The sequence below is a fragment of the Psychrobacillus faecigallinarum genome (genome assembly GCF_014836595.1).
GTDB lineage: Bacteria > Bacillota > Bacilli > Bacillales_A > Planococcaceae > Psychrobacillus > Psychrobacillus faecigallinarum.
Genome location: NZ_JACSQO010000004.1, coordinates 230,687 through 329,518, shown reverse-complemented (window position 1 = coordinate 329,518; position 98,832 = coordinate 230,687). Strand labels below are relative to the sequence as shown.

General features: G+C 36.0%; 106 protein-coding genes, 4 pseudogenes and 1 other annotated feature (1 of these 111 running past the window's edge). Of the genes and pseudogenes, 87 read left to right on the top strand and 23 right to left on the bottom strand.

Going from position 1 to position 98,832, the window contains the following annotated elements; translation table 11 throughout:
• The first annotated feature begins 104 nt into the window (after positions 1-104).
• From H9650_RS10965 to H9650_RS10945, 5 genes are all read left to right on the top strand, one after another.
• Positions 105-449 (top strand): hypothetical protein, encoded by a 345-nt coding sequence (locus H9650_RS10965; protein ID WP_151109590.1) that lies wholly within the window; start codon positions 105-107, stop codon positions 447-449.
• 129 nt (positions 450-578) lie between these two features.
• On the top strand, positions 579-971 hold the full coding sequence (locus tag H9650_RS10960) for a hypothetical protein (RefSeq protein ID WP_191697199.1): 393 nt from the start codon (positions 579-581) through the stop codon (positions 969-971).
• Between the two features lie 181 nt (positions 972-1,152).
• Positions 1,153-1,536 carry a hypothetical protein gene (locus H9650_RS10955; protein WP_154310708.1) on the top strand — a complete coding sequence of 128 codons (384 nt, stop codon included), beginning with the start codon at positions 1,153-1,155 and terminating at the stop codon, positions 1,534-1,536.
• A gap of 182 nt (positions 1,537-1,718) precedes the next feature.
• A complete protein-coding gene (locus tag H9650_RS10950; protein ID WP_151109596.1) occupies positions 1,719-2,096 on the top strand; it encodes a cupin in 378 nt (125 codons plus the stop codon).
• Positions 2,083-2,907 carry an aminoglycoside adenylyltransferase domain-containing protein gene (locus tag H9650_RS10945; RefSeq protein WP_151109598.1) on the top strand — a complete coding sequence of 275 codons (825 nt, stop codon included), beginning with the start codon at positions 2,083-2,085 and terminating at the stop codon, positions 2,905-2,907. Before H9650_RS10950 ends, H9650_RS10945 begins: the two co-directional genes overlap by 14 nt.
• A 59-nt stretch (positions 2,908-2,966) precedes the next feature.
• Here the strand turns inward: H9650_RS10945 and H9650_RS10940 are convergent.
• Positions 2,967-3,824: pseudogene (locus tag H9650_RS10940) on the bottom strand (manganese catalase family protein).
• Positions 3,825-4,089: 265 nt separating this feature from the next.
• Between H9650_RS10940 and H9650_RS10935 the strand changes: the two are divergent.
• Positions 4,090-6,087 (top strand): ABC1 kinase family protein, encoded by a 1,998-nt coding sequence (locus tag H9650_RS10935; protein ID WP_191697198.1) that lies wholly within the window; start codon positions 4,090-4,092, stop codon positions 6,085-6,087.
• Positions 6,088-6,323: 236 nt separating this feature from the next.
• Here the strand turns inward: H9650_RS10935 and H9650_RS10930 are convergent, their stop codons facing one another.
• Entirely contained in the window at positions 6,324-7,961 is a 1,638-nt protein-coding gene (locus tag H9650_RS10930; RefSeq protein ID WP_191697197.1) for an ABC transporter substrate-binding protein, read from the bottom strand.
• Positions 7,962-8,058: 97 nt separating this feature from the next.
• Here H9650_RS10930 and H9650_RS10925 point away from each other — a divergent pair, with 97 nt between their 5' ends.
• From H9650_RS10925 to H9650_RS10890, 8 genes are all read left to right on the top strand, one after another.
• Entirely contained in the window at positions 8,059-9,288 is a 1,230-nt protein-coding gene (locus H9650_RS10925) for an MDR family MFS transporter (protein WP_191697196.1), read from the top strand.
• A gap of 283 nt (positions 9,289-9,571) precedes the next feature.
• Positions 9,572-10,621, top strand: coding sequence for a serine hydrolase domain-containing protein (locus H9650_RS10920; protein WP_191697195.1), 1,050 nt, complete (start codon positions 9,572-9,574; stop codon positions 10,619-10,621).
• Entirely contained in the window at positions 10,605-11,918 is a 1,314-nt protein-coding gene (locus tag H9650_RS10915) for an ABC transporter substrate-binding protein (protein ID WP_225216019.1), read from the top strand. The genes H9650_RS10920 and H9650_RS10915 overlap by 17 nt, the downstream gene beginning before the upstream one ends.
• A 20-nt stretch (positions 11,919-11,938) precedes the next feature.
• Positions 11,939-12,880 (top strand): carbohydrate ABC transporter permease, encoded by a 942-nt coding sequence (locus H9650_RS10910; protein WP_144536126.1) that lies wholly within the window; start codon positions 11,939-11,941, stop codon positions 12,878-12,880.
• 14 nt (positions 12,881-12,894) lie between these two features.
• Positions 12,895-13,722 carry a carbohydrate ABC transporter permease gene (locus tag H9650_RS10905; protein ID WP_191697194.1) on the top strand — a complete coding sequence of 276 codons (828 nt, stop codon included), beginning with the start codon at positions 12,895-12,897 and terminating at the stop codon, positions 13,720-13,722.
• 89 nt (positions 13,723-13,811) lie between these two features.
• Positions 13,812-14,723, top strand: a complete 912-nt coding sequence (murQ, locus tag H9650_RS10900; protein ID WP_191697193.1) for an N-acetylmuramic acid 6-phosphate etherase — start codon at positions 13,812-13,814, stop codon at positions 14,721-14,723.
• Between the two features lie 245 nt (positions 14,724-14,968).
• Entirely contained in the window at positions 14,969-15,379 is a 411-nt protein-coding gene (locus H9650_RS10895) for a hypothetical protein (RefSeq protein ID WP_191697192.1), read from the top strand.
• A gap of 22 nt (positions 15,380-15,401) precedes the next feature.
• Positions 15,402-15,821, top strand: a complete 420-nt coding sequence (locus H9650_RS10890; protein WP_144536132.1) for a hypothetical protein — start codon at positions 15,402-15,404, stop codon at positions 15,819-15,821.
• A gap of 111 nt (positions 15,822-15,932) precedes the next feature.
• On the opposite strand, the gene H9650_RS10885 is transcribed toward H9650_RS10890, so the two are convergent.
• Together H9650_RS10885 and H9650_RS10880 are read right to left on the bottom strand one after the other, a co-directional pair.
• Complete coding sequence (locus tag H9650_RS10885; protein ID WP_191697191.1) at positions 15,933-16,436, bottom strand: SRPBCC family protein; 504 nt, start codon at positions 16,434-16,436, stop codon at positions 15,933-15,935.
• Between the two features lie 63 nt (positions 16,437-16,499).
• Positions 16,500-17,120: a ZIP family metal transporter gene (locus H9650_RS10880; protein ID WP_144536136.1), complete on the bottom strand. Its 621-nt coding sequence runs from the start codon at positions 17,118-17,120 to the stop codon at positions 16,500-16,502.
• A 237-nt stretch (positions 17,121-17,357) separates the two neighbouring features.
• On the opposite strand from H9650_RS10880, the gene H9650_RS10875 reads away from it, so the two are divergent.
• The 4 genes from H9650_RS10875 to H9650_RS10860 are packed head-to-tail and all read left to right on the top strand — an operon-like array spanning position 17,358 to position 22,725.
• Complete coding sequence (locus H9650_RS10875; protein ID WP_191697190.1) at positions 17,358-19,004, top strand: methylmalonyl-CoA mutase family protein; 1,647 nt, start codon at positions 17,358-17,360, stop codon at positions 19,002-19,004.
• A complete protein-coding gene (gene scpA / locus H9650_RS10870; protein WP_144536140.1) occupies positions 18,991-21,153 on the top strand; it encodes a methylmalonyl-CoA mutase in 2,163 nt (720 codons plus the stop codon). The genes H9650_RS10875 and scpA overlap by 14 nt, the downstream gene beginning before the upstream one ends.
• On the top strand, positions 21,153-22,244 hold the full coding sequence (gene meaB, locus H9650_RS10865; protein WP_191697189.1) for a methylmalonyl Co-A mutase-associated GTPase MeaB: 1,092 nt from the start codon (positions 21,153-21,155) through the stop codon (positions 22,242-22,244). Before scpA ends, meaB begins: the two co-directional genes overlap by 1 nt.
• Positions 22,245-22,284: 40 nt before the next feature.
• Positions 22,285-22,725: a BrxA/BrxB family bacilliredoxin gene (locus H9650_RS10860; RefSeq protein WP_144536144.1), complete on the top strand. Its 441-nt coding sequence runs from the start codon at positions 22,285-22,287 to the stop codon at positions 22,723-22,725.
• A gap of 49 nt (positions 22,726-22,774) precedes the next feature.
• On the opposite strand, the gene prli42 is transcribed toward H9650_RS10860, so the two are convergent.
• On the bottom strand, positions 22,775-22,870 hold the full coding sequence (gene prli42 / locus H9650_RS10855) for a stressosome-associated protein Prli42 (RefSeq protein WP_151109618.1): 96 nt from the start codon (positions 22,868-22,870) through the stop codon (positions 22,775-22,777).
• A 130-nt stretch (positions 22,871-23,000) separates the two neighbouring features.
• Here prli42 and mce point away from each other — a divergent pair, with 130 nt between their 5' ends.
• The 7 genes from mce to rnz all read left to right on the top strand — a co-directional run bounded on the left by mce (position 23,001) and on the right by rnz (position 30,054).
• Positions 23,001-23,411, top strand: coding sequence for a methylmalonyl-CoA epimerase (gene mce, locus H9650_RS10850; RefSeq protein ID WP_151109620.1), 411 nt, complete (start codon positions 23,001-23,003; stop codon positions 23,409-23,411).
• Positions 23,412-23,414: 3 nt separating this feature from the next.
• Positions 23,415-24,962 (top strand): acyl-CoA carboxylase subunit beta, encoded by a 1,548-nt coding sequence (locus H9650_RS10845; RefSeq protein ID WP_151109622.1) that lies wholly within the window; start codon positions 23,415-23,417, stop codon positions 24,960-24,962.
• 16 nt (positions 24,963-24,978) lie between these two features.
• Entirely contained in the window at positions 24,979-26,091 is a 1,113-nt protein-coding gene (locus H9650_RS10840) for a M20/M25/M40 family metallo-hydrolase (RefSeq protein ID WP_191697188.1), read from the top strand.
• Between the two features lie 20 nt (positions 26,092-26,111).
• A complete protein-coding gene (locus H9650_RS10835) occupies positions 26,112-26,606 on the top strand; it encodes a chemotaxis protein CheW (protein WP_144536152.1) in 495 nt (164 codons plus the stop codon).
• A gap of 116 nt (positions 26,607-26,722) precedes the next feature.
• Positions 26,723-27,976 (top strand): DNA polymerase IV, encoded by a 1,254-nt coding sequence (locus tag H9650_RS10830; protein ID WP_191697187.1) that lies wholly within the window; start codon positions 26,723-26,725, stop codon positions 27,974-27,976.
• Positions 27,977-28,034: 58 nt separating this feature from the next.
• Positions 28,035-28,895 (top strand): YitT family protein, encoded by an 861-nt coding sequence (locus H9650_RS10825; protein WP_144536156.1) that lies wholly within the window; start codon positions 28,035-28,037, stop codon positions 28,893-28,895.
• Positions 28,896-29,115: 220 nt separating this feature from the next.
• Complete coding sequence (rnz, locus tag H9650_RS10820; RefSeq protein ID WP_191697186.1) at positions 29,116-30,054, top strand: ribonuclease Z; 939 nt, start codon at positions 29,116-29,118, stop codon at positions 30,052-30,054.
• 144 nt (positions 30,055-30,198) lie between these two features.
• Here rnz and proC read toward each other — a convergent pair whose 3' ends face one another.
• Together proC and H9650_RS10810 are read right to left on the bottom strand one after the other, a co-directional pair.
• Complete coding sequence (gene proC, locus H9650_RS10815; protein WP_151109631.1) at positions 30,199-31,011, bottom strand: pyrroline-5-carboxylate reductase; 813 nt, start codon at positions 31,009-31,011, stop codon at positions 30,199-30,201.
• A gap of 23 nt (positions 31,012-31,034) precedes the next feature.
• Entirely contained in the window at positions 31,035-31,943 is a 909-nt protein-coding gene (locus H9650_RS10810) for a Nif3-like dinuclear metal center hexameric protein (RefSeq protein ID WP_144536162.1), read from the bottom strand.
• A gap of 54 nt (positions 31,944-31,997) precedes the next feature.
• Positions 31,998-32,208 (bottom strand) — a binding site (T-box leader).
• 119 nt (positions 32,209-32,327) lie between these two features.
• On the opposite strand from H9650_RS10810, the gene H9650_RS10805 reads away from it, so the two are divergent.
• Positions 32,328-33,272, top strand: coding sequence for an MBL fold metallo-hydrolase (locus H9650_RS10805; RefSeq protein WP_191697185.1), 945 nt, complete (start codon positions 32,328-32,330; stop codon positions 33,270-33,272).
• Positions 33,259-34,011, top strand: coding sequence for an SDR family NAD(P)-dependent oxidoreductase (locus tag H9650_RS10800; RefSeq protein ID WP_151109635.1), 753 nt, complete (start codon positions 33,259-33,261; stop codon positions 34,009-34,011). Before H9650_RS10805 ends, H9650_RS10800 begins: the two co-directional genes overlap by 14 nt.
• 88 nt (positions 34,012-34,099) lie before the next feature.
• Here H9650_RS10800 and H9650_RS10795 read toward each other — a convergent pair whose 3' ends face one another.
• Positions 34,100-34,264 carry an aspartyl-phosphate phosphatase Spo0E family protein gene (locus H9650_RS10795; protein ID WP_144536167.1) on the bottom strand — a complete coding sequence of 55 codons (165 nt, stop codon included), beginning with the start codon at positions 34,262-34,264 and terminating at the stop codon, positions 34,100-34,102.
• A gap of 188 nt (positions 34,265-34,452) precedes the next feature.
• A complete protein-coding gene (locus H9650_RS10790; RefSeq protein WP_144536169.1) occupies positions 34,453-35,148 on the bottom strand; it encodes a Type 1 glutamine amidotransferase-like domain-containing protein in 696 nt (231 codons plus the stop codon).
• 241 nt (positions 35,149-35,389) lie between these two features.
• On the opposite strand from H9650_RS10790, the gene H9650_RS10785 reads away from it, so the two are divergent.
• The 8 genes from H9650_RS10785 to H9650_RS10750 all read left to right on the top strand — a co-directional run bounded on the left by H9650_RS10785 (position 35,390) and on the right by H9650_RS10750 (position 42,968).
• A complete protein-coding gene (locus H9650_RS10785; protein WP_154310722.1) occupies positions 35,390-35,794 on the top strand; it encodes a VOC family protein in 405 nt (134 codons plus the stop codon).
• A 182-nt stretch (positions 35,795-35,976) separates the two neighbouring features.
• A complete protein-coding gene (locus H9650_RS10780; RefSeq protein WP_144536173.1) occupies positions 35,977-36,786 on the top strand; it encodes a YitT family protein in 810 nt (269 codons plus the stop codon).
• A 262-nt stretch (positions 36,787-37,048) separates the two neighbouring features.
• Complete coding sequence (locus H9650_RS10775; RefSeq protein WP_191697184.1) at positions 37,049-38,272, top strand: glycosyltransferase; 1,224 nt, start codon at positions 37,049-37,051, stop codon at positions 38,270-38,272.
• Positions 38,235-38,957: an HAD-IIB family hydrolase gene (locus H9650_RS10770; RefSeq protein ID WP_225216018.1), complete on the top strand. Its 723-nt coding sequence runs from the start codon at positions 38,235-38,237 to the stop codon at positions 38,955-38,957. The genes H9650_RS10775 and H9650_RS10770 overlap by 38 nt, the downstream gene beginning before the upstream one ends.
• A 497-nt stretch (positions 38,958-39,454) precedes the next feature.
• Positions 39,455-40,180, top strand: coding sequence for a GTP cyclohydrolase II (locus tag H9650_RS10765; RefSeq protein WP_404814884.1), 726 nt, complete (start codon positions 39,455-39,457; stop codon positions 40,178-40,180).
• 12 nt (positions 40,181-40,192) lie between these two features.
• On the top strand, positions 40,193-41,302 hold the full coding sequence (gene ribD / locus H9650_RS10760) for a bifunctional diaminohydroxyphosphoribosylaminopyrimidine deaminase/5-amino-6-(5-phosphoribosylamino)uracil reductase RibD (protein WP_144536178.1): 1,110 nt from the start codon (positions 40,193-40,195) through the stop codon (positions 41,300-41,302).
• Entirely contained in the window at positions 41,299-42,381 is a 1,083-nt protein-coding gene (locus H9650_RS10755) for an FAD-dependent monooxygenase (protein ID WP_144536180.1), read from the top strand. Before ribD ends, H9650_RS10755 begins: the two co-directional genes overlap by 4 nt.
• A gap of 17 nt (positions 42,382-42,398) precedes the next feature.
• Positions 42,399-42,968: a 5' nucleotidase, NT5C type gene (locus H9650_RS10750; protein ID WP_144536182.1), complete on the top strand. Its 570-nt coding sequence runs from the start codon at positions 42,399-42,401 to the stop codon at positions 42,966-42,968.
• 222 nt (positions 42,969-43,190) lie between these two features.
• Here H9650_RS10750 and H9650_RS10745 read toward each other — a convergent pair whose 3' ends face one another.
• Both H9650_RS10745 and H9650_RS10740 read right to left on the bottom strand, forming a co-directional pair.
• Positions 43,191-44,171 (bottom strand): hypothetical protein, encoded by a 981-nt coding sequence (locus H9650_RS10745; protein ID WP_191697183.1) that lies wholly within the window; start codon positions 44,169-44,171, stop codon positions 43,191-43,193.
• An 81-nt stretch (positions 44,172-44,252) separates the two neighbouring features.
• On the bottom strand, positions 44,253-45,035 hold the full coding sequence (locus H9650_RS10740) for a hypothetical protein (protein WP_191697182.1): 783 nt from the start codon (positions 45,033-45,035) through the stop codon (positions 44,253-44,255).
• A gap of 181 nt (positions 45,036-45,216) precedes the next feature.
• Between H9650_RS10740 and H9650_RS10735 the strand changes: the two genes are divergently transcribed.
• The 5 genes from H9650_RS10735 (at position 45,217) to H9650_RS10715 (ending at position 48,918) form a co-directional block, all read left to right on the top strand.
• The gene (locus H9650_RS10735) at positions 45,217-45,471 is read left to right on the top strand and encodes a hypothetical protein (RefSeq protein WP_191697181.1); all 255 of its coding nucleotides are present in this window, start codon (positions 45,217-45,219) and stop codon (positions 45,469-45,471) included.
• A gap of 28 nt (positions 45,472-45,499) precedes the next feature.
• On the top strand, positions 45,500-45,844 hold the full coding sequence (locus H9650_RS20660; RefSeq protein ID WP_191697180.1) for a zinc-ribbon domain-containing protein: 345 nt from the start codon (positions 45,500-45,502) through the stop codon (positions 45,842-45,844).
• A gap of 450 nt (positions 45,845-46,294) precedes the next feature.
• Positions 46,295-46,858 (top strand): NUDIX hydrolase, encoded by a 564-nt coding sequence (locus H9650_RS10725; RefSeq protein ID WP_318245405.1) that lies wholly within the window; start codon positions 46,295-46,297, stop codon positions 46,856-46,858.
• On the top strand, positions 46,855-47,865 hold the full coding sequence (locus tag H9650_RS10720) for an aldo/keto reductase (protein WP_191697178.1): 1,011 nt from the start codon (positions 46,855-46,857) through the stop codon (positions 47,863-47,865). The genes H9650_RS10725 and H9650_RS10720 overlap by 4 nt, the downstream gene beginning before the upstream one ends.
• Positions 47,866-47,889: 24 nt before the next feature.
• Entirely contained in the window at positions 47,890-48,918 is a 1,029-nt protein-coding gene (locus tag H9650_RS10715; protein WP_191697177.1) for a collagenase, read from the top strand.
• A 42-nt stretch (positions 48,919-48,960) separates the two neighbouring features.
• Here H9650_RS10715 and H9650_RS10710 read toward each other — a convergent pair whose 3' ends face one another.
• The 3 genes from H9650_RS10710 to H9650_RS10700 are packed head-to-tail and all read right to left on the bottom strand — an operon-like array spanning position 48,961 to position 50,935.
• A complete protein-coding gene (locus H9650_RS10710; RefSeq protein ID WP_191697176.1) occupies positions 48,961-49,467 on the bottom strand; it encodes a methylated-DNA--[protein]-cysteine S-methyltransferase in 507 nt (168 codons plus the stop codon).
• Positions 49,467-50,369, bottom strand: coding sequence for a DNA-3-methyladenine glycosylase family protein (locus H9650_RS10705; protein WP_191697175.1), 903 nt, complete (start codon positions 50,367-50,369; stop codon positions 49,467-49,469). The genes H9650_RS10710 and H9650_RS10705 overlap by 1 nt, the downstream gene beginning before the upstream one ends.
• Positions 50,366-50,935: a bifunctional transcriptional activator/DNA repair enzyme AdaA gene (locus H9650_RS10700; protein WP_191697174.1), complete on the bottom strand. Its 570-nt coding sequence runs from the start codon at positions 50,933-50,935 to the stop codon at positions 50,366-50,368. Before H9650_RS10700 ends, H9650_RS10705 begins: the two co-directional genes overlap by 4 nt.
• Before the next feature lie 710 nt (positions 50,936-51,645).
• Here H9650_RS10700 and paaA point away from each other — a divergent pair.
• The 13 genes from paaA (at position 51,646) to H9650_RS10635 (ending at position 62,024) form a co-directional block, all read left to right on the top strand.
• Positions 51,646-52,563: a 1,2-phenylacetyl-CoA epoxidase subunit PaaA gene (gene paaA, locus H9650_RS10695; RefSeq protein ID WP_318245410.1), complete on the top strand. Its 918-nt coding sequence runs from the start codon at positions 51,646-51,648 to the stop codon at positions 52,561-52,563.
• 17 nt (positions 52,564-52,580) lie between these two features.
• On the top strand, positions 52,581-52,928 hold the full coding sequence (paaB, locus tag H9650_RS10690) for a 1,2-phenylacetyl-CoA epoxidase subunit PaaB (protein WP_191697172.1): 348 nt from the start codon (positions 52,581-52,583) through the stop codon (positions 52,926-52,928).
• Entirely contained in the window at positions 52,925-53,728 is an 804-nt protein-coding gene (gene paaC, locus H9650_RS10685; RefSeq protein WP_191697171.1) for a 1,2-phenylacetyl-CoA epoxidase subunit PaaC, read from the top strand. The genes paaB and paaC overlap by 4 nt, the downstream gene beginning before the upstream one ends.
• A gap of 26 nt (positions 53,729-53,754) precedes the next feature.
• On the top strand, positions 53,755-54,255 hold the full coding sequence (paaD, locus tag H9650_RS10680; protein ID WP_191697170.1) for a 1,2-phenylacetyl-CoA epoxidase subunit PaaD: 501 nt from the start codon (positions 53,755-53,757) through the stop codon (positions 54,253-54,255).
• A 13-nt stretch (positions 54,256-54,268) separates the two neighbouring features.
• Entirely contained in the window at positions 54,269-54,571 is a 303-nt protein-coding gene (locus H9650_RS10675) for an EthD family reductase (protein ID WP_144536207.1), read from the top strand.
• Positions 54,571-55,344 carry an enoyl-CoA hydratase/isomerase family protein gene (locus H9650_RS10670; protein WP_191697169.1) on the top strand — a complete coding sequence of 258 codons (774 nt, stop codon included), beginning with the start codon at positions 54,571-54,573 and terminating at the stop codon, positions 55,342-55,344. The genes H9650_RS10675 and H9650_RS10670 overlap by 1 nt, the downstream gene beginning before the upstream one ends.
• Before the next feature lie 12 nt (positions 55,345-55,356).
• The gene (locus H9650_RS10665) at positions 55,357-56,130 is read left to right on the top strand and encodes an enoyl-CoA hydratase-related protein (protein ID WP_191697168.1); all 774 of its coding nucleotides are present in this window, start codon (positions 55,357-55,359) and stop codon (positions 56,128-56,130) included.
• 14 nt (positions 56,131-56,144) lie between these two features.
• The gene (locus H9650_RS10660) at positions 56,145-57,662 is read left to right on the top strand and encodes an aldehyde dehydrogenase family protein (protein ID WP_191697167.1); all 1,518 of its coding nucleotides are present in this window, start codon (positions 56,145-56,147) and stop codon (positions 57,660-57,662) included.
• A gap of 79 nt (positions 57,663-57,741) precedes the next feature.
• Positions 57,742-58,602 (top strand): 3-hydroxyacyl-CoA dehydrogenase, encoded by an 861-nt coding sequence (locus H9650_RS10655; protein WP_191697166.1) that lies wholly within the window; start codon positions 57,742-57,744, stop codon positions 58,600-58,602.
• Positions 58,603-58,610: 8 nt separating this feature from the next.
• On the top strand, positions 58,611-59,813 hold the full coding sequence (locus H9650_RS10650; RefSeq protein WP_191697165.1) for an acetyl-CoA C-acyltransferase: 1,203 nt from the start codon (positions 58,611-58,613) through the stop codon (positions 59,811-59,813).
• Positions 59,814-60,132: 319 nt separating this feature from the next.
• Positions 60,133-61,011, top strand: coding sequence for a phenylacetic acid degradation operon negative regulatory protein PaaX (paaX, locus tag H9650_RS10645; RefSeq protein WP_191697164.1), 879 nt, complete (start codon positions 60,133-60,135; stop codon positions 61,009-61,011).
• Between the two features lie 64 nt (positions 61,012-61,075).
• Complete coding sequence (locus H9650_RS10640; protein ID WP_191697163.1) at positions 61,076-61,720, top strand: NIF family HAD-type phosphatase; 645 nt, start codon at positions 61,076-61,078, stop codon at positions 61,718-61,720.
• Positions 61,721-61,829: 109 nt separating this feature from the next.
• The gene (locus tag H9650_RS10635; RefSeq protein ID WP_191697162.1) at positions 61,830-62,024 is read left to right on the top strand and encodes a hypothetical protein; all 195 of its coding nucleotides are present in this window, start codon (positions 61,830-61,832) and stop codon (positions 62,022-62,024) included.
• 103 nt (positions 62,025-62,127) lie between these two features.
• Here the strand turns inward: H9650_RS10635 and H9650_RS10630 are convergent, their stop codons facing one another.
• Entirely contained in the window at positions 62,128-62,604 is a 477-nt protein-coding gene (locus H9650_RS10630) for a gamma carbonic anhydrase family protein (RefSeq protein ID WP_225216031.1), read from the bottom strand.
• Between the two features lie 129 nt (positions 62,605-62,733).
• Between H9650_RS10630 and H9650_RS10625 the strand changes: the two genes are divergently transcribed.
• On the top strand, positions 62,734-63,702 hold the full coding sequence (locus tag H9650_RS10625; RefSeq protein ID WP_144536227.1) for an NAD(P)H-dependent flavin oxidoreductase: 969 nt from the start codon (positions 62,734-62,736) through the stop codon (positions 63,700-63,702).
• A 29-nt stretch (positions 63,703-63,731) separates the two neighbouring features.
• On the opposite strand, the gene H9650_RS10620 is transcribed toward H9650_RS10625, so the two are convergent.
• Positions 63,732-64,364, bottom strand: a complete 633-nt coding sequence (locus tag H9650_RS10620) for a GntR family transcriptional regulator (RefSeq protein WP_225216017.1) — start codon at positions 64,362-64,364, stop codon at positions 63,732-63,734.
• Between the two features lie 273 nt (positions 64,365-64,637).
• Between H9650_RS10620 and H9650_RS10615 the strand changes: the two genes are divergently transcribed.
• The 20 genes from H9650_RS10615 to H9650_RS10520 all read left to right on the top strand — a co-directional run bounded on the left by H9650_RS10615 (position 64,638) and on the right by H9650_RS10520 (position 84,625).
• Positions 64,638-65,033, top strand: coding sequence for a thioesterase family protein (locus tag H9650_RS10615; RefSeq protein ID WP_144536231.1), 396 nt, complete (start codon positions 64,638-64,640; stop codon positions 65,031-65,033).
• 38 nt (positions 65,034-65,071) lie between these two features.
• On the top strand, positions 65,072-66,211 hold the full coding sequence (locus tag H9650_RS10610) for a Leu/Phe/Val dehydrogenase (protein WP_318245404.1): 1,140 nt from the start codon (positions 65,072-65,074) through the stop codon (positions 66,209-66,211).
• Positions 66,212-66,230: 19 nt separating this feature from the next.
• A complete protein-coding gene (pdhA, locus tag H9650_RS10605) occupies positions 66,231-67,286 on the top strand; it encodes a pyruvate dehydrogenase (acetyl-transferring) E1 component subunit alpha (protein ID WP_191697161.1) in 1,056 nt (351 codons plus the stop codon).
• 3 nt (positions 67,287-67,289) lie between these two features.
• Entirely contained in the window at positions 67,290-68,306 is a 1,017-nt protein-coding gene (locus H9650_RS10600; RefSeq protein WP_191697160.1) for an alpha-ketoacid dehydrogenase subunit beta, read from the top strand.
• Positions 68,307-68,318: 12 nt separating this feature from the next.
• Positions 68,319-69,536 carry a dihydrolipoamide acetyltransferase family protein gene (locus H9650_RS10595; protein ID WP_191697159.1) on the top strand — a complete coding sequence of 406 codons (1,218 nt, stop codon included), beginning with the start codon at positions 68,319-68,321 and terminating at the stop codon, positions 69,534-69,536.
• Complete coding sequence (locus H9650_RS10590) at positions 69,537-70,973, top strand: dihydrolipoyl dehydrogenase family protein (RefSeq protein WP_191697158.1); 1,437 nt, start codon at positions 69,537-69,539, stop codon at positions 70,971-70,973.
• Positions 70,974-71,051: 78 nt separating this feature from the next.
• Positions 71,052-72,026: an ABC transporter substrate-binding protein gene (locus H9650_RS10585; protein ID WP_191697157.1), complete on the top strand. Its 975-nt coding sequence runs from the start codon at positions 71,052-71,054 to the stop codon at positions 72,024-72,026.
• Positions 72,027-72,043: 17 nt separating this feature from the next.
• The gene (locus H9650_RS10580; protein ID WP_191697156.1) at positions 72,044-73,093 is read left to right on the top strand and encodes an ABC transporter permease; all 1,050 of its coding nucleotides are present in this window, start codon (positions 72,044-72,046) and stop codon (positions 73,091-73,093) included.
• The gene (locus tag H9650_RS10575; protein ID WP_191697155.1) at positions 73,071-73,868 is read left to right on the top strand and encodes an ABC transporter ATP-binding protein; all 798 of its coding nucleotides are present in this window, start codon (positions 73,071-73,073) and stop codon (positions 73,866-73,868) included. Before H9650_RS10580 ends, H9650_RS10575 begins: the two co-directional genes overlap by 23 nt.
• A 13-nt stretch (positions 73,869-73,881) precedes the next feature.
• Positions 73,882-74,664: a fumarylacetoacetate hydrolase family protein gene (locus H9650_RS10570; RefSeq protein ID WP_191697154.1), complete on the top strand. Its 783-nt coding sequence runs from the start codon at positions 73,882-73,884 to the stop codon at positions 74,662-74,664.
• Positions 74,661-75,419 (top strand): fumarylacetoacetate hydrolase family protein, encoded by a 759-nt coding sequence (locus H9650_RS10565; RefSeq protein ID WP_191697211.1) that lies wholly within the window; start codon positions 74,661-74,663, stop codon positions 75,417-75,419. Before H9650_RS10570 ends, H9650_RS10565 begins: the two co-directional genes overlap by 4 nt.
• Positions 75,420-75,437: 18 nt before the next feature.
• Entirely contained in the window at positions 75,438-75,818 is a 381-nt protein-coding gene (locus tag H9650_RS10560) for a 5-carboxymethyl-2-hydroxymuconate Delta-isomerase (RefSeq protein WP_191697153.1), read from the top strand.
• An 83-nt stretch (positions 75,819-75,901) separates the two neighbouring features.
• Complete coding sequence (gene hpaB / locus H9650_RS10555) at positions 75,902-77,386, top strand: 4-hydroxyphenylacetate 3-monooxygenase, oxygenase component (protein ID WP_191697152.1); 1,485 nt, start codon at positions 75,902-75,904, stop codon at positions 77,384-77,386.
• Between the two features lie 51 nt (positions 77,387-77,437).
• Entirely contained in the window at positions 77,438-77,899 is a 462-nt protein-coding gene (locus H9650_RS10550) for a flavin reductase family protein (RefSeq protein ID WP_151113656.1), read from the top strand.
• A gap of 38 nt (positions 77,900-77,937) precedes the next feature.
• Positions 77,938-78,864 (top strand): 2,4-dihydroxyhept-2-ene-1,7-dioic acid aldolase, encoded by a 927-nt coding sequence (hpaI, locus tag H9650_RS10545; RefSeq protein WP_191697151.1) that lies wholly within the window; start codon positions 77,938-77,940, stop codon positions 78,862-78,864.
• Between the two features lie 20 nt (positions 78,865-78,884).
• Entirely contained in the window at positions 78,885-80,396 is a 1,512-nt protein-coding gene (gene hpaE / locus H9650_RS10540) for a 5-carboxymethyl-2-hydroxymuconate semialdehyde dehydrogenase (protein ID WP_191697150.1), read from the top strand.
• 17 nt (positions 80,397-80,413) lie between these two features.
• Positions 80,414-81,397, top strand: a complete 984-nt coding sequence (hpaD, locus tag H9650_RS10535) for a 3,4-dihydroxyphenylacetate 2,3-dioxygenase (protein ID WP_191697149.1) — start codon at positions 80,414-80,416, stop codon at positions 81,395-81,397.
• A gap of 349 nt (positions 81,398-81,746) precedes the next feature.
• Positions 81,747-82,163, top strand: coding sequence for a VOC family protein (locus H9650_RS10530; protein ID WP_191697148.1), 417 nt, complete (start codon positions 81,747-81,749; stop codon positions 82,161-82,163).
• A 131-nt stretch (positions 82,164-82,294) separates the two neighbouring features.
• On the top strand, positions 82,295-83,914 hold the full coding sequence (locus tag H9650_RS10525) for a catalase (RefSeq protein ID WP_144536259.1): 1,620 nt from the start codon (positions 82,295-82,297) through the stop codon (positions 83,912-83,914).
• A 66-nt stretch (positions 83,915-83,980) separates the two neighbouring features.
• Entirely contained in the window at positions 83,981-84,625 is a 645-nt protein-coding gene (locus H9650_RS10520) for an SDR family oxidoreductase (protein WP_191697147.1), read from the top strand.
• Positions 84,626-84,790: 165 nt separating this feature from the next.
• On the opposite strand, the gene H9650_RS20655 is transcribed toward H9650_RS10520, so the two are convergent.
• Entirely contained in the window at positions 84,791-84,919 is a 129-nt protein-coding gene (locus H9650_RS20655; RefSeq protein WP_263619333.1) for a hypothetical protein, read from the bottom strand.
• A 229-nt stretch (positions 84,920-85,148) separates the two neighbouring features.
• Here H9650_RS20655 and H9650_RS10515 point away from each other — a divergent pair, with 229 nt between their 5' ends.
• The 7 genes from H9650_RS10515 to H9650_RS10485 all read left to right on the top strand — a co-directional run bounded on the left by H9650_RS10515 (position 85,149) and on the right by H9650_RS10485 (position 89,803).
• Positions 85,149-85,502: a PadR family transcriptional regulator gene (locus H9650_RS10515; RefSeq protein ID WP_191697146.1), complete on the top strand. Its 354-nt coding sequence runs from the start codon at positions 85,149-85,151 to the stop codon at positions 85,500-85,502.
• Positions 85,495-86,178: a permease prefix domain 1-containing protein gene (locus H9650_RS10510; RefSeq protein ID WP_191697145.1), complete on the top strand. Its 684-nt coding sequence runs from the start codon at positions 85,495-85,497 to the stop codon at positions 86,176-86,178. The genes H9650_RS10515 and H9650_RS10510 overlap by 8 nt, the downstream gene beginning before the upstream one ends.
• Positions 86,168-86,710, top strand: coding sequence for a DUF4825 domain-containing protein (locus H9650_RS10505; protein WP_191697144.1), 543 nt, complete (start codon positions 86,168-86,170; stop codon positions 86,708-86,710). The genes H9650_RS10510 and H9650_RS10505 overlap by 11 nt, the downstream gene beginning before the upstream one ends.
• 15 nt (positions 86,711-86,725) lie before the next feature.
• Positions 86,726-87,436 (top strand): class I SAM-dependent methyltransferase, encoded by a 711-nt coding sequence (locus H9650_RS10500; RefSeq protein WP_191697143.1) that lies wholly within the window; start codon positions 86,726-86,728, stop codon positions 87,434-87,436.
• A gap of 188 nt (positions 87,437-87,624) precedes the next feature.
• On the top strand, positions 87,625-88,038 hold the full coding sequence (locus H9650_RS10495; RefSeq protein WP_191697142.1) for a GNAT family N-acetyltransferase: 414 nt from the start codon (positions 87,625-87,627) through the stop codon (positions 88,036-88,038).
• Positions 88,035-88,922, top strand: coding sequence for an alpha/beta fold hydrolase (locus tag H9650_RS10490; RefSeq protein WP_191697141.1), 888 nt, complete (start codon positions 88,035-88,037; stop codon positions 88,920-88,922). Before H9650_RS10495 ends, H9650_RS10490 begins: the two co-directional genes overlap by 4 nt.
• A 29-nt stretch (positions 88,923-88,951) precedes the next feature.
• Complete coding sequence (locus H9650_RS10485; RefSeq protein ID WP_151109724.1) at positions 88,952-89,803, top strand: phosphotransferase; 852 nt, start codon at positions 88,952-88,954, stop codon at positions 89,801-89,803.
• 9 nt (positions 89,804-89,812) lie between these two features.
• Here the strand turns inward: H9650_RS10485 and H9650_RS10480 are convergent, their stop codons facing one another.
• Complete coding sequence (locus tag H9650_RS10480; protein WP_154310755.1) at positions 89,813-89,953, bottom strand: hypothetical protein; 141 nt, start codon at positions 89,951-89,953, stop codon at positions 89,813-89,815.
• A gap of 334 nt (positions 89,954-90,287) precedes the next feature.
• Entirely contained in the window at positions 90,288-91,097 is an 810-nt protein-coding gene (locus H9650_RS10475) for an STAS domain-containing protein (protein WP_191697140.1), read from the bottom strand.
• A 188-nt stretch (positions 91,098-91,285) separates the two neighbouring features.
• Here H9650_RS10475 and H9650_RS10470 point away from each other — a divergent pair, with 188 nt between their 5' ends.
• The 3 genes and pseudogenes from H9650_RS10470 (at position 91,286) to H9650_RS10460 (ending at position 93,362) form a co-directional block, all read left to right on the top strand.
• Entirely contained in the window at positions 91,286-91,855 is a 570-nt protein-coding gene (locus tag H9650_RS10470; protein WP_144536277.1) for a YdeI/OmpD-associated family protein, read from the top strand.
• A gap of 16 nt (positions 91,856-91,871) precedes the next feature.
• Positions 91,872-92,783 (top strand): annotated as a pseudogene (locus H9650_RS10465) (helix-turn-helix transcriptional regulator).
• A gap of 79 nt (positions 92,784-92,862) precedes the next feature.
• Positions 92,863-93,362 (top strand): annotated as a pseudogene (locus tag H9650_RS10460) (DinB family protein).
• A gap of 123 nt (positions 93,363-93,485) precedes the next feature.
• On the opposite strand, the gene H9650_RS10455 reads toward H9650_RS10460, so the two are convergent.
• The 3 genes and pseudogenes from H9650_RS10455 to H9650_RS20890 all read right to left on the bottom strand — a co-directional run.
• Entirely contained in the window at positions 93,486-94,787 is a 1,302-nt protein-coding gene (locus H9650_RS10455) for a hemolysin family protein (RefSeq protein ID WP_151109732.1), read from the bottom strand.
• Positions 94,788-94,821: 34 nt separating this feature from the next.
• Positions 94,822-95,040: a hypothetical protein gene (locus H9650_RS20895; RefSeq protein ID WP_370455717.1), complete on the bottom strand. Its 219-nt coding sequence runs from the start codon at positions 95,038-95,040 to the stop codon at positions 94,822-94,824.
• A gap of 27 nt (positions 95,041-95,067) precedes the next feature.
• Positions 95,068-95,160, bottom strand: a pseudogene (locus tag H9650_RS20890) (MerR family transcriptional regulator); the annotation flags it as partial.
• 585 nt (positions 95,161-95,745) lie between these two features.
• Between H9650_RS20890 and H9650_RS10445 the strand changes: the two are divergent.
• Positions 95,746-96,210, top strand: coding sequence for an SRPBCC family protein (locus H9650_RS10445; RefSeq protein ID WP_191697139.1), 465 nt, complete (start codon positions 95,746-95,748; stop codon positions 96,208-96,210).
• An 88-nt stretch (positions 96,211-96,298) separates the two neighbouring features.
• Positions 96,299-96,751 carry an OsmC family protein gene (locus tag H9650_RS10440; RefSeq protein WP_191697138.1) on the top strand — a complete coding sequence of 151 codons (453 nt, stop codon included), beginning with the start codon at positions 96,299-96,301 and terminating at the stop codon, positions 96,749-96,751.
• 146 nt (positions 96,752-96,897) lie between these two features.
• Here H9650_RS10440 and H9650_RS10435 read toward each other — a convergent pair whose 3' ends face one another.
• Positions 96,898-97,923 carry an NADH:flavin oxidoreductase/NADH oxidase gene (locus tag H9650_RS10435; RefSeq protein WP_154310761.1) on the bottom strand — a complete coding sequence of 342 codons (1,026 nt, stop codon included), beginning with the start codon at positions 97,921-97,923 and terminating at the stop codon, positions 96,898-96,900.
• Positions 97,924-98,127: 204 nt separating this feature from the next.
• Between H9650_RS10435 and H9650_RS10430 the strand changes: the two genes are divergently transcribed.
• Positions 98,128-98,832: the 5' portion of an argininosuccinate synthase gene (locus H9650_RS10430; RefSeq protein WP_144536290.1), read on the top strand. The gene runs 504 nt beyond the window's last position; 705 of the gene's 1,209 nt are visible here — the first part of the coding sequence; it begins with the start codon at positions 98,128-98,130; its stop codon lies off the right edge, out of view.

Below are 98,832 nucleotides of genomic sequence, written 5' to 3'. Positions count from 1 at the left end.
TAAATAGCGCAAGCACGGTTCTGTGAGGGGGGAAGAACACAATCTACCGCAAGGTAGAGAGGTTCTCTTCTACTCGAATACTTTAATAAAGGGAGAAGACCAGTATGATAGATTTATGTAAATGTAATGAAACTTATGATTTAAAAGTTGAAGCAGATATAGGTGCCGACGCTATTTGGTGTAAAAAATGTTATTGTAACTTTGACATAGAATATGTTCCAATTTCAATCAAGTTGAAGGCTGAATTAATGGAGTGGATCTTGAAATATGGTAAATGGATTGATTGGAAAAATGATGGCATTTTTCCTAGTGGCGTAGAACTTGAAGAAACACATAATAAAGAAGGCTTGATATTAACTGAAAAAGTACAAAAAGAACTTGTAGGAAAATATAAAATTACGTTTTCACCTTCTACATTTGCAAGAGAACATGCAAATAAAAAGCAGTAACTCTTATTGCATTAACGCGTGCTTTACTTCAAGAAGGAGTTAAGCCTTTTTTCATATTGAACTAATGTCGCAGGTTAGCACAAGAAGGTTAGTTGAAGGATGTTGATTAACTCTAGGAGGGAATTGAAAGTGTTTACTAATAAGAAAGTTTTGATTGGAATTATTGCTATTATGATAATTGTAATGTCGTACTTCTTCTTTTTTTCTAGTTCCAATTCCGAAAAGAACAAAAGTATTGGTAAGGTTCTTTTTAAAGTTGAAAGTAAACACAATTACACAAAACCAGGAGAATATACGGAAATGTGGATTATTGGGTACAACAATTCTGATGAAAAAGATAATCGACGTTATAAAATTTTTATTGAGGATGCAATGGTTTACAACCTTATTAAAGTGGATGAAGAGTATATGATAAGTGCGAGATCTTTTAGAAAAGATAAAGATTATGATTATGCTTATGAGTTAATTCAAATTAGCAATCAAAAAGAATATCAGGTTAGAGGGAAAGGGAGGATTAAATGAAATTAATCGTTCAGCAATTGGGTGAGATTGTGGAATTAGAGTAGCTGTTCTTAAAAAATATACGGGTGCTTTAATTCAAGAAGGAGTAAACCTTTTTTCTTATTAATCTAAAGGAGCAGGTAAGCAAATCTAAGGGTACGTAGGATTCTATAGTCGACTTCATTAATTGGGAGGTAATTAATTGGTAAAAGTTAGAATTATTTTAGGTTTATTTATAGCCGTTATTGCAGTGTTCGTATTTATAAATAAATTATATTATCCTTCTCTTCCGATAGATGATTTATCTGCAAAACAAGCGATTGAACTACTAAAAGAATCGGATAGTAAGATAGCTGAAATTGCCGTAGAAGCCAATTCTATTTGGTATATCACAAGTAGTGAGAATCAAGGTATTTCGATTGCGGATGAAAATATAATACAAATGATAGGTTCAACCGGATGGGAATTTAAGGGGAAAGATGGTGCTGGCCTGTTCTTTGAAAAAGACGAAAAAAGATTAATTGCCACCACTCAAATGTGGACTAAAAATTATGTTCTCGTTAAAATTCCAAGTAATTTTAAATAATCTTAAGAGACTTGTATTAATTTGATGGGTGCAAAATGTAATGAGCATGGAGGTACATTTCCAGCTCATTATTTATAGCATTTTTAAATCCACCTTTACCTTTATCATAGCTTCTATATTAAAAAATAGAAGGAATATCTGCTTTTATAGTCGAATTTAAATAGGCTATGGAGGGTTGTCTAATGAAAATTTTTCGTTTTGATCAACAGGTTGGACATAAGATTCACCACTTTAATTCGAATTTTATCATGTCACGGATCGCTAAAATAGAAAGTGAAACGGTAATAGGCTGTATGCATTTGGAGGAAAAAGGAGTCATTGGATATCATGAAGCAGTTGTTCCTCAGCTACTACTGATTGTTAATGGAGAGGGTAGGGTATCTGGTACGAATCAAACGAAGGTTGAAATACGAGCTGGCGATGCAGTGTTCTGGGAAAAGGGGGAGGGGCATGAAACCACAACTGATACTTATTTAACAGCAATGGTCATAGAGGCAGAAGGACTCCAACCAGAAATATATATGCCAATGAAAGGGGGAAGTAAAAATGATTTGGGCTAATGCTTCAGAAAATATTAAAGCATTTATAATACAGGTGATTGGCCAAATACAGAAAATAGTTGACGAAAATAATGTTGGTTATTACTTACATGGCTCTCTGGCAATAGGTGGTTTTAATCCATCAAGGAGTGACATAGATATTTTGGTGGTAACCAAAAAAGCATTGTCATTCCAAGAGAAATTATCGTTGACTGAGTTATTTTTAAAGATTTCAAATAATCCTTATCCAATTGAAATTAGTTTTATGAATAGAAGCCAGCTAGAAAACTGGGACTATCCTCCATCCTATGATTATCATTTTAGTGAATATTGGAGGGAAAGATACGAAGAATGTAGTGAAAAATGGTTATTAGGAGAAAAAGTAGATGCTGATTTAGCTGCACATATAACCATTGTTACTTATAAAGGAATATGCCTTAGAGGTGAACCCATAAAAGCAGTGTTTCCAACTGTACCCACTATTCACTATACATCAGCAATTTTACAAGACTATAAGGATTGTTTAAATGATTTAGAGATAGATCCTGTTTATTCCATATTAAATATGTTAAGAGTTTATCGTTATTTAAAGGAGAGTACAATATGCTCTAAATTGGAGGCTGGTCAATGGGGAGCCAACAGTTTACCAGAAGAGCACAAAACGTTAGTATTCCAAGCTATTAACATATATACAGGAAAAATATCCGAATCAAACTTTCAAAGTCAACAGCTAGTCGAATTTAAAGAGTTAATAGCTAGAGAAGTAAATGATTTACTAACTCAAAATTTTCAATTCGGAATTGAAGAGGCACATCAATTAAAAAATAGCTAATTAAAAATTACTGTAAACAAACTATACCGGGCTTGCGTTTGTTTGCAGTATAATTTAGTTTACTTCATATCTTCCGCAGGCAAAGTATTGTGCAATGAGGGAGGGGCAGGACTAAGAACTGGTTTTTCACCGAATGCTTTACCTTGGTCTTAGGAGAAAGGGTGTCCATCAGGAGCATTGCCCTTTAACCACGGCAATTCGGCACTGTCTTCTCCTTCCGAATGATTATATAGAGTATGAGAAAATTCGGTTGCTTCCCACTCAGGTGGAATTGTTGTGGGACAAATAACTCCACCTTCTGTTGCTTCTAAGTCTTTTATAGCTGCTAGCCCTTGATTTTGGTGCATTGTATCTAGAGCTAAAAGGAAGGACAGCATATCTCTAACTCCTTTATCATCTGTCATGCTATAAAGACGAGCTACTTGTAAACGCCCTTCTGAATCAGCCATCACGTTATGTCGCATATCTGCTAATAAGTTACCACTTGCTACAATATATCCAGCATTCCATGGCACTCCAACTGAATTCACAGGCATAGCACCTAAGCCCGAGACGATTGCGTGCTGAGGATTCATACCCTCTACTAGTACATCCTTTGGACTCATACCTCCCATAATTGCACCTATTACTGGGTTAGCTGCGCCTTTTTCCTGTTCTGTGACTGGTGCGCCTTCTAAAAGTCTTGCCACCATTGTGGCTATCATTTCAATGTGACCAAGTTCTTCTGTTCCTGTATCCATCAGTAAGTCTTTATATTTTTCGTTTCCTCTTGTATTCCAGCCTTGGAAAAGATACTGCATCGCAACACTCATCTCTCCAAACTGACCACCAATAATTTCTTGTAGGTGTTTTGCTAATACTGGATCTGGCTTGTCCGGTACCGCATGAAAGCTCAATTCTTTTTTGTTAAAAAACATATATAGAATCCTCCTTTAGAAATTTATAGACAATTTTTAAATTACCCATGAATTTATCTATAAAACTTTCAATAAAATAAATAATCTAAAAGTCTTAATGAATTTAAAGGGAAATATGATTTAGTTAACAAATATTATATTGTCTTCAAAAAATTGAAATACTTAATCGTACTAAAAAGTGCTTGTGAAAGAGATTAATAATAAGTAGAAGAGGGGAATGTATATATATATTGAACTGAGATAAAAAAGATAGGGGGATACTTTTTTGATATATGCAAAGTTAATTGTACAAATAATTTTAATATCTTTATTTATTTACTATGTAAGTGGAAAGCTGATGGGTTCCCAAATCAATTTTATGAAAAGAATCCTTTCTGTTTTTATTAGCATTGTGTTTACCTTTTTTGTTTACTGGTATGCCTATTTAAGGAATATTGACTTTCTTTCCGAGGATTTCGTTTATTCATTTATGGACGTCAGCACTATAATATGGATAGGTAGTATGCTTTTGATTTCTATGCTATTGTACTTATTCTTTGAATTATTTGGACCGATGGATAATGGGGAACGAAAATCAAGTACTATGCGACAAAGACCTTTTCTTTTAAGGCTAAGAAGTCAATGGAGAGGTCAAAAAAGAATGCGACAAGTAATTCAAATAGCTGCTAAGAATGGGATTTCTCGAGCTTTGAAATATACCAAGCATAGAGATAACGATTATGAAATGGCAATCGCCTTTCGCGATACACTAGAGCAAGCCGGAGGTATTTTTATAAAGTTTGGTCAGGTACTTTCAACTCGTAAAGACTTGTTTTCTCCTGTATTTATTAGAGAACTGGAGAAGCTTCAGCAAAATGTGGAGCCATTACAAGAATCAGATGTAAAAAAGATTTTAGATAAATCGTTGCCTTGTAGTATGGAAGATATATTTTCATATTTAGATATGATTCCTTTGGCTTCCGCTTCAATTGGTCAAGTACATAAAGCAGTACTGAAAGAAAACAATCAACAGGTTGTTGTCAAATTATTACGTCCCGATGTCAAGTCAATGATAAGGGATGATTTAAATATTTTATTAGAGTTTGTTCGTTGGTTAACAGACAAATCCTCTTGGGCAGAAAGATTGGGCCTATGTGAGTTAGCACTAGGATTTGCAGATAACCTAAAAGAAGAAGTGAATTTTGAAATAGAAAAACGGAATGCAGTTCAAGTCAAAAATGCCCTGAAAAACAGTAAGTATGAGGTGAAAATACCTTATGTTTACACCGATTTGAGCAATAAAAACATCATTATTTTTGAGCATGCTTACGGGCAAAGTGTAGCAAATGGCGATACGTTGTTTAAAACACTAAATATAGATCGGGAGGAGTTTGCTCAAACGGTACTCTACTCATTTTTCGATCAAATGCTTTATTCTGGAATTTTTCACGCTGATCCACATCCGGGAAATATCTTCATTGATAAAACAGATGGACTCCCGATTTTGTTAGATTTTGGCGCAGTAGGAAGACTGGCAGAGCCTCAGCAAGAAGGAATGAAGATTTTTTTAATGGGCATTCAGCATAATGACGCTAATATGCTTTATGATGCAGTAACATTGCTTGTAGAAGACCATGATCACATTGATAGAGTAAAAATGGAACAGGCTTTGTCTCAAATCCTTCTTCGAATTTCATACGTAGAACGAATACCAACGGATGAGCTAATTCAAGCTTTCTTTAAGTTAGTTAGAGAATTTGGCTTATCGTTTTATCCTTCCGTAGGAATTGCTATGCGTTCAATTATAACTTTAGAGGGCACGCTTAAGCTAATCCAACCTAAATTTGATATTTTTGCAGAAGCAAAAGAATATTCGTCGGATTATTTGACTTCTTTGTTAAAAAAGCCATTTAAGGAACCAAAAGTTACAAAGGAAAGAATAGAAGAAGAGTTCGCTTTATTGCTACCAGCATTGAGAAAAATACCAAGACGAGTTGATAAGCTCGTCCAAAAAGTGGAAAGTGGAAAAATTATTTTACATCATGATATTTTTTCAGATAAGAATAATGCTCAATTTGTAACTCACCTCTTTTCTCGATTTATTCTATTGTTTGTCGGGATTACTTTTGGAATAATATCTGTTTCATTACTAGCAATTGCTCAATTTATAGAAACTGCATATGCTGTATATTTAAATACTGCTGCTTTTGTTGGATTATTTCTATGCGCAGTATTGCTTGTACGTCTCTCCATACAAGCAATTAGATTGATGAAACGACATTAATTTGAATGGACTATACTATGAACATCTACAAAGTACCTTGAGAATTCCACGTCTCAGGGTACTTTGTCATTTTAGAAGGTGATGAAACAAATTATCCTTGACTTTCATGCGTGTTAATCATTATTGGAAGTTTCTGTATCATATTAGGTAGCCTGCCATCTCCAACTGGGGAGCTTTTTCAAATTCATCAATTAATAGCAAACATCTTCAACATGGACAATTATATGAAGCACATATCATGATTTAAATTGTATGTCTGGCTTGACCCAAAGCTTTGAAAAATCAACATACCCGAAATGCTTTATATTTATGTTCATTAAATCAGTAGAAAAAGGAATTTGTCTTTTTGAATAATATAAAGGACATGCTAAAGAATCCTCTATTAACATCCGATCAATTTTTTTGTGCAAGGAAGTCCATTCTTCAAAAGGGGTATTAGCGTACTTTTTTAATACACATTGATATTTATCTTGTTTTCGTAAGACATTGGCTATAGGAGAATATCCGTTAAGAAGAAAATGAAAAAAAGAATAACTTTGATTCATTTCAAATATTTCCCCATGTATGTATAAATCTACTTCATTATTTGAATCCCTATTCATAAGATTGTCCTCAAAGGAAACTGTTTTAATCTCTACTGGAACACCATTCTTTGTAAGAATGCCTTTTAACCAAAGAGTAGGTTTGTTTGTATAATCTATTAATTTCAGTATTATAGGTCTCTTAAACTCAGGGCGAGGTATATGGTTTAAACGATATTTTTTACTTATTCCAATTAAGCAACCTTCTTCATTGGGTAATAGCCTCTCATCGACAGTATTTATTTCATTTCGGTATTTGGAAATTATGTAATGAAGATATTGCCGTATTTCAATATCTAAATGTGGATTCATCAATATAATTCCAAAGCCCGAGTCACTTTTAATGGGAAAATAAGTTTGTTGAGCAGTTGATGTGCGATAAACGTTCTCAAAATCTACTGGCACTTGAACGAATTCAATCTTATCTAAAAGAGGCCTTTCCCCATAGTAATCTTTAAAGACTACTAATGTAGTGATTGTTGGATTATTTTCTTCTACATAGTAACATCCCGTACCATAAATAAAATCCAAATGCTCCTTATAAATACTTGCATTCATACTTCCTAAAAGCTGTAGGCAGTAACTACAACCTGTTGGATAAGAGATATCTACTATTAATGGAGCAACAGCTTCTATTTTTTCAATTGGCTTACATAATACCGAAAATTGTATATTGTTTTTTAGTTTGCGTAGACATAATACGACATCTTCTGCGGTGAGAATAGAGCCGTCGTGAAAGGAGATATCTTTCTTTAGGTAAAGTCGAAGTTTGGTGTCTGTAATATCCCAACTGTGACAAAGTTCTGGTGAAACTATGCCGCTTTCATCCACAGAAACTAGGCGATTATAAATCGTAGCGACCATATTGGCACTATGTGCGTCAGCAGATTTTAACGGATGAAATGTAAGAAATGGGTTTTTTCTTGGAACAATGAGCTTATCGTCCATTTGCTGTACAAAGCCAAGCTTGTTTTGAAACTTTTTCATCAATCTTTGTCGACAATCTGTTGTCCAATCATACATTAAGTATTTACTACTTATTTCTGCGCTTTCTATTTCTAAAATAAGTATGACTTGCTCCTCAAAGCAAGCTTCGACATCCTTTAACCACATTAATTGTGAAGAATTTCCTCTACCTTTTCCAGCGATGAACTTCATCCAGCCCTCAGAGCACCACTTCTGTATATACCTCTTTGTTTGCTTAGTGCTGAAACCTATTATATTTGCAATCTCTTCTTGCTTAATCTTACCTGAAGGGACAGTGTTCCAAAGAGTTAGCAATGAACGATCCATGTAAAACACCTCATTAAGTGGACAACTTATAAAAAAATGTCCATTTTTAAATTCAAAAGTCTAGTTTAATATACTAAATACAAAGGAGGTGTACAATATGAAATGGAAAAACTACCCACAAAATATTAAAGTTCGATTAATTACATCTTTTTTTAACAGAGCTGTTTCATCTGCTGTCATGCCTTTTATGGCATTGTTCTTTGCACAAGAGATGAGCAAAGTATGGGCGGGTTTATTTTTAATAGGCACAGTAGGAGTTAGTTTTCTTATCAGTCTTATTGGAGGATACATTTCAGACCGTTTACCAAGGAAGGGTTTATTAGTAATCACTTCATTTTTAAGTGGGTGTATGTTTGTTTGTATGACAGTTAGCTTGTTGCCAAAATCGAATATCATTTGGCTGTTTGCAGTTGCATATACTATATATATTATTACAAGCAGCTTAGGAAGGCCTGCTATGCATGCATTAGTCATTGATTCTACTACTCCTGACAATCGCAAAGAGGTATATGCGTTAGATTATTGGTTAACTAATTTATCTATGGCTATAGGGGCAGCATTAGGGGGATTACTATATTTAAACCATCAGATTGAATTGTTTATGTTATTATCCTTCACTTCTTTATGCCTTCCGATAGCATATAAGATTTGGTTAATTAACGGGCATAATAAGCTTTTGGAAAAGCAGCATCAGAATGTTTTTGTTGATTTAATACATAATTATAAAATTGCTTTTAAGGATAAACCATTTGTTCAGGTAGTTGTAGGTTCCATGTTTATTTTTGCTGCTGAATTTTCTTTAAACAGTTATATAGGAGTTCGGTTAGCGGAAACTTTTAAGGTGGTTAATATAGGAGAGTTCGAGCTTGCAGGAGTCCGAATGTTAAGTCTGCTAAATATTGAAAACATGCTTTTAGTTGTTTGTTTAACATTTTTTATAAATAAAATTACTGATCGTTTCAGCAACAGGCATGTACTGCTTATAGGTTTAGCTTTCTATAGCTTAGGATACATCACCATTACATCTGCTAACACATGGTATATACTTCTACTCTTTAATTTTATAGCTACGGTCGGTGAATTAATCTATTCTCCTGTTAGAAATGCAGAGCAAGCAAATATGATTCCAGCGGATAAAAGAGGATCGTACTCGGCATTTTCCAATTTCTCTTTTAGCGGAGCAGAACTAATTGCTCGTTCAACAATCATAATAGGGGCTTATTTAGTACCAACTATGATGTCTGTATACATAGGAATAATATTAATGATAGGAATCGGTTTGTTATATGCAGGTTTGTTTTGGAGAAAATTAGCTATAGTTGTTTAAATTACATTTAAAATGTATTTGTTCTATATCCTTCTAAGAAAACCTCACACCTTTGAAAGTGTGAGGTTTTTCGGTATATGTGTTACAGAAAAGAAGACTCTCCAACTGGATGATTGAATCAGAAAATCATTAGATCTCATCACTATCTCTTTATTGTTTTAAAAAATAAGTATATTTAAATTGATTAAAATAATATTTTAAAATTTTCATTGTTTCTTATAATTTTATTTTATATACTATAATTGTTAATTATCTGAAAATTATGTGATAAAGGGGAGGTTTTATGCTAAGGGATCTTATACAGAAGTATATTGAGGAAGAAAAAATCCCAGGTGGAGTTATTCATGTTCAGCGTCATAAGGAAATTCTCTATAGGGATAGCTTTGGTTCTTTTATCACAAGAAATAACGAAAGAAAACCTGTTACTTTTAGTACTCTCTTTGACATCGCCTCATTGACTAAGGTGGTCGCAACGCTTCCTGCTTTCCTAGTGTTGTTAGATAGAAAACAATTATCTTTAAAGGATCCTGTTCAAAAATATATTTCCCAATTTTGTTATTCAGATATTAATATTGAACACCTTCTATATCATAATAGTGGACTACCAGCAGATTTATTTCCACCTGTTCAAAGGGATGAAAAAAGAAATATTTTGGAAGAGATACTAACAGTTGTTCCACTATTTAAGCCAGAAAAAGAAGTTGTTTATAGTGATTTAGGGATGATTTTATTAGGGAAAATTATTGAGGAGGTTTCTGGAGAAGTTTTCGATACATTCGTAGCAAAGGAAGTTCTAACACCAATGGGAATGCATCAAACGATATTTAATCCTAAGGGAGAGATAAGAAATCTAATAGCAACTACTGAAAAGATAAATGATTGCTTTATTCAAGGTGAGGTCCATGATGAAAAAGCATTTTTGTTAAATGGAGTTTCTGGTAGTGCTGGATTATTTTCATGTCTAGACGACCTAGTCCACTATGCACAATATTGGTTGAATATTTCAGAGCAATCTGTGTTTGATCCTGTTTGGTTACAAAATTGCCATCAAAACACTTTTAAGCACAGAGGTTTAGGATTTGAAGTATGGAATGGTATCGATACAGAAGTAACCATTAATAGCAATTGGTCTATAGGTTCGTTCGGACATACAGGTTTTACTGGAACCTCGGTATGGATGGATCCAAAGGAGGAACTGTTTGTAGTATTACTAACTAATGCTATCCATTACGGGAGGGATGCGCCAAAGAAGGAATTTAGGCAGGCAATTCACAAAAGCGTTTACGATATGTATATCAAAAAAGGGGCGTATAAAAATGAAACAATGGATTAAAAATGGACTCTTAGTCCTTACAATCATGTTATTAACTTTTGTCATGGCTGCTTGCTCAGATGATAAAGATAATGATTCTTCATCAACAGGCTCTGAAAGTGGTGGAGATAAGATAACTACATCAGCAGAAAAGGAAACAATAAATTTAACCATTGGCAGTTGGAGAACCGAAGATGTTTCTAAGTATGAAAAAGTAATTGCTCTTTTTAACGAAACGCATCCAGAAATTAAAGTAGAATTCAGTCCCACTAAAAATACGGAATATAATACAGTTTTAAATACTGCTTTACAAGCTGGAGAAGGTCCGGATATTTTTCACTTGCGTCCATATGGTGCTGGTTTAAAGCTAGTGGATGCAGGATTCGTTGAGCCGATTACTGGCTTAGAAGGGTTAAATCAATACTCGGAGGAATTCTTAGCAGCCTCTCGAGGAGCAGACGGAGAGCAATATGGTGTGCCATTAAACATTAGCTCTACTCAATTTTTCTATAACAAAAAAATATTTGCTGAACAAGGAATTGAAGTTCCAACTACTTGGGATGAATTCATAGCGGTCAATGAAAAACTTTTAAAAGCAGGAGTAACCCCAATTGCTATGGGTACTAAAGAAGGCTGGTTACTATCATTAACACATGGAATCTTAGGTGCAGGAGTTATGGATGGTAATTCGTTTGCAGATAAACTTGTAAAAGGAGAAACAAATTTTGCTGACCCTTCATTTGTAGAGTCAATTAAAGCGATGAATGATTTGAAGAAATATTTCCCAGCAAACTCTGAGGGCTTAGGTATGGACGATATTCGTACATTGTTTGCAATGGAACAAGCAGCAATGTTTCCGCTTGGTAGTTGGGAAATACCTGTTATAAACGATTTAAACGGAGATTTGGATTACGGTTATTTTGCAATGCCTTCTAAAGAAGGAAATCAAACAGTAACTTCGTGGGTAGATGGTTCATTTGCTATTAATGCTAATTCTAAAAACAAAGATGCTGCTAAGGAGTTCCTACAATTTCTAACAACTAAGGAATTTGGAGAGCTATTTGTTAAAGAATTTAATATGATTAGCGCGATTCCTGGAATTAGCTCTGAAAATGAACTTCTTAGTGAGTTAAGTAAAGAGGTGGAATCCAAATCGACGCCATATTACTGGGTTATCAATTTTGCCGGTGGAGATCCAACGACAAAAACTGTTTTAGAAACTGAACTTCAAGGGATGTATTTAGGTCAAGTAACACCTGAGGAAGTAGCGGATAAGGTACAGAAAAGTGCTGAATCTTGGTTTACACCTTTCCAATAATAAAAAGGAGGCTGTGATAAATGTCAGAAAAAACAGCTCCAATAAAACGATCAAAGAAGGGAAAAGGGTGGACTATACACCTTTTTCCTATCCCTATATTAATCATTTATGGGATGTTTGTACTTTATCCTATACTGGCTGCATTATCCTACAGCTTTTTCTCCTTTAAGGGGTTCTCTAGAGATGCTTTTGTTGGCTTAGACAATTTCGTCACTCTATTTACTACAGAGCCTTATGGATCTATGTTCTGGAATGCTTTTTCACATAATGTACTTTACTTTTGCATTCAAATGGTTGTAATGAATGGATTAGCGTTTTTATTAGCTTTTATCATCTACAAAAAAGTAAAGGGAGCAGAATTTTTTAAGGTTGCTTTTTTCTTACCACGGTTGCTATCTGTAATCGTTGTAGGTTTCTTATGGAAGTTAATATTAAACCCAAATTTCGGAACTTTAAATCTTATATTGGGAAAGCTTGGATTAGAAAATCTGCAAAGAGCTTGGCTAGGTGAACAAGAAACTGCTTTAATCTCTATTATTTTAGTAAACTGTTGGTTTGGTTTGGGTTTTGGAGTTCTCATATTTTTAGCTGGTTTTCAAAATATCCCAGGGGAATTGATTGAAGCTGCCAAGCTAGATGGAGCAAAAGGTTTTACGATGTTAAGGAAAATATTCATTCCATTGATGATTCCATCTATTTTAATCATGACGGTCTTAACTTTTATCCAATCATTTGAGGCGTTTGAGCTGATATATGCTATGCAGGGCTCGATGGGTGAGCCTTATTATTCAACAGATACACTGGCTGTTTTCTTTTATAGGTTAGCATTTGGTAGTTCTACAGCTTCTAGTTCTACTGCAATTGGTCTAGGTTCAGCCCTTGCGACTGTTTTGTTTTTCTTCATATTAATATGTACAATGATTTTCTTGAAGTTTATGAATAAAAAAGAAGTCCAAATGTAAGAGGGTGAAAAAGTATGGAGAAAAATTCAATTTGGATTAGGCCAATCTATTATGTAATTATGTTTGCTGTTGCCACGATAAGTTTGTATCCAATCTTTTTAATGTTTCTTTCCTCCTTTAAATCGAGTGCAGAAATATTTAAAAATCCTTTAGGACTACCTACGAGCTTCAGCTTAGATACTTATAGAACACTCTTAAGTAAAATACCTTTTGATCAGTATTTTATAAACAGTGTTATTGTAAGTGTCACCTCTGTAGTACTAGTGGTGATATTTTGTTCATTAGCTGCTTTTTATATCGCCCGTTTCAATTTTAGCTGGAACAATGCAATTTTCTTTTTATTTTTATTGGGAATGATGATACCAATAAAACTAGGAATTGTACCATTATTTATATTAATGCGTGATCTTGGTCTAATTAACTCCTTGTGGTCCTTAATCTTTATGAATATAGCAACCGGTACCCCTATTACGATGCTTATATTAACTGGCTTTTTCAGGACATTGCCTATGGAGTTAGAGGAGGCTGCTAGAATTGATGGGGCAGGCAACCTACGCACTCTATGGCATGTCCTTCTTCCTCTCATGAGGCCTGCATTAGGAACTGTTGTCATTATTAACTTCATCGCTTCTTGGAATGACTTCTTCTTCCCGCTTATTTTTATAACGGAGAAAGCAAAGATGACAATTCCTGTTGGGATGCTATCTCTTTTTGGTGAGCATTCTGCTGATTGGGGCTCATTGTTTGCTGGTCTGACACTAGCATCCTTACCAATGATGGTTCTATTCTTAATAGCATCTAAGCAGTTTATGGAAGGATTAACGGCGGGAGCAGTGAAGTAATTTGATTAGTGAGTGTTTGTACAAACTCCAGAAATGCAAATAAATATATTGGTTGAATAAATGCATAATCAATGGAAGGTTTGACGTTAATGATTCAATTGGATAAATTATCAACAGAGCGACATAACCCTAAAACAAAGGAATTAGACATGATGTCTGTCACCGAAATTCTTCACATAATGAATGAAGAGGATCAAAAAGTAGCGAATGCAATAACAAGGATCTTACCAAAAATAGAAAATGCGATAGAGATAGTATATGAAAAGCTCTCTGCCCAAGGAAGACTATTTTATATGGGAGCTGGGACTAGTGGCCGATTAGGCTTGCTAGACGCGGCTGAATGCCCACCAACGTTTAGTACTGATCCAAATATGGTTCAGGCTGTATTAGCTGGAGGTTTAGATGCAGTCATGGTTGCAGTTGAGGGGGCCGAGGATAACTTTGAATTAGGAATAGCAGACTTAAAGGATAAGAAATTTAGTTCTAATGATGTTGTTATTGGGATCGCAGCTAGTGGCAGAACTCCATATGTAGCAGGTGGACTTTCTTATGCCCAATCTATTGGTGCAAAAACGATTAGTTTAACTAGTAATACCGAATCTTTGATTAGCACGTATGCAGATGTTGCAATCGAAGTCGATACAGGTCCCGAGATTTTGACTGGCTCAACTAGACTAAAGGCAGCGACAGCACATAAAATGGTGCTAAATATGATTTCTACTGTAGCTATGATTAGGCTCGGGAAAGTATACAAAAACCTTATGGTGGATGTACGTGCGAGTAATCATAAGCTTCAAGAAAGGGCAAAAAAAATTGTTTGTGAAGCCACAGGTTTTACATATGAAGAAGCCGAGCTAGCATTAGAAGAAACCGAATATAATGTTAAACAAGCTATTATTATGATATTAACTAAGACAAGTGCACAGGAAGCTGCAATCTTGCTTAAAAAAGCAAACGGTAAAGTAAGGTTAGCGATTATTGAAGGTGGAGCGGAAGAGTAGCCCATTTCAAACAAACAAAAAACAGCAAGAATTTCTCATCGTAGGTATAAATCATTATCTTTTTCTATATTCATATAATCATAGCTAACAACTTTAATAAACTATAGAACTTTTATACCTCCCTTCTCTTAGGGAGGTTTTTGTTTTTTATGAAATCCCGAGTATTAGCGTAGCGAATGTTTTATCGACATTAATCGTATATATAAGTAGCGAGGTAATTATTCTTCAAAAGGATGTGTAAATAGATGAAACTGATTTCTAGAACACCGTCCTCTAAAAGAGGTAATGGTATTTTTTTAATAGTCCTTGTTTTTGTTATTGTTCTAAGCATTGTTTGGTTGATGAAAAAAGAAGACACTCAGAGTTCTGTCGATTTATCGGAGAGCATCAAATTAGCTGCTATATCCATATTAGAGAAAGATCCTAATATAACGGATTTCACGATTGATAATATTAAACAAAGTCATAGAAACAATGAATCAGAAGAGGTTTATATACTTACATTCTCCATTAAACCGATAGATCCAGCAAATTTCATACTAACTGGAGGAGGGGTAAAGGGGGAGAATGGTTGGATACACGAACGTGTCAATTATGTGACAGTCAAGGATAGTGAGACATTAGTTTTTAGTTCCAATCCATCGGAAGACCATTAGCAAGGAAAGGAGAAGCATGCCCATGAAGTTAATATCAACCACTCCCTATCAAAAAATAGTAATGTTAAAATTAACTTTATTGATGCTATGTTTTTTCGTAATTATTGCTGTTCCTTTTTGGTTTTTCTTTTTAAGAGGTGGATCAGAAGAAGATGAATTAAGAGAAAGAATTACAGAAACGGCAAAAGAAATTTTGAAAAGTGATGAAATTATAAATGAATTTACATTGGATAATTTGGAGCTGAGTTATACAACTGATTCTTCTGAAGATGTATATAGATTGGAGTTTTCTGTAAAGACCATTAATCCGGATAGCTTTATCTTAGCAGGGAGAGGGGTTAGAGGAGAGGATGGATGGGTACACCAGCTTGAAAATTACATAACCGTCAGGAATGATAATAGTCTTGTGTTTAGTACCGTTCCTGAAGATGATGGTCATTAACTACAGTTACTTAGCATTAGTACACTGTCATCCAAATCCTGATAATTTTATTTACGTATGTTGTTACACTTGGCAAAATAGTAGTCTAAATGTCACCGTTTTTCTTTATACTCAATTCTTTTCCTCGAGTGGTTCGCAGCAAAGATCACCGTTTCCTTTTTCAAGCTCTGATTTTAAACTGCTTAGAACACTTGTCCAAGCGTTATCATGCCAAGAAAAAGCCTCATTCCAATCTTCTGTTTTAGAAAATCCGCTATGAATAAGATTTATCTTTGTTAAATTAGTTTCAATTTCTTCTAATGTAATTTCAATAATAGTCAGGTTATCTTCCACATTAATGATTTCAGCAAATGAATCGGGAGCCTTCCACGTAAACATTAGTTTTTGCCTTTCAACTAGATCGATTATTTTGCATCCCTTTGTATTCATTTGCTTGAGATTTCCATGTATAAAATAAAGTTCATATTTCCCACCTATACAAGGATCTATAATGGCAGTTGGAGCGAACCATTGAGATACAATATTATTATTCATCCATGCATTCCATACAATGTCTATAGAAGATTCTACATGTAAGTCTTTTTTTATTTGAACTATCTCCGTATCATTCTTCATTTTCGAACCTCCTAATCTTTTATATTTTAATATCATTTTAACTATACTGAATAGTTAATAATATTATTTGTTTGAAGGGAAAATAAATTCTTTCCAACTTGTTAGACCAATTAAACAAATAGAAATTCCTATCAATACCCCTTGTATTCTCGGAGCTATGAAAATGTCCTTTCCGATCCACATGAAGAATATAGAACAGACGGATAGGGAGAGGAAACAAACTAATAAAGACATTAGTTTCTTTTTACGGAGTAAGAAAAGACTAGTGAGTGCAAAGCCCTCTGGAATATGGTGTAAGATGGTAGAAGTAGTAATCGCGATTGGAAACATTTGATTGTTAAGCAACGAACCAAGAGTTAGGCTTAAAGGAATAGTATGTAAAAATAGTCCGAAAATCAATGGAGTCATAGAGCTCACATGCTTCTTTTCGTTATGTGAGTGAAGAACCGTTAGGCTATAAAAGAAATAACCAATGATAAATCCTAGAAGCAAACTTAGTTTTTCATAGGATTCAAGGGATTCTGGAATAATCTCAAAAACTAATAGACCGACCAATAATAATCCACACAATAATCCTAATGCTCTATTAAACTTCTGATGGAACATTTCATATGCTAAAAGAGCAATGGTTCCTCCACTGACAAGACTAATAAATAAAAGTATACCCATAAAGACAAATATCATATTTTACCTCTTTCGTTTAAGTTTGATAACATAATGAAATGAGCTTATATAAGGCTATATTAAAATTATATGTATGTTCGTTAGCGAGCAGAAGGAGAGTTAAATTGCTTAAAGAATTTAATATCCTGAATAAAGGTTACTTTCTGACAAGGGACAAAATCACTTTATTACCATGAAGCACTCATGTAGAATAGAAATATAACAATAATTATACAAGGGGGAAGCGAAAGCGTTCATATGACTATAAACGACATGAAGCAAACCAATTTTACCGAAGCAAGCTTTGCTGATTGGGAGCAGGCTGCAATTAAGTCATTAAAGGGAAAATCGTTGGAATCTTTGGAAACTAAAACTTTAGAAGATATTATTTTGAAACCGCTTTATACATTGGCAGACTTAACAAATATTTCTTTAGACCAAACTAATACAGTAAGACATTCTAAAGAAACTGCTAATTGGAAGGTCGCGCAGCACTCTACAGGAAACACAGCTGAAGAAATTATTGTAGATATGAAGGAAAACCTATCTAAAGGAAATGATTTGATCAATTACAAGGTTGATGCTATTCATGAATGGAGTCCTTTTCAAATAGAAGAACTAAAAATACTGTTCCAAGAACATGAGGTATTATTGGATGTTACAAATAATTCTAGTTTTCTGGATCACTTTGACGAATTACATGGCTTTATAATTGGAGCCGACAGAAATCTTACAGGTGCTAGATCATTACATTTAGACGGCACCCAACTACATAAGGCTGGTGGAGACGTAGTTAGTGAACTAGCAAGTGTATTAGTTCAAGCAGATACACTAGCACATTTAAATGGTATTGAAAAACTAGAAGAAAAGGCATTTGTGCAATTTTCTATCGACACAAATTTCTTTATGGAAATTGCTAAGTTGAGAGCATTTAGAGTACTTTGGAAGGCTTTTGGCGAAGCCTTTGGAAAAGAAAATATCAATGCTATCCCAGTTTATACTGAAACTTCTCTACGCTCTTTTTCGGCTCTAGATTCTAATGTAAACCTATTGCGTGCAAGTAATAGTATATTGTCTAGCGTTTTGGGCGGTGCAGATATAGTTTCTAGCTATCCACATAATTATCTTTCCGAGATAACTCCAACTTCAAAGCGCATTGCCCGTAACATGCAGCTTGTTTTAAAGGAGGAAACACATATTCAACGTGTTATTGATGCCGCGGGTGGTTCTTACTATATTGAGTCATTGACTAAGCAATTGGTTGAGAAGACTTGGGCATATTTTATAGATTTAATGAAGGACAGCTCTCCAGAATCGAGGGAAAGTATGTTGCTGCAACGTGCTTCAGAGAAATGGGAGCTACAGCTAAAAGCAGTATCAACCCGTAAAAAATCTCTCATCGGTACGAATAATTACGCTAATCCAGAGGACGGTCTGGAGGAAATTGTTATACAATCCGACTATAGACGATTGGCAGAACCATTTGAGCATTTGCGCAAAGCTTTTAAGCAATATCAGCTAAAAGCGGCTATACTTCCATATGGAGTTTTGAAGGAGTATAAACCAAGAATGGATTATATTAATGGCTACTTGAATGCCATTGGAATAACTCCAGTTATCGCACAAGAGAATTTAAAACCATTTGATTTACAACAATGGATTAACAATGAAAATATTCAATATGCGATTTTTGTCGGAAGTGATGAGCAGACAGCTGGACTAGTGCCTGCTTTATTAAACGAAAAGCTATCCGTACCGTTAGATGTAGCGGGGAAATTTGCAGAGTATGATGATTGGCTAGAGGCTGGTCTATCTGGATCTATTTATGCGGGCCAATCAATGCTTGTAAAAGGAAAGGAATTATTAGCATTAGCTCAAAAGGAGGGCTCACATGACAACGCCTAATTACGAAGCTGTGTCTATAGATGACGTATTAAAAAAAGCAGTAGGAAAGCATGCAGAAAATGACAACACATCTTTTGTGTCCAATGAAGGTATAAAATTGAAGAAAGAATATACAAAGGAGGATATAGAAAAGTTAAAACATTTAAATGATTTACCTGGTATAGCTCCTAATACACGTGGACCCTATCCTACTATGTATGTTTCTAAACCTTGGACAGTACGACAGTATGCAGGGTTTTCAACTGCGGAAGAAAGTAATGCATTTTATAGAAGAAACTTAGCTATGGGACAAAAGGGTTTGTCGGTTGCATTCGATTTGGCAACCCACAGAGGTTATGATTCCGATCATGAGCGAGTGACAGGTGACGTTGGTAAAGCAGGTGTGGCAATTGATTCGGTTGAGGATATGAAAATTCTATTTGATGGTATTCCTTTAGACCAAATGTCTGTATCAATGACGATGAACGGCGCAGTGCTGCCCATTATGGCTTTTTATATTGTAACTGCCGAGGAACAAGGTGTAACTCCAGAACAGCTTGCTGGTACAATTCAAAATGATATTTTAAAAGAATATATGGTGCGTAATACTTATATTTATACACCGGAAATGTCCATGAAAATAATCTCTGATATTTTTGCATACACTGCACAGCATATGCCAAAGTTCAACTCTATTTCCATATCCGGATATCATATGCAGGAAGCAGGAGCCACTGCAGACATTGAGTTAGCGTATACACTTGCAGATGGATTAGAATATGTTCGTACAGGTATAAAAGCAGGAATTGAGATAGATTCTTTTGCTCCAAGACTTTCTTTCTTTTGGGCAATCGGTATGAACTACTTCATGGAAATAGCTAAAATGAGAGCAGCTAGAAGAATATGGGCTCAAATGATGAAGAGCTTTAATCCTAAAAATCCAAAAACCTTAGCTTTACGTACCCACTCGCAGACATCTGGATGGAGTCTCACTGAGCAGGATCCATTTAACAATGTGACACGTACACTTGTGGAAGCAAATGCTGCTGCGATGGGACATACTCAATCGTTGCATACTAACGCTTTAGATGAAGCAATAGCTCTTCCTACAGATTTTTCGGCGAGAATAGCTAGAAATACACAGCTTTTCTTACAAGAAGAAACAAATATGACAAAAGTTATAGATCCGTGGGGCGGTTCATATTATGTAGAAGCATTAACAAATGAATTAATGGAAAAAGCATGGACATTAATAGAAGAAATTGAAGAATTGGGTGGAATGGCAAAAGCAATTGAAACGGGACTGCCTAAGATGAAAATTGAAGAAGCTGCTGCTAAAAAACAAGCACAAATAGATTCATCCAAAGAGATTATCATAGGGGTAAATAAGTACCGCCTAGATCAAGAGGATGCAATCGATATTTTGAATATCGATAATACTGTCGTTCGTCAAAAACAAATGGAACGCTTGGCAAGTGTAAAAGCTAATCGAGATGAGAAATCAGTTAAGGAAGCTCTATTAGCTTTAACGGAAGCTGCTAAAACAGGCAAAGAGAATCTTTTAGCTGCAGCTGTAAATGCCGCTCGACAAAGAGCGACCATAGGAGAAATATCGGATGCAATTGAGGTAGTTGCAGGGAGACATAAGGCGGTGATTCGCTCCGTGAGTGGAGTTTATAGTGCTAATTTTAGTGATGCTGAAGAAATTCAATCAGTGAAGCAAATGGCAGAAGATTTTAAAGAAAACGAGGGAAGACGTCCTCGTATTTTAATCGCCAAAATGGGACAAGATGGACATGACCGTGGTGCTAAGGTAATCGCAACCGCATTTGCTGACTTAGGTTTTGATGTAGATATTAGTCCATTATTCCAAACTCCTGCTGAAACAGCACAACAGGCAGTAGAAAATGATGTGCATGTAGTAGGAGTAAGTTCTCTTGCCGCAGGGCATATGACCCTCGTTCCATCCTTAAAAGAGGAACTTGCAAGACTAGGACGTGAAGATATTTTAATCGTCGTTGGTGGAGTGATCCCAGCGCAAGACTATGCTTTTTTACGTGAGAATGGTGCTTCAGCTATTTTTGGTCCAGGAACAGTTATTCCAGTTGCAGCTCAAAAGGTTATAGAGGAGATCTATAAACGTCTTGGCTACGAGGAAGTGGAAGGCTAATGGCTGATGAGGATAAAGTAACATCTTCTCTACATGTCAAGGGTGGTATTATATCTCAGCACGATGGTATGGGCAAGTCCTCTGTAAAAAAGTTTTCAAAGAAGAAATCTCTTACTATAGACATTCAGAGTTACAATCACGAGATTCAAGCAGGCTCACGCTTACATTTAGCAAAGGCAATTACATTTATTGAAAGCACTTCCTCGGAACAACAAGAGATAGGTCAACAAATTTTGAAAATGTTGCTTCCATACACAGGAAATAGTATACGCATTGGTATTACTGGGGTGCCTGGTGTAGGAAAAAGTACTTTCATAGAAGCATTCGGAAAAATGTTATGTGATTTAGGTCATAAAGTAGCTGTATTAGCAATAGATCCTAGTTCCTCCCTCACCGGAGGAAGTATACTAGGGGATAAAACAAGGATGGAAGAGCTAGCCAAGCATCCGAATGCTTTTATAAGGCCATCTCCTTCCGCGGGAACACTTGGTGGAGTGCATAAAAAGTCTAGAGAGACTATGCTACTATGTGAGGCTGCCGGATATGACATCATACTAGTCGAAACAGTAGGAGTAGGACAAAGTGAAACGATTATTCGAGGGATGGTAGACTTCTTCCTTCTTCTAGCCTTAACAGGAGCTGGTGACGAACTTCAAGGGATGAAGAAAGGCATAATGGAGCTCGCTGATGCAATCGTTGTCAATAAAGCAGATGGACATAACGAAAGTTTAGCTAAAAAAACGGTTGCAGAATATAAACAAATATTGCATTTCCTAGCACCTTCCGCTCCGAATTGGACAACACCAGCACTCGCTGTATCCTCTCTACACAAAAAGGGGCTGGACCTTGTATGGGAAACCATTAAGAGCTTCGAAGGAAAGATGACACAACAGCATTTCTGGCAAAATAGAAGAAAAGAGCAAACTGTAAATTGGTTCAATGAGATGATAGTGAATCGTTTATATGATGACTTTTTTTCTTCCATTCAGAGAAAGCAGAGGATGAAACTGTTAGAACAGCAAGTGAGAGAAGAGAAAATGACTGTTTCGCAAGCGATTGAGGAGTTATTTTCCTCGAATTCTTATCAATAATCTGATAAACTAAATCTAGTTTGAAAAGGAGAGTTGTAAAATGAATATGGATTTTAACTTACTAATGAATGATATGATTATACAAGCGCGTAGTGAAATGGAAAATAGTGGCTATGAACAACTAACTACCCCAGAAGAAGTGGAAGCTGCTTTTGCTAGAACAGGTACAACTCTTGTTATGGTAAACTCAGTTTGTGGTTGTGCTGGAGGGATTGCTCGTCCTGCTGCAGCAAACGCTGTACATTACGATAAACGCCCAGATCATTTAGTAACTGTTTTTGCAGGACAAGATAAACTAGCTACACAACAAGCACGTAATATGTTTGGAGACGAACATTTACCTTCTTCTCCATCATTTGTTTTATTAAAAGATGGACAAGCAGTTGCTGAAATTGGTCGTCATGAAATAGAAGGTCACGCACCAACTTCTGTTATTACTCATCTTCAAGCATTATTCGAAGAGTATTGCGAGGAAGTCTAATACAAAAAAACAGCGGAAGCATAAATTGCTACCGCTGTTTTTAAATTTCCTATAGGACGAAGCTCAGACCGAACAATAATGTGGACATTACCATTACAAATATCATGAGATAAACGATAATCTTACGAAATGTTTGATTGCGCATTAATTTCTCTCCTTTAGCTTGTAATCCTATTTTATCAAAATTGAAAAAATGCACAAGAGGTAGAGATTTTTTTTTGTAATATATGTACAATAGTATAGTGAATAGTCAAACAATAGAGGATGTGTAAACAATGGAAAAGGTAGACCATATCGGGATTGCTGTAAGAAGTTTAGAAAACTCTTTACCATACTATACAGATATTTTAGGCTTAAAACTTATACATATTGAGGAAGTAGATTCAGAAAAAGTTAGAGTAGCTTTTATAGACAGTGGGAATGTCAAGATAGAGTTACTTCAGCCAATTGATGAGACAAGTACAATTCATACATTCATCGAAAAAAGAGGTGAAGGAATTCACCATGTCGCTTTTGGAGTAAAGAATATTCAAGAGAGACTAGATGAGTTAAAGGAAAAGGGGATTCGCCTTATTCAGGAAACTCCTAAAAGAGGAGCTGGAGGGGCAGAGGTTGCCTTTATACATCCAAAGTCATCTGGCGGAGTTTTGTATGAATTATGTGATAAATCAGGGGGAGCGAAGTAACCGATGGATATCTATGAAAAAATAAATGATCTATATGATCGTAAACGTAAAATTGAATTAGGTGGCGGAGACGATCGAATTGAAAAGCAACATGAAAAAGGGAAGTTGACAGCTAGAGAACGAATTGACCTTTTGCTAGATGAAGGTTCTTTCGTAGAGCTTAATCCCTTTATACAGCATCGAACTGTAGATTTTGGAATGGATAAGCAAGAGGGCCCAGGGGACGGGGTAGTTACGGGCTACGGCAAGGTAAACGGTAGACCTGTTTATCTTTTTTCACAAGATTTCACAGTATTTGGTGGTGCACTTGGAGAAATGCACGCACTTAAAATATCAAACGTTATGGACTTAGCGGCTAAGAATGGTGCTCCGTTTATAGGCTTAAATGACTCAGGAGGTGCAAGGATTCAAGAAGGAGTAGTATCCTTAGATGGGTATGGCCAAATATTTTATCGTAATGCTATTTATAGTGGAGTTATCCCTCAAATTTCTGTTATATTAGGGCCTTGCGCAGGAGGAGCTGTATATTCTCCAGCAATTACGGACTTCGTGTTTATGACAGATGAAACTAGCCAGATGTTTATAACTGGACCTAAGGTAATTGAAACAGTTACAGGGGAAAAGATTTCTTCTGAAGATCTAGGCGGTTCAAAAGTACATAATACAATAAGTGGAAATGCACACTTCCGTGGGAAAACAGAAGAAGAGGTTTTAGAGAGTGTAAGACTACTTCTAAGCTATCTACCACAAAGCTTTGAGGAAAAACCGCCATTAGTAGCGGTAGAGGAAAGCAGCGATGATAGACCTGATTTAGCTGATATAGTACCTTTTGAAGCAATACGTCCTTATGATATTCGTAAAGTAATTGAGCAGGTGGTTGACAAAGACACCTTTATGGAGGTACATAAGGAGTTTGCAAAAAATATAGTTGTTGGTTTAGCTCGCATAAAAGGTGAAGTTGTTGGACTGATATGTAACCAACCGAAGATTATGGCTGGTGGTCTTGATATCGACTCTTCTGATAAGGCAGCACGTTTTATTAGATTCTGTGATTCCTTTAATATTCCTTTAATAACGTTTGAGGATGTTACCGGCTTTTTCCCTGGCATTAAGCAGGAGCATGGAGGAATCATTCGTCATGGAGCAAAAATTTTGTTCGCATATTCAGAAGCAACCGTTCCCAAAATGACTGTCATTTTACGTAAAGCATATGGTGGGGCGTACGTAGCTCTTAACTCAAAGTCAATTGGTGCAGATTTAGTTTTTGCTTGGCCAAATGCAGAAATTGCGGTTATGGGTCCACAAGGCGCTGCGAACATTATTTTTGCGCGTGAGATTGCCTCAAGCGACAATCCAGAACAAGTTCGTGCCGAAAAAATCGAGGAATACCGTGAAAAATTTGCAAATCCGTATGTAGCAGCTTCCATGGGTATGGTAGATGATGTTATTGATCCTCGTGAGACTCGTATAAAGTTAATACAAGGGCTTGAGATGATGCGAAACAAAAAAGAAACTAGACCTAAGAAAAAACACGGGAATATCCCATTATAAAGGAGTCTTTTATAAGATGAATCGTTTAATAGAGGAATTTTTTGAACTAGTAAAAATAGATTCCGAAACAAAGCATGAGCAAGTAATTGCGCCAATTTTAAAAAATAAGTTAGAGTCGCTTGGATTTTCGGTTATAGAGGATAATTCAGCTGAAAGAACCGGGCATGGTGCAGGTAATTTAATCGCTACTTTGAAGGGAAATAAGGTAACTGCTGACCCTATCTATTTCACTACACATATGGATACAGTCGTTCCAGGTAAAGGCATACAACCAATTTTAAAAGAGGATGGCTTTATCTATTCTGATGGTACCACGATTCTAGGTGCTGATGATAAAGCTGGAATTGCAGCTTTATTTGAAGCAATACGTCGGTTAAAAGAGCAGTCTATTGAGCATGGTGAGATTCAAGTAGTTATAACTGCAGGTGAAGAAAGTGGACTAGTCGGGGCAAAAGAAATGGATCCTTCTATGCTATCTGCTAAATATGGATATGCCATAGACAGTGATGGGGAAGTAGGGGGCATTGTCACTGCAGCTCCTTATCAAGCAAAACTATGGACAACCATTACTGGAAAGACTGCACATGCTGGTGTTGCACCAGAAAAAGGTGTGTCAGCAATTACACTAGCGGCAAAAGGGATTTCCGCAATGAATTTAGGAAGAATCGATTATGAAACTACGGCCAATATTGGTCGCTTTGAAGGTGGCCAAGCTACAAATATTGTATGCGACACAGTTCATATTTTATCAGAGGCACGTTCAATTGACCGAGAAAAATTAGACGCTCAAGTTGAGCATATGGTAAATACATTTGCTGAAAAGGCAGAGCAATTCGGTGGGAAAGCAACTACAGAAACGCAACTTATGTATCCTGGTTTCCGTTTTGAGGATAACCATCAGGTTGTTGAAGTAGCGAAGCGAGCAGTTGAAAATATAGGTAGAAAAGCCGATATAAAAACAAGCGGTGGTGGGAGCGATGCTAACGTAATTGCTGGGTTTGGAGTGCCAACTGTAATTCTTTCAGTGGGTTATGAGGAAATTCATACTACCAACGAAAGAATGCCAGTGTTGGAGCTTGAAAAACTAGCAGATTTACTTGTAGAAATCGTGAAGATAGCTGCCGAATAAAGAGCTCAGGAGGTTCATCCATGTCTTCTCAAAAAGTAGTTGTGTTTCAATCGGGAAACGAAGAATATGCTGTTTCCATTGATCATGTAGTGTCTATCGAAAAATTAGAAAAAGTTAATCCAATTCCTCATTTACCAAAATATTTGATTGGATTGATGAAAATAAGAGGCGAGCTCGTTCCAATTATAGATTTTGAGCTAATTCTTTATAATCAGAGTGGTCTTTTGAATGAAAATGCCCGAGTAGTAACTATGCATACGGAGGATATGTCTGTGGGAATTCTCGTTAAAGAGGCAAAGGAAATTTTAGATGTCCCAGCCGAGTCTTTAAAACAGCTTGGTTTAATGAATTATGCGAAGACAAAATACTTCACAAATATTGCTAATTTAGAAAACAGAATGATTACAATTGTGGACCCTTCTATTTTAGTTCGCTCACTGGATGGTATAAAAGATATACAATCTTACTTAGAAAATGCAAAAAAAGAAGAAAATTTAGAAGTAAATAACGTGTAGTCTTAGACAAAAGGGGTGCCCTGTCTATCGATTTAACAGTCGGAAGGTAGCTAACTAGTAGCTACCTTTTTTCCCCTTCGTCTTTTGAGATGAAAATATAGTTATGTAAGAGGTGAATGGACTTGACTAAACAGAACAGAATTATCTTTCATCTAGACATGAATAGCTTTTATGCTTCTGTGGAACAAGCCCATGACCCTTCTTTAAAAGGAAAGGCGATAGCAGTGGCTGGAAACCCAAAAGAACGAAGAGGTATTTTAGTTACTTGTTCTTATGAGGCTAGAGCTAAAGGAATTTATACAACTATGTCTGTATGGGAAGCTAAAAGGAAGTGTCCAGAGCTTATTCTATTACCTCCTAATTTTGAAAGGTATCGAGCAGCCTCGAAAGCAATGTTTGATATTCTTCGCTCGTATACGCAATTGGTAGAGCCTGTCTCCATTGATGAAGGCTATATGGATGTGTCCGATGTTGATATGGATGGAGATGCAGTTGCATTTGCAAAGTCTATTCAGCAACGAATAATCCGGGAACTAGATTTACCATGCTCCATCGGTATTGCCCCTAACAAATTCTTAGCTAAGACAGCCTCCAATATGAAAAAGCCAATGGGAATTACTGTTTTAAGAAAAAGGGAAGTTCCACATAAGCTATGGCCCTTACCCGTAATTGAAATGCATGGAGTTGGGGAAAGCACATCCAATAAATTAGAATCCTTGGGTATTAAAACGATCGGACAAATAGCAAACGCTAATCCTGACTTACTAAAGTCGAAACTTGGAAAATCGGGAACAAGACTTCACAATCGCTCACATGGAATAGACAATCGAGCGGTAGACCCAGAATCTATCTTCGAAACAAAGAGCGTAGGCAATTCCACAACCTTACCTTATGATGAAACAAATATAGATGAGCTTCGAAAAGTTCTCAGAAAATTGTCCAGTAAAGTAGCATCACGGTTAGATTCTAAAAATTTAGCTGGTCGATCTATCACTATACATATTAGAGATGCCAACTGGAAAAATAAAACGAGAAGCAAAACGGTTATCAATCGGCTCTTTAAAGAAGAAGATATATCACAACTCTCTATTCAATTATTTGAATCTAGCTGGGAGGATGAACCAATTCGATTATTAGGGGTCACTGTTAACAATGTATTTGATAAGGGAGAATCGATGGAGCAATTGTCTATCTTTAACTTTGAAGAGCACGCAAAAGAGGAACCTATCTTGAGGCTCGTCGAACAACTTCAAGACAAATTTGGTAAGACTATCATAAAACGCGGGATGAAGATTAAAAAAAATCCTTCTTTAGAATCGAAAACTAGCTTTAGTAAAGATTTTTTAGATGATCACGATAATAGAAAATAACTTAAGAGTTTATATATATAAGTAATTAACTTTGTTTATAAGGGAGTTTTACAAGTAAATGAAAAAAAACAAAACACCGGAAACTATAGGTCGTATAATAATGATAATTATAGGGGCAGTAATCGCTGCCTATGCACTAGAAGCAGTATTAATCCCAAACTCGGTTATCGATGGTGGAGTAACGGGTGTCAGTATTATGGGAAATTATTTATTTGATATTCCTCTTGGAATACTACTATTTGTATTAAATATTCCTTTTATTTATTTGGGCTACAAGCAGGTTGGAAAGACCTTTGCTTTACTAAGTATTATTGGTATAGCTGCACTTTCTGTATCAACCGTCTTGTTGCATCATATCGACCCGATTTTAAGTGCAAATGATCCATTACTAGTTGTACTATCTGGAGGGGTAATGCTTGGAGTAGGGATTGGTATTGTACTTCGTAACGGTGGCGCTTTAGATGGTGCCGAGGTCTTGGCAGTTTTAGTATCTCGAAAGGTTCCATTTTCTGTAGGAGATATTATATTATTTATCAATGCTTTTATCTTCATTGGAGCTGGCTTTATATATGGTCTTGAAAGTGCCCTCTACTCTGCAACCACTTATTATATTGCCAAAATCGTTATTGATGTAATTCAAGTTGGTTTAGAAAAATCAAAATCTGTACGTGTCGTAAGTAAACATTCAGAAGAAATTGGTGCAGCAATACAAGATCGGCTTGGCCGAGGGGTTACCTATTCTAGTGGCCGAGGAGGATTTACTAACGAGACTATGGATATTGTCACTTGTGTAATTACCCGAATGGAAGAAAACAAACTAATTACGATTATCAAAGAAAAAGATCCAGGTGCATTTGTAGTAATAACAGATGTAGCAGAGGTTCGAGGTGGAAGCTTCAAAAAGCGTGACATTCACTAATAATAAACCGTTAAATGAGTTCAAAACTTGTTTAACGGTTTTTTTATATAATAAATAGCTTAAGAGAGAGTATTATCTTATGTCGTGTTAAATAGAACGATTGCTGATTCACTAAATTATAGAGGATGAGAAAAGCTCAAGTGGATCCTACTTTGTTACAATTGGGTCAAATGGTAAAATAATATATAGTTAATATATAAATAATGAAAGTTGGAAATATATGCAAATATTATTTTTAGGAACGGGAGCAGGTATGCCCTCTAAACAACGTAATACTAGTTCAATGATTTTGAAGCTGTTAGAAGAGAGAGGCTCAAACTGGATGTTTGATTGCGGAGAAGCAACTCAACATCAAATTCTTCGAACAACAGTAAAGCCTCGAAAAATAGAAAAGATATTTATCACTCATCTCCATGGAGATCATATATACGGTCTGCCTGGGCTACTAGGATCGCGCTCCTTTTTAGGTGGAGACGAACTTCTTACTATATACGGCCCAAAAGGTATTAAAGATTGGCTAGAGGTCACTTTAATCACGTCTCAAACACATTTAAAATATCCTCTAAAAATCATTGAAATTGAAGAGGGGATTATCTTTGAAGATGAACAATTCATAGTAGAGGCTAGACTTCTTGAGCATGTTGTTCCTTGTTTTGGTTATCGAGTAACTCAAAAGCAGCTGGCACCTGAATTATTAATTGAGAAAGCAGATGCATTAGGAGTTCCTAGAGGGCCGTTATTACGCTTATTAAAATCTGGTCAAGATGTTGAATTGCCTAATGGTAATGTTGTTAGAAGCTCCGAAGTAACGGGAGAGCCGAAAGAAGGATTTAAATTGGCAGTATTAGGTGACACGAGATATTGTGAAAATTCTATTCTCCTAGCGAAGGAGTCAGATGTTTTAATTCATGAGGGTACCTTTGATACTGGAACAGAGGAGCTTGCAAGAGAGTATGGTCATTCAACAATCGTTGATGCAGCAAATGTTTGTGAGAAGGCAGGGGCAAAGAATTTGATAGTTAATCATATAAGTGCTCGCTTTATGCCAGAAGATATTAAAAACCTAGCAGTACAAGTTTCAGAATATAATTTCCCTATTTATATAGCGGATGATTTTAATGAATTTAGTTGTATAAATGGCAAGTTGGATAGAATATAAAATTAAAGAAGGATCAGCAGACTTACGCATACTTAAACCTGTATAATGTCTAATTTCAGCTCTTTGCCCATTTCCTGTTAAAGCGGTGATGGACAGAGAGCTGTCTAGTTGTTTTCAATTACATATATTCTAATAGCTGACGGTTCATTCAAATTGTTCCCCAAGAGTACGTGATTTTTGCTGTGCAGCACTAATGCACGCAAAAATAGCTTCATCAACCTTATGGAACATTAGTTGTTCAATGCCTGCTTCTGTAGTTCCTCCTGGGCTCGTTACTTTTCTTCGAAGCTCAGCAGGCTCATCTTCGCCCTTCATGAGCATATATGCTGCACCTTTCATTGTTTGGATAAATAATTGACGAGCATCTTCCTGGCTTAATCCATGTTGAACGGCGGCTGCTTCAAATTGTTCGGCAAAATAATATAGATAAGCAGGTCCACTTCCAGAAAGGGCCGTAATCACATGCATATCCACCTCTTGGACTACCTTGACAGTTCCAATAGATTCTAACAGATTAATAATTTCCTTTTTTGCTACATTATTTATTTTCTCATTCCAACATAGGGCAGAAGCGCTTAAACCAACAGAAGCAGAAGTATTCGGCATAACACGTGCAATTGGTCTATCTCCAAGATACGATTCAATTGTTTTGATGGAAACACCAGCGATGACTGATACAACAATTGCTTGCTTGTTCAAAAATGAAGCGATTTCTTTGCAAGCTTGAATCGCATCCTTAGGCTTCATAGCAAGAAATACGAGATCAGCCTTCTGCAATGCTAGTTTCTTTGTACACATAATTTCGATTTTATATTTAGCATTTAAATAGTGTAGCTGCTTTTCATCTGATTTGTTCATTACACAAATGGAGCTTGGAGAAACTTTCTCCTCTTCCAATAAACCTTTAATAATAGCTTCAGCCATAGAGCCGGCCCCAATAAAAACGATGTTAGTCATCCTATTCTCCTCCTTCAGTAAATTTATAGCCACCATTTTTCCTGTGGTAATAATATCGTCTTAATATGGAAGTTTTGCTCAAACCAGTCTTTTACTAATGTTTTATGGACTAGATATTCAGAAGCCGCGTGAGAAACTCCTATTAAAGACATTGATGTAGTGGCAATATATTCTTGCATTTTCTTAAATTTTCGATGGCCATACTCATTGTCGATATGGCAATGAACCTCTCCGGTTATATAAGCCTGCACACCATTTTTTTCAGCTTCCTGCATCCAATCAATAACATCTCCACATCCTGCCACTATTGCTATTTTGTTTAATTTCTCCTTATTAATCCCTTCAAAATCAACGTAGGGAATATCAAAAAGGGTTTTTAATTTTGATATTAGGCTGTCAGTACTTATTGTTTCTATGTTTCCAAGGGATAAATATTTGTTACTCCAATTGACAGGATTTTGTATTTCACAGTTTAATGCTTTGGCGATTGCACTATTTGTTCCCAACGTAGTGTGGCAATCTAGGGGATTGTGACATGTATAAACTGAAAGGTTCTTAACTTTTATTTGAGATAAATATTTCTCTTTTATTGGTAGAAAGCCTCTTCCCCAACTTCCTCTTGGGTCGCCACATTCCATGAGTAAAGGGTGGTGCATAAATAACAGGTCACCTTCTTGGCTTTCAGAAATAAATCTTTCCAAAACAATTTCAGTAGGGAAAACTGCTAAAAAAATCGTTTGTACCTCTTCTGAACCACTTAACATACAGCCGTTAAATAGTTGGGTGAAATCATATTCGAAGTTGTTTTTCCAGTCATATCCAATCGAATCATAGCAATGTGGAAGAAATCTACTAAAAGAAGGATCCGTTCCATAGCTTTGTACCTGGAACTCTTCATCAAGCGCATCTATTATTTTTTGCAGCTTTACCATCTGATCACCTCCTTAAATTTGTAGAAAATAAAAAACGCTCTCATCCCTATATGAAATAAGGACGAAAACGTAGGATTTCCGCGGTACCACCTAAATTTGCTGTAAATACAGCACAACTTAAACCTTCTTATCGCGAAGGTCACGACTATGTTTTCATAGTAGCTCAGAAGTAGGTTCGATATAAGAGAGGGAGGTGAAATTTTCAGCAAGCATTTCACTCTCTAAACTCCTTCATATATGTACTAGTCTTCTTCATAGCTTGAATTATCTGAATTAATGAAATTATAGGGGTCTTTTCAAAATAAGTCAACCTAATTTAGTGACTCCAGTCTCATTTACCTGTAAAATAAATGAATAGTCATTCAGATAAAGGGGAGCAATACAATGATACATAAGATAATTATACCTACACCATTTGCTGTGGGAGACGTAAATGCGTACCTTATAAAAGGAGATATATTGACTCTAGTTGATGCAGGTCCAAAAACCGAACAGGCTCTTTCTGCACTTGAAAATGGTATATGCGAAGCCGGATATCAGTTGAGCGATATTGAGCAAGTTATCCTTACTCATCATCATCCCGATCACTCTGGCTGCATTGATGCATTTAAAAATGCACAAATACTAGGTCATGCATATAACCAAGTGTGGCTAGAAAAAAATCATTCATTCCTAACCTATCATGATGAGTTCTATTACAAATGTTTAGTGGAGGAAGGAGTCCCTGAACATTACTTAAAGTGGATTGAAAAAATGAAAAGGCCTTTGAATTACATTGGCAATCGTTCCTTAGATACAATATTAAACGAGGGAGATGTGATACCTGGCCATCCCAAGCTTCAGGTATTAGAAACTTTGGGGCACGCGCAAAGCCATATTTCCTTATGGGAAGAAGAAACTGGTGTTTTGATTGGGGGAGATCTAATTATTGATAAAATTTCTTCCAACCCATTAATTGAGCCACCATTAGACAAAAATGCACCTCGTCCAAAATCGATGCTACAATACAATGAATCCTTAAAAAGAGTTCAAGCTTTGGAAGTTCATAAAGTTTTTAGTGGCCATGGCAATGAAGTATATGATGTATCAGAGTTAATATCTTCTCGACTAATTAAGCAGCGTGAGAGAGCATTAAAAGTATTAGAAATGATGAGTAATGGGGAAAAGACCATTTTCGAACTTACTCAGCAATTGTTCCCAAAGGTATATGAAAAAGAGCTTGGTTTAACACTTTCAGAAACAATTGGTCAAATAGACTATCTGTTGGATGAAGGCCTTATTTTAGAAAAGCAAACAGATGAGGGGATTTTATTGTATGATCAAGCCTAAAAGGATTCTTATTACCGGTGCTACTAGTGGAATAGGATTTATGTTAGCGCAACAATTACATAAGGAAGGACATGATGTATGGGCTACTGGTAGAAATAAACAGGCTTTGGAGCAATTATCTAAGGTAGGGATACATACAACAGTGGCCGATTTAACAAGTCAGTATTCAATTGAAAACCTATTTAAAGACATAGAAACTCCAGACACGTTAGTTTTGAATGCAGGTATTGGTACCTTTGCTTATCTGACCGACTTACAGGATGTCGAGGTAGAGCAAATGCTTGATGTAAATGTGAAGGCGCCAATCATGCTTGCAAAATATTTTGCGAATAAGATGAAAGAAAAGAAATCTGGACATATCATTTTTATTGCCTCGCAAGCCGGGAAAGTGGCTACACCGAAGGCATCTGTTTATGCTGCCAGTAAGCATGCAATCATTGGATTTGCAAATGCAGCACGCATGGAGCTTCGAGAGCACGGCGTTAAAGTGACAACTATTAATCCAGGTCCTATTGATACTCCCTTTCTTGAGCGGGCAGACCAAACAGGCGGATATCGCGATAAGATGGGCAAGCAATTGCTAGCCCCACAGAAAGTGGTCAATGCTATTATTAAAGCAATTTATAAACCAGTCAGAGAAGTAGATCTTCCCTCATATATGACCGTAACAAGTAAGCTTTATGCTGTTTTTCCTAAAACAGTGGAAACGCTAGGTAAAAGATTTTTTACAAAGAAATAAGTTAAGTTTAAATTTAGTTCCACCTAAAAAATAAGACCGATTAATTCCTCTAGAAGAATAGAACGGTCTTATTTCTCATGCTATTCATTTAAGACACTTTATCTTGATATTTGTTAAGTAATTGATCTAGCTCTTGGCTGCAAGCGACAACAATTGGGTGAGTAAAACCAAGGTTTTTCGCTTTTTTATACATGTCTTTTCTTTTAATACTTATCAAAATCAATAAGGATTTTTGACGCAACTCCCTTTTCATACATATCCTCCATTTGATAGATTTGCTACATTCGAAAGAATAGTTTTCTTGAAATAACGATGGAACTTGTTCATTATAAATCAAGAGAAATGAAAAATTTGTCAAATCACGGAGGAAATCAAAATATTTTTTTATTTTTTTCTTGAAAACTAAGAAAGAAAGCACATATTAATTGCTCTATAAACAAGTTAGCCTAGATATGTAACCAATATATTTTTTTCATTAACTTCAGTATCTTCTTTTTCTACTTTGTAAGCATGGCCATTCAATTGAGAACTCACAGCCCCTTTTAAAACTTCATCTATAAAATGTAAAGCAACGCCATCTTCTACAGCATATCCTGATTTCATAACACCCGTAGCTATCAATTCGTGATAAGCAGGTTTTCTTTTACCCTCTCCATCATAATGTGGACAATTGCTTCCTTTTAAAAAGCCGAGGCAGTTTAGCTTATATAAGGGGGCGTTTAAGGGATCGGTTAACCCTTCCTCAAACCAACAAATAGAACCTGCACTAAGCCCTGCTAGAATAATTCCGTTTTCATATGCTTTACGAAGTATTAAATCTAAACCCCATTCCTTCCAAAGGACGAGCATATTCCTTGTATTTCCACCGCCTATATAGAGTATATCCTGTGTCATCACATACTCCTCTAAATTATTGAAATTTGGTTCAAATAAACTGAGATGGGATGCATTACAGTTAAAATTTTCAAAAGAATGATAAAATCTTTTGACGTAGTTATCCTGATCACCACTAGCAGTTGGGATAAAACAAACTTTTGGTTGTTCCTTTTTAACTTGTTTTAATATGTATTGGTCAAGAAGTGGATTTTCAGGTTCCATAGAGAAGCCACCACCACCCATTGCGATAATTTGTCTCATTTTACATCAGTCCTTTTCAAAGGTTAAGTATGAAGCAGAGGATAGATACCCACAATTCCGTTGTAAAATCTTCTTTTACTTAAAAGAAAAATATTAGATGGTGTCATCATATCACCGAGGATAGATAGCTTACAAGAAAAGATAGAAAAATTTAGTGCTAAGTTAAATGGAAGTTCCTCCTTATGGGGGAAGAGATCATAAGTTGCTTCATGTTAATATTCTTCTAAAAGGAGTTGTATATATGGAAAAATGGACAGATGGCTTGATGCAAATTAGAATCGCGAGACCAACAGATAAGATGGAAAAGAATATAAAGTTTTATACTGAAGGACTAGGATTGAAGGTTGTAGGAAGCTTTAAGGGGCACGAGGGTTATGATGGTGTGATGATTGGCTTACCTGACAAATCATATCACTTGGAATTTACAACCCATGTAGATGGCTCTCCTTGTCCTGCACCCACAAAGGACAATTTGCTTGTCTTCTATATACCTCATAAAACAATAATTGATGATATATGCTATAAATTATTTAAAATGGGCTATAATTCAGTGCCACCAGAAAATCCTTATTGGGAAGAGAAAGGCATTACTATAGAAGATCCAGATGGTTGGAGAGTAGTGCTGATGAATGACCAAGGGATTTAAATGAAGATATATTTGGAAAAATATTATTATAGCTATAATATTTAAAAACAATTTCATTTGATAACAATTTTTCATCTTTTGATGAAGACTCCTTAAGAAATAGCAACATTTTTTTATAAAATATAAGTTTTTCTATAAAAATTGTTGTATAGTTAAGTTCGATTAAAATTAAGGAGCAAGAAATGAAAAATTTTATTGTAATAACATTAGGATCTTTATTTATGGCTGTTGCATTAAATCTTTTTTTAGTACCTCATGAAGTGATATTAGGTGGTTTTTCAGGTATTGGTATGATTATTGGTATTCTTACAAACTGGAACATTGGATGGATCATCTTTATCCTTAACGTACCTGTTTTTATCCTTGGCTTTGTAAGTATTGGGAAAAAATTTGTTGCATATAGTATGTACTCTGTCTTTTTAACCAGTTTAGCTATGCAATATATTCCTGTGGTGCAAGTGACTGAGGACATTCTTTTGTCTTCTGTGTTTGGTGCAGTTATAGGCGGAGCTGCTACGGGAATGATTATTAAATTTAATGGTTCTACTGGTGGTATAGATATTATTGGACTTGTAATAACAAAGAAAAAAGACTTTTCATTGGGAACTATGATGCTCGTTATGAATAGTGTAATTGTGTTGGCTTCCGGCTATTTTATCGGTTGGGAACAAACGATGTATACATTATTGGTTTTGTATGTATTTGGTAAAGTTGTAGATGTGATTCATACGAAGCATGTAAAAATAACACTTATGATCATCACAGAAAAGGGAGAAGAAGTTCAAAAAAAATTACTCCAAAACCTAGTTCGAGGTATAACTGTGTTAGATGGAGAAGGGGCTTACACAAAACAATCTAGAAAAGTTCTCTTCACAGTTATCACTAGATATGAACTAGGAGAAGTAAAAAAAATGATTAAAGAAGTAGATAGTAATGCATTCGTAAATATTACAGAAACTATTGAAGTAATGGGTGCATTCAACAAAAATTAGTTTTCTAAAACGCTCAAGATTTATTCTTTGAGCGTTTTTATTTTGTCAATTATTTGTTTCTACTGACAATCCCGTATTCTATATCTTCTTAAGGTTTCGAAAGTTGATATTTGTAAAACCAAGACATACTTTGACTGTCTCTAATTATCTTAATATTGCATTAAATAACATAAAACTTTATAAAAATAGTTTAATAGTCTGAAAGTAAGGGTATTAATATAAATAGCTTAGTTAAGAAAAAGATAGATAGGAGATGCTGTTTATGTGGAAAAGAATTTTATTTATCTCCGAACATGGTGACCCTCTAGAAACATTAGGTGGTAAGCAGGCGGGTGGACAAAATAACTACGTTAAAGAGCTTGCTCTTGCACTCGGACGGAGAGGAATTGCAGTTGATGTAGTTACACACTGGAGTAATCCAGATACTCCAAAGATCGAAAAATTAGGTAGTATGTCAAGAGTAATAAGATTTGCTGCAGGGCATAAGGGTTATATTCCTAAAACTAAAATATACGATCTTCTGCCAACATTCTATGAAGAAATAAAAAAAACAATATCTGTTCAAAAATATGATGTTATTCATTCACACTATTGGATGTCTGGTCTATTGGGACTTGTTTTAAAGGAAGAATTCGGTATTCCGCTTGTGCATACATCACATTCCCTCGGCATAGCCAAAAAACAGGCAACAGGCGTTGAGGAGCCTATTCGTCTAGAAGCAGAAAAGCATATATTAAACTCTGCTGACAAGGTTATTGCAACAACTGAAGTTGAAAAACAAATAATTTTAGATTTTGCAGACAACAATCCCGAAGTTGAGGTAATTTCGATTGGAGTTGCAAAAGAGTTCCAGTCACATTCTAAACGAAAAGCAGGAATGAAGCCCTTACTTGTATATGCAGGACGATTGGAAAAGACTAAAGGAATTAGTACACTATTAGAAGCATTTCATAAAATGAAAAAGGAAAGTCCAGAATTAGAGGCTAAACTCGTTTTAGCAGGTGGAGATAAAGAAGAAATAGATCCCATTACACTATTGCCAACGGATCCAAGTTTAAGAGAAAAAGTAAAAGGAATTGAAGAATATATAGAATTTATAGGTCCTCAATCTCAACATAACTTAAGTGAGCTGTTCTCTAAGGCTACATCTGTGATTGTTCCTTCCTATTACGAATCATTTGGTATGGTAGCTGCAGAAGCACAGGCATGCGGGACTCCAGTTATTGCCTCAGGCGTAGGTGGCTTAAAAGATGTTGTTTCTCACGGTAAAACAGGTTTACAAGTACCTCCAAAAGATTCTACACAACTTGCTAATGCAATGAAGAGAATATTAAAAAACAATCTTTTAGCAAAAAGACTAGGTAAAGAAGCTGCAGAACGTGCAAGTCGTATATTTAACTGGTCAAGCATTGCTAAAGAAATAGATAAAACATATGAGGATTTGTTACATGCAAATGATTACGCAAATGCTAGCCACCGATCTTGATGGTACGCTGGTCGGTAGTGAAGAGGATTTAAAAGTATTACTTAAATATTATGAAAGCCTTGATGAGAAGGTTTCCTTGGTTTATGTCACAGGTAGACATAAAGGTTCCGCATTAGATTTAATTAGAGAAGCAAAAATTCCAATGCCAAGCATTTTAATCTCGGATGTGGGAACAGGTATATATGTAGGCACAGACCTTAATGTTGATTTAGAATGGGAACATAAAATGAAATCTAATTGGGATCCAGAAGCCATTAAAAATATTGTTTCTAAATACCCAACAATATTTCCTCAAAAACTACCCAATGAATCTAGAATTTCCTATACAGTAAAAGAAGATAATGAGAGCGTGGAAAAGCTAAAGCAAGAGTTAGTGCTTTCAAAGATTCCTCATAAGTTTATCTTTAGTTCAGGTAGAGACATTGACATTCTACCTGAAAGTAGTGGAAAAGGATCTGCTTTGACATACGTGATTGAAAAATATGTAGATACAAATGCATCGATTCTTATTGCTGGTGATTCTGGTAATGATGAGGAAATGCTTAGTCTAGGATATCCATCCGTAATTGTTGCAAATGCTCAACCAGAGCTTTTGGCAATTAAAGACCATCCGAAATTGTTTCGGGCAACGCAAAATTGTGCGGGTGGTATTTACGAGGCATGGTTACATTTTTATAGTAAATAATTTTTGGGAAACTGTTCAATTTTTTATTGAACAGTTTTTTATTTTTCAAATTATGTAAATTTCACATGAAGCAATTTACAATTAAACATGAACGTTTTTCACTCTGACCATCACAGCGGATGGGGCGTCATAAGCAATCAGTGTACAGCAGTTAAGGATTTTCGTGTGAGACGAGTGCTGAGTGTGAAAGTTTGTCGCTCAACTCACGAAAAGCATCTCTTCATGATTTTTTTCTTAACAAACAATTATGGATATATTATTTATAAGTATAAGAGAAGAAGAATATAGTATGGGGTGTGTTAAAATAATAAGTTGAAAGAGAAAAATTAAATGGCGAACCAATAAGGGAAGAATAGATAATTTGACATTTCACACTTGTAATTTTATACTAGGTTACGTTATGTAAGTGAATTTGTACAATCAGAATATAATAGACATAAAATTCGATTGAATTAGAATGATAGGTGAGAATGAGAATGAATATAAAAAAAGAAACCATGCAAATTTTGCAAAATAAAATAAACATAATACCTACAAATGAGGCATTCGATCTTTGCCTAGTAGGTCCGGTAAGTTTGCCTATAAAACAAGATGATTTCGAAACGACTTTTAAATGGTACTCTTGGGTGAAAATAGATAAAAATTTATCAAAGGAAGACGTCGTAAAATCCATTTCCACAGCTAACTTGGCTTTTGGACAGCAATCATCGGTGCTAGTTTATGGTGATTTTTCTAATGAAGAAGATGCTTTAATTCGTATGCATAGCATTTGTCATACTGGTGACATTTTTGGTAGTCAAAAATGTGACTGTGGCTATCAGCTTCATGAGTCGATGAAGATGGTGGCAAACCACGGCTGTGGGGCCATCTTTTATTTAGCAGATCATGAAGGTAGAGGAATAGGTTTGTTTTCCAAGTCTCTTGCTTACCTTTTACAAGAAGAAGGATATGACACAGTAGAAGCAAATCATGCGCTTGGCTTTGAGGATGACACACGATCTTATGAAGATGCAATCCGTGTATTGGAGTCTTTAAGACAAAAGCCTGTAACTTTAATAACAAACAATCCAAGAAAGCTTGCTGCTTTAAAGGGACATGGTTTGCTTGCAGATCAGCATGTTCCTCTTTGGGGTGGTTTAACTGAAACGAATGAGTTCTATTTGAAAACGAAAGTAGAAAAGTCTGGTCATATTTTAGAAGAAAACCCTAGTTTGACTGTATGAGGTGAGTATAGTATGGAAAAAGATCAGTATTTTATGAAATTAGCACTTGAAATGTCTGCTAGTGCTAAAGGGAAAACGAATCCTAACCCAATAGTAGGGGCAGTAATTGTTAAGGATGGTGTTATCGTAGGAAGTGGAATTCACCGTAAAGCAGGAGAGCCCCATGCTGAAGTCCATGCTTTTAAAATGGCAGGAAGCCATGCGGAAGGAGCAACTTTATACGTGACGCTTGAGCCTTGCTCTCATTATGGAAAAACCCCTCCTTGTGCAAATTTGGTAAAGGATTCCAAAGTATCTCGGGTAGTTGTTGCGACTACGGATCCTAATCCGGAGGTTGCCGGTAGGGGGATACAATTACTACGTAATGCTGGAATTGAAGTGGAAGTTGGAGTTCTGGAAGAAGAGGCAAAAAAACTAAATGAACGCTTTATACACAATATGACTACTGGATTGCCGTTTGTCATCTCTAAGTTTGCGATGACATTAGATGGTAAGATTGCAACCCATAACGGACATTCAAAATGGATTACAAGTGAAAGTGCAAGGAAAGAAGTTCATCAACTCAGAAACGAAATAGACGGCATTTTAGTAGGTGTAGGCACAGTTATTGCTGACAACCCAGCGTTGACAACAAGACTTCCTGAGACACAAGGGAAAAATCCTACTAGAATTATCTTGGATACTAATTTAAGAACGCCTATCGATTCCCAGGTTCTTCAAACAGTAGCCGCTAAAACTATTATTGTAACAAGTGACGAAGTAGATATGGAGAGAGCTAAGCCATTTGAAGCAAAGGGAGTCAAGATAATATTTGTTTCCAAAGAAACAAATGGGTTAGATTTATATGCTGCACTTCGAGAACTTTATCGATTAGGTATAACCGATATCCTTGTTGAAGGAGGAGGAGCAGTAAATGCCTCCTTTTTAAACGCTGGTTTGATTGACAAATACTATATTTATATAGCTCCAAAAGTATTGGGAGGAAAAGATTCTATTACACCTTTTACAGGTCCTAATCCGGATACCATGATAGCTGCAAAGCATTTGTATTTCGATGATTTCCAAAAGCTTGGAGAGGACATTCGAATAATTGCCTATCCTAAGCAAGGTGATGAAAAATGAATCTAAAAGTCGATGTTTGTATTGTTGGAGCTGGTCCAGGTGGATCTCTCCTTGCTTTCTTATTAGCTAGAAAGAATATTACTGTAGCTCTTTTAGAAAGAGATAAAGAAGTAGGAAAAGCTTTTAGAGGAGAACATCTCAATGAAGAGGGAGAGGCAATTCTAAAAAAATACGGCCTTTTTGAAGAAATAGAACAGTTGGGCTTACTACGAATGGAAAAATTAGAATACTGGCAGGATGGTAAGCCTTTTAAAACAATTTTACCACAACCAGAGATTGGTCATCTCGGCATTCATGTACCACAGGCTAACCTATTATCAGTCCTCATAAAATCTGGGACTCATTTCCCAAATCTAACATGTATGATGAATACTAGAGTAGCTGATTTACTAAAAGATGATGCTGGAAACTATTGCGGTGTCTTAGCTATACAAAATGGACAAGAAATTACGATAGATTGCCAGCTCATTATTGGAGCTGATGGTCGTAATTCAACGGTACGTAAAAAAGCAGAAATTGAAGTAAATAAACGAAAACACGGTTATGATTTACTTTGGGCAAGGATTCCAGCACCAGAAGGATGGGAACCATCGATCAAAATGGCATTAATCAATAACAAGCAATTATCGCTATTTACTCAAACGAATGATTTTATACAAGTCGGCTGGAATATTGAAGAAGGCTCATTCTCAACCTTACGTAAGGAGCCCTTTACTGCATTTATTAAACAGTTAGTGGAAGCTTTTCCTGACCTAAATGAAACCGTACATAAGCATATTCAATCGTGGAAGGATTTTGTACTATTAGACGTGTATAGCACAACAAGTGAAAACTGGGGCTCATCTGGTTTAGTATTGATAGGCGATGCTATACATACAATGACACCAACTGGGGCATTTGGTCTAAATAGTGCTTTAAAGGATGCTGATTATTTAGCTACGTTAATAGACAAAGACTACGTAACTTTATTGGATTCGTTGGACTGCTCGACTCAAAGGAAAAGAGAAATTGAAAAAATTCAAGCAACTCAAATTGAGAAGGAACAGTCCTTTGCTTCCCAATTTACAATCATGGTATAAGAGTAGGAGAACAAAAAATGAAATTTGGTTTTGATATTGATGATACTTTAATTAATTTAAGAGAGCACGCTTTTCATTTGTATAATAAGAAACTCAACCAAAGTGTGGATTTAGATGTTTTTCGTGCATTACAGACGGTGGAGATCCATGAAGCATTTGGACTAAAAAAAGAAGATGGAAATGCTATGTGGAGAGAGTGTATGGAGGAAATCTATTTTACGGATTGTCCATCTTTTGAGGGGGCTTTAGAAACTCTAAATTCCTTGGACACTGATGGTCATGAAATTTACTATATTACCTCTCGCCCCAAAAAATATTGCACTCAGACTCGTGAATGGATGAAAGCGCAAGGCTTTCCAGTGAAGGATGATAACTTCTATTGTGGAATGCAAGACGATGAAAAAATAGCAACCATCATGAAATTAGAGCTAGATTACTATTTTGATGACAAGCCAGCTGTTTTAGAAACGCTAAAAGATGTGCAGACAAAAGTTTTCATAATGGATCAATCTTATAATCAGTCAGTAGAAATGCCGCGGATGAAACAATGGATTGAATTAGATGACATTCTCAGTAATAATAAATAATCGGTCGGTTTTAATTTCAAAAGCACTGTTCTAACAGTGCTTTTTTTGTTTCCATATTATAAGAAATTGTTTCATATTTGTCTTGTAATAAAAGCTTCCGGAGAAAAATGTCGGAAGCTTTAAGTACTTTAGGGGCGGTTTCGCTCCCTTTAGGAGACACTTTTCTATTTTTAGGAGCGCTTTTTGATCTTTTAGGGGAGGAAGTACACTTTTCGAGCGCTTTTAATTTTCTTTCTGAATTATCTCTCGTAGCTGTTTATCTTTTTCGGTTAAGATAGGAAAATTGTTCAAAGGTTTAAAAAGACTTAAATCTGAAAAAGTACTCTTATCTTGAAGAGAAGACTCGATTATTTTGTATATTTCTTCTTTTTTCAATTGATTCTTTTGGGTGTCAATTGTTATTTCATAAAAATGAATGCCATCAAACCACGTATAAGCTAGAAAATCATCTTTATATGCAGATACATATAAATTTACCTCGGCACCATTCTTTAGTAAAAATTTACTTTTTTCGTCATAAGCATCAATTACTAGATCACTATCTCTAATAGTATAAAGGAATGTTTTGTTTTGAAAATTTTCATATTCGATTATTAATTCGGGACCGATATGATCGGTTTTCCATTTAGATATAATTGACTTAACTTCATAGCCCTTATCCATTGTGGGGAATTTAATTTTGTCCATATCTTTTAAAAGTGTATCATAAAACCGTTCAAAAACTCCTTCCTCCACTGGTTTTAAAGACAAGCCAACAGCATCTACTACATCATTACTAAATCCCTCTTTCAGAAAATCAATATGGTATAGCTCATTTCCGTCAAGACCTAAAAGTGTTGTAAATGAGGCATCCTCATTATTACCAATTTCAATTTCCATGCTCTCGTGTGATAACCTTCTCAAATTTTCTAATGATTGAATGTAATTTTCGTAATCCTCTTTCGAATAATTTAGTAGGGAAGAGAACGAAAGATATTTGTAGCCGGTGCTTAAGTAAAACGTTTCTTGATACTTTAGTACATCCTTGGATGGATCATAGGTCAAGAGTGTGCTGTCTAGCTTATCCACTGGTTTTATAAAGCCTAACTTTTTAAAGCTTCTAATAGACTTGAAGGCATGTTCTATCATTGCTCTTTCATCCATTACTTCCGTAGTAACTTCATATGGGAATTTGTTACTATCATTTGTATTCGATAAAGCCACAGTCCCACAACCAATCAATAAAATGAAAATGATAAATCCACCAATCCATTTGCTAAGGTTTATAGGTTTTCCCCCTCAAGTTTATTCAGAACCGTTTTTTATCTTCTGAAAGCTAGCGATGGAGGCGTGATATATTTTCTCCATTTTCTCTTCTAAAAAGCTAGTTCTTTCAAACAATGAGGTTCTTACATGATCGATTTGGCGCAAAATCTTCTCCATTAATCCTTCTTGATTGTCTACTCTGTTTGTTAATTCCTTTTGTCCATCTTCCAAATTATTAAACTGTTCATTAATTATTTGACGGAATTGATTCTGTTCATTAACTTTATTCATTATTTCATCATTAAAAATATCTACTTTTTCTATATGAGATAAAACTTCCTTATTCTCTAGAGAGAGATCTTCGAGCTTATTTACAATACATACTTGCGTTACCTCTGCTTGTTCTAATCGAGACATTATTGCATTTTGCGTATCGTCAAGTTTTTCAATTTGAACGGTTAAATCGTTTTTACCTAATTGCTCGTCTTTTATTAGTAGCTGTATAGTATGGTTTTGCTGCTCTAACTTTTCTAACCAGTTGTATACTTGCTTCTCAACAAGCTCATGTTTGATATTGAGTTCTTTTAACTCCTGTAGTTTTGCATTCATTTCATACGATTGTGTTATTTGCTGATGACCATAGTGATATTGAGATTTTCTTAATCCTTTAATGGCTCGAAGAAAAGCTTCATTTGCAGTATTTTGATCTAGTATGAACTCAGATAAGTGGTTACATCGATATTCTGTTTGATTAGGTGCCTTTATTTCTGCCGTATTTTTAAATACCCCAGGGTTTTGGTATTCATTGATGAATAATCCCATTAGGTGTTCCTCCCTTGTGAGCTAGCCTTAAAGTTAGAATATGCAAGTATGCAAAAAGTAGGCATTGTTAAATTGCTAACAGAAATAACAGTAAAATGAGTTATATTATTCCCAAATAAATGAAAAATTTATAATAAATCATGATTATTGTATTGTATAATAAGATCTAGAGTTATTTTATTTGAAAAAACAAATAATTAAAGCCCGCATTAGGGAAATCTTCTCTTTTTCCTTTCCTAAGCGGCAAGGCGGAACATCTCATTCAACTTTTCTTGAAACAGAAAAGGGCTTTTTTGTATGGAAGGCTGTAACTGAATCACCTTATCGCTATTGGTTGAAAAGAGAAGCAGATGTAATAGCTACTTTAAATAATGAAATAAACTTATCTGCTCCAATTTCCATAGAGGAATTTAATTATTTTATGAGGGCTTTATGAATTTTTTTGAAATTGGGGTGAATATGTAGTGAAATTTATAGGTCCGATTATCATATTTGCTGGAATATGCTGCTTGGCAATTGCTTGTTATGAATTTTTTACTGTTGAGTTTTTTGAGGAGCCTCAATATTTTTGGTTATTCTTCGTAGGAGCACCCCTTATCTTTTTCGGCTTTTTATTAACAGGCGTAGGTAACTACAAGAAGCTAAAAGAAATAAACAATGAGGAAATACGTGAACAAATGGCGGCAGCCAGCAAAGGATGGGCAGAGGGCCAATTAAAAGCGGAAGTCTTTTGCTCCAATTGCGGTCACCCCGTTGGCAAATCCTTCAAATTTTGCAATGAATGTGGTAGCTCTCTGCAAAATAATTAAAGGTGGTTTTTGTATCAATTACTTTTTACGTCTGAACATAGTTAGCATTATTAATGCACTTATAATTTTTATATCATTTGAACTACAGTTAAACTTTTATAGAATAGCTCGTATAACGAACTGGGAAACTGGCTCCGTAAACCTATTTATGATGATTCTCCATGTTTTAGGTTTCATATTATGGATAACAGTCCTTCTCCTAGTAAACGGCAGATGGCTCCAATACAGAAAGAGCAGATATATTTCTTCTTTCCTGTGGTTTCCATATTTGATTTTTTTCATTCTTTTGTTCGCTAGTATTTTTCCTATAACCTACAGGGGAGATGACCCATCACCTGCAACAGCGTTTATCATTATTGGACAACTAATTATCTTTCCTTTCTTCCTCGCTTTTATATTTTTTATTGGTAAAGCTATATCTACGGAACCTGAATATCTATTTTCTAAGGAGTGAAAATATTGGACACATGGAAAAAGCTAAGCTCATCCTATTTGTACCAGTCACCGTTTGGCAATTTACGAAAAGACAAATGCGAGTTGCCCAATGGTCAAATAATTGAAGATTATTATGTAAATGAATACGATGATTGGGTAAATGCTATTGTGCTTACAAAGGAACAACAAATTGTATTAGTAAGTCAATATCGCTATTCAGCTCAAAACATATTTTTAGAGATTCCTGCTGGAAAGCCAGAAGGGGGAGAAAGCTATCAGGAAGCAATTTTAAGGGAAGTTCAAGAAGAGACGGGCTACTCAACAGACCGAGAACCTATATTATTGGGCCAATTTTACGTAAATCCGGCAACTCAAACCAATAAGGTATTTACCTATCTGCTTCTAGATGCTTATCATACTAGTGGTCAGCAGCTCGACCCTACAGAATTTATAGATGTTCATATTTATAACTGGAATGAAATGGGTTCATTGATCGTGAATGGAGAGATCCAACAACTTTTTACAGCTCATGCCTACTATATGGCTTTATCTTATTTAAAGGAGAAGCCCATTAGATGATAAAGGGTTATGCCACCAGAGAAAAAACATTAAATTATTTAAATAATCATGAGTCAAAATATAGAGAAACTACTTGGTTTTATTGCTCGCCAATTGCAATCGGGACACATTTAGGCGATATGACAAATGAAGATTCCGAGCTGTATGAAAAAACAATTAAATACTGCCTCAGAAATGGTGTGAATTTTATAGATACCGCTCTAAATTATCGTGGTATGAAATCAGAGAAAGATATAGGGAAAGTGCTAGAGTCGCTAATAACAAACAAAGAACTTGATAGAAGTGAGTTTGTCATCTCAACAAAGGCGGGCCTAATTCCAGGTGATATAGATGCGGGTCTTGTTCCAAGTGACTATCTAAAATATGTGCTCTTAAAAAATGAAATCATTCAAGAAAAGGAAATACAGACAGTTGCACATCAAAAGCACGTACTTACTCCAAGCTATTTTCAGTTTGCACTAAATCAAAGCAGATCACACCTTGGTTTGGAGACAATTGATATTTATTATTTACATGTTCCGGAAATTTCTATGAAAGTTCTTGGAGAAGAGGCGTTCTACAAAATGCTTGAAGAATTATTTTATTTCTTTGAGCAACAAGTAAAAAAGCAAACTATACGATTTTACGGTTTGGCTACCTGGCTGGGTTTCATCACAGATAGTGATGAGAAAGGCTATATATTTTTAGAAAAAACGGAAAAAATAGCGAGAAAGGTAGGAGGGCTTAGCCATCATTTTAGATTTATCCAAGTGCCCTTAAATAGTTCCTTACCTGGAGCAAATAATAGGGAAACTCAATCAGTTTCAGGGATAACGCTAACAGTTTTAGAAGCTGCTAGGGATCTAGATATTCACGTTACGACCAGCGCACCATTTAACCTAGGTAAAGATGTGGAAAACACAGATGATATCTTGCGATTCCTAATGAATACAAAAGACATATTGTCAACAATGGTTGGAATGAAACGAGTAAACCACGCCAAGGAAAACATTGCAACTTACAAATGAACATTTATTCATTAGGAGGATAAATTGAAAGCCTTAATTATTCAAGTATTGTATTTGTTGTTACCTATTGTCGTCGGATTGTTTGTCGTGCAAATGTTTATCGAATTTTCCAGTTGGTCCTATTTAGAATATGGCGTGCTCATTGCCCTCTTTGCTTTAAATTACATGATTATAAAGAAAATTATCTGCTTAAAGATTAATAATCTTCTTATGACTAGTTTGTTTTTTGTTGGCACTCTTTTATTTTCCATATTCATCGGAGGAAGCATTTGGTTGAACTATGCAGAGGAGCCTTATCAAGAGATAACTCCTTCATCTAAGATAACAAATACAGGAGAGAAAGAAATAGGAAGCATATTCCATATTTTCTTTAATAGCCTCATCCAAAAGGATATAGAAAAGAAAAAGATTGCGAATATTTCTTATTATTTTGCAGAAGAAAATATAGCCTCTGTGAATGAGTACTCCTCTCTTTTAGAGAAAGAAAAGGCTAAACTTGACCTGATTTTTGGAAAAGAAGTGAAGGACCCTTTATCGATTGAAATATATAATGATCCAGCTGCTATTAAGGAAATATCGCCAGGAGCGGTAGGTTACTATAAGCGCATGGATCAATCAATACATCTTATGAAAATGGACGAGGAGAAAAAATGGGAAAGAATATTATTACATGAGTATACCCATTATCGTATTCACCAGTTCGCTAAAATCAATGGATTAAGCAGCAAAATGGAGCATCTACCTTTTTGGTTTATCGAAGGGCTGAGTGAGTACGTAGGATATCAGGATAGAGTTATCGACCCGAACATATTAAGAGAAACAGTGGATTATCGGTTAATAGACACAAACAAAACAATACCATCTAAATTAGAGCATTATAAGGTGTACCTTCAGGGATACTTTACAGTTAAAAAATTGGATAGTTTGTATGGTACTGAAGTTTTAACGGAGTTATTATTATCTAAGTCATTAGATGATTTTTATAAAAATTTTGAGAAGACTACGGGAAAGAGTACAATAGATTTTCAACAAACCCTTTTAGTGAATTTATAAAATTAAATTAAGTGGTTTGGAAATAAGGAGCCGAGACAATAGTCACGGCTTCTTTACATTAATGCTTTTAAGAGGATTGTTTTTTAATTTTGCTTGTTCATGGTTTAAAAGCCATTCTTTTCTCCATAGCCCACCTGCGTAACCTGTCAACTTTCCTCCAACGCTAATGATTCGATGACAGGGTATAACTATAGGCAACCTATTTTTATTGTTCGCACTCCCAACAGCTCTAACCGCACGGTCGTTACCTATAGATTGAGCAATATGTTTGTAGCTTGCAGTTGTGGCATATGGAACTTTAGTAAGTGCCCTCCAAACAGATTGTTGAAAATCAGTACCTTCATAAATATATGGAAAAGTAAAGTCCATCCGGTCTCCATAAAAGTACTCATGCAACTGTTTAACGCATATATGAACTACAGCAGGATGATGGTCATTCAATTGAAAATCTGTCTCAGTTCTTTCGGTAAAGTGGATGGCATAAATAGCCTCCATCGTACTTAAGATTTCTAATACTCCAATCGGTGATTGAAAGTCTACTCTATGCATTATAATGACCTCCAAAGATAAAATGTAGCGTAAGCTTGCCAACCTTCCCAATTCATAGCCAACTCTTTTAGTTCAGCCATAGTAGGTTTACGGTCTAAGTTTAATTGTTTTTTTAAGGCGTTATGCAAGCCAACATCGGAAATAGGGAAAGCAGTGGGCTCTTGTAGGCTTTTCATTAAAACATAGTCTGCAGTCCAAGGTCCAATTCCTCTAATAGATGTTAAAAACAAATGCTTTTGTTCGAATGTCTTTTGTTTAAGTACTAAATCCTTCGATAACTTTCCCTGTAGAATGAGCTGAGCGATTCCTATAATATACTCTGCTTTTCTAGCACTAAATTGTAGCAGTTTTAAATCCTCTACAGTTAAAGATGCAACTATTTCTAATGAAGGAAAAACATAATATTTGTTACCTTCATACTCTAACGATTCTCCATATTTTTCTACTAAGCGCTTCTTTAAAGTGTAAGCAAATGTTAAATTGATTTGCTGACCTATAATAGCCCAACTTATTGCTTCAAAAAAATGGGGAATACCAACTATACGTAATCCATAATAACTTTGAACGATTGGACGTAAAATAGGATCATTATTAGCAAGTTCATAAAAATCTCTCAAGTCCTTCTCCAAATCAAACCATTCACTAATAAATGTAGTAACTTTTTTAACTTGTATAGTAGATGGTTGAGTAAGAGGGAATTTGACAATTATATTTCCTGGTTGCCACTCAATTATGAACAAAATGAGTTCATCATCCATTTTAAGTAGCTTATAAATGGAGTTGTCGATAACTCTGTACAACCATTCTTGTTCAGGTTTCATTAAATGCTTCAGACATTCAGCGAAACTAAAGTCTTGTGGAGTTGGAATGCTCAGTTGACTTAGTTGTACTTTTTCATTCATACTTGCATCTTCCTCCATTGTTTACGAAATTCACTTGGGGAACTTTGAAAAGAATTTCTAAAGGCTTTATAAAAGGTAGAGGTGCTTTGAAATCCAGTTTGCAAGCTGATTTCTAAGTTTGAGGCATTTGTATGCTTCAGTAAATGGGCAGCCTTTTCTATACGAATCCTTTCTAAGAGCTGGCGGGGACTCTCCGATGTAACCTTTTTAAATACACGCTCTAAATGGAAAGGGCTGACTCCCATATGTATTGATATATTTTCTAATGTTAAGGGTTGTCTATAATTATTAGTTAAAAAAGAAATGACCTGCTCGACTAAGTCCTCTTGAGGAGCTAGTTGTAAATCAGGCTTACATCGTTTGCATGCACGAAACCCTGCTTTTTCAGCTTCTGACTTAGTTTTGTAGAATACTACGTTTTCCTTCTTGGGTTTACGGGATTTGCAGGATGGCCTACAATAAATTTTTGTGGTTTTAACAGCAGTATAAAAATACCCATCATAATTATGATCACACGCTATTATCCTTTGCCACATTTCCTCAAAGGATAGATTTATTTTATCCATTAGTTTCCTCCTCCATTAATTTTACAAATATAAGAAAGAGCCTCAATCTTTTATCGCCATTATAGAAAAACATGAGCAATATGGAAACATAACAATTTTATACTTTTCAAACAATAAGATAGATTTTTTTCCTCTAGCAGGACACTTTTCTTATAGAGTTACCGAATGCCTCGAAGCTCTACAAAAACTATATAGCTAAATAAACTTAAGTGAAAAGTACTATTTATTTTTGATTAAACTAACGGTTCTTCCCAATTGGTTTTCTTGGTAAACATGGAGCATGCGGTTACTTAAATATCATACCATTTAAATTTTTCCAAAAGTAATCTTCATTTGTTTTACCATATCAAATAATTATGTAAGAATCGTCTTATTTCTTGCGCTTATGGTCTAAACATAATTTTTTCTTTTAGTTTTCAGAATTTTTCGTTGACTTAAATTTACAAAAATATTAATCTGTAATAAATACATTACTATTTTTAGTTTTACGTTTAAAAACGGTTATATGTTTTCGTCTCTATCTTTTATAAAAGGAGGATTTAATTTTCTTTACTTTTAATATAGATAAGTTTAGTAGTTTGCTTGTTATTTGTAACTGATTTTAAGAAAACGTTTTAACGTTGTTATGACTAGTTTTAGATAAGCATAGCTTGAATAAAGGAGGATTTTAGTTGAACGTAGTGCTAACTTCTGAAGAAGAACAACAAAAAATGTTTCAGTTTTTGGAGCGTATTCATTCAGGAGATAAAATTGAAGCAGACGATTGGATGCCAGAGGAATATCGAATAACTTTAATAAAATTAATTTCTATGCATGGAATGAGTGAAATAATGGGAGCATTACCTGAAAAGGAATGGGTTCCGCGAGCACCTTCCCTGTCTAGAAAACTTGGTATTATGGCTAAGGTGCAAGACGAGATGGGGCATGGTCAGCTCTTACTTCGAGTTACAGAGGATTTGCTAAAACCCTATGGAAAAAATAGAGCTGATTTGATGCAAGATTTGTTCAATGGAGACTTGAAGTTTCATAATGTATTTCATATGGAAACCAAGACATGGGCCGATGCTGGAATTATCGGCTGGCTTGTAGACGGAGCTGCAATCATAACTCAAACCAATATGCTTAATGCCTCCTACGGCCCTTATGCTAGAGCGTTACAGCGGATTTGTGCTGAAGAGGTATTCCATGCTCAGCACGGAGAATCTATAATTATGGCCCTCGCTGAAGGAACAACCGAGCAAAAAGAAATGATTCAAGAGGCACTAAATCGGTGGTGGGAGCCACTTCTTATGTTTTTTGGCCCGGCCTCTAAAGAAACCACTGGATCCTCTAAACAGGATTTGACGATTAAATACAAAATAAGAACTAAAACAAATGAAGAATTCAGACAACTTTTTTTTGATAAATACATTCCTCGTATTTTATCGTTGGGATTAACTGTACCTGATTCAACGTTAAGATTTGATAGAGAGAGCAACAATTGGATATATCAACAACCTGATTGGAACGAATTTAAGAAAGTCATAAAAAATGGTGGTCCTAGATCAAAGGCACGTCTTAATCTTAGAAGAACCTCTTACGAAAATAACGCCTGGGTAAGAGAGGCGCTAAGTGCTACGGTAAGCTAAGGGAGGAACAAATAACAATGAACGAAGAAAAGAGCTTTTATCAAGAATATGAAATCTTTAGCAAACGTACTTCAAGCTCTGCATTTCAACACCAATTTAGTCTGCTAGCTCCTAATGAACAAATGGCTTTTATAATGGCTCAGGAAAACTTCATGAGACGGGAGCCTGTAGCAGACATTTGGATTGTCAATCGAAAGCATATTCGCAAGATAGAAAATGAAGAGAAGCAAACACTAGCCAGATTGGACAATAAAGAATATCGCACAACAAAAGGCTATGGTTATTTAAAGAAAAAATGGCGCCAATACGAGCAACAAATTTTGGATGAAAAAGAAATACTATCGTGGGGAGGAGAACGTAAATGAGTGAGGAGATGAGCCAGGAATATAAGGACGCTACGCAGAGTCTTCTTTTTCAACTGGCGGATGATGATTTTATGTTTGCCTATCGCGGTTCTGAATGGCTAGGCCTCGCACCTCACATAGAAGAAGACGTTGCCTCCTCTTCTATTAGCCAGGACAGCATGGGGCATGCTGCCATGTATTATAAACTTTTAGAAGATTTTGGAGTAGGAAATGCAGACCGGCTTGCTCACCTTAGGCCGACTTCAACTAGGAAAAATAGTGTTCTTACAGAAAGAGATAACGGTAAGGGATCATACATGGAAACCCCACAATACGATTGGGCCTTTCAAGTTGTTAGAAGTTATTTTTATATATCTGCTAAAAAAATCAAAGTAGATTCCTTATGTGCAAGTTCATATGTACCGTTAGCAGATATAGCCTTGAAGGTAAAAATGGAAATTTTTTATCACCTATTACACTGGGAAATATGGTTCAAACAATTATTATCCTCAACGGATGTTGCCAAAAAGAAAATGATGCATGCAATCTTACAAGTGAGTGATGACTTTTCCGATTTTTTTTCATATGGCATAGATAAGGAGATTATAGAAAAACATCAGCTAATTGAAACTGAGGAAATATTAAAGGAAAGATGGAACAAAAGACTATATCCCATTTTTGAATCACTTCAGATTGAAAAGCCTAATATTCCGATTATACCTAAGAAGAACGGGCGAAATGGAGAACATTTAAAAGACTTGGATGAAGCGCTTGAAACTCTTTCAGAAGTATATAGTATTGATCCAGCAGCATCTTGGTAAGGATTAATTGGAGAGAGGTGACAAATGTGTTAAAAAGCTCAACTGTTACTAAAGAGTCCATATTGGAAGTTCTATATCAAGTAATGGATCCAGAAATAGATTCTGTAAGTATAGTGGATCTCGGTATGATTGAAGAAATTATTGTTGAGGAAGAAGCAGTAAAGGTCCATTTACTTCCCACATTTTTAGGGTGTCCTGCTTTAGATATCATCAAAGGAAATACAAAGGCTGCTTTAGAGAATATTTCTGGAGTAGGAAAGATTGAAGTAAATTTTGTTTTTCATACTCCTTGGACATCGGACCGAATAACAGAGCAAGGGCATGCCAACTTAAGGAAGTTTGGAATATCACCTCCTCCACTATTTAAGGAAGGGGAAAATTCATGGGAGGTTGAATGTGCCTATTGCGGATCTACTTATATATCCATGGAAAATATATTTGGTCCAACCGCCTGCAGAAGCATCTTATATTGTAAAAGCTGCAAAAATGTATTTGAAGCAATGAAACCTATTTCTACATTTATGTAAAGGAGGAAATCCAATGGCTAAATTGATAGCGATGTATAAACACCCAGAGAACAAACAGGAGTTTGATGACCACTATTTTAAGGTGCATGCTCCTATTACAGAACAAATTCCAGGCTTAAAGGAGATGAAGGTCACAAAATTTACGAATTCTCCAATGGGTGGAGACCCTAAATATTATTTAATGTGCGAGATGATATATGATGATTTAGATTCCTTGAAAGCAGGATTAAATTCTCCTGAAGGAAAAGCATCAGGTAAAGATTTAATGGGGTTTGCAGGAAACTTGGTAACTCTTATGATAGGTGAGGATTCTTAATGGTTTACCAATTCATTGAAACTAGAATGAAGAACCAAGTTGGGATAATTGAATTGAATAGACCCGAACGGCTTAATTCCTTAAATAGAAAAATGGTTAGTGAAATATTAGAAGCATTACTAGCGTTTGAAAGTAATGAAGACATTCGAGTTATAGTTCTTACCGGAAATGGGAAGGCCTTCTCAGCTGGTGCTGATATTGAAGAAATGATGGGCGATAATCCTATTAGTCTAGAATTATTAGATCAATTCTCTGATTGGGATCGATTAGCAACTATTAAAAAACCGATTATTGGGGCAGTAAAGGGCTATGTCTTTGGGGGTGGATTCGAGCTTGCTCTATCATGTGATCTCTTAATAGCTGCAGCTGGGACAGAGTTTTCATTTCCTGAGGTAGGGCTTGGAGTAATGCCTGGCGCTGGAGGTACGCAAAGACTTACTAAGTTAGTAGGAAGAACAAAAGCCTTGGAATGGCTATGGACCGGAAAGCGGATTTCAGCAAATACAGCTTTGAACAATGGCATTATCAATAAAATTGTAGCGAGTGAGCTACTAATGGAAGAATCAATGAAGTTGGCTACCATTCTTGCTTCACAACCACCTATTTCTTTGCGACTTATAAAAGATTCTGTGAACAAGGCAATAGATTACTCACTCCATGAAGGGATGCAGTATGAAAGAAAAAACTTTTATTTACTATTTGGCACAGAGGATCAAAAAGAAGGAATGAGTGCGTTTGTTGAAAAAAGAAAACCAAATTACCAAGGGAAATAGGGAGGAGTGAATATGTACGAAACTATTAAATATTATGTGAAAAATAATGTAGCTTGGATTGTCTTAAACAGACCAGATAAGCTCAATGCATTTAACGCTAAGATGAATGAAGAGTTAAAAGCTGCATTTAAAACCGCGTCTTCTTCGGAAGAAGTGCATAGTATTCTCTTGACTGGAGAAGGTAGAGCCTTCTGTTCTGGACAGGATCTAACCGAAGTGGATGCTCAGATGGATTATGGAAACCTATTAAGAGAATCGTATTATCCGATGCTAAGACAGATTAGTTTATGCGAAAAGCCAATTGTTGCAGCGGTAAACGGGGTGGCTGCTGGTGCCGGTTTTAGTTTGGCCTTAGCCTGTGATTTCCGTCTGATTTCCGAAAAAGGTAGCTATTTAAATGCTTTTATCCATGTAGGTCTCGTACCAGACTGTGGGAATTTGTATTACTTATCCCAGTTAATAGGCGTAGCCAAAACATTAGAACTCTCCATTTTAGGTGAAAAAGTTTCAGCTCAGCAGGCATTTAACCTAGGTTTAGCCAATAAAATTATTGAGGTTCAGGAGTGGGAAGATCAGTTAACATATTTTGCTGAACATTTAGCCAGCTTGCCTTCTAAAGCTGTTGCCCTTATAAAATGTTCAATGAAAGCGATTACAGAAATGCCTTTAGAGGAGTATCTAGAATTTGAAGCACAATCTCAGCGAATAGCAGGACAAACCAATGATCATCTGGAGGGTATCGAAGCTTTTTTAGAAAAAAGAAAACCTGTTTTTTCAGGAAAATAAGGAGTGTCTTATTCATGACAACTATTAAAGACGATAAAACCGAAAAAGAGTCTCTAAAAAGAGAATTTTATCATTTAATAATAAATGGAGAAAAGATGAAAGGCTCGAAAGGTGAAACAATTAAAACCTTTAACCCAGCTAACGGAGAACTTGTAGCTGAGGTTGCTAAGGCTACCAAGGAAGATGCAGAAAAGGCAATTGCAGCAGCGCGTAACTCTTTTGATCACGGTAAGTGGAAAATGTATCCTGTAGGTCGCAGAGCACAGATTATAAATAAAATTGCTGCAATTATGCGTTCTCGCTTCAATGAGTTAGTGGAGTTAGAGATTTTAGATACTGGAAAGACGCTTCACGCTGCTCAAGGTCAAGTAACCCAAGCTATTGAGGATTTTGAGTTTTACGCGGGAGCAATTGTTGGACACCGAGGTTCTGTCAATAATGTGCCAGGTCAGTTTCATAACTATACAGAAAAAGAACCTGTTGGAGTTTGTGCACAAATTATACCTTGGAATTATCCGCTGATGATGGCTGCATGGAAAATAGCGCCAGCAATAGCTGTAGGCTGTTCTGTTATTGTGAAGCCAGCGTCTTTAACTCCATTAACTGCCATAATACTAGGTGAAATTTGTTTGGAGGCAGGTGTTCCACCAGGAGTTGTCAACATTGTTCCTGGTTCAGGCTCAGAAATTGGAAATTATTTAGTAGAGCACGCTGAAGTGGATAAGGTTGCTTTTACAGGGTCTACCCCTATAGGGAAAGACATTATGGGAAAAGCTTCTGAAAGCTTGAAGCGGGTAACTCTAGAACTTGGAGGAAAGTCCCCCAGTATAGTGTTTGCTGATGCGGATATTGATGCAGCTGTTGATGGCTCTTTATTTGGGATTTTTTATAATTCAGGTCAATCTTGTGAAGCTCGTTCTCGCTTGTATGTGCAAGAAGATATTTATGAAGAGTTTGTAAGTAAGTTTCTAGAAAAGACAAAAAGACTTCAATTAGGAGATCCTTTTGATAAAGGAACACATGTTGGTGCTATTATAGACCAAACACAGTTGGATACGATAAATGGATATGTTCAATCAGCGATAAAGGATGGGGCAGAGATTATAGCAGGAGGCCATAAATGTTCTCCAAAAGGATTTGAGAATGGTTTTTGGTTTGAGCCGACTATAATTTCTAACGTAAATCACGAGATGAGCGTAGTAAAGGAAGAGATATTTGGGCCGGTTGTGGTCGTAATGAAATTTAAAGATGAAAAAGAAGCGATTAAATTAGCTAACGATACTACTTTTGGACTTGGCTCTGCTATTTGGTCAAAGGATGGAGCAAGAGCTACAAGAGTTGCTAATCAGATCAAGGCAGGTATAGTAATGGTGAATTGTCCGTTTTCAGCATTTCCAGGAACTCCTTTTGGTGGATACAAGCAATCAGGCTTTGGACGAGAGCTTTGCATCGAAACGTTAGATCTGTACACAGAAACTAAGAGTATCTTATCTTACTATGGAAGCCGTCCATTAAATCCTTTGGGGCTTTAAAGAAATACATTAAAAGGGCGGGAACTTAAAGATGGTTCCTGTCTTTTTTCTACATAAACAAATAGGGGAGGTGCTGTTTTTGGTTAATCATATAGTTGTTGTAGGCTCCGGTGTAATGGGACGAGGAATTGCCTATGTAGCAGCTCTGTCTAATTATGAGGTAACAGTTGTGGACAACAATCAAGTAGCCTTAGAACAAGCTAAGCAAGAAATCGAGGCTTTATTTGAAAAAGGTATTGAAAGAGAAAAACTAACTACTGAAATGGCAGAAAAATATTTATACAACCTTAGTTTTGAATTAGATCTTACTATAGCGGTGCAAGGAGCTGATTTAGTAATAGAAGCTGTTCCTGAGAAAGCTGCAATTAAGAGAACAGTGTTTGAGATAATAGAAGAACATGCTAAAGCAGAATGTTATTTTGCAACTAATACCTCTACTATGAGCCCAACAGAAATTGCATCCTTCGCTAAACGTCCTGATAAGACAATTGCTATGCACTTTTTTAATCCAGTACATAAAATGCCATTGGTAGAACTAGTGAGAGGGCTAGAAACTAGTGATGATACCGTGGAAATTATAAAAAAAGTTGCTAAGCAGATGGGCAAGGAAACGGTGGTAATTAGAGAGTTTCCAGGGTTTATTACTAGTCGAATAAGTGCACTGGTTGGTAATGAAGCATTCTATATGCTTCAGGAAGGCTTAGGTACTCCGGAAGAAATTGATAAAGCCATAAAATTAGGCTTGAATTATCCAATGGGACCTTTTGAACTCGGTGATCTTGTTGGATTAGATACTCGATTAAATAATTTAAAGTATTTACATGAAAAGCTTGGTGAAAAATATCGGCCAGCGCCTTTACTTGAACAATACGTTAAAGCTGGCCGGCTTGGAAGAAAGACGGGCAGGGGCGTTTATAGCTATACGGAAGAGGGAGAGTGAATTAAGAAATGAGAGAAGTTGTAATAGTAGATGCTGTACGCACTCCTATCGGTAGGTATAATGGATGTTTAAAAAGTATAAGGCCAGATGATTTAGCATCCTTTGTTATAAAGGGACTTATAGAAAGAAATAAAGGACTTCCAGTCGATCAAATAGAAGAAGTTATTTTAGGAAATGCCAACCAAGCTGGGGAGGATAATCGTAATGTAGCGAGGATGGCTTCGTTACTCTCAGGACTACCGTTAGAGGTTGGTGGCACTACAATTAATAGACTTTGTGGTTCAGGTTTAGATGCAATACTTTATGCAGCTCGAGCAATTGCAGTAGGAGATGGTGATATATATATTGCCGGCGGAACAGAAAGTATGACTCGTGCTCCTTACGTAATGGCTAAGCCTACGAAAGAATTTCCAAGAGGAGATATGGAGCTTGTAGATACAACGATTGGATGGCGATTTATAAATCCATTATTAAAAGAGTTGTACGGTACTGATTCTATGCTAAAGACTGCTGAGAATGTTGCTGTGAAGCACAGAATATCTAGGGAGGATCAAGATATCTTCTCCTTTGAAAGTCAACAAAGGGCTAAAAACGCGATGGAGGATAATCGTTTTTTAAATGAGATAATTCCTGTGAGGTTTACAAATCAGAAAGGAGAAGAAGTATTGGTTGTGGCCGACGAACACCCCCGACCAGAAACAAGCTTAGGAAAGTTAAAAAAATTAGCTCCTCTTTTTGAGGGTGGTACTGTGACAGCAGGAAATGCATCTGGTGTTAACGATGGTGCGGCTGGGTTACTTCTAATGAGTGCAGATAAAGCAAGGGAATTAGACTTAAAGCCTATTGCAAGATATGTTGCTGCTGCAACTATCGGTCTAGAACCAGCTCTCATGGGACTTGGACCCGTATTTGCAACAAGAAAGGCTTTGAAACGTGCAGGTTTAAAAATAGAGGATATCGGATTAATAGAATTGAATGAAGCATTTGCTTCTCAATCACTGGCATGTATAAGGGAACTAGGGCTAGATCCACAAATCGTTAATGTAAACGGAGGTGCAATTGCACTCGGACATCCCTTAGGTGCTAGTGGAGCAAGAATTGTGACCACACTTATTTACGAGATGAGAAAAAGAGAAACTAAATACGGCCTCGCTACGATGTGTGTAGGTGTAGGTCAGGGAATTTCAGCAATATTTGAAGGTATTCAGTAAGTCCGAATATAAATACAAGAACATCTCTATGTGCGTTTGACGTACCGTTTGTAAGAGATGTTTTTCTAATGCCTAAATAAACTAATGATTTTATTTTTATATTCACCCTAACAACCATTCGCACTATAAAATATGTAATATATTTCTAGATTAAATGCTTTAACAATAAAATTTGTTTAATCTATATGAGGTTTATAAATACAGAAAATTAAATTATTTTCAGGGAAATAATTAGTATATCCTTATAACAAAATAGTGAAATAATTTAGAATTCGTGATATATTTCTAGTAGGTAAATTAGAAAAGAGTGAATGAAAGTATGTCTAACACACAGTCAATGATCTTTACGATATATGGCGATTATATAAGACACTATGGCAATAAAATATGGATTGGTAGCCTTATTCGTCTTCTCAAGGAATTTGGACATAATGAACAATCAGTCCGGGTAGCGGTCTCTAGAATGATGAAACAGGGATGGTTAGAATCTGAGAAAGTAGGAAACAAAAGCTATTATTTTCTTACCAAACGAGGTAAATTAAGAATGGAAGAAGCTGCGAATCGAATCTTTAAGCTGATGCCCAATGAATGGGATGGTAAATGGCGCATATTAATGTATACAATTCCTGAAGAAAAAAGGCAGATACGTGATGAGCTTCGTAAGGAGTTGTTGTGGAGCGGATTTGGCAGCTTTTCAAATGGTTGTTGGATATCTCCTAATAATCTTGATAATGAAGTAGAATTTTTAATAGAGAAGTATGATATAAATGAATATGTTGATTTTTTTGTTTCAGAATATAAAGGTCCAAAAGAGAACAAGGCTTTGGTGGAAAAAAGCTGGCCACTCTTAGAAATAGAAGCAAGATATAAAGAGTTTATAACCATTTATAGCCAACAATATATAGTTCATCAAAGTATGATGAATGATAAGAAAATGTCATTAGCTGAATGTTTTGTAGAAAGAACTAGATTAGTTCATGAATATCGGAAGTTCCTATTTATTGATCCGGGTCTTCCAAAGGACCTGTTACCTGAAATATGGAGCGGTAATCATGCTGCACTTTTATTCGAGCAATATTATAAATTACTTGCACCTTCAGCAAGCGAATTTTTTGAAGAAGTTTTTCAAGCAGATAATGACCTTCAAAGAAAAGATGTAAAATATGATGCTAACTACCACCCACTTTTAAAGGAATAGTGCTTGGAAACCGAATCTTAATAGGTTCGGTTTCCGTTATTTATAAGATATGAGGAGGAGAATAATGAAAAAATGCTGTATTTTTGATATGGACGGAACGTTATTTCAGACAAACTTAATATTAGAGCCTGCATTAGAAAAAACTTTTAATATGTTAAGAGGGCAAGATTTATGGAACGAAGATACGCCTATAGAAAAGTACCGAGAAATTATGGGTGTTACACTTCCTACCGTTTGGAAAACTCTTTGCCCAAAGCATTCTAACGAAACTCGAGAAAAGAGTAATGAATATTTTCATAAACAACTAATCGCCTTGATCAAAAACAACGAGGGTGCACTCTATCCACATGCAGAAAAGCTTTTAATGACTTTAAGCAAGGACTACGAGGTGTTCATCGCTAGCAATGGACAGGAAGAATACTTGAAGGCAATAGTCGAAACATATGATCTGGAAAAGTATATTAAGAAAGTGTATAGTATACAAACTGTTGCATCCGGCCATAAATCGGAGCTAGTAGAAAGAGTATTGAAAGAAAATCAAATTACATCAGGATATGTAATTGGTGATCGCTCATCGGATATAAATGCAGCGAAAGATAATAACTTGATCGCAATTGGAGTTGAATTTGACTTCTCTCAGCCAGAGGAACTGGAAAAAGCAAACTATATTGTAAAGGATCTTAGAGAGGTTCTTGAATTTACTTTATAATTCCGAAGCTATGACTAATTAAAATACATAACGTTTGTTAGAAACTTTTTTAATAGTAGTTCGTAAATTAATTTAAAATATAAGGGCCTACGAAAGAAGGGTATTTTACATGAGTGAGCGATGGAAGCGTAAAAAAGAAAAGAGAGCAGAAAGAAAACGTCAACAAGAGAAATATACTTGGGCAGATGTTTTTGGGGACATTTTTTTCTGGATTCCTGAACTATTTTTTTTACCTTTTCGTTTATTGTTTTGGATACTGCGAGGTCTTGTTAGGGCATTAGGGAATCTTTTTGATGGAATATAACGGCGCACTAAAAGCAGGGGAAAAAAATCCCCTGCTTTTAGTTTTAACTCATAACTGACCTTGTTTTTTATGCAACTTTAATTGAAAATAATTTGATAACTAGTTATACCAAATTATTTTCAAATATTTCTCGGTAGTCATAGCCTTTTTGTACATAGGTGTCTATAGATAGCTGAATTAGCTCTATATCTTTGTCATTTAACTCTCTTACTACTTTTCCAGGCGAACCAACGATTAAAGAGCGTGGAGGGAATTTCTTGCCAGAAGGAACTAAGGTGTTTGCCCCTACAATACATTCTTCACCAATCTCGGAATGATCTAAAATAGTAGAGCCCATTCCTATAATAGATCGCTTACCAACCCTGCATCCATGGAGAATAACATTATGTCCGACAGTTACTTCATCTTCTATAATTACTGGCGCGTCTTCATACAAATGTATTGTCGAATTATCCTGTATGCTACATCGCTTACCAATAGTAATAGGTGCCTCGTCACCCCGTAATACGGCATTGAACCAAATAGTAGACTCATCTCCTATTCGTACATTTCCAATTATTTTAGCTCCTGGTGCAATCATGGCTGTACCACTTATACTTGGGGTGTGCCCTTTAAACGAAATAATCAAATAATTCACTCCTTTTTTAATTTTAGCAATTGTCATTCTACTAATTATAATATAACATATTTTAATAGGGGTGGATAAAAAATGATATACGTTTGTAAGATGTTAGATATTACTTTTCCTATTATTCAAGGCGGAATGGGGAACATAAGCAATGCACAGCTTTCATCTGCAGTGACTGAGGCAGGGGGATTAGGGACCATTGGATGTGGAACGATGTCTCCAAGTGAAGTAGAAGAAATAATTTTAGAAACAAAGAAAAGAACTTCGAAAAATTTTGCAGTCAATATTGCAATTAATGTTTCTCCTTATGTGGTTCAGCTTATTGAACTTGTTATAAAACATAAAATTCCTATTGTTACTCTTTCTGCCGGAAACCCTGCCCCTTATATACCTATATTGCATAAACACGGTATTTTAGTAATGGCCCTAGTAGCTTCTGTTAAACACGCACTTAAAGCAGAACAGGCAGGGGCAGATATTTTAATTGCTGAGGGATTTGAAGCAGCAGGTATTAATTCTAATTTAGAGCTGACTACTTTTACCTTGGTACCCCAAATAGTTAAACAAGTGAAATTACCTGTTATAGCAGCAGGGGGGATCGGGGATGGAAAGGGGTTAGCAGCAGCGATATCGCTTGGTGCAAGTGGAGTACAGCTTGGAACTAGATTGATTACAACAAAAGAAGCTCCATTTCATGAAAATTATAAAAAACGACTGCTTGAAGCTGGGGATGTAGATACAATACTGGTTGGTCGTAGTGTGGGGAGGATACGAAGAGTATTAAAAACTCCATATGCTAGTAAAATTATTGATCTTGAAAAACGTGGGATGACTATTCAGGATTATGAGAAAAGCATGACGGAGTCGCATCATAAACGGGGTGCAATAGAGGGAGACCTGGAAAACGGTTTTTTAAACAGTGGTCAAATCGCTGGTTTAATAGATAACATACCTTCCGTTGAAGAGCTGTTCAATAAAATGATACTAGAAGCAGAACATAAATGGCAAGAAGCATTAGAGGAACTTAAAATGCTAACAAGGGAAAGATAAAAAACGCCGACTATATGAAGTCGACGTTGTTAATTTCTCTGTTTAAAGGCCTCAAGTGTTTTTAGTTTATGATTCCTTGCATATTCCTCAATTTGCAAGCTGCTTGCATTGCACTCCATTAACTTAATAAGGTATGCATGCTCCTCGATTGACTGAGGTGTTCTCTTAGGGTAGAAGGTAAAACCTGCCTGTCTTACTATATCTAAACGTCCCCAAGTCTCTTCGATATTATTGATTAGTAATTGGTTTGGACAGAACGAGTAAATATGAAAATGGAATTCTCTATTTAGTGATCCTAGTTTGTCCAATTCATAGTTTTCAAGCATAGTTTGCATCTCAAGGTTTATTTCTTTTAATTTTGAAAGGCCATGAGCAGTGATATTGGTTGCACTAATTGAAGTAGCATAGCCCTCCAGTAATGCGAGTACCTCCAAAGATTCCTGATATAGTCGGTTATCGATTCCTTTTACTATTGCACCAACATTTGGCCTGAATTCAAGCAACTGTTCTGATTCCAGTTGATGGATTGCTTCCCTAACTGGGATATGACTAGAGCCGACCTCCTTTGCAATTTGGTTAATAACGATTCGTTGTCCTGGGGTGTAAGTACCATCTACAATTCTAGTTCTAATCACTTTGTATGCGTATTGACGTTTATTCATAATAGTTTCCATAATAAACGAATTGTATATCATTTGATATATGAAATCAATAAATAAAAAAGATATTTCAGATAATTATATAATCAGATAATATATAAAATTCAGATAAAATATTGTAATAATATATAAAATGATATATGATATTTGTAAATATTTAACGCAATTTCTCCTAAATAAGTTTAAAGAAAGGAGATTTATTTTTTAGTAAGTGTAAGCGCTTCCATTGAAGCTGTTTTCTTTTGAGTTAAACAACTTACAGAGAAGGTGAACAATTTGTTAAAAGGATTAGAGATTGGGAGGAAAGAAAAAATACAAATTACAGTTTCAGAGAGAATGTTTGCTGCTTTTGAAGGAGAGGTAGTCCATCCTGTCTATTCAACTGTTGCTATGACATATCATATGGAATGGGTATCGAGGAAAATCATTTTACCTTATTTAAATGCAAATGAGGAAGGAATGGGAGCAGCTGTAAAAATAAAGCATATTTCAGCTGCTCCATGCGGAAGCACTATTATTATAATGGCAACTGTTACAGAGCTTCGAGACAATAAGGTCATAACTAACGTGGTTGCAGAGAATGAAACAGGTACTGTTGGTCTTGGTGAGGTAACTCAAGTAATTTTGTTAAAAGATACGATAAAAACAAAGTGGAAAGAGGCTTCCACTTAAGGATACATTCTAAAGATTCCTAAGGAGGAACGGATTTAATGCTAGCTGAAAGCTTATCAATGACAAAAGAATTTGAGCTTTTCGATCGAATGGCTACCCATGAACAGGTTGTGTTTTGTAATGATCCTGCTACGGGCTTACGAGCAATTATTGCTATTCATAATACGGCACTTGGGCCGGCGCTCGGTGGTTGTCGTATGCAACCCTACAACAGTGTAGAGGAAGCATTAGAAGACGTTCTAAGACTTTCAAAGGGTATGACTTATAAATGTGCTGCAGCTGATGTAGACTTTGGCGGTGGAAAAGCAGTTATCATTGGTGATCCTAAAAAAGATAAATCACCTGAGTTGTTCCGTGCTTTTGGCCAATTTGTAAATTCACTTGGTGGACGTTTTTTTACAGGAACTGACATGGGAACTACTATGGAAGATTTTATCCATGCGATGAGAGAAACGAATTTCATAAATGGACTCCCCGAGGCTTATGGTGGTGGTGGTGATTCCTCGATACCTACAGCATCCGGAGTACTCTATGGATTAAAAGCAACTAATTTCACGCTTTTTGGAAACGAAGAACTCGGCACTAAAACTTATGCAATTCAAGGTTTAGGAAAAGTAGGCTATAAAGTTGCTATAAGCTTACTCGAGGAGGGCGCTAACATTTTTGTCTCTGACATAAATAATGAAAGTCTCCATGCTATTGAACTAGCTTCATCTGATTTAAAGGGAACATTGAAAATTGTACCTAATGAAGAAATTTACTCGGTTGACGCCGATATTTTTGTGCCGTGTGCATTAGGGGGCATTATTAATGATATGACCATTCCTAAGTTGCAAGTAAAGGCTATTGCAGGTTCAGCGAACAATCAATTGCTAGCAGATCGCCATGGCATAATGCTTAAAGAAAAAGGAATATTATATGCACCTGACTATATTGTAAATGCAGGTGGTCTTATTCAAGTTGCTGACGAGCTTTTTGGCATTAATCATGAACGTGTTCTAGCAAAAACGAAGCAAATATATCATACCTTATTAGAAGTATTTAAGGAGGCATCCCTTACCGGAAATACAACAGATGAAGCGGCAAATGCTATGTGTGAAAAGCGTATTGAGAATAGAAAAACTCGCAATAACTTTTATTCAGCACCACTTAAACCAAAGTGGAGTATCCGTAAATAAGTGATTGGAGGGAAGTTAAGTGAACCAAAATTATCCTATGAAGAAAATGATAGATGAAAAAGGCCATCTTCTGAATGAAAGCTTTAATGAGCAAATCGAGGAAGGTTTCGTAAAGGAACTTTATTTTCATATGCTCAGAATTCGAACTTTTGATCGAAAAGCAATTAACTTGCAAAGACAAGGCCGCTTAGGAACCTACGCTCCTTTCGAGGGGCAAGAGGCTTCACAGGTAGGAAGTGCACTTGCTTTAAAGGAAGAAGATTGGGTTTTTCCCACCTACCGTGATCATGGAGCAACTTTAACATTTGGTAAAAGTATGGCGAAAACATTCCTTTATTGGAATGGGAGATTGGAAGGGTGTGTATCACCTAAAACAAGGAATATTTTCCCTCCAGCAGTTCCGATTGCTACTCAGCTTCCTCACGCAGCAGGTGCTGCATGGGCAGAAAAGAGAAAGGGTACACAAAATATTGCTATTGTTTACTTTGGTGATGGGGCTACTTCCGAGGGTGATTTCCATGAAGGTTTGAACTTTGCTACTGTTTTTAAAGTACCTGCCATCTTCTTCAATCAAAATAACGGTTTTGCAATTTCTGTTCCTACTGAGAAACAAATGAATTCCGAAACTATTGCTCAAAAAGCAATGGCATATGGTATGCCCGGTGTTAGAGTTGATGGGAACGACTGCTTCGCCGTTTATTTTGAGACGCAAAAAGCAATTGAATATGCAAGGGCAGGTCATGGGCCTACTCTAATAGAGGCGGTGACTTGGAGAAAAGGGGCCCATACTACTGCAGATGATCCCTCTAAATACAGAAATGCTTCACAAGGAGAAAATATAGTAGATCCCATATATAGATTTGAGTTATTTATGAAGAACTATGACTATTGGAATGAAGAATGGATACAAGCAACTAAAGAGGAAATTAGCAACGAAATAGACGCTGCAATAGAAGAAATGGAAAACTTTCCGCCACCTAATGTTGAAGATGTGTTTAATCATGTATTTGCTGAAATGCCTGATCAATTAGTAGAACAAAAAGATGCATATCTTGCATATTTAGGGAGGCAATAATTTATGACGCAACTAAGACAAACCAGTGCTACTAAGGAAACAGCGAAACAGATGACATTAATTCAAGCTATAAACGATGGAATGAGAGTCCTTTTAGAAGAGGACGAACGGACAATTGTGCTTGGTGAGGATGTCGGGAAAAATGGAGGAGTTTTCCGTGCTACAGAGGGCCTACAAGAAATGTTTGGTGTTGATAGAGTAATAGACACACCACTTTCTGAGTCAGGAATAATAGGAGCTTCTATCGGCTTAGCTGTAAATGGTTTTAAACCTATAGCAGAAATTCAATTTTTAGGCTTTATTTATCCAGCATACGAGCAAATAATGACCCATGCTTCGAGAATTCGAATGAGATCTATGTCGCGTTTCACAGTTCCTATGGTAATCAGAGCACCTTATGGAGCTGGTATTCGTGCACCTGAAATCCATTCTGATAGCACAGAGATTTTATTTACTCATATGCCGGGAATCAAGGTTGTGTGCCCATCAAGTCCCTATGATGCAAAGGGCTTACTGATAGCAGCGATGGAAGATCCCGATCCAGTGCTTGTATTAGAACCAATGAAAAATTATCGCTCCATAAGAGAAGAAGTTCCTTTAAACAAATATAAGGTGGAAATTGGTAAAGCCAAGATTATACGTGAAGGGACAGATGTTACACTCATTGCATGGGGAGCAATGGTATCTGTTGCAAAAAAAGCTGCTGAGCTAGCAGACAAACAAGGAATACAATGTGAAATTATAGATCTCCTGACACTTTATCCAATAGACAGGAAAGCAATTGCCGATTCCGTACAAAAAACAACCAGAGCAGTAATCATTCATGAGGCTCATCCTACAGGTGGGTTAGGCAATGACATAGTGACCATTATAAATGATACCTCATTCCTTTATTTAAGAGCACCAATTGAGCGAATTACAGGTTTTGATGTACCGGTTCCTTTCTTTACTTTAGAAGATCATTATCTACCTACCCCTGCAAGAGTGCTTGAGGGGATTGAGAAAGTAATTCATTTTTAAGGAGGGAAATGAATGATTGATGTTAAGTTACATGATATTGGAGAGGGAATGACCGAAGGGGAAGTCATCCACTATTTAGTTAAAGTCGGAGACAAGGTGCAAACTGACCAGCCTCTTGTGGAAGTTCAAACTGATAAAATGGTCGCTGAACTTACTTCTCCCTGTACAGGTATAGTTAAAGAGATTCAAATTGCTGTGGGGGAGACGGTAAAAGTAGGAACAAGTCTTCTTTCCTTAGAAAGTGCCGGTGGAGATCATTCACAGAAAAGTCAGCCTGTAAAGGATTTAATTAAAGAAAACGGCAGCAGTAATCCTTCAAAAATAGAAGAGAACTCGGTTGAATTTACTTATAAGAGAGTACTTGCTACACCTTATACAAGGAAAATTGCCCGGGAACATAATATAAACCTAGAGGATATAATCCCTTCAGATCCTTCTGGAAGAATTACAGAGGAGGATGTTATTAGTTTCCTAGATAATACCAACAAGAAGATAGAACCAAAACAGCTTATAGCTGAAAAACTTAATGCTCCATCTCACTCAGAAGAAATTCCTTATAGAGGAATCAGAAAAAAAATTGCAGAAAATATGAAGAAATCACTCTTTACAATCCCACATGTAACCCATTTTGACGAAGTGAATATGACTAATCTATTAGAAATGAAAGAACAATTAAAAGCAGCGGGTAATTCTATAAGTGTTCCTGCTTTTCTCTTGAAAGCGCTTGTTATTTCATTAAAGGATTTTCCGATATTCAATGCCGAACTTGATGAAGAAAACAGTCGGATACTCCTCAAGAAAACCTATCATATTGGCCTAGCCACCAACACAGAAAATGGACTTATTGTTCCTGTACTCCATGATGCAGATAAAAAATCTCTCAAGCAAATAAATCACGAAATCAAAGACTTAACCCAAAAAGCTTTAGCTGGTTCTCTACATCTGTCAGCAATGCAAAATAGCACTATTACAATTAGTAATGTTGGACCTTTAGGTAGCATTGCAGCAACACCGATTATCAATTTTCCAGAGACTGCGTTAATTGCTTTTCATAAAACCAAAAAGCGACCTATTGTTAATGAAAATGATGAGATTGTTATAGGGCATATTATGACGCTATCGATGTCATTCGATCATCGTGTTGCAGATGGTGCAACAGCTATTGCTTTCTCTAATCGTTTTTCAAGTTTAATAGAAAATCCACATAAACTGATTTTGGAGATGATATAGATGGTAGTAGGAGAAATTAGCCATCAAAGAAATCTTATCATTATTGGAGGTGGTCCAGGGGGCTATAGTGCGGCAATTCGTGGAGCTCAACTTGGTCTTTCCGTGACACTGATAGAGCAAAAAGAGATAGGTGGAGTTTGTTTAAACGAAGGATGCATACCGTCTAAGGTTTATACCTATGTTGGGTTGAGGCGGACTGAAGCTGAACAGTTAGCGATGTTTGGGGTCGATACTATCGTTAATGAAATAGACCTATACAAGCTAATGGAATACCAAACCAAAGTAATAGGTCAGCTGAAAACAGGTGTAGAAAGACTTTGTCAAGCCAATAAAGTGGAGATAATTCAAGGCAAAGCCTCCTTCATAGGGAAAAACAAAATTGGAGTAGAAAACAGACTTCAATTTGATATTTATGAATTCGACAAAATAATTATTGCTACAGGAAGTAAAAATATCTTACCGGATTACGTTAAGTCTAAAGAAAATCGGATTTTGTACCCCTTCGAACTTTTTCAACTTAAAAAGCTACCAGAGCAGTTGATCATAGATGGCCAAGATTATATAGCTCTTGAAGCAGCATCAAGCTTTGCAGCATTAGGCTCTGAGGTAACTTTGTTAATAGAAACTAATACTGGAATGCCTTTTGATGAGGATATTAATAAAGAACTATTAAGGATATTTAAAAAAAGAAAGATAAAAGTGATAGCTAAAAAAGAAATTCTTACGATTAAGGAAAATGTAAATGGTATCTCTATTAACCTACTAACCGATCAACAAAAGGAAGTGATTGTAGAGGGATCCTATTTTGTAGTTCCAGAGACAAGAAAACCAAAACTGGAGGAACTGGGAATTTTACGCCTAGGTATGAAATTAAGTTTAAATGGATTTATCCAAATAAACAATTATATGGAAACCTCCATCTCAAACGTTTATGCAATAGGAGATGTAACGGAAGGTCCGATGCTTGCTTGGAAGGCTATCAAACAAGGAAAAGCAGTAGTTTCTTCGATCGTGGGAGAAAAACCCGAGGTCGATTTAACAATAGTACCTAACTGTGCTCATACTGTTCCTCCAGTAGCATCAATTGGTTTAACAGAGCATCAGGCCCTAAAATTAGGTCTATCTATACGAGTAAGCAAGTTTCCGCTTGCTAGTAATGGATATTCTACAATAACCGGAAAAAAAGATGGATTTATTAAAGTTATTTCTAATAATACAAATGATTTGATAGAAGGAATTCATATGATTGGTGAGGGAGCATTGGAAATGTCCGGATCCTTCTTGCAACTTTTAGAGATGTCGGCTAAAGAGGAAGATATTAAATTTCCTAACTACACACACCCTGGGTTCAATGAGGCACTTCTTGAGTCTGTGGAGGGATTGCTTGGACAAGCGATTCATCTCTCACCTCTAAAAAAAGAAGCTACCATTAGTTAACGGCTTTTCTTACAGTATAAATTTACTGTGGTATTTTATATTTCATTTAATAACAAAAAAGAATTGGAGGGAAAAGAAATGAAGAATAGCTGGAAAGGGTTTTCAGCATTGTTGTTGAGTTCAACTTTATTGTTTGCTGCCTGTGGAGACTCAGGAGAAGATGCTTCTGCCTCAAAGACATACAAAATCGGTGTAACACAAATTGTGGAACATCCTTCATTAAATGCAGCTTATGATGGCTTTAAAAAGGCTTTAGAGGATGCAGGTATTGAAGCAGAATATGATTATCAAATAGCACAAGGAGATAACAGTAATAACACCACCATTGCTTCGAACCTAGTTAGCTCCAATGTAGACCTTATATTTGCTAACTCAACTGGCAGTGCCCAAGCAGCGCTGAGTGCTACTCAAGATATTCCAATCGTGTTCACTTCTGTTACAGATGCAGTTGGTGCAGAACTGGTAGACTCGATGGAGAAGCCAGGAGGTAACGTTACAGGCACGATAGATGCTCATCCAGATGCTATATCCAATACGATGAAATTTTTGAAAGAAGAGCTTGGAGCAAAAAAGGTTGGAATGGTGTTTAACTCAGGAGAACAAAACTCACGCTCCCAGGTGGATTCTGTTAAGGAACTATTGCAAGACATGGATATGACTGTTGTAGAAGCCTCTGTAGCTACAACTGCTGATGTTAAACAAGCAACTGAATCACTCCTAGGAAAAGTAGATTCTATGTATATTATTACTGATAACACTGTAGTTTCTGCATTAGAATCCGTAATCTCAGTGGCAAATGACAATAAAATTCCTGTTATGGTAGGAGAATTTGACTCTGTGAAGCGTGGCGGACTAGGGGCTTATGGCTTCGAATATTTCGATATAGGTTATGAGGCGGGGCAGATGGCAGTCAAAATATTAAAGGGCGAAAGCAAACCTGCAGATATACCTGTACAGGTGCCACAAAAGCTTAAACTAATCATGAACAAGGAATCAGCAGATACTATTGGTGTTGAGATAAAAGACGAATGGAAAGCTGAATTGAGCGAATAACTAGGGGGTGATTCTTTATGTTTTCAGCAATATTCGGCTCAATGGAACAAGGAATCATATACGCGATTATGGCACTTGGAGTGTATATTTCATTCAGAGTGCTAGATTTTCCGGATTTAACGGTCGATGGTAGCTTTGTAACTGGAGCTGGCACTGCAGCAACAATGATTATTTTTGGTTATCATCCTATTTTGGCAACAGCTATGGCAATTGTAGTCGGTTTTATAGCAGGTTGTATGACAGGTATATTGCATACAAAAGGTAAAATAAATCCGCTTCTATCCGGAATATTAATGATGATTGCACTTTATTCGATAAATTTAAGAATTATGGGTCTAACCTCTGAAAGTTCTATAGGCCGGCCTAATATTCCGTTGTTAAATGCTGAGACTCTCTTCATTCAGTTTCAATCATTTTGGAGTAATCTCGGAATCGATTATGCATTTACAAGCTTCTTTCAATTGTTTGGTATTGAGAGGTTGCCATCCACCTGGGGCACTTTATTTCTAATGCTGATTGCAGTGGCGTGTATAAAATTTATCGTGGATTGGTTCTTAAGAACCGAAATTGGATTAGCTATAAGAGCAACAGGTGACAATAAAAAAATGATTCGTAGCCTGTCTGCAAATACCGACACTTTAATAATAGTAGGACTTGGTTTTTCAAATGCTCTTGTAGCTTTTTCGGGTGCATTAATAGCCCAATACGCTAAATATGCCGATATAGGCATGGGTATAGGTATGATTGTAATTGGTCTTGCCTCTGTTATTATTGGAGAAGCCATTTTTGGAACAAAAACTATCGTCCGTACAACCTTTGCGGTAATAGCAGGAGCAATTATTTATCGAATAGTACTTGGATTAGCACTTCGAGTAAATTTTCTAGATACAGGTGATATGAAGCTTATAACGGCAGTAATCGTCATAGGTGCTTTAATATTACCTCAGTTGCTTGAGAAAAAGAGAGAGAAAAATAGAAAGGCAAGGCGGCATTCTGAAAGATTAAAAGAGAACCAATCAATGATAAGGAAGGAGGGGGCTCCCATTGTTAAAGCTCAATCAGATTAATAAGCTTTTTAATGAAGCAACTCCAGATGAGAAGGTAGCATTAGACCAAATCAATCTTGAACTGCATCCCGGTGACTTTATGACAGTGATTGGCAGTAATGGAGCAGGCAAATCAACTATGCTCAACATGATTTCGGGAGCCCTGACTCCAGATTTTGGTGTGGTAGAGATTGCTCACAAGGATATAACGAAAATGCCCGAATATAAACGTTCTCAAATGATTGGAAGGGTCTTTCAGGATCCAATGGCAGGGACTGCGCCGACGATGACAATTGAGGAAAATCTCGCAATGGCTTATTCGAGAAACAAAAAAAGAAGTTTCAAAATTGGCGTCGATAAGAAAAGACGGGAATTTTTTCGATCTTCCCTTGAAACTCTACACCTTAATCTTGAAAATAGATTAAATGCAAAAGTTGGATTGTTATCTGGAGGAGAAAGGCAGGCACTTTCTTTGTTGATGGCTACCTTTACGAAACCCTCAATCTTGCTTTTGGATGAACATACAGCTGCATTAGATCCGTCCAGAGCGGAACTAATAACAAGCTTGACAAAGCAGCTGGTGGAGAAGGATAAATTGACAACACTAATGATTACCCACAATATGCAACAGGCTTTAGATTTAGGTAATCGACTAATTATGATGGATAAAGGCCAAATCATCTTAGAGGTGGATGATGAGGAAAAAAGAAATTTAACGATAACCAAACTAATGGAAGAATTCCAGCGAATTCGAGGAGAGAAGTTAACGAGCGACAAAGCTTTGTTATCCATCTAGGGGGGCGAGGCAGATGTGTCTAGCAAATATTAAGCATCAATATGTTAACGAACTAATAACGGTGAAAGCTAACCCACTTACTAATTCGTATTATTTAAATGATAAAAGTTATGATATCAATACTTTTCCTGTTGGTTCCCCCGTTAGTGGAACTGTATATGGAACCTTGCTTAACTACCAAGAAGATTTGTTGCAAATGGAGGAGAAGTTTCTTCAAAAGCCATATGATGCTCCTCCCAATGCACCAATTCTATATATAAAGCCAGCAAATACAATCAGTTACAATGGTGCACCTATTTTAATGCCAAAAGGAATCAAAACTCTAGAAATTGGTGCATCCTTAGGGGTAGTTATTGGTAAGAGGGCATTGGCTATAAAAGAAGGAGAAGCTTTTAACTATATAGCTGGGTACACAATAGTGAATGATGTCAGCATTCCTCACGAGAGTTTTTTTCGTCCAGCAGTCCCTTACAAAGCAAGGGATGGTTTTTGTCCGATTGGCCCATGGATAGTAGAGGCAAAAGAGATAAAAGACCCCAATCGACTTACTATTAAGATTTTCGTTAACGAGGAGCTAAAACTAGTAAAGCACAACTATACATTAGTTCGTCCGGTTGCAAAATTGTTAGCTGATATCACCGAATTTATGACATTAGACATCGGTGACACTTTGCTTGTAGGAATCTCCACCAATTCTCCCCAAGTGACGATTGGAGATAAGGTGAGAATTCAAATAGATCAAATAGGATTTTTAGAAAATTATATCGTGGAAGAAGAAAAGGGGTGGCTGCCATAAAAAAAGCGCGTGTTGCATATGGTGGAGCTATTCATTACGCAATAGAATGTGGCGCTCATATGAAGCTGGAGGATGGCAGAGTTGTCCGGCAGGATGAAGTGACGTGGCTGACGCCTATTATTCCAAGAACTTCTTTTGCATTAGGTCTAAACTATGCTGACCATGCTACAGAATTGGCATTTGATGCACCTTCTGAGCCTCTGATCTTTTTAAAGGGACCGAATACGTTTGTTGGTCACAATGGATACACCTGTCGACCGTCCGATGTTTCGTACATGCATTACGAATGTGAGCTTGCTGTTGTTATCGGTAAGAAGGCCAAAAATATAAAAAAAGTAGACGCGTACCAATATGTCAAAGGATATAGTATCGCAAACGACTATGCGATAAGGGATTATTTAGAGAATTATTATCGGCCAAATTTACGAGTTAAAAATCGAGATGCTTGCACTCCTCTTGGACCTTGGTTAGTGGATGCTATGGAAATAAAAGATCCTATGAATCTCCAAATATATACGTATGTAAATGATAAACTTGTCCAGAAAGGTTCTACAAAAGATATGATTTTTGATATTCCCTCACTTATAGAATATTTAAGCAGTTTTATGACATTGAATGAAAATGACGTCATTCTAACGGGCACACCAAAAGGATCGGTGGACACTAAAGTGGGGGATGTAGTTGTAACCGAAATTGAAGGAATTGGTCGCTTAACTAATACAATAATTGCAGACGAAGTTTTCATAAAGCGATAAATTATTGGAGGGATTTACTTGCCTCATTTTATTGTAGAGTACACAGATAATTTGAAGGAAGACATAAAAGTGCCTCAACTATTAGAGGAAGTTCATCGAATACTTTTATCTAGAAAAAACGTTTTTCCAATTGGAGGAATCCGTTCTAGAGCAATCGAGCTAAAGGATTATCGAGTTGCTGATGGAACAGAGGATGATGCTTTCTTACATGCCACATTAAAGATTGCTGCGGGTAGATCAGAAGAAATAAAGGCAGAGGTTTGTGAAGCTATATTTGAAGTTATTAAAGGTCATTTTGAGGTTGCAATGAATAAAAGATATCTAGCACTTTCTATGGAACTAGTTGAATTTAGTGATTTAGGAACATATAAACAAAATAATATTCATAGTCGTTTTTGATAAAAGGATAGTTAAAATCATATATTATTTCATATATTTTTATTTATTTTGTTCAGAAAATTCAAATTAAGGTGGTAATAATTATGGGTGCTAGAACAGGAAAGGAATATATTCAAGGTATTAAGGATCGTCAAACAGAAGTATGGATACACGGAGATAAAGTGGATGACGTGACTTCTCATCCAGCATTTAAAAATGTAGTAGAAAGTGTTGCTGGTTTGTATGATCTTCAACATGAAAAACAAGAAAAAATGTTATATACATCACCAACCACCGGAGATAAAGTGGGGCTTTCCTTTATTGCTCCAAAGACAAAGGAAGATTTGTTTAAAAGAAGAGAAATGCACAGTGAATGGGCAGCCTTCTCGGGAGGTATGATGGGACGCTCGCCTGATTATTTGAATACAAGCATCATGGCATTTGGAACTGCAAGTGAGTTTTTTGCACAAGAAGGTGGAGGAAGCAAACAGTTTGCAAAGAATGCCGAAGATTACTACGAATATGCGAGAGAAAATGATATCAGCCTTACTCATACTCTTATTCACCCGCAGGTAAACCGTTCTATGCTAACCCAATCAGAGCAAAAGGACCCTTTCTTGTCAGCGCGGATTACTAAAAAGACAGCGGATGGGATTATCGTGAACGGCTGCCGACTTTTAGCTACCTTAGGAGGAATTACAGATGAGCTGGTCGTCTTTCCATCCACTATAAATAGAACTCCAGGAACTGTGGACGATCCCTTTGCCTTTGCTTTTGCCATTCCGAATAATACGCCTGGTTTAAAATTTCTCTCTCGTGAATCCTTTGATTATGGTAAGAGTAAATGGGATCATCCACTAGGTTCCAGATTTGATGAAAGCGATGCAATCATTTCTTTTGAGGATGTGTTAGTTCCTTGGGAAAGAGTTTTTGTTTGCGAGAGTACGGATATTTGCAATCGAACTTATGCAGAAACGAATGCTGTTATTCACATGACTCACCAAGTAATTTCGAAAAACGTAGTGAAAACTGAATTTATTCTTGGTGTTGTTATAAGTATGATGGAGGCTATCGGAATAGATAAGTTTATGCATGTAAAGGAAAAGGCAAGTGAAATCATGGTGATACTTGAAGTTATGCGATCTCATCTATACCGTGCAGAGCATAACGCCAAGATAGACCAATATGGCAATATGACTCCAGATTTTGAACCTTTAAATGCAGCACGTAACTGGTTCCCTAAAATGTATCAGAGAATGAATGAAATTATCAAAATTTTGGGTGCCTCTGGATTGATGGCGCTTCCTACCGAAGATGACTTTAGCAATGGGGAAGTGGGTCCTTTAGTGCATCGCTACACACAAGGGGCTAACATGAATGGGGAAGAACGTGTACAGCTGTTCCGTTTAGCTTGGGATATATCTATCAGTGCATTTGGAAATCGTCAAGCACTGTACGAATATTATTTCTTTGGTGATCCAGTACGAATGTCCAACGCGTATTATGATAGCTTCAATAAACAACCATATAAGGATATGGTAACAAGCTTTTTAAATAGAACCAAAACAGAAGCAGGCATACTTTTATAGCCTGATTTAAGAAAGGAGAGTTTCTTTTCCATGCAGCAACTTAAAAATGAGATAGAAGATCAATTATTCAGAACCATAATGGGCAGCTTTGCTACCGGGGTTACAGTAATTACTACACAGGTGGATGATGAAATACATGGAATGACGGCTAATGCCTTTATGTCAGTTTCGCTGCAACCCAAGCTTGTGGCTATAAGTATTGGAGAAAAGGCTAAGATGCTTGGTTACATCAATTCATCCAAAAAATTTGCCATAAATATATTGGCAGCTAATCAGAAAGATCTTTCTAAACAATTTGCGGGTCAGCTAAACTCTGATGAAGTTGTTGCCTTTGAAACCTATCAGGGTCAACCTATTATAAAAAATTCACTTGCGGTCATTAGCTGTGAACTATTCAATCAGCTTGATGCTGGTGATCATACTATTTTCATTGGAAGAGTGACTGGATTAAAGCATGAACCACATGAACCGCTTTTGTTTTTTGGAGGTAAATATCAAGAAATAAAAGAATGAAGTTGATGAAAAAAACCTATTATAAGGAGTTGAAGAAATTGGCATATGAAGAAGCAAAAAAGAAGCTTAGAGGATCTATTTGTCCTGTAATTACTCCCTTTTTAGAGAATGGAGATTTAGATATTGAGACCTTTCAGCAGCTTATCCATTGGCAAATAGAAAGTGGGAGTCATGGGATATCCGTAACTGGTACGAGTGGTGAGCCGAGTTCATTAACTATAGAAGAACGCAAAAGAGTGATGAAGATAGCCAGTGAAACAATTGCTGGACGTGTATTTTTTGCTCCTGGTACTGGGTCAACTAATCATGATGAAACGATGGAGCTTACTAAATACGCCGAGGAGCTGGGTGCTGATGCAGCAATGGTTATAGTACCTTACTACAATAAGCCCAACCAAGATGCATTATATACCCATTTCAAAATAGTAGCAGAATCTGTGAAAATCCCAATTATTATTTATAACATTCCTGGAAGGTCTGCAGTTAATATGGAAGTCACTACGATGAAGAGGCTAGTAGAGGATTGTCCTAATATTGTAGGGGTAAAAGAGGCGAATAAGGACTTTGAGCATGTAAACCGTGTACTCCTTAACTGTGGAAGAGATTTCCTTCTTTATTCAGGTATAGAGCTACTCTGTTATCCAATGCTTGCTATTGGTGGTGCAGGATTTATCAGTGCAACAGCTAATGTAGAGCCTGCTAAAGTTGCAGAGCTTTACAATGCATGGGTTGCTGGCAATGTAGAAAGATCCCAGGACCTTCATTTCGAATTAATGCCTTTAAATGATGCTTTGTTTAGAGATACAAATCCTGCTCCAGCTAAGATAGCGCTTGGTATGATGGGAAAAATTAATCCTAAGCTAAGATTGCCATTAGGACCACCATCACAGGCAGTTACAGATGAGGTGCGACAAACATTGATAAGCTTAGATATTCTACCAAAGGAAACCGCTTCACAACTATAAAAGAAAAGTAGGTGATTAAAATGGTGTCATCTCATGAGTTAACCTCATTAAAGCATGAAACACAACAAAGCATCTATCTTTATATAAATGGAGAATTTATTTCTGCAGCTGGAGGGGCCACCTTTGCTAACATGAATCCATTTACTAATGAGCAAATCAATTTAGTATCAGAGGGCCAGAAGACAGACATTGATAAAGCAGTTTCTGCAGCTAGAGATGCCTTTGAACACGGGCCCTGGAAAACGATGAAGTTAAGTAAAAGACTATCATATATATACCGCATTGCAGATCTCATTGATGAGGAAGTAGAAAGTATTGCTTACTTAGAAGCTTTAGACACGGGTTTGCCTATTAGCCAAACGAGGAAAATGGTTAACCGTGCTTCAGAAAACTTTCGATTTTATGCAAGAATGGTAGAGAGCAGATTAGTAGGAGATGTCTATCAGGTGGACGATGAATTTGTCAATTATACAATTCACGCACCTGTTGGAGTTGCAGGATTAATAACGCCATGGAATGCTCCATTCATGCTAGAAACGTGGAAGATTGCACCGGCTCTTGCTACTGGAAACACTGTAGTGCTAAAGCCAGCTGAACTTTCTCCTCTTACAGCTAATATATTAGCAGAAATTATTCATAAAGCAGACCTGCCTAAAGGAGTCTTTAATGTAGTTCACGGTCGAGGAGAAATAGCTGGTGATGCATTGGTTAAGCATCCAGATGTACAGCTTATTTCTTTTACAGGAGAAACTACCACTGGCTCTACTATTATAAAAAATAGTGCGGATACATTAAAGAGTTGTTCTATGGAGCTAGGTGGTAAATCTCCTATTATCGTTTTTGAGGATGCTGATTTTGAACGTGCACTAGATGCCTGTGTATGGGGAATCTTCTCCTTTAATGGTGAGCGTTGTACAGCAAACTCACGCCTATTTGTACAAGAAAGTATAAAAGATAAATTTATAAATGCTTTAAAGGCGAGAGTATCTAATATAAAAGTTGGTGATCCGTTAGATGATCGGACGGAAGTTGGTCCGCTTATTGATCAAGGACACTATAATAAAGTAAAGGGCTATATAGACATAGCAAAGGAGGAAGGTACCGAAATAATCTCAGGTAAGATTCCAACTGAATTTTCCAAAGGAAATTTCGTGCCTCCAACCCTTATCTTGAATGCTCATAATGACATGCAAGTTGCAAAAGACGAGATCTTTGGACCAGTGCTGATCGTAATGTCTTTCAAGGACGAGGAAGAGGTCATATCTTTAGCCAATAATACGGATTACGGATTAGCAGGTTATGTATGGACAAACGACATTAAACGTGGACATCGCGTCGCTCATAAAATTGATGCAGGCATGCTTTGGGTGAATGCTCAGAATGTTAGAGATTTAAGAACACCATTTGGTGGCACTAAATATTCTGGTATTGGTCGAGAAGGTGGACATTACAGCTTTGATTTTTATACTGAGCACAAAATTATTCACGTTTCAATTGCCGATCATCATATACAGCAAATTGGAAAGTTATAGAGAGGAGGAGGAAACTGTTGGATTTTTCCATCATACGTATAGCTCGAACTGTTCTCCATGTTAAGGATTTAGAGCTCTCTCGCAAATTCTATGTAGATGGCTTAGGAATGATAGAAACCGAGCGAGATGAAAATCATGTTTATTTAAGAGGGTTAGAAGAGCATTGCCATCATAGCTTAGCACTTAAAAAATCGGAAAAGTCTGTTGTAGAAGCGCTGAGCTACAAGGTGATGAAAGAAGAGGACCTTAATTTTTTAGAAAAGTTGTTTCTTGCACAGGGACTTAAAACAAAATGGATTCCTAAAGGCGAACAGCATGCAATTGGTAGAACGCTAAGAGTTCATGACATTTCAGGTATACCTTTAGAATTTTTTGCTGAAATGCCTATTGTCGAACGAATGCTTCAAAAATACGAACATTACCGGGGAGCAAAAATTCAGCGAATTGATCATGTTAATTGTGCTGTACCGAACGTGCAAAAAGCCTATGACTTTTATGTAAACAGTCTAGGGTTTTCTTGCTCAGAGTATACAGAAACTGAAGAAGGGGACTTATGGGCTGCATGGCTCTTCCGAAAGCCCACCGTCCATGATCAGGCATTTATGAGCGGACCAGGACCAAAACTTCATCATTTCGCCTATACCCTATCAGATCGTCTCAGCGTGTTAGACTGCTGTGATGTATTGGCTAGTATGGGCTATGCGGATTGCATTGAGCGTGGGCCAGGCCGACATGGATTATCTAACGCCTTCTTCCTTTACTTAAGAGACCCAGATGGTCACCGAATCGAATTGTATACCGGCGATTATTTGACATGCGATCCTGATATGAAGCCAAAGCGATGGGACTTAAATGATCCACTACGTCAAACATTCTGGGGACACCAAGCACCAGATAAGTGGTTTAACGAAACGAGTACATTTATCGATATTGAAACAGGAGAAGAGATAAATAGCGAGGAACCGAAGCTTGAACAGAGAAAACCTAAAATTTTAGTATGACGTATAACCACCTGAGACTAGAGCTTAGGTAATATTTTTGTGGACAGTGATTGTATGTGATAGAAGCAACCGAGAGCTTGGAAAGGCTGCTACCATATGAGAAGCGCCAATAGAATTGGAAAAGTGTTCTCTCATAGCATAAAGAGTTGAAAGATGCCCCTAAATGCTCTCAAAACACCCATATAAGTAGAAAAGTGCAACATAAATAATATTTTTTAATTTTATTTAGGTGGAGATATAGTGTACTTCAAGGCTATATTGAAAAACTTGCGAAACGATTATAGAAAAAGTATTCTGAAAAGATAGATTAATAATATCTATTAATAGTAAAATAAAGGGGGAAATAATTTTGAGTGAAAAATTAGTAAGAGTGGGAACTACGTATATACCAGTTACTAATGTTGCACTTTCAAGTGATTGGTATACGGAGAAACTTGGAGCTATAAAAAATTATCAAGATGAGGATAAGGCCATTCTAAATTTAGCAAATCAAAGCATCTTTTTGGTTAAGAGCAAAGTGGGTGAAACTTTAAACTTTGTAGACAACAATGGTCAAGATCGTTTTGCTCTAACATTTGAAGTTGATGGTTTAGATAATCTTATATCTTTACATAATGAGTTTATTGAAAACCTAGTCCAAGTAGGACAAGTAGAAAATAGAGGGCATGCAGGTAGAAACTTTGTTTTTGAGGATCCGGACGGTAACAAATTCGATGTTTGGAGTGAGCTGAGCCCGTCATATAAAGAAAAATTTAATATGCAATAATTAGAAGAGACTATCATAGTCTCTTTTTTACAGACTATTTTTTTGATAATTAACGATTTGTTAGGTTTAAAGATTAATAAAATCGGGAAATAAAAATGAGGAATGCACTATTTCTAAGGGAGGGCTTCATCATGACAGAAGAAAAAGAAATGAGAAATGGTTCAAAAGAAAGTGAGCAGAAAAGAGAGACTCTGACAACTCGCCAAGGACATCCTGTAACGGATAACCAAAATATTCGCACTATAGGCAATCGCGGTCCAGCTACACTTGAAAATTATCATTTTATCGAAAAGATTTCACACTTTGACCGTGAAGAAGTACCTGAACGAGTAGTCCATGCTCGAGGAGCAGGAGCTTTTGGCTATTTTGAAACGTATGGAAAAGTAGGAGATGAACCAGTAGAAAAATACACTCGAGCAAAAGTATTCTCTGGTGCTGGAAAGCAGACACCATTAATGGTTCGTTTTTCAACGGTAGCGGGTTCAAAGGATTCTCCTGAGACAGCACGTGATCCTCGTGGATTTGCCGTAAAAATGTACACAGAAGACGGCAACTGGGATTTAGTCGGGAATAACTTGAAAATTTTCTTTATTCGCGATGCGATGAAGTTTCCTGATATGATACATGCATTTAAAGCAGATCCTGCTTCTAATATTCCGAGTCCTCAGCGTATGTTTGATTTTGTTTCTCGATCACCTGAAGCGACACATATGATAACTTTCTTATTCTCGCCATGGGGTATTCCAGCTACATATCGCCATATGCAGGGATCTGGAGTTAACACCTATAAATGGGTTAACGAAAAAGGCGAAGCAGTACTTGTTAAATACCACTGGGAGCCTAAACAGGGTATTCGCAATCTAACACAAGAAGAAGCGGATGCTATTCAAGCAAAAAATGTGGGACATGCTACACAAGACTTATATGAGTCAATTGAGCGAGGAGAATATCCAGAATGGGAACTATTTGTTCAAATCATGAGTGATGATGAACATCCAGAGCTTGATTTTGACCCGCTAGATGATACAAAATTATGGCCTCCGGAACAGTTTCCATTCCTACCAGTCGGTAAAATGGTTTTAAACCGCAATCCAATTGATTACCATGCAGAAATTGAACAAGCTGCTTTTGGTACTGGGGTATTAGTTGATGGATTGGATTTTTCAGACGATAAAATGCTTCAAGGACGTACTTTCTCTTACTCCGATACACAACGCTATCGTGTAGGAGCTAACTATTTAAAATTACCTGTAAATGCACCTAAAGTTCCAGTTAGAACAAATCAGCATCGTGGACAAATGGATGTGCATAGACCTGATGAAGCTGGAGGCAATCCACATGTCAATTATGAGCCATCTATGATTGGTGGATTACAAGAAGCAGAAAAAACAGAACATATAAAACACGAACCTCAATATAATGCAAAAGCAACAAGTGCACCAATAGATCGTGAGAACAACTACGGTCAAGCAGGTGAGACATATCGTAGTTTTGAGGATTGGGAACGCGAAGAATTGATCAAAAACTTATCTGCAGCACTTTCTATTTGTGATCCTCGTATCCAAGAGGCTATGATTTATCATTTTACACAGGCAGATGAAGACTACGGTCGACGTGTAAAAGAAGGTATTCAACGTAAGATGAAAGAAATGGAAGAAATGAAAAAACAAGAAGAGCAACAAAGCTCTCCTGGAGCCAATGCTGCAGCAGATAAAGCAGAGGATGTTGGCCGAGAATCTAAACCTTACTAATAATTTCAAACCCCTTCGCTAAATGGAGGGGTTCTTTGTTTCATCCATCAAAAGGAGTGAGTAGAAATGAAAGTAATAGTTGTAGGAGCAAATGGACAAATTGGTAAACAGATAGTAGAAAAATTACAAATTGATGATCAGCATACAGTAACTGCTGTTGTTCGCAAACAGGAACAGGTTAAAGATTTTAACGATAAAGGAATAGAGGCTCTATTACTTGATTTGGAGGGTAAGGTTGATTCTCTGACAGAAGCATTTACAGGAGCCGAAGCTATCATTTTCACTGCTGGTTCAGGTGGACATACAGGTCCGGATAAAACCTTGTTAATTGATTTAGATGGAGCAGTGAAAACAATGGAGGCAGCAGAAGCCGCAGGAGTGGAACGATATATTCTGGTGAGCGCTTATGATGCTGACAAACGAGAAAACTGGAATGCCGAAATGCGTCCATACTATGTGGCGAAGCATTATGCAGATAGAATGCTAGAGCAAAGTAGCCTAAACTACACAATTGTTCGACCTGGTGGTTTAATAAATGAAAAGGCTCAAGGTAAAATTACGGCTGGAATTGAGGCAAAACCAAGTACGATAACTCGTGAAGACGTGGCGGATGTTTTAATAGCCTCATTAGAGGAACCAAGTACTTATCAAAAAAGCTTTAATGTCGTAAATGGTACAATTTCTATTAAGGAAGCTTTAAAAAATATATAAAAAGTTGAAAATTAATTAATAGAATGTAATGAATAAAACTAAGTTTTACTTAACGATAAAAAATGATGTAAGCAGACTCCATTCTCTTAGGGGTCTGTTTTTGTTTTGTTAAACACTACTCGAATAGAAATGAAATAGTATGCCAGTAGTAGGAGGTTTTATTATTTATTCAGTGAGACATACTGCCTTGGTTAATAATTGGATATCATGAAGGATTTCTTTTTTTAGAGTATCATTTTCACACCTATAGTAATCGTCTACTAGCTTAACTAGTTCTAAATATATGAGATTCATTCGAAGTAGCTCCTTTTAATTGGGTTAAAAGTTTCTAATCTATTATTCCTGAATTATATACATTTTAAACATTATTTTTAAATGAAGTTTATAAAAATTCAGAAATTCTAATGTATTTCCTATCTATCTTTAAAACAGGAATATATTGTATTATATGTTTTTGTTACTTCTGGCATAGTACATTGACACACATAGTAATATGTCTTACATTATAAAGGAGGTGATAAGCTTGTCGGAAAATGAGGTAAGTGCCGATTTAATAAGAGGCCATATCGATACAATTATCTTAAAAATTTTAAAGCGTGGAGATAATTATGGGTATGAAATTGTGAAGGCTATTTCCAACGATAGTAATGGGGATTATATTTTGAAGGAGCCAAGTTTATATAGCAGTCTAAAAAGATTAGAAAAGTTAGGCTTTATCAATGCCTATTGGGGCGATCAGTCTCAAGGAGGAAGAAGAAAATATTACACTATCACGAAGGAAGGTTTATCTGTTTATCAAGAAAATGTAATGGCATGGAATAGAGCGAAATTGCTCATTGATCAATTAGTGTTAGAAGGGAGCGAACAGAGTGAGTGAAGTTCGAAAATATGTCAATAAGATGTTTGCTGGGTACCCCAAAAACGAAGAAACATTAGATTTAAAAGAAGAAGTAATAGGAAATCTAGAGGCGGAAATTGAAGACTTAGTTATTAATAAAGGATTTTCCGCCGAACAAGCATTTAAGGTCAGTACTGAAAAAATGGATAAACTGGATGGGGTAATAGAAGGGGTACAAACCATTCAGTTAAATAAAGTTATGGTTGAGATAACTCAATGGTTGCTTCTTTATTTGTTGTTCGCGTGGATAGTTTCCATTCCTTTAAATATTTATAGTTCCTTAAGGGCTACTAGCTGGCTTCTGTTTATACTGATAATAATAATTGGCATTTTTTATATCGTGTTAAAGTTTAGTGGAGGTTTTTTAACAAATGATTTAAAAAATATTAACCTCGGACTTTTAAAGAAATGGCAAAAAGTGATTTGGATTATTTGGACGTTATTTATCGTAGGTCAATGGGGAATGATTACTGCCGTTTATTTTGGTAGTGACATATGGTTTGGACGCACTATATCTTTTGATGGACCATATCAATTTGGACAAATAGTTACTAGCTACTTGGCTCCGCTTGTTTCAATAATCATACCCCTATTAATTAACAGACTTAGACAAATGCTAATCTTAGGAGGAAAGCATAGAACTTATGAAGAATAAGATAATAATTGTGCTATTCATTATCGGAATTATACTGTTTGGTTGGATGAACCTCTTTTATATACCAGCAGAAGAAAAGGCAATGGAAGAAGAAACGTTACAACAGCTTAATCCTGAAACGCATGATTTTAGCAAAGTTCTAGCTTATGAGAACATGTATATGGGGAATGCAACAAACAACGCACAACTATTTCAATCGCTCCCTTTACAAAATTATTTGAATGGATATGAGCAGGATTCCAAAATTCACTTGTTAATTGTCAATTACAAGGATTTAGAGGGTTTACCTCAACAGCATATCCAAAAATCCATCATCTATAATACAACCGCTGCTTTTGTTCTTATTAAAAATCTAGAACAGATAGAGCTTCGATTTCCTACAGAATCATTTTTTGTAAAGAGAGAAAATGTGGAGAGATTTCTCGGAGATTTGGAGGAGCTTTTAGATCCAGAAGTATTTGAAGAAAAAGTGCAATCTCCATTGAACAATGCTGTTTTAGAAGAATGGATAGTGCAGTATACGTCAATCTAAATAGGAGCAATCATTTTGAATAGAAGTGTAATAAAAGCATATGATGAACTTGCCAATGACTATGCGCATCATGTGGATCAAAGAAGCGTTTATAACACAGAGTATGAAAGACCAGCCATGATTAAGGAATTACCAAGGTCGGTAAGTAACTTAAACGTGTTAGATGCAGGTTGTGCAGCTGGTTGGTACACCTGTGAACTTATTAAACAAGGAGCAATAGTTACAGCTACTGATATTAGTCAAAATATGGTTGACGCTACTAAAAGAAGAGTCGGAGAAAAAGCTTCCGTTGTTTGTTTAGACCTAGCAGAGGAACTTCCATTTGAGAATAGCAGCTATGACTTAATTATTTCCTCTCTAGTCCTTCATTATTTAAAAGATTGGAAGTCTACATTCAAAGAATTTAAAAGAATCTTAAAACCAGGTGGAAAATTGCTATTTTCTGTTCATCATCCATCTATGGATGTGAGATTATCAAAAGAAGTGAACTATTTTTCTCACGAACTAATTGTTGATGAGTGGACCCGTGATGGTAAAATCATTGAGGTCCCTTTTTACAGAAGGCCTATGCAAACAATACTGAATGAAACCTTACAATATTTTAAATTAGAAAAAATAATAGAGCCACAGCCTACAGAAGAATTTAAGAAAAGAGATTTAAGTGGTTATCAAAAACTGAAAAAAGCACCACATTTTTTGATAATAAAGGCAAGTAAACATGGCTAGATCTATTCTATGTTTAACAAGAAATTACACAAAAACAATGATTGTTAGTACTCCATTTAGAAAAGAAACTATCTCTTCTTTTTTCAAATTTATTTCTATTGGTTTTTTGTATTATTTTACGGAACTTACAATTATATTCCATTAATTATGTTATTGTTTTGATATACATATTTCATGGAGGGATTTAGATGGTCGTAAAAACTGTAACTATTTTCACTGAAAAACACTTAAATGACTTATTTCTTTTGTTTCAAAATGAATGGTGGACAAAAAATCGAACAAATGACGATATTCAAAAAATGTTAGATTTAAGTCATGTAGCTATAGGTTTAGTTGATATTGAGACCGATGAGCTAGTAGGGTTTGCAAGAGCTATTACAGACGGTATGTACAGAGCCTTTATTTTTGATGTAATAGTAAAAGGTAGTGATAGAAATCGAGGACTAGGTTTTACATTAATGAATAGTCTTCTGGAAAATTCCCTTATTCAAAGGGTGGAAAGAATTGAGCTTTATTGTCCTGAACGATTAGTTTCTTATTATGAGCAATTCGGGTTCTCAACTGATGTGAACGGGAGTACTTTAATGAGGTTGAAGCGATGAATTTAATAGCCAATGGGGAGTACAAAATTAAGATCAACGACATTTTTCACTGGATTAAAGTCGAGGGAATAGAACATAATACGATACCCCTAGTAGCTATTCATGGAGGACCAGGAGGTAATCATTACGTATTTGAGCATATTGCAGGAGCAAAATTATCTGATCACAGAACGGTTATTTATTATGAGCAACGAGGCTGTGGAAGGAGTGAAAAACCTCTATCACAAAGTGATTATTCATATGAGCTCTTAATCGAAGATTTTACTAAGATACTAGAGTGGTCTGGATTTCAAAAAGTTGACTTACTTGGCTATTCGTTTGGAGGAGAGTTAGCTCTCGAGATAGTTGCTAGCTTACCTGAAAAAATACACAAAGTAATAACCTCATGTCCAAGCCTTATTTCATTAGAAACACAGTATTTGCTTCAAATCGCAGGATTTGTCTCTGTGGCGGAGCCAAGACTTATATACGAGATAGAACAAGTTTTAGCCGAAACATCCTCCATTCACACAAAATACAAAAGGATTTGGGAAATTGTTAATGAAAACACATTAGACAAATTTATGTTCAATAATATAAATAACGCAAATATTTACCGAAAGCAAATGATCGAAAGTGGCTTAAAAAATTCGGGTCATATGATGGCAGCGTTACAAAGAAATCCTCGCGAAATTCCATTGTATGAAAGATTATCTCAAATTACCAATGAAATCCTTATCATTACAGGAGTCCATGACCGTAATAGCGGTTTAGGCATTTCAAATCTCATACATAATAATTTACCAAAGAGTAAGTGGGTTTTGTTTAATGAAAGTGCACATTTTCCAGAAATAGAGGAAACAGATAAGTACGTAAATCAAGTCCTCGCATTTTTAGAATCTTAGATTATAGTAGCAAGTGAAAGGATAAGAAAATGAACATAGATGTAATTCTAGATGAGCTTATTAGTAAGGGGATATTGCCAGCAGATGTAAAATGGCAAGTTTCTCATTTGCAAGGTGGAACCGTAAGTGAATTATACCTTATACAAAACACAGTGGGAGAAAAAATAGTAGTAAAAAGTAATGTCCCTGCCTTAATAGATGCAGAAGGTGAGTTTTTGAAAATATATGAAGAAATTGACCTTGTACCGAATATTATGTATGTGGAAAAAACACATAAGTATTTAGTTTATAGTTTCATAGAAGGAGAGACTAATCTCGGAGTAATAGATAAAAAGCAAATGCTTAAATTACTTGTTGAGGGGCTCATCAATCATTATAAAATAACAAAAAAATATAATGGTTGGGGATGGGCTGATGATCTTTCTTCCTCCTGGTTTGATTTCATGGAAACAAGAGTTGAAGAATCATCAATCTTGTTAGCAGATTATTTAGGTGAAGATGACTTCAAGCTCGTACAAGATTTAATCCAAAATCAAAGTAATCTGAATTTAAAGCCATTCCTTTTACATGGAGATTGTGGAGTACATAATTTTATATTTAATGGTAAAGAACTTAAAGGTGTTATTGATGCTTCACCAGTCATAGGTCATCCAATGTATGACCTGGTTTACGCCTTTTGTTCATCCGCTGATGACCTATCTAAGGAAACAATCGACTATGCCTTTTCCTTGATGAATATAAAAGATGAATATTTGGCTAATAACCTGTATAAAGAGGTTGCAATTGGTTTATATTTTAGATTGGCTACTTGCCTCAAGCATCATCCAGAGGACTGGCCGATTTACAAAAAAGGCTGGGATTATTGGAAAGCGATTGTTTAGAAACCCTATCTACATCTGATTGATAAATAATCCAATAAAAATAAGTGTGATAGTGGAATTTCCAATCATCGATATTAATTTTGAGTAGCCCATATCAGTTTCTATTATTTCAGGCTTATCTTGATAAATCCATTTCTTTAACGATTGCACTGCTTCCTTCCGATTGATCAAAGGTTAAATACGCCACATCGTGTGGAAATTCCAACTTTGTTACCAAAATCCTGTTGGCCTGAAGCGCTCGGACTGAGCGTAGCGAGGTAGAAGCTTGAGACCGTGCCCGTGAAAAGCGCAGCGTCTGAAATGGAAATCGACGGTTTCTCACTATGTATTGTAAAAAAAAGACTATAGACAATTTCAAATTTCTCTGGGTTTGTCTACAGTCTGAGGCCATATCTTTGAGAGATAGCCTTTCAAGCTTTGAAAATATTGAGCTGTGGTTGCTTAAGCGTTATTTTGTACTGATTTTCGATTAATACATAAGAGATCAATGTATGCTCTCTAAAGCAATTTTTAAATTTGGATATACTATAGAAGATATTTCTATCCCTTCTATGATAGCCATTTTAGCTAGGTCAGGACTTACTCCAGTGGCAATTACATTAATGCCCATTAAACGAATCATTTGAACCATTTCATTTATAATGCGAATATTTTCTTTGTCTATTTTATAGACGCCAGAAAAATCAACTATTACGTAATTTACATCCATATTTGCTATTTTAGTAGTAGAATTTTCTATCAAATATTGGATTCGAAAAGTATCGATGTGTCCTACTAATGGTAAAACAATTATTCCATCTTTTACTGGAACAATTGGTGTAGCTACTTTAGCTATTTCCATTTGAGAAGTCTTCTGATATTCGCTTGCAAGAAATTCATAATTTGCAACAGTTTCGTTAAGGCTAATATCTAACATTCTATTAACTTGAATTATCATTTTACTTAATTCGTGCAAGCTAAGATTGAACTGAACAGCTAAATTAGTAAGTATCTCAGTTATAACATTGCGGGTAGGGAGATATCTAACTACTAAAATCGATAAATTACCATCTAGAGAGACCATTGCCGCATTCTTCTTACTCCATTCCAACAAAGAATCAGGAATTTTTTCTTCTCCGCTTACGACATACTCCCCAATAAAGCTTACAAATTCTATATACATATTTATCGCTTGCTCTTGCTCCCAAGGCGGAATTTCCATATCTATAGAATGGACTACACCATTAACAATTTCGTTAGCCAACAATTCCTTATTATTAAAGATATAATTCGAAATGTTTTTAAGTGAGCTCATATTCTTTCTCCCTTTTTGTATGGCTTCTTATTCATCATAAAAATTTGATTCTTTTAAGTCAAGGTTTTAATCAATAAGAAATAAATGAATATAGTAAGCTTTTCAGTATTTATTACACAGACATTTCAAATAAATAAAATAAAAAGCTATACTAGTAACAAATATTCTTTTAGAAAGGACAGGTTGAAATGGAAATAAATAATTTGATAAGAGTTAGTACAAGGCAGGGATTAAGAGATTGGCTTGAGCTAAATTCAAATAAAGAAACATTTTGTTGGGTATTAGTAAGTATGACTGAACAATCAGGCGACATCCTGTATTTAGATGCAGTTGAAGAGGCATTATGTTTCGGTTGGATTGATGGTACAAAGAAGAAAATATCAGATACTGAACTAGCTCAAAGGCTTTCCAAAAGAAAGGAAAAAAGTAACTGGACAGAATTGAATAAAGAAAGAGTAAGGAGACTCGAAAAATTAGGTTTGATGAAAGAAGAAGGACTGAGAATTCTCCCTGATATGCAGCCTGAATCCTTTACTATAAATATAGAAATCGAAACTTGTCTGAAAAAAGAGGAGCAATTATATCAGAACTTCGTTAATTTTCCTGAACTATACAGGAGAATTAGAATTGATACAATTCAAAGTTATAAAAATGAACCTGTTATCTTTAATAAAAGGTTGGATAAGTTTATTGAAAATACGAGAGAAAACAAAATGTACGGTCAGTGGAATGACAATGGTCGCTTAATTAATTATTGAAGGAAGGAAATGAGAATTGAAAATAGAACGATTGATATCCATCATATTCAAGCTCCTAAATAATGAAATTTTGTCAGCTTCTAGTTTAGCTGATGAATTTCAAGTATCATCCCGGACAATTTATAGAGACATCGAAACTATTTGTGCAGCAGGAATACCAGTCGTTTCATACCAAGGTACTAACGGTGGCTTCGGAATAATACAAGGCTATAAATTTGATAAAAGTTTAATGGGTTCCTTTGACATACTAAATTTAATAACAGTATTAAATAGTTTATCGAGTATTTTTGAAGATAAGAAAGTTGAACATACGATAGAAAGATTAAAATCGCTGGATGTAAATGGTGACAATGTTTTAATGATTGACTTAGAAAACAATAGAACTGAACCAAATTCATTAATGGATCTTCGAAAAGCTATACATATAAGAAGAGTCATCCGCTTTGATTATGTAAATAATAAGAGTGAATTTACATCACGGAAAATAGAACCTCTTCGTCTCCATTATAAGTTTCGTAACTGGTATTTATATGGTTATTGCAGAGAACGTAAGAATTATAGAGAATTTCGAATATCCCGTATGATAAATATAAATTTGACACAAGAAAAATTTATAAAGAATCACGAAATAATAGGTGATTCATCTCATTTAGACGATAGTTTAGAAGGTTTTGAGGAAGTAATAATTTGGGTGAAACCTAATTCCTTAGCAGAAGTGTTAGACCAATTCCAAAATTATCCAAAAGAACTTAACAGTGATGGAAGTATGACATTTACAATTTCTGTTTATAGGCCTCTACAAGCTGGATAGCTTAAATCTATTCTTTTAAGCTTCGGTAGTGGGGCTAAAATTATCAAACCTGTAGAACTACAATCAATTTTAATAGAGGAGGCAAAAAAAATAATTAAAGTTTATAAAGATGTATGACAAACTGCTGTCATATATCTTTTTTTATAATACAAGTGTATCAACTATTAAAACCAAGAAAAGAAGGAGTAGATGTTAAATGAATCACGGAAAAAAATGTATGAGTATCATGTTTGGGCTAATAAGGTGTTACTAGAAAGACTAAAGGAATTACCAAGGAATGTTTTGAATGAAGAAGTTAGTAGTTCTTATCCTACTATTGCACAAACGTTTAGTCATATTTATGTGGTAGATGTTATGTGGTTAAAAGTACTTAAAGGAATGGATATTCAAGAAGCATTGGAAGCTTCAATAGCTTTCTTAGAAAAGACCAATTTATATTCTGAAGATGAATTTGTTAAGTCATTGGAAGAACTGGCTTCAGACTATGAGGAATGGTTGGATAGCCAAAAGGATTTAGAACAAAAAATTAATCTAAATAATCCTTGGTCAGGTGCTAGAGAAACGGCTTACTCAGAAATTTTATTTCATGTTGCTAATCATGGAACTTATCATCGAGGTAACATAACAACGATGTTAAGACAACAGGGGCACGCTTCGACAATGAATGACTTATCTTTATATTGGTATCATAGTTAGTTCAAATTAACTTATTGAAGTACAGCTTAACAAGCCAAATTTTAAAAAATGATAAAAAGTGAGGTATAAGCGAAAAGAACCCATTTTGATAGCAATCATCAAAATGGGTTCTATTTTATATTGTTAAGCTCTCAATTTTTGTACTTCAATAAATTGAATATGATTGTCTTGCTTGTCATGGATAGAGAACATAAAACCATCATGCTCAATTTGATTATCCAAATTTAAATCTATATCCTGTGTATAATACCATCCACCGATTGTATCTACGTCAGGATTATACAGGTCAATTCTCAATAATTTTGCAACATCATCAAGTAAAACGTTTGTATGGATTATATAATGGTCTTCTTTTACTTTACGAACATCTGGTACTTCATCGTCATCAAACTCATCTCGAATTTCTCCTACTATTTCCTCCAGGATATCTTCAACAGTTACAAGTCCAGAAGTACCACCGTATTCATCCAATAATATAGCCATGTGAATACGTTCTTTTTGCATTTTTAACAGTAAGCTGTTGATTGGGGTTGTTTCAATAGTATTAATCACGGGATTTACAAAATGCTTTATAGTAAAGTTCTCTACTGTTATACGATTGTTAATACCTTGTGTTAGGAAGTCCTTAATGTTGATAAATCCAATTATGTTATCTCGATCTTCTTCATATACAGGATAACGCGTATACCGCTCTTCAGAGATGGTAGTTAAGACCTCATGAAACGTTGCGTTTATCTCAAATCCAATTATTTGAGTTCTCGGTACCATAATCTCTCGTGCGATTCGATCATCAAATTCAAAAACGTTATTTACATATTTCAATTCATTTTGGTTTATCTCTCCACTCTTATAGCTTTCTGCAAGAAGCAGGCGAAGCTCTTCCTCTGTATGAGATAGCTCGTGCTCTGATGCTGGTTTCATACCAAAAAGGCCAACTAGCAAACGAGCAGAACCATTTAAGAACCAAATGAAGGGATAAAGTATCTTATAAAAAATCATTATTGGTTTAGCGAATACAAGAGTTACTGCTTCAGCTTTTTGAATTGCTATTGTTTTAGGAGCCAGTTCACCAACTACTACGTGTAAAAAGGTAGCTATTACAAAGGCAGCCCCTATGGTGAAGTAATGAATATTGTCAGTGCCGATTCCTATCGCTTCAAATAATGGATGAAGGATAAACTCGAAAGTTGACTCACCAACCATCCCGATACCTAAAGCTGTTACAGTAATACCAAGCTGGCAGGCCGATAAGTATTCATCCAAATGAGTAGTAACTTGTTTTGCAGCTTTAGAACCTTTCCGTCCTTCAGCAAGTAATTGATCTATTCTTGATTGTCGTACCTTTACAATGGCAAACTCCGTAGCAACGAAGAATGCTGTTAAAGCTATTAATATGACAAATATCGTTAAATTCAATGCGGTCAATAAGTTGTCTTACTCGAAAGTAAGACTTCACCTCCTAAGTGATCAATAGTAATAAGGATTGCATAAGCGCAACACTTTCTGTTGAAACTTTCTGTTTAATAGAATGTTTAGTGTTATCTTCTTTGTCATTTATTTGTTCCAATAAATGAGAAACTTCCTTTTCTAAATATTTCATCTGTAATCGTATTTCTTGAATGTCTATTTCCTCAACAACATCTCTTGCAAGCTCTCTTTTGATTTGCTCTAGTGACATACCATCTGACTTTTTCTCTTCAATTAGTCTTAGTTTTTCAATCGCATCATAAGGATAGTAACGATAATTGGAACTAGAACGTTCAGCTTCTAATAGACCAAGAGTAGTATAATAATCAATGGTACGTTTAGTGATGCCACTTTTCTCAGCTAATTCGCCAATTCTTAGTTTCTCTTTCCCAACTGTATCACTCCTAACCGTAACGTTATGGTTTAGTATATTATGTGTTTAATTGAATTGCAAGTGATAATACTAAGGTTTAGCAAATTCATTTATAGTTTTTAGCTTTATGTAAATAAGAGTATAGTGTATGAAAAAAGGCAAAATTCATAGCTTAATTATCCATAAATATATACTTTTCATAGGAGAAGGGCCTTAAGAAATTGCTGGAAAAGGGACTTAGACATGAATATAAATCATCTTAATATATCTCTTGTTATACGATAGTTTAGAAGATAGACAGTACTCAGCAGCCGAGAGTATATAGTCTTTTCGTATAAAGAGTGAAACGGTCATAAATTTCTCTATCCGGTTATAAAACCTCTTGGAACGATCATAAAAAATTCTAAACGGATATAAATCTACTTCTTTCGACAATTTCTTATTAGAAGACATTTCGTGAATACTTTAATGGTTTATAGTAGAAATATGAAAGAATTCTACTATTTTAAAAGGTGAATTTTTCAAGTAGAAGGGAGATAACAGATGCCAACTATCATATGTGAAATTTTTATAGATGCTCCAATAGACCTTTGCTTTGATCTTTCGAGGGATGTGACCATTCATACAAAAACAACCGGACAAACAAAGGAAAAGGCTGTTGAAGGCAAAACTAATGGCTTATTAAATAAAGGAGATTGTGTTACCTGGGAAGCCACCCATTTTGGTATTAGACAAAAACTAACAGCCAAAATCATTGAAATGGAGAAGCCGTATACATTTAAGGATGTCATGGTAAGTGGTGCCTTCCATTCTTTTACACATACTCATCATTTTAAAGTACAAGGTACTGGCACGTTAGTCAGGGATGAATTTGTCTATAGATCACCTTTAGGAATTTTAGGGAAACTAGCAGATGTTTTGTTTCTTAAAAGATATATGACAAGTTTTTTAAAACAACGTTCCCATGAATTAAAAAGGATAGCTGAAAGTCAAAGAATACAAATCTAAATCCGTTAGGTTATCACTAAACACATGCAATTATCACTCTTTTTAATAGTTTTGTAATATAATATTTGTAGAATTGGAGATGATAATAATGGTAATTACTACAATGAGTTCGAGAGCTGATTTGGTTGAAAAGCTACAAGTTGAGGTAAAAACAAGAGGGCATAAAGTGATAATCGACGAACCAACTCGTTTAGGTGGAACAGATGAAGGAATGAATCCATTAGAATTATTGATTTCTTCACTAGGTGCTTGTCAAACAATAGTCGCTCAAATGTCAGCTAAGAAACTTGGCGTCCAATACCATCATCTAACTGTTGAGTTAGAAGGAGATATTGATACAGATGGGTTCCTTGGACTTTCGGATATTCGACCTGGTTTTTTAGAGATCAGATATAAAGTCAATATTATATCCGATGAGCCTCAAAAGAAAATCGAAGAATTCATTTCATATGTAGAAGCTCACTGTCCAGCATTAGATTCATTAATTAATGGTGTCAAGGTTGTATCTCAAGGTGTAAATGTTCAACAAACAGAAAAATAAGCGTGCTTACTATAATGAACGAGGCTTTTATATCAATTTCTATAGTAGCAAATGAGTTCTCGAAAATAACTAGAGGATGGTAATGACTTAAGTCACGACCATCCTCTTTTTTTAGAAGATCCCTAGAAAAGACTCTTGTTCTTATCTTAAAATCCTCTTTTATAAGCTTTTGGCACGGTAGCTTTGCCATCTAAAATTTCTTGAGTATGCAATGCCCAATATGGATCTTTTAACATACCTCGGCCAATAGCTACCAGCTCTATATCCTCTTCAGCCATGGTTTTTTCGGCTAAAATTGGATCTTCTAATATTCCTACAGCAATTACTGGTAGATCTAGTGCTTGTTTATATGCTCTTGCAAAAGGTACTTGGTAACCAGGAGTATTTGCAGGCTTTACTTTTCCAGGGTTAGCTTCCCCTCCGCTAGAAACATGGAATACGTCTACTCCAGCTTCCTTGTACTGTTTTGCAATTTCAAGAGAGTGCTCTAAACCATAACCACCATCTATATACTCTATTGCTGAGATTCGGAACAATAGTGGCATATCCTCAGGCATAACACTTTTCACAGCTTTAATTACTTCTACACCAAATTTAGCATAATTGTCTCCATATTCATCAGTACGATTATTTATAGAAGGGGAGTGGAATTGGTGTATTAAATAGCCATGAGCTCCATGGAGTTCAATTGTATCGAAGCCTGCATCTACCGCTCGGCGAGCTGCTTCTTTATATTTATTTACCATTTCTTTTATCTCTTCTATAGTTAATGGTCTTGGTTCCTTCCATGTGCCATCAGATTCTACAGGTAAATTGGAGGAGCTTATCGGCTGGTCGGCATCTGTAGCTTTTCTTCCAGCATGAGCAATTTGGATACCAATTTTAGCATCGTGTTTATGTACTTCAGTTACGATTCTTGCATATGCAGGAATCTGCTCATCTGACCATAAACCTAAATCATAATCTGTAATTCTCCCGTCAGGTTCTACATCTGTCATCTCCACAATGATTAAGCCTGTGCCACCGACCGCTCGTGATACATAGTGAACAAAATGCCAGTCATTCGGGATCCCATCCTTAGCTTCTACGGAGTATTGGCACATTGGAGCCATTACAATTCTATTTTTTAAACTTAAACCTTTCACATTATACGGTGTAAATAGTTTGGACATTTCTATCAATCACTCCTTTTTGTTATTATCGCTTGTTTTGTCTATTCGTTCAAATAATGCGCATTAATAGAAACACAGATTTTATAAATGAAAAGTTTCAATATGCATATTTAATAAATTTTGGTTGTATTTATACAATCTTAATGTTACATTATGTATATTAATACGAAATAACCGTATATAAATACATTGGAGGAATTTAATATGAGCAAAAAAGTTGTTTTAGCATATTCAGGTGGATTAGATACTTCAGTTGCAATTACTTGGCTAAAGGATGAGGGCTATGATGTTGTAGCTGTTTGTTTAGACGTAGGAGAAGGCAAGGATTTGGAGTTTGTGAAAAACAAAGCATTAGAAGTTGGAGCAATTGAAAGCTATATGATTGATGCAAGGGAAGAATTTGCAAATGAATATGCATTGATCTCCATGCAGGCTCACACGTGGTACGAAAATAAATATCCATTAGTATCTGCTCTGTCACGTCCACTGATTTCTAAAAAACTAGTGGAAATTGCTGAAAAAACAGGTGCCACTGCCGTAGCTCATGGTTGTACTGGTAAAGGTAACGATCAAGTACGTTTTGAAGTTTCTATTAATGCATTAAATCCAGATTTAGAGGTAATCGCTCCGGTACGTGAGTGGAGCTGGAGTCGTGAAGAAGAAATCGCTTATGCAAAAGAGAAGAATATTCCGATACCAATTAACTTAGATAGTCCATTTTCTATTGACCAAAACCTTTGGGGACGTGCAAATGAATGTGGTATTTTAGAGGATCCTTGGGCAGCACCACCTGAAGATGCTTATGATTTAACAGTTTCATTGGAAAATGCACCCGACACTGCAGACATTATTGAAATCGAATTTTTAAAAGGAGTTCCAGTATCACTTGATGGAGTTAATTATCCATTA

Coding starts and splice junctions, on each gene's coding strand:
- H9650_RS10965 (WP_151109590.1), top strand. CDS start 105: ATGATAGATTTATGTAAATGTAATGAAACTTATGATTTAAAAGTTGAA.
- H9650_RS10950 (WP_151109596.1), top strand. CDS start 1,719: ATGAAAATTTTTCGTTTTGATCAACAGGTTGGACATAAGATTCACCAC.
- H9650_RS10945 (WP_151109598.1), top strand. CDS start 2,083: ATGATTTGGGCTAATGCTTCAGAAAATATTAAAGCATTTATAATACAG.
- H9650_RS10930 (WP_191697197.1), bottom strand. CDS start 7,961: ATGGATCGTTCATTGCTAACTCTTTGGAACACTGTCCCTTCAGGTAAG.
- H9650_RS10925 (WP_191697196.1), top strand. CDS start 8,059: ATGAAATGGAAAAACTACCCACAAAATATTAAAGTTCGATTAATTACA.
- H9650_RS10920 (WP_191697195.1), top strand. CDS start 9,572: ATGCTAAGGGATCTTATACAGAAGTATATTGAGGAAGAAAAAATCCCA.
- H9650_RS10915 (WP_225216019.1), top strand. CDS start 10,605: ATGAAACAATGGATTAAAAATGGACTCTTAGTCCTTACAATCATGTTA.
- H9650_RS10910 (WP_144536126.1), top strand. CDS start 11,939: ATGTCAGAAAAAACAGCTCCAATAAAACGATCAAAGAAGGGAAAAGGG.
- H9650_RS10905 (WP_191697194.1), top strand. CDS start 12,895: ATGGAGAAAAATTCAATTTGGATTAGGCCAATCTATTATGTAATTATG.
- murQ (WP_191697193.1), top strand. CDS start 13,812: ATGATTCAATTGGATAAATTATCAACAGAGCGACATAACCCTAAAACA.
- H9650_RS10895 (WP_191697192.1), top strand. CDS start 14,969: ATGAAACTGATTTCTAGAACACCGTCCTCTAAAAGAGGTAATGGTATT.
- H9650_RS10890 (WP_144536132.1), top strand. CDS start 15,402: ATGAAGTTAATATCAACCACTCCCTATCAAAAAATAGTAATGTTAAAA.
- H9650_RS10885 (WP_191697191.1), bottom strand. CDS start 16,436: ATGAAGAATGATACGGAGATAGTTCAAATAAAAAAAGACTTACATGTA.
- H9650_RS10880 (WP_144536136.1), bottom strand. CDS start 17,120: ATGATATTTGTCTTTATGGGTATACTTTTATTTATTAGTCTTGTCAGT.
- H9650_RS10875 (WP_191697190.1), top strand. CDS start 17,358: ATGACTATAAACGACATGAAGCAAACCAATTTTACCGAAGCAAGCTTT.
- scpA (WP_144536140.1), top strand. CDS start 18,991: ATGACAACGCCTAATTACGAAGCTGTGTCTATAGATGACGTATTAAAA.
- meaB (WP_191697189.1), top strand. CDS start 21,153: ATGGCTGATGAGGATAAAGTAACATCTTCTCTACATGTCAAGGGTGGT.
- H9650_RS10860 (WP_144536144.1), top strand. CDS start 22,285: ATGAATATGGATTTTAACTTACTAATGAATGATATGATTATACAAGCG.
- prli42 (WP_151109618.1), bottom strand. CDS start 22,870: ATGCGCAATCAAACATTTCGTAAGATTATCGTTTATCTCATGATATTT.
- mce (WP_151109620.1), top strand. CDS start 23,001: ATGGAAAAGGTAGACCATATCGGGATTGCTGTAAGAAGTTTAGAAAAC.
- H9650_RS10845 (WP_151109622.1), top strand. CDS start 23,415: ATGGATATCTATGAAAAAATAAATGATCTATATGATCGTAAACGTAAA.
- H9650_RS10840 (WP_191697188.1), top strand. CDS start 24,979: ATGAATCGTTTAATAGAGGAATTTTTTGAACTAGTAAAAATAGATTCC.
- H9650_RS10835 (WP_144536152.1), top strand. CDS start 26,112: ATGTCTTCTCAAAAAGTAGTTGTGTTTCAATCGGGAAACGAAGAATAT.
- H9650_RS10830 (WP_191697187.1), top strand. CDS start 26,723: ATGGACTTGACTAAACAGAACAGAATTATCTTTCATCTAGACATGAAT.
- H9650_RS10825 (WP_144536156.1), top strand. CDS start 28,035: ATGAAAAAAAACAAAACACCGGAAACTATAGGTCGTATAATAATGATA.
- rnz (WP_191697186.1), top strand. CDS start 29,116: ATGCAAATATTATTTTTAGGAACGGGAGCAGGTATGCCCTCTAAACAA.
- proC (WP_151109631.1), bottom strand. CDS start 31,011: ATGACTAACATCGTTTTTATTGGGGCCGGCTCTATGGCTGAAGCTATT.
- H9650_RS10810 (WP_144536162.1), bottom strand. CDS start 31,943: ATGGTAAAGCTGCAAAAAATAATAGATGCGCTTGATGAAGAGTTCCAG.
- H9650_RS10805 (WP_191697185.1), top strand. CDS start 32,328: ATGATACATAAGATAATTATACCTACACCATTTGCTGTGGGAGACGTA.
- H9650_RS10800 (WP_151109635.1), top strand. CDS start 33,259: ATGATCAAGCCTAAAAGGATTCTTATTACCGGTGCTACTAGTGGAATA.
- H9650_RS10795 (WP_144536167.1), bottom strand. CDS start 34,264: ATGAAAAGGGAGTTGCGTCAAAAATCCTTATTGATTTTGATAAGTATT.
- H9650_RS10790 (WP_144536169.1), bottom strand. CDS start 35,148: ATGAGACAAATTATCGCAATGGGTGGTGGTGGCTTCTCTATGGAACCT.
- H9650_RS10785 (WP_154310722.1), top strand. CDS start 35,390: ATGGAAAAATGGACAGATGGCTTGATGCAAATTAGAATCGCGAGACCA.
- H9650_RS10780 (WP_144536173.1), top strand. CDS start 35,977: ATGAAAAATTTTATTGTAATAACATTAGGATCTTTATTTATGGCTGTT.
- H9650_RS10775 (WP_191697184.1), top strand. CDS start 37,049: ATGTGGAAAAGAATTTTATTTATCTCCGAACATGGTGACCCTCTAGAA.
- H9650_RS10770 (WP_225216018.1), top strand. CDS start 38,235: ATGCAAATGATTACGCAAATGCTAGCCACCGATCTTGATGGTACGCTG.
- H9650_RS10765 (WP_404814884.1), top strand. CDS start 39,455: ATGCAAATTTTGCAAAATAAAATAAACATAATACCTACAAATGAGGCA.
- ribD (WP_144536178.1), top strand. CDS start 40,193: ATGGAAAAAGATCAGTATTTTATGAAATTAGCACTTGAAATGTCTGCT.
- H9650_RS10755 (WP_144536180.1), top strand. CDS start 41,299: ATGAATCTAAAAGTCGATGTTTGTATTGTTGGAGCTGGTCCAGGTGGA.
- H9650_RS10750 (WP_144536182.1), top strand. CDS start 42,399: ATGAAATTTGGTTTTGATATTGATGATACTTTAATTAATTTAAGAGAG.
- H9650_RS10740 (WP_191697182.1), bottom strand. CDS start 45,035: ATGGGATTATTCATCAATGAATACCAAAACCCTGGGGTATTTAAAAAT.
- H9650_RS10720 (WP_191697178.1), top strand. CDS start 46,855: ATGATAAAGGGTTATGCCACCAGAGAAAAAACATTAAATTATTTAAAT.
- H9650_RS10710 (WP_191697176.1), bottom strand. CDS start 49,467: ATGCATAGAGTAGACTTTCAATCACCGATTGGAGTATTAGAAATCTTA.
- H9650_RS10705 (WP_191697175.1), bottom strand. CDS start 50,369: ATGAATGAAAAAGTACAACTAAGTCAACTGAGCATTCCAACTCCACAA.
- H9650_RS10700 (WP_191697174.1), bottom strand. CDS start 50,935: ATGGATAAAATAAATCTATCCTTTGAGGAAATGTGGCAAAGGATAATA.
- paaA (WP_318245410.1), top strand. CDS start 51,646: ATGTTTCAGTTTTTGGAGCGTATTCATTCAGGAGATAAAATTGAAGCA.
- paaB (WP_191697172.1), top strand. CDS start 52,581: ATGAACGAAGAAAAGAGCTTTTATCAAGAATATGAAATCTTTAGCAAA.
- paaC (WP_191697171.1), top strand. CDS start 52,925: ATGAGTGAGGAGATGAGCCAGGAATATAAGGACGCTACGCAGAGTCTT.
- H9650_RS10675 (WP_144536207.1), top strand. CDS start 54,269: ATGGCTAAATTGATAGCGATGTATAAACACCCAGAGAACAAACAGGAG.
- H9650_RS10670 (WP_191697169.1), top strand. CDS start 54,571: ATGGTTTACCAATTCATTGAAACTAGAATGAAGAACCAAGTTGGGATA.
- H9650_RS10665 (WP_191697168.1), top strand. CDS start 55,357: ATGTACGAAACTATTAAATATTATGTGAAAAATAATGTAGCTTGGATT.
- H9650_RS10660 (WP_191697167.1), top strand. CDS start 56,145: ATGACAACTATTAAAGACGATAAAACCGAAAAAGAGTCTCTAAAAAGA.
- H9650_RS10650 (WP_191697165.1), top strand. CDS start 58,611: ATGAGAGAAGTTGTAATAGTAGATGCTGTACGCACTCCTATCGGTAGG.
- paaX (WP_191697164.1), top strand. CDS start 60,133: ATGTCTAACACACAGTCAATGATCTTTACGATATATGGCGATTATATA.
- H9650_RS10640 (WP_191697163.1), top strand. CDS start 61,076: ATGAAAAAATGCTGTATTTTTGATATGGACGGAACGTTATTTCAGACA.
- H9650_RS10635 (WP_191697162.1), top strand. CDS start 61,830: ATGAGTGAGCGATGGAAGCGTAAAAAAGAAAAGAGAGCAGAAAGAAAA.
- H9650_RS10630 (WP_225216031.1), bottom strand. CDS start 62,604: ATGATTGCACCAGGAGCTAAAATAATTGGAAATGTACGAATAGGAGAT.
- H9650_RS10625 (WP_144536227.1), top strand. CDS start 62,734: ATGATATACGTTTGTAAGATGTTAGATATTACTTTTCCTATTATTCAA.
- H9650_RS10620 (WP_225216017.1), bottom strand. CDS start 64,364: ATGAATAAACGTCAATACGCATACAAAGTGATTAGAACTAGAATTGTA.
- H9650_RS10610 (WP_318245404.1), top strand. CDS start 65,072: ATGCTAGCTGAAAGCTTATCAATGACAAAAGAATTTGAGCTTTTCGAT.
- H9650_RS10600 (WP_191697160.1), top strand. CDS start 67,290: ATGACGCAACTAAGACAAACCAGTGCTACTAAGGAAACAGCGAAACAG.
- H9650_RS10595 (WP_191697159.1), top strand. CDS start 68,319: ATGATTGATGTTAAGTTACATGATATTGGAGAGGGAATGACCGAAGGG.
- H9650_RS10590 (WP_191697158.1), top strand. CDS start 69,537: ATGGTAGTAGGAGAAATTAGCCATCAAAGAAATCTTATCATTATTGGA.
- H9650_RS10585 (WP_191697157.1), top strand. CDS start 71,052: ATGAAGAATAGCTGGAAAGGGTTTTCAGCATTGTTGTTGAGTTCAACT.
- H9650_RS10580 (WP_191697156.1), top strand. CDS start 72,044: ATGTTTTCAGCAATATTCGGCTCAATGGAACAAGGAATCATATACGCG.
- H9650_RS10570 (WP_191697154.1), top strand. CDS start 73,882: ATGTGTCTAGCAAATATTAAGCATCAATATGTTAACGAACTAATAACG.
- hpaB (WP_191697152.1), top strand. CDS start 75,902: ATGGGTGCTAGAACAGGAAAGGAATATATTCAAGGTATTAAGGATCGT.
- hpaE (WP_191697150.1), top strand. CDS start 78,885: ATGGTGTCATCTCATGAGTTAACCTCATTAAAGCATGAAACACAACAA.
- H9650_RS10525 (WP_144536259.1), top strand. CDS start 82,295: ATGACAGAAGAAAAAGAAATGAGAAATGGTTCAAAAGAAAGTGAGCAG.
- H9650_RS10520 (WP_191697147.1), top strand. CDS start 83,981: ATGAAAGTAATAGTTGTAGGAGCAAATGGACAAATTGGTAAACAGATA.
- H9650_RS20655 (WP_263619333.1), bottom strand. CDS start 84,919: ATGAATCTCATATATTTAGAACTAGTTAAGCTAGTAGACGATTACTAT.
- H9650_RS10505 (WP_191697144.1), top strand. CDS start 86,168: ATGAAGAATAAGATAATAATTGTGCTATTCATTATCGGAATTATACTG.
- H9650_RS10495 (WP_191697142.1), top strand. CDS start 87,625: ATGGTCGTAAAAACTGTAACTATTTTCACTGAAAAACACTTAAATGAC.
- H9650_RS10490 (WP_191697141.1), top strand. CDS start 88,035: ATGAATTTAATAGCCAATGGGGAGTACAAAATTAAGATCAACGACATT.
- H9650_RS10485 (WP_151109724.1), top strand. CDS start 88,952: ATGAACATAGATGTAATTCTAGATGAGCTTATTAGTAAGGGGATATTG.
- H9650_RS10475 (WP_191697140.1), bottom strand. CDS start 91,097: ATGAGCTCACTTAAAAACATTTCGAATTATATCTTTAATAATAAGGAA.
- H9650_RS10470 (WP_144536277.1), top strand. CDS start 91,286: ATGGAAATAAATAATTTGATAAGAGTTAGTACAAGGCAGGGATTAAGA.
- H9650_RS20895 (WP_370455717.1), bottom strand. CDS start 95,040: ATGTCACTAGAGCAAATCAAAAGAGAGCTTGCAAGAGATGTTGTTGAG.
- H9650_RS10445 (WP_191697139.1), top strand. CDS start 95,746: ATGCCAACTATCATATGTGAAATTTTTATAGATGCTCCAATAGACCTT.
- H9650_RS10440 (WP_191697138.1), top strand. CDS start 96,299: ATGGTAATTACTACAATGAGTTCGAGAGCTGATTTGGTTGAAAAGCTA.
- H9650_RS10435 (WP_154310761.1), bottom strand. CDS start 97,923: ATGTCCAAACTATTTACACCGTATAATGTGAAAGGTTTAAGTTTAAAA.